At 33.3% G+C, this 115,343-nt stretch carries 106 protein-coding genes, 1 tRNA gene, 7 pseudogenes and 1 riboswitch (2 of these 115 only partly in view); of the genes and pseudogenes, 39 read left to right on the top strand and 75 right to left on the bottom strand.

The window, feature by feature from the left end; all coding sequences use genetic code 11:
- The 5 genes from ACPWTF_RS08370 to ACPWTF_RS08350 form a co-directional block, all read right to left on the bottom strand.
- Positions 1-464, bottom strand: the 5' portion of a protein-coding gene (locus ACPWTF_RS08370) for a head GIN domain-containing protein (protein ID WP_427875125.1). 271 nt of this gene lie to the left of the window's left edge; the window shows 464 of its 735 coding nt (coding positions 1-464); it begins with the start codon at positions 462-464; its stop codon lies beyond the left edge, outside the window.
- A 3-nt stretch (positions 465-467) separates the two neighbouring features.
- Complete coding sequence (locus ACPWTF_RS08365; RefSeq protein ID WP_427875123.1) at positions 468-2,231, bottom strand: PspC domain-containing protein; 1,764 nt, start codon at positions 2,229-2,231, stop codon at positions 468-470.
- A 3-nt stretch (positions 2,232-2,234) separates the two neighbouring features.
- Positions 2,235-2,567 carry a PadR family transcriptional regulator gene (locus tag ACPWTF_RS08360; protein ID WP_008464689.1) on the bottom strand — a complete coding sequence of 111 codons (333 nt, stop codon included), beginning with the start codon at positions 2,565-2,567 and terminating at the stop codon, positions 2,235-2,237.
- 126 nt (positions 2,568-2,693) lie between these two features.
- The gene (locus tag ACPWTF_RS08355) at positions 2,694-2,768 is read right to left on the bottom strand and encodes a DUF4870 domain-containing protein (RefSeq protein WP_427875743.1); all 75 of its coding nucleotides are present in this window, start codon (positions 2,766-2,768) and stop codon (positions 2,694-2,696) included.
- A 10-nt stretch (positions 2,769-2,778) separates the two neighbouring features.
- Entirely contained in the window at positions 2,779-3,150 is a 372-nt protein-coding gene (locus ACPWTF_RS08350; protein WP_427875122.1) for a DUF4870 domain-containing protein, read from the bottom strand.
- Between the two features lie 255 nt (positions 3,151-3,405).
- Between ACPWTF_RS08350 and ACPWTF_RS08345 the strand changes: the two genes are divergently transcribed.
- Entirely contained in the window at positions 3,406-3,858 is a 453-nt protein-coding gene (locus ACPWTF_RS08345) for a DUF4442 domain-containing protein (RefSeq protein WP_427875121.1), read from the top strand.
- Positions 3,859-4,265: 407 nt separating this feature from the next.
- On the opposite strand, the gene ACPWTF_RS08340 is transcribed toward ACPWTF_RS08345, so the two are convergent.
- The 9 genes from ACPWTF_RS08340 to ACPWTF_RS08300 all read right to left on the bottom strand — a co-directional run bounded on the left by ACPWTF_RS08340 (position 4,266) and on the right by ACPWTF_RS08300 (position 13,701).
- Entirely contained in the window at positions 4,266-4,952 is a 687-nt protein-coding gene (locus tag ACPWTF_RS08340; RefSeq protein ID WP_427875120.1) for a hypothetical protein, read from the bottom strand.
- A 19-nt stretch (positions 4,953-4,971) separates the two neighbouring features.
- Positions 4,972-5,637: a hypothetical protein gene (locus ACPWTF_RS08335; protein WP_427875119.1), complete on the bottom strand. Its 666-nt coding sequence runs from the start codon at positions 5,635-5,637 to the stop codon at positions 4,972-4,974.
- 3 nt (positions 5,638-5,640) lie between these two features.
- On the bottom strand, positions 5,641-6,063 hold the full coding sequence (locus tag ACPWTF_RS08330) for a hypothetical protein (protein ID WP_427875118.1): 423 nt from the start codon (positions 6,061-6,063) through the stop codon (positions 5,641-5,643).
- A gap of 94 nt (positions 6,064-6,157) precedes the next feature.
- Complete coding sequence (locus ACPWTF_RS08325; RefSeq protein WP_427875117.1) at positions 6,158-8,401, bottom strand: multicopper oxidase family protein; 2,244 nt, start codon at positions 8,399-8,401, stop codon at positions 6,158-6,160.
- Positions 8,402-8,404: 3 nt separating this feature from the next.
- Positions 8,405-10,945: a heavy metal translocating P-type ATPase gene (locus tag ACPWTF_RS08320; protein ID WP_427875116.1), complete on the bottom strand. Its 2,541-nt coding sequence runs from the start codon at positions 10,943-10,945 to the stop codon at positions 8,405-8,407.
- Positions 10,946-11,244: 299 nt separating this feature from the next.
- Positions 11,245-11,805: an AraC family transcriptional regulator gene (locus ACPWTF_RS08315; RefSeq protein WP_320493126.1), complete on the bottom strand. Its 561-nt coding sequence runs from the start codon at positions 11,803-11,805 to the stop codon at positions 11,245-11,247.
- Between the two features lie 2 nt (positions 11,806-11,807).
- The gene (locus ACPWTF_RS08310; RefSeq protein WP_427875115.1) at positions 11,808-12,338 is read right to left on the bottom strand and encodes a DUF3347 domain-containing protein; all 531 of its coding nucleotides are present in this window, start codon (positions 12,336-12,338) and stop codon (positions 11,808-11,810) included.
- 98 nt (positions 12,339-12,436) lie between these two features.
- Positions 12,437-12,796 (bottom strand): hypothetical protein, encoded by a 360-nt coding sequence (locus tag ACPWTF_RS08305; protein ID WP_427875114.1) that lies wholly within the window; start codon positions 12,794-12,796, stop codon positions 12,437-12,439.
- A 71-nt stretch (positions 12,797-12,867) separates the two neighbouring features.
- Positions 12,868-13,701: an AraC family transcriptional regulator gene (locus ACPWTF_RS08300; RefSeq protein ID WP_427875113.1), complete on the bottom strand. Its 834-nt coding sequence runs from the start codon at positions 13,699-13,701 to the stop codon at positions 12,868-12,870.
- A gap of 103 nt (positions 13,702-13,804) precedes the next feature.
- Here ACPWTF_RS08300 and ACPWTF_RS08295 point away from each other — a divergent pair, with 103 nt between their 5' ends.
- From ACPWTF_RS08295 to ACPWTF_RS08280, 4 genes are all read left to right on the top strand, one after another.
- Positions 13,805-14,971, top strand: a complete 1,167-nt coding sequence (locus ACPWTF_RS08295) for an MFS transporter (protein WP_427875111.1) — start codon at positions 13,805-13,807, stop codon at positions 14,969-14,971.
- A gap of 627 nt (positions 14,972-15,598) precedes the next feature.
- Complete coding sequence (locus ACPWTF_RS08290) at positions 15,599-18,844, top strand: SusC/RagA family TonB-linked outer membrane protein (protein ID WP_427875110.1); 3,246 nt, start codon at positions 15,599-15,601, stop codon at positions 18,842-18,844.
- 17 nt (positions 18,845-18,861) lie between these two features.
- Entirely contained in the window at positions 18,862-20,664 is a 1,803-nt protein-coding gene (locus ACPWTF_RS08285; protein ID WP_427875109.1) for a RagB/SusD family nutrient uptake outer membrane protein, read from the top strand.
- 37 nt (positions 20,665-20,701) lie between these two features.
- Positions 20,702-22,273: a DUF4957 domain-containing protein gene (locus ACPWTF_RS08280; protein WP_427875108.1), complete on the top strand. Its 1,572-nt coding sequence runs from the start codon at positions 20,702-20,704 to the stop codon at positions 22,271-22,273.
- A 132-nt stretch (positions 22,274-22,405) separates the two neighbouring features.
- Here the strand turns inward: ACPWTF_RS08280 and ACPWTF_RS08275 are convergent, their stop codons facing one another.
- The 4 genes from ACPWTF_RS08275 to ACPWTF_RS08260 all read right to left on the bottom strand — a co-directional run bounded on the left by ACPWTF_RS08275 (position 22,406) and on the right by ACPWTF_RS08260 (position 24,757).
- Complete coding sequence (locus ACPWTF_RS08275) at positions 22,406-22,978, bottom strand: pentapeptide repeat-containing protein (protein WP_427875107.1); 573 nt, start codon at positions 22,976-22,978, stop codon at positions 22,406-22,408.
- A 25-nt stretch (positions 22,979-23,003) separates the two neighbouring features.
- Positions 23,004-23,204, bottom strand: coding sequence for a hypothetical protein (locus ACPWTF_RS08270; RefSeq protein ID WP_095929569.1), 201 nt, complete (start codon positions 23,202-23,204; stop codon positions 23,004-23,006).
- Positions 23,205-23,274: 70 nt separating this feature from the next.
- The gene (locus ACPWTF_RS08265) at positions 23,275-24,192 is read right to left on the bottom strand and encodes a helix-turn-helix domain-containing protein (RefSeq protein ID WP_427875106.1); all 918 of its coding nucleotides are present in this window, start codon (positions 24,190-24,192) and stop codon (positions 23,275-23,277) included.
- Position 24,193: 1 nt separating this feature from the next.
- Entirely contained in the window at positions 24,194-24,757 is a 564-nt protein-coding gene (locus tag ACPWTF_RS08260; RefSeq protein WP_095929461.1) for a DUF6642 family protein, read from the bottom strand.
- Positions 24,758-24,927: 170 nt separating this feature from the next.
- On the opposite strand from ACPWTF_RS08260, the gene ACPWTF_RS08255 reads away from it, so the two are divergent.
- Complete coding sequence (locus ACPWTF_RS08255; RefSeq protein WP_427875105.1) at positions 24,928-25,536, top strand: nucleosidase; 609 nt, start codon at positions 24,928-24,930, stop codon at positions 25,534-25,536.
- A gap of 178 nt (positions 25,537-25,714) precedes the next feature.
- Here the strand turns inward: ACPWTF_RS08255 and ACPWTF_RS08250 are convergent, their stop codons facing one another.
- Complete coding sequence (locus ACPWTF_RS08250; protein WP_427875104.1) at positions 25,715-26,191, bottom strand: hypothetical protein; 477 nt, start codon at positions 26,189-26,191, stop codon at positions 25,715-25,717.
- Positions 26,188-27,030: an SIR2 family NAD-dependent protein deacylase gene (locus ACPWTF_RS08245; protein ID WP_427875103.1), complete on the bottom strand. Its 843-nt coding sequence runs from the start codon at positions 27,028-27,030 to the stop codon at positions 26,188-26,190. The genes ACPWTF_RS08250 and ACPWTF_RS08245 overlap by 4 nt, the downstream gene beginning before the upstream one ends.
- Positions 27,031-27,369: 339 nt before the next feature.
- On the opposite strand from ACPWTF_RS08245, the pseudogene ACPWTF_RS08240 reads away from it, so the two are divergent.
- The 4 genes and pseudogenes from ACPWTF_RS08240 (at position 27,370) to ACPWTF_RS08225 (ending at position 31,051) form a co-directional block, all read left to right on the top strand.
- Positions 27,370-29,185: pseudogene (locus ACPWTF_RS08240) on the top strand (glycoside hydrolase family 2 protein).
- 154 nt (positions 29,186-29,339) lie between these two features.
- Entirely contained in the window at positions 29,340-29,765 is a 426-nt protein-coding gene (locus ACPWTF_RS08235; RefSeq protein ID WP_379800834.1) for a helix-turn-helix domain-containing protein, read from the top strand.
- A gap of 105 nt (positions 29,766-29,870) precedes the next feature.
- Positions 29,871-30,500 carry an MgtC/SapB family protein gene (locus ACPWTF_RS08230; RefSeq protein WP_427875102.1) on the top strand — a complete coding sequence of 210 codons (630 nt, stop codon included), beginning with the start codon at positions 29,871-29,873 and terminating at the stop codon, positions 30,498-30,500.
- Between the two features lie 11 nt (positions 30,501-30,511).
- Complete coding sequence (locus ACPWTF_RS08225; protein WP_427875101.1) at positions 30,512-31,051, top strand: GNAT family N-acetyltransferase; 540 nt, start codon at positions 30,512-30,514, stop codon at positions 31,049-31,051.
- A 42-nt stretch (positions 31,052-31,093) separates the two neighbouring features.
- Here ACPWTF_RS08225 and ACPWTF_RS08220 read toward each other — a convergent pair whose 3' ends face one another.
- The 12 genes and pseudogenes from ACPWTF_RS08220 to ACPWTF_RS08165 all read right to left on the bottom strand — a co-directional run bounded on the left by ACPWTF_RS08220 (position 31,094) and on the right by ACPWTF_RS08165 (position 40,525).
- Positions 31,094-31,936, bottom strand: a complete 843-nt coding sequence (locus ACPWTF_RS08220) for a DUF4249 domain-containing protein (RefSeq protein ID WP_427875100.1) — start codon at positions 31,934-31,936, stop codon at positions 31,094-31,096.
- Positions 31,937-31,940: 4 nt separating this feature from the next.
- Positions 31,941-34,560: pseudogene (locus tag ACPWTF_RS08215) on the bottom strand (TonB-dependent receptor).
- A gap of 99 nt (positions 34,561-34,659) precedes the next feature.
- Positions 34,660-35,502 (bottom strand): FecR family protein, encoded by an 843-nt coding sequence (locus ACPWTF_RS08210; protein WP_427875099.1) that lies wholly within the window; start codon positions 35,500-35,502, stop codon positions 34,660-34,662.
- Positions 35,503-35,506: 4 nt separating this feature from the next.
- Entirely contained in the window at positions 35,507-35,722 is a 216-nt protein-coding gene (locus ACPWTF_RS08205; protein WP_427875098.1) for a hypothetical protein, read from the bottom strand.
- A 46-nt stretch (positions 35,723-35,768) separates the two neighbouring features.
- Entirely contained in the window at positions 35,769-36,290 is a 522-nt protein-coding gene (locus ACPWTF_RS08200) for an RNA polymerase sigma factor (RefSeq protein ID WP_427875097.1), read from the bottom strand.
- Between the two features lie 219 nt (positions 36,291-36,509).
- Positions 36,510-36,986: a GNAT family N-acetyltransferase gene (locus ACPWTF_RS08195; protein WP_427875096.1), complete on the bottom strand. Its 477-nt coding sequence runs from the start codon at positions 36,984-36,986 to the stop codon at positions 36,510-36,512.
- A 7-nt stretch (positions 36,987-36,993) separates the two neighbouring features.
- Complete coding sequence (locus ACPWTF_RS08190) at positions 36,994-38,412, bottom strand: PLP-dependent aminotransferase family protein (protein ID WP_427875095.1); 1,419 nt, start codon at positions 38,410-38,412, stop codon at positions 36,994-36,996.
- Between the two features lie 21 nt (positions 38,413-38,433).
- A complete protein-coding gene (locus ACPWTF_RS08185) occupies positions 38,434-38,802 on the bottom strand; it encodes a hypothetical protein (protein ID WP_427875094.1) in 369 nt (122 codons plus the stop codon).
- Between the two features lie 167 nt (positions 38,803-38,969).
- Positions 38,970-39,569 carry a DUF6624 domain-containing protein gene (locus ACPWTF_RS08180; protein WP_427875093.1) on the bottom strand — a complete coding sequence of 200 codons (600 nt, stop codon included), beginning with the start codon at positions 39,567-39,569 and terminating at the stop codon, positions 38,970-38,972.
- 67 nt (positions 39,570-39,636) lie between these two features.
- The gene (locus ACPWTF_RS08175) at positions 39,637-39,894 is read right to left on the bottom strand and encodes a hypothetical protein (RefSeq protein ID WP_248728084.1); all 258 of its coding nucleotides are present in this window, start codon (positions 39,892-39,894) and stop codon (positions 39,637-39,639) included.
- A 70-nt stretch (positions 39,895-39,964) separates the two neighbouring features.
- Entirely contained in the window at positions 39,965-40,375 is a 411-nt protein-coding gene (locus ACPWTF_RS08170) for an ACT domain-containing protein (protein ID WP_250837276.1), read from the bottom strand.
- A gap of 76 nt (positions 40,376-40,451) precedes the next feature.
- A tRNA-Met gene (locus ACPWTF_RS08165) sits at positions 40,452-40,525 on the bottom strand.
- Positions 40,526-40,675: 150 nt separating this feature from the next.
- Here ACPWTF_RS08165 and ACPWTF_RS08160 point away from each other — a divergent pair.
- The gene (locus ACPWTF_RS08160) at positions 40,676-41,068 is read left to right on the top strand and encodes an START-like domain-containing protein (protein WP_095929482.1); all 393 of its coding nucleotides are present in this window, start codon (positions 40,676-40,678) and stop codon (positions 41,066-41,068) included.
- A 54-nt stretch (positions 41,069-41,122) separates the two neighbouring features.
- The gene (locus ACPWTF_RS08155; protein ID WP_427875092.1) at positions 41,123-41,959 is read left to right on the top strand and encodes an aminotransferase class IV; all 837 of its coding nucleotides are present in this window, start codon (positions 41,123-41,125) and stop codon (positions 41,957-41,959) included.
- Here the strand turns inward: ACPWTF_RS08155 and ACPWTF_RS08150 are convergent.
- The 7 genes from ACPWTF_RS08150 to ACPWTF_RS08120 form a co-directional block, all read right to left on the bottom strand.
- Positions 41,956-42,516: a YqgE/AlgH family protein gene (locus ACPWTF_RS08150; RefSeq protein WP_008464759.1), complete on the bottom strand. Its 561-nt coding sequence runs from the start codon at positions 42,514-42,516 to the stop codon at positions 41,956-41,958. The two genes, ACPWTF_RS08155 and ACPWTF_RS08150, sit on opposite strands and share 4 nt — an antisense overlap.
- Positions 42,517-42,644: 128 nt before the next feature.
- Positions 42,645-42,917, bottom strand: a complete 273-nt coding sequence (locus ACPWTF_RS08145) for an HU family DNA-binding protein (protein ID WP_008464760.1) — start codon at positions 42,915-42,917, stop codon at positions 42,645-42,647.
- 180 nt (positions 42,918-43,097) lie between these two features.
- A complete protein-coding gene (fmt, locus tag ACPWTF_RS08140) occupies positions 43,098-44,045 on the bottom strand; it encodes a methionyl-tRNA formyltransferase (protein WP_427875091.1) in 948 nt (315 codons plus the stop codon).
- A complete protein-coding gene (locus ACPWTF_RS08135) occupies positions 44,045-45,940 on the bottom strand; it encodes a RecQ family ATP-dependent DNA helicase (protein WP_427875090.1) in 1,896 nt (631 codons plus the stop codon). Before ACPWTF_RS08135 ends, fmt begins: the two co-directional genes overlap by 1 nt.
- Before the next feature lie 65 nt (positions 45,941-46,005).
- On the bottom strand, positions 46,006-46,539 hold the full coding sequence (locus tag ACPWTF_RS08130; protein ID WP_427875089.1) for an AAA family ATPase: 534 nt from the start codon (positions 46,537-46,539) through the stop codon (positions 46,006-46,008).
- 533 nt (positions 46,540-47,072) lie between these two features.
- Positions 47,073-47,642, bottom strand: coding sequence for a hypothetical protein (locus ACPWTF_RS08125; RefSeq protein WP_427875088.1), 570 nt, complete (start codon positions 47,640-47,642; stop codon positions 47,073-47,075).
- Positions 47,643-47,659: 17 nt separating this feature from the next.
- The gene (locus tag ACPWTF_RS08120) at positions 47,660-48,571 is read right to left on the bottom strand and encodes an alpha/beta hydrolase family protein (protein WP_427875087.1); all 912 of its coding nucleotides are present in this window, start codon (positions 48,569-48,571) and stop codon (positions 47,660-47,662) included.
- A gap of 272 nt (positions 48,572-48,843) precedes the next feature.
- Here ACPWTF_RS08120 and ACPWTF_RS08115 point away from each other — a divergent pair, with 272 nt between their 5' ends.
- The 4 genes from ACPWTF_RS08115 to ACPWTF_RS08100 all read left to right on the top strand — a co-directional run bounded on the left by ACPWTF_RS08115 (position 48,844) and on the right by ACPWTF_RS08100 (position 52,329).
- A complete protein-coding gene (locus ACPWTF_RS08115; protein WP_066033683.1) occupies positions 48,844-49,140 on the top strand; it encodes a DUF493 family protein in 297 nt (98 codons plus the stop codon).
- Positions 49,141-49,144: 4 nt separating this feature from the next.
- A complete protein-coding gene (locus ACPWTF_RS08110; RefSeq protein ID WP_250837269.1) occupies positions 49,145-49,867 on the top strand; it encodes a DUF4290 domain-containing protein in 723 nt (240 codons plus the stop codon).
- A gap of 181 nt (positions 49,868-50,048) precedes the next feature.
- Positions 50,049-51,362, top strand: coding sequence for a UDP-N-acetylglucosamine 1-carboxyvinyltransferase (gene murA / locus ACPWTF_RS08105; protein WP_427875086.1), 1,314 nt, complete (start codon positions 50,049-50,051; stop codon positions 51,360-51,362).
- Between the two features lie 88 nt (positions 51,363-51,450).
- Positions 51,451-52,329, top strand: a complete 879-nt coding sequence (locus tag ACPWTF_RS08100; protein ID WP_250837267.1) for a cation diffusion facilitator family transporter — start codon at positions 51,451-51,453, stop codon at positions 52,327-52,329.
- 268 nt (positions 52,330-52,597) lie between these two features.
- Here ACPWTF_RS08100 and ACPWTF_RS08095 read toward each other — a convergent pair whose 3' ends face one another.
- The 4 genes from ACPWTF_RS08095 to ACPWTF_RS08080 form a co-directional block, all read right to left on the bottom strand.
- The gene (locus ACPWTF_RS08095; RefSeq protein ID WP_427875085.1) at positions 52,598-54,076 is read right to left on the bottom strand and encodes a DUF5686 family protein; all 1,479 of its coding nucleotides are present in this window, start codon (positions 54,074-54,076) and stop codon (positions 52,598-52,600) included.
- A gap of 16 nt (positions 54,077-54,092) precedes the next feature.
- Positions 54,093-55,088, bottom strand: coding sequence for a DUF5686 family protein (locus ACPWTF_RS08090; RefSeq protein ID WP_427875084.1), 996 nt, complete (start codon positions 55,086-55,088; stop codon positions 54,093-54,095).
- A 167-nt stretch (positions 55,089-55,255) separates the two neighbouring features.
- Positions 55,256-55,669 (bottom strand): type II 3-dehydroquinate dehydratase, encoded by a 414-nt coding sequence (gene aroQ, locus ACPWTF_RS08085; protein ID WP_427875083.1) that lies wholly within the window; start codon positions 55,667-55,669, stop codon positions 55,256-55,258.
- A gap of 131 nt (positions 55,670-55,800) precedes the next feature.
- Positions 55,801-56,361 (bottom strand): porin family protein, encoded by a 561-nt coding sequence (locus tag ACPWTF_RS08080; protein WP_427875082.1) that lies wholly within the window; start codon positions 56,359-56,361, stop codon positions 55,801-55,803.
- Positions 56,362-56,651: 290 nt separating this feature from the next.
- On the opposite strand from ACPWTF_RS08080, the gene ACPWTF_RS08075 reads away from it, so the two are divergent.
- From ACPWTF_RS08075 to ACPWTF_RS08060, 4 genes are all read left to right on the top strand, one after another.
- Positions 56,652-57,158 (top strand): hypothetical protein, encoded by a 507-nt coding sequence (locus ACPWTF_RS08075; RefSeq protein ID WP_427875081.1) that lies wholly within the window; start codon positions 56,652-56,654, stop codon positions 57,156-57,158.
- 208 nt (positions 57,159-57,366) lie between these two features.
- Positions 57,367-57,948: a porin family protein gene (locus ACPWTF_RS08070; RefSeq protein ID WP_427875080.1), complete on the top strand. Its 582-nt coding sequence runs from the start codon at positions 57,367-57,369 to the stop codon at positions 57,946-57,948.
- Between the two features lie 79 nt (positions 57,949-58,027).
- Complete coding sequence (xerD, locus tag ACPWTF_RS08065) at positions 58,028-58,924, top strand: site-specific tyrosine recombinase XerD (RefSeq protein WP_427875079.1); 897 nt, start codon at positions 58,028-58,030, stop codon at positions 58,922-58,924.
- Positions 58,925-59,071: 147 nt separating this feature from the next.
- Entirely contained in the window at positions 59,072-60,592 is a 1,521-nt protein-coding gene (locus ACPWTF_RS08060; protein ID WP_427875078.1) for a PAS domain-containing sensor histidine kinase, read from the top strand.
- A 68-nt stretch (positions 60,593-60,660) separates the two neighbouring features.
- On the opposite strand, the pseudogene rny reads toward ACPWTF_RS08060, so the two are convergent.
- From rny to ACPWTF_RS08045, 3 genes and pseudogenes are all read right to left on the bottom strand, one after another.
- Positions 60,661-62,219: pseudogene (rny, locus tag ACPWTF_RS08055) on the bottom strand (ribonuclease Y).
- A gap of 209 nt (positions 62,220-62,428) precedes the next feature.
- A complete protein-coding gene (locus ACPWTF_RS08050; RefSeq protein WP_250837260.1) occupies positions 62,429-62,722 on the bottom strand; it encodes a cell division protein ZapA in 294 nt (97 codons plus the stop codon).
- A gap of 4 nt (positions 62,723-62,726) precedes the next feature.
- Positions 62,727-63,017: a hypothetical protein gene (locus tag ACPWTF_RS08045; protein WP_095929500.1), complete on the bottom strand. Its 291-nt coding sequence runs from the start codon at positions 63,015-63,017 to the stop codon at positions 62,727-62,729.
- A gap of 180 nt (positions 63,018-63,197) precedes the next feature.
- Here ACPWTF_RS08045 and ACPWTF_RS08040 point away from each other — a divergent pair, with 180 nt between their 5' ends.
- From ACPWTF_RS08040 to ACPWTF_RS08030, 3 genes are all read left to right on the top strand, one after another.
- Positions 63,198-64,880: a M23 family metallopeptidase gene (locus ACPWTF_RS08040; protein WP_427875077.1), complete on the top strand. Its 1,683-nt coding sequence runs from the start codon at positions 63,198-63,200 to the stop codon at positions 64,878-64,880.
- Between the two features lie 12 nt (positions 64,881-64,892).
- The gene (locus ACPWTF_RS08035) at positions 64,893-67,358 is read left to right on the top strand and encodes a TonB-dependent receptor (RefSeq protein WP_427875076.1); all 2,466 of its coding nucleotides are present in this window, start codon (positions 64,893-64,895) and stop codon (positions 67,356-67,358) included.
- Positions 67,359-67,446: 88 nt separating this feature from the next.
- Positions 67,447-68,166, top strand: a complete 720-nt coding sequence (locus ACPWTF_RS08030; protein ID WP_427875075.1) for a hypothetical protein — start codon at positions 67,447-67,449, stop codon at positions 68,164-68,166.
- Between the two features lie 455 nt (positions 68,167-68,621).
- Here the strand turns inward: ACPWTF_RS08030 and ACPWTF_RS08025 are convergent, their stop codons facing one another.
- The 5 genes from ACPWTF_RS08025 to ACPWTF_RS08005 form a co-directional block, all read right to left on the bottom strand.
- Positions 68,622-69,323, bottom strand: coding sequence for a hypothetical protein (locus tag ACPWTF_RS08025; protein WP_379800872.1), 702 nt, complete (start codon positions 69,321-69,323; stop codon positions 68,622-68,624).
- A gap of 129 nt (positions 69,324-69,452) precedes the next feature.
- Positions 69,453-71,282 carry an ABC transporter ATP-binding protein gene (locus ACPWTF_RS08020; RefSeq protein WP_427875074.1) on the bottom strand — a complete coding sequence of 610 codons (1,830 nt, stop codon included), beginning with the start codon at positions 71,280-71,282 and terminating at the stop codon, positions 69,453-69,455.
- 242 nt (positions 71,283-71,524) lie between these two features.
- Positions 71,525-73,252, bottom strand: coding sequence for a phospho-sugar mutase (locus ACPWTF_RS08015; protein ID WP_427875073.1), 1,728 nt, complete (start codon positions 73,250-73,252; stop codon positions 71,525-71,527).
- Positions 73,253-73,381: 129 nt separating this feature from the next.
- Complete coding sequence (locus ACPWTF_RS08010; RefSeq protein WP_248728057.1) at positions 73,382-74,338, bottom strand: glycosyltransferase family 2 protein; 957 nt, start codon at positions 74,336-74,338, stop codon at positions 73,382-73,384.
- Positions 74,339-74,346: 8 nt separating this feature from the next.
- Positions 74,347-74,877 (bottom strand): DUF4199 domain-containing protein, encoded by a 531-nt coding sequence (locus ACPWTF_RS08005; protein WP_427875072.1) that lies wholly within the window; start codon positions 74,875-74,877, stop codon positions 74,347-74,349.
- Between the two features lie 251 nt (positions 74,878-75,128).
- Here ACPWTF_RS08005 and ACPWTF_RS08000 point away from each other — a divergent pair, with 251 nt between their 5' ends.
- Together ACPWTF_RS08000 and ACPWTF_RS07995 are read left to right on the top strand one after the other, a co-directional pair.
- Positions 75,129-75,383, top strand: coding sequence for a type B 50S ribosomal protein L31 (locus tag ACPWTF_RS08000; RefSeq protein ID WP_007804523.1), 255 nt, complete (start codon positions 75,129-75,131; stop codon positions 75,381-75,383).
- A 160-nt stretch (positions 75,384-75,543) separates the two neighbouring features.
- Positions 75,544-76,719 carry a GlmU family protein gene (locus ACPWTF_RS07995; protein WP_427875071.1) on the top strand — a complete coding sequence of 392 codons (1,176 nt, stop codon included), beginning with the start codon at positions 75,544-75,546 and terminating at the stop codon, positions 76,717-76,719.
- Between the two features lie 175 nt (positions 76,720-76,894).
- Here ACPWTF_RS07995 and ACPWTF_RS07990 read toward each other — a convergent pair whose 3' ends face one another.
- Positions 76,895-77,338, bottom strand: a complete 444-nt coding sequence (locus ACPWTF_RS07990; protein WP_427875070.1) for a PepSY-like domain-containing protein — start codon at positions 77,336-77,338, stop codon at positions 76,895-76,897.
- A gap of 329 nt (positions 77,339-77,667) precedes the next feature.
- On the opposite strand from ACPWTF_RS07990, the gene ACPWTF_RS07985 reads away from it, so the two are divergent.
- From ACPWTF_RS07985 to ACPWTF_RS07975, 3 genes are all read left to right on the top strand, one after another.
- On the top strand, positions 77,668-79,302 hold the full coding sequence (locus ACPWTF_RS07985) for an ABC-F family ATP-binding cassette domain-containing protein (protein WP_250837249.1): 1,635 nt from the start codon (positions 77,668-77,670) through the stop codon (positions 79,300-79,302).
- 307 nt (positions 79,303-79,609) lie between these two features.
- Positions 79,610-80,689, top strand: a complete 1,080-nt coding sequence (locus ACPWTF_RS07980) for a porin (protein ID WP_427875069.1) — start codon at positions 79,610-79,612, stop codon at positions 80,687-80,689.
- Between the two features lie 20 nt (positions 80,690-80,709).
- Positions 80,710-82,140, top strand: coding sequence for an anion permease (locus ACPWTF_RS07975; RefSeq protein ID WP_427875068.1), 1,431 nt, complete (start codon positions 80,710-80,712; stop codon positions 82,138-82,140).
- Here the strand turns inward: ACPWTF_RS07975 and ACPWTF_RS07970 are convergent.
- Positions 82,137-82,420 (bottom strand): annotated as a pseudogene (locus tag ACPWTF_RS07970) (GNAT family N-acetyltransferase). The gene ACPWTF_RS07975 and the pseudogene ACPWTF_RS07970 sit on opposite strands and share 4 nt — an antisense overlap.
- A 309-nt stretch (positions 82,421-82,729) precedes the next feature.
- On the opposite strand from ACPWTF_RS07970, the gene ACPWTF_RS07965 reads away from it, so the two are divergent.
- Positions 82,730-83,386 (top strand): alpha/beta hydrolase, encoded by a 657-nt coding sequence (locus tag ACPWTF_RS07965; RefSeq protein ID WP_427875067.1) that lies wholly within the window; start codon positions 82,730-82,732, stop codon positions 83,384-83,386.
- A 493-nt stretch (positions 83,387-83,879) separates the two neighbouring features.
- Here ACPWTF_RS07965 and ACPWTF_RS07960 read toward each other — a convergent pair whose 3' ends face one another.
- Positions 83,880-84,395, bottom strand: coding sequence for a DUF2892 domain-containing protein (locus tag ACPWTF_RS07960; RefSeq protein ID WP_379800882.1), 516 nt, complete (start codon positions 84,393-84,395; stop codon positions 83,880-83,882).
- A gap of 169 nt (positions 84,396-84,564) precedes the next feature.
- Here ACPWTF_RS07960 and rpmH point away from each other — a divergent pair, with 169 nt between their 5' ends.
- Entirely contained in the window at positions 84,565-84,726 is a 162-nt protein-coding gene (gene rpmH, locus ACPWTF_RS07955; RefSeq protein WP_008464848.1) for a 50S ribosomal protein L34, read from the top strand.
- 146 nt (positions 84,727-84,872) lie between these two features.
- A pseudogene (gene carB / locus ACPWTF_RS07950) lies at positions 84,873-87,730 on the top strand (carbamoyl-phosphate synthase large subunit).
- A 66-nt stretch (positions 87,731-87,796) separates the two neighbouring features.
- Here the strand turns inward: carB and ACPWTF_RS07945 are convergent.
- The 6 genes from ACPWTF_RS07945 to ACPWTF_RS07920 all read right to left on the bottom strand — a co-directional run bounded on the left by ACPWTF_RS07945 (position 87,797) and on the right by ACPWTF_RS07920 (position 91,744).
- Positions 87,797-88,843, bottom strand: coding sequence for a T9SS type A sorting domain-containing protein (locus tag ACPWTF_RS07945; protein WP_427875066.1), 1,047 nt, complete (start codon positions 88,841-88,843; stop codon positions 87,797-87,799).
- Positions 88,844-89,069: 226 nt separating this feature from the next.
- Positions 89,070-89,468: an inner membrane protein YiaA gene (yiaA, locus tag ACPWTF_RS07940; protein WP_427875065.1), complete on the bottom strand. Its 399-nt coding sequence runs from the start codon at positions 89,466-89,468 to the stop codon at positions 89,070-89,072.
- A 182-nt stretch (positions 89,469-89,650) separates the two neighbouring features.
- Positions 89,651-90,190 carry a DUF4252 domain-containing protein gene (locus ACPWTF_RS07935; RefSeq protein ID WP_427875064.1) on the bottom strand — a complete coding sequence of 180 codons (540 nt, stop codon included), beginning with the start codon at positions 90,188-90,190 and terminating at the stop codon, positions 89,651-89,653.
- Positions 90,191-90,192: 2 nt separating this feature from the next.
- Positions 90,193-90,768, bottom strand: coding sequence for a DUF4252 domain-containing protein (locus ACPWTF_RS07930; protein WP_250837240.1), 576 nt, complete (start codon positions 90,766-90,768; stop codon positions 90,193-90,195).
- An 18-nt stretch (positions 90,769-90,786) separates the two neighbouring features.
- On the bottom strand, positions 90,787-91,248 hold the full coding sequence (locus ACPWTF_RS07925) for a hypothetical protein (protein WP_427875063.1): 462 nt from the start codon (positions 91,246-91,248) through the stop codon (positions 90,787-90,789).
- Positions 91,235-91,744, bottom strand: coding sequence for an RNA polymerase sigma factor (locus ACPWTF_RS07920; protein WP_427875062.1), 510 nt, complete (start codon positions 91,742-91,744; stop codon positions 91,235-91,237). The genes ACPWTF_RS07925 and ACPWTF_RS07920 overlap by 14 nt, the downstream gene beginning before the upstream one ends.
- A 169-nt stretch (positions 91,745-91,913) precedes the next feature.
- On the opposite strand from ACPWTF_RS07920, the gene ACPWTF_RS07915 reads away from it, so the two are divergent.
- Entirely contained in the window at positions 91,914-93,374 is a 1,461-nt protein-coding gene (locus ACPWTF_RS07915; RefSeq protein ID WP_427875061.1) for a S41 family peptidase, read from the top strand.
- 69 nt (positions 93,375-93,443) lie between these two features.
- Here ACPWTF_RS07915 and ACPWTF_RS07910 read toward each other — a convergent pair.
- The 9 genes and pseudogenes from ACPWTF_RS07910 to ACPWTF_RS07870 form a co-directional block, all read right to left on the bottom strand.
- Positions 93,444-94,804, bottom strand: a protein-coding gene (locus tag ACPWTF_RS07910) for an IS3 family transposase (RefSeq protein WP_427872395.1) whose coding sequence is annotated in 2 segments (ribosomal slippage) — positions 93,444-94,321 and positions 94,321-94,804 — 1,362 coding nt in all. Because the reading frame shifts where the segments join, the coding sequence is not laid out codon by codon here.
- Positions 94,805-94,897: 93 nt separating this feature from the next.
- Positions 94,898-95,956: a DUF5074 domain-containing protein gene (locus tag ACPWTF_RS07905; protein ID WP_427875059.1), complete on the bottom strand. Its 1,059-nt coding sequence runs from the start codon at positions 95,954-95,956 to the stop codon at positions 94,898-94,900.
- Positions 95,957-95,960: 4 nt separating this feature from the next.
- The gene (locus ACPWTF_RS07900; protein WP_427875058.1) at positions 95,961-97,814 is read right to left on the bottom strand and encodes a TonB-dependent receptor plug domain-containing protein; all 1,854 of its coding nucleotides are present in this window, start codon (positions 97,812-97,814) and stop codon (positions 95,961-95,963) included.
- Positions 97,815-97,842: 28 nt separating this feature from the next.
- Positions 97,843-98,050, bottom strand: a riboswitch (cobalamin riboswitch).
- Between the two features lie 65 nt (positions 98,051-98,115).
- On the bottom strand, positions 98,116-98,649 hold the full coding sequence (gene cobC / locus ACPWTF_RS07895) for an alpha-ribazole phosphatase (protein WP_427875057.1): 534 nt from the start codon (positions 98,647-98,649) through the stop codon (positions 98,116-98,118).
- Positions 98,634-99,419: pseudogene (locus tag ACPWTF_RS07890) on the bottom strand (adenosylcobinamide-GDP ribazoletransferase). Before ACPWTF_RS07890 ends, cobC begins: the two are co-directional and overlap by 16 nt.
- Before the next feature lie 389 nt (positions 99,420-99,808).
- Positions 99,809-100,240, bottom strand: a complete 432-nt coding sequence (tnpA, locus tag ACPWTF_RS07885) for an IS200/IS605 family transposase (RefSeq protein WP_427875056.1) — start codon at positions 100,238-100,240, stop codon at positions 99,809-99,811.
- Positions 100,241-100,298: 58 nt separating this feature from the next.
- Positions 100,299-101,978 carry a nicotinate-nucleotide--dimethylbenzimidazole phosphoribosyltransferase gene (gene cobT / locus ACPWTF_RS07880; RefSeq protein WP_427875055.1) on the bottom strand — a complete coding sequence of 560 codons (1,680 nt, stop codon included), beginning with the start codon at positions 101,976-101,978 and terminating at the stop codon, positions 100,299-100,301.
- Positions 101,979-102,136: 158 nt separating this feature from the next.
- A complete protein-coding gene (cobU, locus tag ACPWTF_RS07875) occupies positions 102,137-102,646 on the bottom strand; it encodes a bifunctional adenosylcobinamide kinase/adenosylcobinamide-phosphate guanylyltransferase (RefSeq protein WP_427875054.1) in 510 nt (169 codons plus the stop codon).
- Positions 102,647-102,753: 107 nt separating this feature from the next.
- On the bottom strand, positions 102,754-103,116 hold the full coding sequence (locus tag ACPWTF_RS07870; protein ID WP_250837230.1) for a DUF5522 domain-containing protein: 363 nt from the start codon (positions 103,114-103,116) through the stop codon (positions 102,754-102,756).
- Between the two features lie 94 nt (positions 103,117-103,210).
- Between ACPWTF_RS07870 and ACPWTF_RS07865 the strand changes: the two genes are divergently transcribed.
- The 3 genes from ACPWTF_RS07865 to ACPWTF_RS07855 all read left to right on the top strand — a co-directional run bounded on the left by ACPWTF_RS07865 (position 103,211) and on the right by ACPWTF_RS07855 (position 106,252).
- Positions 103,211-104,353: an ABC transporter substrate-binding protein gene (locus ACPWTF_RS07865; protein ID WP_427875053.1), complete on the top strand. Its 1,143-nt coding sequence runs from the start codon at positions 103,211-103,213 to the stop codon at positions 104,351-104,353.
- 1 nt (position 104,354) lies between these two features.
- The gene (locus ACPWTF_RS07860; protein ID WP_427875052.1) at positions 104,355-105,380 is read left to right on the top strand and encodes a FecCD family ABC transporter permease; all 1,026 of its coding nucleotides are present in this window, start codon (positions 104,355-104,357) and stop codon (positions 105,378-105,380) included.
- A gap of 95 nt (positions 105,381-105,475) precedes the next feature.
- On the top strand, positions 105,476-106,252 hold the full coding sequence (locus ACPWTF_RS07855; RefSeq protein ID WP_427875051.1) for an ABC transporter ATP-binding protein: 777 nt from the start codon (positions 105,476-105,478) through the stop codon (positions 106,250-106,252).
- A 48-nt stretch (positions 106,253-106,300) separates the two neighbouring features.
- On the opposite strand, the gene ACPWTF_RS07850 is transcribed toward ACPWTF_RS07855, so the two are convergent.
- The 3 genes from ACPWTF_RS07850 to ACPWTF_RS07840 are packed head-to-tail and all read right to left on the bottom strand — an operon-like array spanning position 106,301 to position 107,642.
- Positions 106,301-106,756 carry a tRNA (cytidine(34)-2'-O)-methyltransferase gene (locus ACPWTF_RS07850; protein WP_379800900.1) on the bottom strand — a complete coding sequence of 152 codons (456 nt, stop codon included), beginning with the start codon at positions 106,754-106,756 and terminating at the stop codon, positions 106,301-106,303.
- A 60-nt stretch (positions 106,757-106,816) separates the two neighbouring features.
- Positions 106,817-107,389 carry a pseudouridine synthase gene (locus ACPWTF_RS07845; RefSeq protein ID WP_427875050.1) on the bottom strand — a complete coding sequence of 191 codons (573 nt, stop codon included), beginning with the start codon at positions 107,387-107,389 and terminating at the stop codon, positions 106,817-106,819.
- Between the two features lie 46 nt (positions 107,390-107,435).
- Positions 107,436-107,642, bottom strand: coding sequence for a hypothetical protein (locus ACPWTF_RS07840; RefSeq protein WP_379800902.1), 207 nt, complete (start codon positions 107,640-107,642; stop codon positions 107,436-107,438).
- A gap of 145 nt (positions 107,643-107,787) precedes the next feature.
- Between ACPWTF_RS07840 and ACPWTF_RS07835 the strand changes: the two genes are divergently transcribed.
- The 4 genes and pseudogenes from ACPWTF_RS07835 to ACPWTF_RS07820 all read left to right on the top strand — a co-directional run bounded on the left by ACPWTF_RS07835 (position 107,788) and on the right by ACPWTF_RS07820 (position 112,814).
- Positions 107,788-108,162: a hypothetical protein gene (locus tag ACPWTF_RS07835; protein WP_427875049.1), complete on the top strand. Its 375-nt coding sequence runs from the start codon at positions 107,788-107,790 to the stop codon at positions 108,160-108,162.
- A 155-nt stretch (positions 108,163-108,317) separates the two neighbouring features.
- Positions 108,318-109,071: pseudogene (locus ACPWTF_RS07830) on the top strand (SDR family NAD(P)-dependent oxidoreductase).
- A gap of 427 nt (positions 109,072-109,498) precedes the next feature.
- A complete protein-coding gene (locus ACPWTF_RS07825; protein ID WP_427875048.1) occupies positions 109,499-110,827 on the top strand; it encodes a hypothetical protein in 1,329 nt (442 codons plus the stop codon).
- A 130-nt stretch (positions 110,828-110,957) separates the two neighbouring features.
- On the top strand, positions 110,958-112,814 hold the full coding sequence (locus ACPWTF_RS07820) for a T9SS type A sorting domain-containing protein (RefSeq protein WP_427875047.1): 1,857 nt from the start codon (positions 110,958-110,960) through the stop codon (positions 112,812-112,814).
- Positions 112,815-112,863: 49 nt separating this feature from the next.
- Here ACPWTF_RS07820 and ACPWTF_RS07815 read toward each other — a convergent pair whose 3' ends face one another.
- The 3 genes in view from ACPWTF_RS07815 to ACPWTF_RS07805 are tightly spaced (at most 43 nt apart) and all read right to left on the bottom strand, a layout consistent with a single transcriptional unit that may run on beyond the window.
- Complete coding sequence (locus tag ACPWTF_RS07815; RefSeq protein WP_427875046.1) at positions 112,864-113,373, bottom strand: MepB family protein; 510 nt, start codon at positions 113,371-113,373, stop codon at positions 112,864-112,866.
- A gap of 43 nt (positions 113,374-113,416) precedes the next feature.
- Positions 113,417-115,177, bottom strand: coding sequence for a hypothetical protein (locus ACPWTF_RS07810; RefSeq protein ID WP_427875045.1), 1,761 nt, complete (start codon positions 115,175-115,177; stop codon positions 113,417-113,419).
- Positions 115,174-115,343, bottom strand: the 3' portion of a protein-coding gene (locus ACPWTF_RS07805; RefSeq protein WP_235831011.1) for an RNA polymerase sigma factor. The gene runs 346 nt beyond the window's last position; 170 of the gene's 516 nt are visible here — the last part of the coding sequence; its start codon lies beyond the right edge, outside the window; its stop codon occupies positions 115,174-115,176. The genes ACPWTF_RS07810 and ACPWTF_RS07805 overlap by 4 nt, the downstream gene beginning before the upstream one ends.

Below are 115,343 nucleotides of genomic sequence, written 5' to 3'. Positions count from 1 at the left end.
ATTCTATCCGATTCGATTTTAACATCCATCGAAGCTGCGCTTGAAGCTTCTAAAGTAATGTCTTCGCCCTGAACAAGTCCTTCAGTTTCAACACTTGAAGCACTTGAAGCTTCAATTTTATGAACAACAGGCATTTTTACCGTTACTTTTTTTGATGTAATGTTGCGGAAAGAGCTGTATTTGCATTCTATAATAAGTGTTCCGTTTTCTACTTTAGTAACAATTTCTTTTTGAAGATTATCATCAGCTTCAACGGTAATTTCTGTAGCATCAGACTGTACAATAACCAAATCGATAGTATTGCTTACAGAGATGTTTTTAAACTCTCCTTGAACGGTTCTTTTTTCTGTTGTAACATTACCGCTTCCTTCAATTGCATTCATGTTAAAATTACACGAAGCAAACAATAAAGCAGTTATAGTTATGATTATAAATTTCGTAATATGAATGATTATTTTTATCATGGTTTAGTTAATTTTGATTATTACTCCGTTTTTATCAGTGGTTAGTCTTCCTTTAGTTTTCTTTCCGTTAATAACTTCTTTTCCGTTAATTTTAACCGAAACTTCTCTTACCGTATCATTGGCTTCAATTTGAGCATCATTAATGGCATTATTAACTTCTTCGTTTATATTCTCGTAGTCCGTTTCATCATTGTCATTATCCTCATCAGCAGGACAGTTTAAACATTTTACTTTAGACCCGATAACTTTGTAATTGTAATCTCCGTTGTAATTTAATTCAAAGAAATTGTCATCTGAGTTATAGTAATCTCTTATAGAAGAATCTGGTTTAACTAATTGCCCTTCTGGTAAGTAAAGATAGATGTCAACTTCTTGACCTCTAAATTTATTTTTTACATCTGTCAGAAAATAGTTATCCAAAATTAAATGATTTCCGTTAACTTGAAACTTATAATCGATTTTTTCTGCTCTTTTTTTAGCATTTGTAAAAGAGTTTCCTCTTGCACTTTTTTCAATCTGCATAAACGGAGCTGATTCGTCTGTGTGTAATACGTGTATACGTACATCATTAGAATAAATCAGTTCTTTATTTGCAGAATCTTGTACAAACTCAAATTCTCTATAGTGGTTCAAGCTTTTTGTGTAATAATCATTGTACTTGAACTTAATATATAAAGTATCAGTAGGTTTGATTGCCAGAGCTTTTTTCTCTACTACTTTATTATCGTATGAAATTTCAGTTGCCTGTTTGATTCCAATACTAGTAAGAATTGCGATAGAAATAATCCAAAGAGCTAAAAGCGTATATTTTGTGATGTTTCCGATTGATTTTAAATTTGGAGATAACAGTTTAAATCCTAAAAGAGTCAAGAAGAAAAACGGAATTCCAACTGCAAAGAACATTAACAATCCGAATGACCAAAGTGGGTATTCTGTAAAGTTTCCAGCTTCAATAAAATTCTGCCAAGGGAAATCGATGAAAATATTGGTTCCTAAAGTAAAAACTCCAATTAATAACATGATTAAGGTAGAAATCCCTGAGATAATTAGAATTACGCCTAAAAATTTAGCAAAGATTTTAAAAACCGTCATGACAAAGTCTCCAAATGAACTACTTATTCTCCCAGCTCCCGACTTTACCTGGTTTCCCATTTTATCATAATCCGCATTTTTGAATTTCTCAGAAAGCGAATCAATTTCTTCTCGAACTTTTTTTTCGATATTAGAAATGGTTACTGGCTCTCCCGTCATTTCTAATTTTTCAGATGTTGTAACAGCTTCTGGAGTTACAATCCATAGAACGAAATAAGCTAAAATTCCAGTTCCAAAACCTGCAAAAACAAAGATTAAGAATATGATTTTGATCCAAACGGCGTCAATTCCGAAATAATGTCCTAAACCTGTCGCTACACCGCCAATCATACCATTTTCTTTGTCACGATATAATTTTTTGTGTTTTCTTGCACTGTAGTTATTAAAAGATTGATTTGCATTTTCTTCGTCTTCAATTCTATAATCTTCTGGTTGACCCATTACCGCAATCACTTCGTCAACATCTTTCAGTCCAACAACATGTTTTTCGCTTTTTTGTTTTTCTGTCAACAATTCAGAAACACGCATTTCGATATCTTTAATAATTTCGTCTTGTCCAGATGAGTTGTTAAGTGATCGTTTTATAGCGTCAAAGTAGCGTGTCAATTTTAAGTATGCATCTTCATCGATGTGAAAAAACATCCCGCCTAAGTTAATATTTACTGTTTTGTTCATGACTTATTGATTTTGATTGGTGATTAGATTTACGGCGTCAGATAATTCTGTCCAGGTGCCGCTAAGTTCGTTTAAAAAAGTTTGTCCTATCTCAGTTAACCCATAATATTTTCGTGGTGGCCCAGAGGTCGATTCTTCCCAGCGATAATTAAGTAAACCGTCATTTTTTAATCTAGTTAACAACGGGTAAACGGTTCCTTCTACAACTAGTAATTTTGCGTTTTTTAAAGTGTCTAATATTTCAGATGTATATGCGTCTTTTTCTTTTAGAACTGATAAGATGCAAAACTCAAGAACACCTTTGCGCATCTGTGCTTTTGTGTTTTCAATGTTCATAATTTCATTTTGTTTTTTTTTGATTGAACAATTCGTTTTTTGATTGATGATAATTTGATTGATGATTGATTGCGAAACTTATTTGATTTGATTGATGTTTCGACTATAACTTTTAATTTTTTAGTGTCACTTTATAAAAGGAATCGTAAGCGGATATTTGTATAATTCTCCGTTTGAAGCTTTTATTGAAGCATAGATCACTAAAAAGAATTCAACGAATTTTAAAACTCCAAAAACTGACCACAGCGGTAATTCCAACACTTAAAAGTCCAATGTTTGCTTGAAAGTTAAAGTTTCTAATTACAAAATCGTCGTCATTAAAAACAGCTTCTAACGGAAGATTCTGCAAAAAAACAGTAACGAAAATCGGAATAGCAATAAGTGCTAAGATCAAACTGTAAAGCAAAATGCTTAACTGAAAATTTAAAGCTTGTTTTCCGTGATGATCTGCAAATTCAGACTTGTCTTTATAGTTTGTCCAAATGATTAGCGGAAAAATATAGTTCCCAAACGGAATTATATATTGGCTTAAAGTACTCAAATGAGTAAATGATGCGGTATTCTTTTCTGATGTTTTTTCCATGATGAGTGGTGTTGTTGTTTCCATGATTAAAAGTATATAGTAATTTCTTATGCAAATATATGTCTAAAAGAAAGTATCTTGTTTTGCATAGTACCAAATATTAACAAAAAATTAACAAATTTAAAATCCAGAAATAACCTTTAAAAGACTGAAAATCATCGAAAATCCGCGTCTTTATTGGGTTCCTTTTGATATGTGAATAATTTATTGTGCATGCATAGTTTTTTTGTATTTTTACAAGAAAAAACAAATCATATGGCACTTTCGGTCTCAAAACTTAACAAATTCGTCTTATTCAAATTACCTTCTGCATACTTTTGTGGTGTGCGTGTAAAAGCAATTGATAGTGATAGTTGCATTGTAAGTGTCAAGCATCGCTGGATCAATCAGAATCCGTTTAACTCCATGTATTTTGCTGTTCAGGCAATGGCGGCAGAGTTGACAACAGGGGCTTTGGTTATTTCTCAAATTCAGGAAAGCGGTCGAAAAATCTCTATGTTGGTTGCCAATAATAAAGGAAACTTCACTAAAAAAGCAACGGGAAGAATCACATTTGTTTGCAACGACGGACATTTAATTGCTGAAGCGATTCAAAGAACTATTGAAACTGGAGAAGGGCAGACGTTCTGGATGAAATCTATTGGAACAAACGAAGAAGGAGTTCAGGTTTCTGAAATGGATTTTGAATGGAGTATTCGAGTTAAATAGTTTTTTTGCCGCGAATTCACGAATTACAATTTAAGAACTTTGTCAAAGTTTTAAACTGTGACAAAGTTTCGCAACAGTATAAAAAAAGGCCTCAAATATTTTTGAGGCCTTTCTTATAAAATTAGCATTTCAATTATTTTTTAACGCAACAAGACTTTTTATCTTTTTTCTCAGTTGAGGTTTTTTTGCAACAAGATTCCTTTTTTGCTTTTTTTTTTGTTGCAGGTTTTGTTTCCTGAGCCATTACACCGATCGAAAATAAAGCACTGTTACTACCGTGATAACTTTTGTCATTTTTAAATGTTTTTTAGTGTTAGAGATTATAATTGGTAAATCAAATGTAAATTGATTTTATATCTGTAAGAATAGTTTGATTGTTAATTTTTTGATAAAAGTGGATTAAAACATTAAAAGCCATAAGCAACTTTACGCTCTTTATATTGACCTTTTTCTATAACCCAAGCCAATTCATAACTTCCGGCACCATCGCTATTGCTTGAAGAAATATATAAAATGTTAGAGTCTTTGTCATAATTTATTTGAGTTCTAAAAAGATTCGGTTCAAATAAATCCTCGAAAGCATTTTTAGGAAGTTCAATAGTTTGAGATCCTATGGTTATCGTTATGGATTTAAAAGTTGTTTTAGGAATTCCGCCGTCAGTTCCCCAAAAATGCTTCCCGTTAATCTTTTCTACGATCGATTTGCTGTCTTTAAAATAGCTGAGTTTTGCAGTGTTTGATTGGAAATTTTTACTTTCAATACTAATAGTAATATCAGCTTTTTGGAAAACAACTTTCGTTTTAGTTTCCTTTACTAACGGAATTTTCTCGAAATCTGATAAATACTTAACTCTATCTTTGTATAAATAACCACTTAAATCTTTGTTGTTTTTAGAATAATCTATATTGATCCAATTGTTTACTGGTTCAAAGCAATAGACAACAAAATCATTGTTTAGCTTATCTGAAATGTTATTTCCTTTTGAAGCTTCTGTTCTAATATTTACATATCCATCGTTATCTTTTATTACAGCAAATTGGGCAAAGGAAGTGTAACCAATTAATAATATAAGGGTAAGTTGTATAAATTTCATTTGTTTTTAAAATCATTTTTTAGACAATCCAAGCATCTTCTATTGTATCCACGACCCATTTGTTTTTTACTTTTTTAATGAAAATTCGATAACCATATCCGCACATACCGCCACATTCAATTCCTGCAGTGAGAATGCCATATTTTTTTTCATCATCAAATTGAATTCTGCTTAAACTAATAACTCCTCTTATAGAATAACAGCATTCATTGTAAAATCTTCGGTCATTTCCACGTGGTATTCTTGGAACGTAATGAAGCTTAAAAGCTTGATATGAATCTAATCTTTTTCTATTAAACTTATAATTGAGAGTATCTAAAGTATTGTTTTCTGAAATTACGGCATCTTTAAAGTGGTCTTGAAGTTTTTTAGAATTGTTTCTTACAACTGTTTTATCCAAAAAAACAAGATCAACTGGAAATTTCTTTTTTTTAAATTCTGCTAGCTCTTTATTGAATCGCTTGTTTGATTCATTTCGTCGATTCAGTTTATATTCTGATGGATCTACTCCTGGCGGTGGAGGCGGGACATAAGTTAGCACAGCATTTACCCAAATAGAATCAATTAGTGCAGGATAAACTTTATACATTACGTCTTTTTCAAATTTCAAATTAGATTCTCTATTATTACAACCTGCTAAGATTATTAGTGAAATAAAAAGTAATGTAAAATAGATTTTTCTCATATTTTAGTTAAAAAAATTGTCGTCAATTTCAATGTTTAAAGATTTCATAATCATGCCTTTATAATTTTCTTTTAGTAATTTATGCATTGTTTGTTGTGATTTGAAAACGATCTTATAGTTATCATTTTCAATTTCAATGCTTTTAATAGATTTGCTAATTTCACTAATATTTTCATCGTTCCATCGTCCTCTTCCAAAATAAATATAGCCTTCTTTTTCTTCAGGATTATGAGGGACTAAATTAAAAACAATTGAATCTCCTTTTTTCATTTCATCCAATTGATCGTTTTTCATTTTCGGATTTATTATCAATTTTACTTTGACATTACTTTCTCCGTTATTAGTAAACAAAATACCCTGTGATGGATCACAGCTTGTTAAAGTTATTCCAAGGATTAGGAGAAGCAAAAAAGATGTTTTCCTCATGATTATTGATTTTAAGAAAACTAAGATAAAATTTATTTCATTACTTAGAATTCTTTTCAATGAACTTAAATCACTTACATTGTGAAAAATTAAATTAATAATTCAAATTAACCCCAAATCCAATTCCCATGTCGCTGTCATAATGCGTCGTAATTCCGAAGTTTCTGGCAACGATATATTTCAATCCCGCCATATATTCTTTATCCGTATTCCACATTAAATTCATTCGAAGTCTTTGCGAAAGCGGAATATCTTTTCGTTCAAATTGTAAACGAACATTTCCATCCGTATAAACTTCAACTTGTGCTTTTATAAGCATTGGTAAAGTATATTCAAGACCTGCACTAAAAACCGAACGATTGTCTTTGGTATTTTTCTGCCCGAAAAGATTTTGTTCCTGTTCGTCCATTCCCATTTTTCGGTATCGCCAGTCAAAACCAATAAAAGGCATTAGCCACTGATTTTTTCCAATATAACGTCCAATATGAGTTTCAGTTTCATAACCGTGTTTGTCATTATAACCCAATCTCCATTCGGTTCCAACGCTCCAGCGTGTGTTGCTAAACATGGCTTCACCATCATTTCCATTAGTAGCAAAATCATTTTCAGCCATAAAATGAAACATGCGATCGTCCATTTTTAGCATTTTGTAAGCCATTTCTGGATGATGAATCAATGGATTTGGAGCTGAATTTTCGTAACTAAAAATTCTTCCCATTCCAGCCATCATGTGGTATAAAATATGACAGTGAAAAAACCAGTCGCCGTCGGCATTTGCCTGAAATTCGATGGTGTCGGTTTCCATTGGCATAATATCAATGACATTTTTCAATGGAGCATAATCGCCGTGTTCGTTTAAAATTCTAAAATCATGTCCGTGTAAATGCATTGGGTGTCGCATCATCGAACCATTGTATAAAACGATGCGAACGTTTTCTCCCTTTTTAATTAAAATTTTATCGGTTTCGGAAACCACTTTATTATCCAAACTCCAAACATAACGATTCATATTTCCAGATAAAGTGAAACGCAATTCTTTTACAGGCGCCTCTTTCGGAAGATTGGTTTTGAATGGCGATTTTAGCATTCCATAATTCAAAGTCACGATTTCAGAAGTTTCAGTACTATCACTTTCCATTTTCATTTCTTCCATATTATGATTCGAATGATCCATTTTTGGTTTTGCACTTTCATCTTCACCCGAAATTTCAGGATACATTACGGCATTCATGTCCATTTTGTTCAGAGACATATTCATGCCCATATCGTTCATTTCGCCATTCATTTTCATCATGTCGTTCATCATTTTCATCCCTTCAAAATATTTTAATTTCGAAAGATGATGAACGGGCTGTTTTTCTCCATTTCCTAAAAACAAAGATGCAGATCCCGTTCTGTCTTCGGCTGTAGCCAAAAAAGCAAAAGATTTATTATTTTCTGGAATGGTCACTACAACATCATACGTTTCAGAAACGGCAATAATCAAACGATCGACTTCTACAGGTTCAACATCATTTCCGTCACTAGCTACAACGGTGATTTTTCCTCCACCATAAGTCAGCCAGAAATAACTGGAAGCACCTCCGTTTGCAATTCGCAATCTTACTTTTGAACCTGGTTTAAGATCAGAAAACTGTTGTTCATTTTGACCATTAATGAGAAACTTTTCATAATAGACATCGCTGACATCCATCGCGTTCATTCTTTTCCATTCGTTGGTCACTTTGGTAGAAAAATGTCCTTGTTTTAGAGCTTCGGCATAACTTTGAGTCGTTCCTTTTTTAATTGCGAACCAATCGTTGGCATTGTGTAACATTCGCTGAATATTCTCTGGTTTCAAATCCGACCATTCGCTTAAAATAACTGGAATTGTTGGTAAATCGTCAATTCCCTTTCTGATCGTTGAATCGTCTTTTTTCTTATTGATGATAAAAAGGCCGTATAAACCAATTTGTTCCTGTAAACCAGAATGACTATGATACCAATACGTTCCGTTCTGAATAATCGGAAAGGTATATTTATGAGTAGTTCCAGGTTCAATCGGCATTTGGGTTAAATACGGAACACCATCTTCTTTATTAGGTAAAAACAATCCGTGCCAATGCATTGAAGTTGTTTCTTTTTTTAATTCGTTATGAACGTAAATTTCTGCAATATCACCTTCGGTAAAAGTTAGAGTCGGCATCGGAATTTGTCCATTAACGGAAATCGCGCGTTTTTCTTTACCCGAAAAATTGACAATCGTATCACGAACATGTAAATCGTAACGCACTACTTTTTGTGCGCTTAGTTGAAAAACAATTAAAAAAAGTACAAGTATATATTTGATATTAGTCATAAATTATAATTTTAGATTTCTCAATCGCAAAGCGTTTACAATTACTGAGACAGAACTCAAACTCATGGCAACAGCAGCCAACATCGGCGAAAGCAAGATTCCTAAAAACGGATATAAAATCCCCGCTGCAATTGGCACGCCCAAAGTATTGTAGATAAAAGCAAAAAATAAATTCTGTTTAATATTTGACATTACGGCATGGCTGAGGTTTTTAGCTTTTACAATTCCGTTTAAATCGCCTTTTACCAAAGTTATTTTAGCACTTTCTATCGCCACATCGGTTCCAGTTCCCATTGCAATTCCGATATTCGATTGCGCCAAAGCTGGCGCATCATTGATTCCGTCACCTGCCATTGCTACAATTTTTCCTTGTGCTTGAAGACGTTCGATTTCTTTTAGTTTATCTTCTGGAAGACAATCTGCTTTAAAGGAACTCAGATGCAAATGTTCAGCAACAGCTTTTGCGGTATTATGATTATCGCCCGTCATCATGATAACCTCAACACCTTGAGCGATTAATTCTTTAATGGCTTTTGCACTGTTTTCTTTGATAGCATCAGTAATGGCAACATAACCTAAAACAACATTTTCAAGTGCGATGTATGAAATAGTTTTTCCTAAATTTTGTTCGGCAATAACTTTTTGTTCTAAATCATCAGAAACAGAAGAGCCTATTTCTCCCATTAATTTTTTATTTCCTAGAGCTACTTTTTTGCCTTCGATAGTTCCTGTAACTCCTTTTCCTGCAATAGTTTCAAAACCCTGAACTTCTTTAAATGAACTATTTTTTGCTTTCGCGAAATTAACGACAGCTTGCGCCAAAGGATGTTCACTATGCTGATTTAAAGAGGCAATGTTTTGAAGCAGAAAATCTTCCTCATTATTAATTGAATATATTTTTTCGACAGATGGTTTTCCTTCGGTAATTGTTCCTGTTTTATCGGTTATCAAAACATCAATTTTATTCATGTTTTCCAATGCTTCGGCATTTTTAATCAGGATTCCGTTTTGTGCTCCTTTTCCAACCCCAACCATAACCGACATTGGCGTTGCTAATCCGAGTGCGCAAGGGCAAGCAATAATTAAAACGGCAATCGCATTAATTAATCCGTAAACGTAAGCGGGTTCTGGACCAAATTTTGCCCAAAGAAAGAATGTTAAAATTGAAATGATCACAACTGTCGGCACAAAATATTTAGAAACGCGATCGGCTAATTTCTGAATTGGGGCACGAGATCTGCTGGCATCATTTACCATTTGAATAATTTGCGACAACATGGTTTCTGATCCTACTTTTTCAGCAATCATCACAAATGATTTGGTACCGTTTATAGTCCCAGAAATAACGGCATCGCCCATTTTTTTATCAACCGGAATTGGTTCTCCCGTAATCATAGATTCGTCGATGCTACTTTCGCCAGAAGTTATTTTTCCGTCAACCGGAATTTTCTCTCCTGGTTTTACACGAAGTAAATCTCCTTTTTTAATATTATGAATAGAGATTACTTTATCTACTCCGTTCTCAACCAAAGTGGCTTCAGTTGGTGCTAATTTTAATAATTCTTTTATTGCTCCATTTGTTTGTCCATGAGCTTTAGCTTCCAACAATTGTCCTAATAAAACTAAAGTGATAATTACGGTCGCAGCTTCAAAATATAAATGAATGGTTCCGTGATGTGATTTGAATTCCGATGGAAAAATATCTGGGAAAAACATTCCGACAATACTAAATAGGAACGCAACACTGGTTCCGATTCCAATCAAAGTAAACATGTTTAAATTCCAAGTCACAATAGATTTGTAAGCACGAACAAAAAACATCCATCCTGAGTAAAATAAAACGGGAATCGAAAATAAAAGCTGAACCCAATTCCATTTTTCGATAGACATTATATTGTAAAGCGGATTATTCGGAATCATTTCTGACATCGAGATGATGAAAATAGGAAGCGTAAACAGAATCGCGATTTTCATCTTCTTCAATAAATCAGAATAGGTTTTGTTTTCTTCACTTTCTGAAGCTTGCATCGGAACTAAATCCATTCCGCAGATCGGACAATCGCCAGGTTCGCTTGAAATGATTTCGGGATGCATTGGACAAGTAAATTGTGTTGCGGTTATGGCAACTTGCGGTACTAAATCCATTCCGCAGACTGGGCAGTCTCCGGGTTTGTTGTATGTTTTGTCACCTTCGCAATGCATTGGACAATAATAAACGCCATTTGCACTGTGCTGGTGTACTTTTTTAGTTTCTGTTTTATGATGATTGTGATCGTGATGCTCTTTTTTGTGACTAGAACAGCAAGATTTAACGGTAGTTTCTCCATGATTTTTTGGAGAATCCATTTCAATAGTATATTTTCCAGCTGCAGATAAAACTTCCTGAAACTTTTCAGTAGGAACGTGCTTATCCATCGTTATGGTAGCCGTTGGAGGATTTAAAGTTACTTCCGCCTGAACGCCTTCAACTTCATTTAAAGTTTTTTCTACTTTGGTTCGGCATCCGTTGCAAGACATTCCTGAAATTATATATTGATGAGTCATTCTATTGGTTTTTAAGTATTACAATGCAAATTTCCGAAGTATCTATGAGTTCGATTTGTATAATTTTGGGAATGATTTGTAAGATTTACTAAATTTTATTTAAACGCAAAGAGCGCAAGGATTTTTGCTATGCTGGATTTTATATAAAAACGCAAAGTTCGCAAAGCTTTACGCATAAAAAGTTAGCCACAGATTAAAAAGATTAACACAGATTTTAAAATCCTTCTAATCCTTTTAATCTGTGGCTAAAAAATTTGTGTGCTTTGCGTAAATCTCTGCGTTCTTTGCGTTTAAATCAACTATATATTCTCGATCTGAATACGCATTTTATCTTTTGATTGCTTGAAAGAAGTAGGAGTAAAGCCTGTAATTTTTTTAAATTGATTACTCAAATGAGCTACATTACTGTAGTTGAGAATATCGGCGATTTCGCTTAACGAAAGCTCATTGTAAATCAATAATTCTTTTACTTTTTCAATTTTCTGGCTGATGAAATACTTTTCAATCGTGGTATTTTCAATTTCTGAAAACAAATTGCTAAGCGAATTATAATCCTGATTTAAGTTTTCTGCCAAATAATCAGATAAGTTAATTTTAAGTTCGTTGTTTTTATGATGCACTAAATCGACAATCAGATTTTTTATTCTTTCGACGGTTTTTGTTTTTTTATCGTCAATTAAATCAAAACCTAAAACTTGAAGATTTTCTAATAGAACTTCTTTTTGCTCGTCGCTGATTTCTTTTTCCAGTTCGACTTCACCCAACTCAACAGAAATAGTAGGAAGTCCGAGTTTTTCGAACTCAGACTTCACTACCATTTTGCATCGGCTGCACACCATATTTTTGATGTAAAGCTTCATATTTATTTGATCGTTTCTACCACATTTCCGCAAGTCAACATAGAAGAACCGTAATACGGATTTTTAACTGCTTTTTCTTTGCTCAACCAATCAGCATCTGCCATTGGGCAATATTGTTTGTAGATTGTTTGTTCTGGATTAGAAACTTTTATAAGGTCGTAAGTGCTTTTAGATAAAGATTTAAAAGTCTCACGTTGTTTTTTAAGATCTGTTGTTGCTGAAATACTTTTAGCATCGGCAGTTAGTTTTTTAACCACTTTCATCCAAACCGTATGTTCGTTGCTCTTTAGTTTGTCCATTTTTACCGCAGTAATCGCTGTCAGTAAGTCTTTGGCTTTTGCCGAAGTTAATTTGCTGTCACTTTTAATAAGTGCATCTTTTACAGTAAAATAAGCATCGTAAACAGATTGAAGCTGACTCGCATCAACGATTTCTGTTGTTCCCGATTCTACTTTTGCTGTATTTGCTTGAATGTTATTGGCACTAAATAATACGGTAAGTACTGTTGCTAAAGCTATGATTGATTTTTTCATTGTATATAATATTTAGGTAAAGGATTTTATTTCCTTTAAAATTAATTAAAAATTTAGTTTTAAAAAAGACCCAATATGGGCTGTCATCAATACGATAATTATATTTTCGGCTTGAGCCAAATAGAAGTAAATCCAGAAGAAATGGTAGACTTACTGTAAGATGAAATAGTGTTTTTTAAAGAAAAATTGAAAACATCATTTTGTAAATCAAGATCATTTGAAGTTAAAATAACAAATTGCAATGCAGAAGTTGTACAGCCAGAATGACGGCATTTTCCGTCACAATTGTGTTTTTCCTGTTTTGAAGTTTTCTTTTCGCAGCATTTTTTAGAACAGCTGTTTTCTTCTTTAGAAGTCATTTCTTTATGATGCACCATATTGCATGCGTAGGTATAACTCGGGTTCAAAAAGAAACTGAGTGTAATAAAAAGCATTATTATATGGATTTTCTTTTTCAAAGAAATTGTTTTTTAGAAATACAAATTTAGTTAAAAATGTGTGCAGAAATTACTTTTTAAGATTTCGATAACTACAGTTTCTTAAAATCGGTTGGTTTCATGTTTTTTCGCTTTTTAAAATAATTCGTCAAATGACTTTCATCTGTAAAACCAAATTCGTAGGCAATCTGTTTTATTGGCAATTGATTGTTATGAAATCTTTTTTCGATTAAAGTAGTTCTTAAATTATGAATGTATTCGCGATAACTGATGCTGAAAGTTCTTTTGAAATAAGCACTAAAATAGGTTTGAGCAATATTAAAATGATCCGCAATTACTTTTACTTGAACCAGTTTGGGCTGATAAATATTCTGATGAATGTAATTCGCAATTTGTTCGCTATCCAAATGAGTCGATTTCATCTGTAAATTCATGCCTCGAATTGTTTCTTTAATTAAACCAAAGAGAGAAAGAATCTGATAGAAAACAATAGGAGATGAGGTAACATCTATATAATGCCCATATGTTACAATGTTTTCAACTGTGTTTTTTAGAATCGTTTTGCAAGGTTCATCAAATTTCAAAACCGTTTCTTTTAGGATTTTATCCCGCATGAATCTTTCGGGAGTATTTACTAAAAATTCATCGCAAGTAAGATTTTGTTTGGAGTTGAAATAATTATCAGTGAATTTGATAAAAATGAATCGGGTACTTTTCTTTATATCAAAATAATGTTCGTCGTCTGGCGAAATAACAAATAGATCTCCAGCTTTATACGGAAGCAGATTGTTATTGAGGTGATGAATTCCGCTTCCTTTCTTTATATAGATGATTTCATAATACGTATGCGTATGTGGAGGGAGATGAAACTTCTCTTCTTCAAATTCATCCAGAACAAGCGTTTTAAACTGATTTAATTTAGGCATAACTTAAATATACAATTTTATGTCACAAATTTACAATTTTTTTTAAGGCTAACGGTGTTAATTTTGCCTCGTAGAAATCTATTCCTTTCTACAGTAAATCAAAATGAAAAAAAGTCTTATTGCGCTCTCTTTAGGAGGGTTAACTATTGGTATTACAGAATTTGTAATGATGGGATTGCTCCCAGATATTGCTTCAGATATGAAAGTTTCAATCCCAGTTGCCGGATATTTAATTTCATCTTATGCACTTGGAGTTGTTATTGGAGCGCCTTTGTTAGTAATCGCAGGAAGAAATTATGCACCTAAAAAAATGCTTTTAATTTTAGCTTTAATGTTGGCCGTTTTTAACGCATTGTCCATTATTGCTCCCGATTATAATATTTTATTTGCATCTAGATTTTTATCTGGATTACCGCATGGAGCATTTTTTGGAGTGGGAGCAGTAGTCGCAAGCCGTTTGGCAGATAAAGGAAAAGAAGCGCAGGCAATCTCTATAATGTTTGCTGGTTTAACTATTGCCAACTTAATAGGTGTGCCAATTGGAACTTATATAGGTCATCATTTTATTTGGCGTTATACTTTTGTATTAATTGCTATTGTTGGATTATTGACTTTTTTGGCAATTTATCTTTGGATGCCAAATCTTGAAAAAGGAGAAAGTGTAAATATGAAAACACAACTTCAGTTCTTTAAGAAAACAGAAGCTTGGCTAATTATCGGAATTACCGCAATTGGTTTTGGAGGCTTGTTTGCTTGGATCAGTTATATTGCTCCTTTATTAATTAATGTGTCTAAATTTTCACCAGAAGATGTTTCGTCTATCCTGATTTTAGCAGGACTAGGAATGGTAGTTGGTAATTTTGTGGGAGGTAAATTGGCAGATCGTTTTTCGCCAGCACCAACGACATTAGCTTTATTATTAGTAATGTCTTTAGATTTAACTCTAGTTTACTTTTTCTCATTCAATCAATATGTATCGCTGTTTCTTACTTTTTTGACCGGAGCTATTTCATTCTCGGTTATTGCGCCAATTCAAATGCTTATGATTCGTACAGCAAAAGGAGCAGAAATGATTGCTTCGGCATCACTTCAAGGAAGTTTTAATATTGGTAATGCTTTAGGCGCTTTCCTTGGTGGATTACCTTTGGCTGCGGGATTCAGTTATTCGTCTCCAAATCTTATTGGAGTTGTTATGTCGGTAATCGGAATGATTATTACATTCATATTGATGAGATTACATCAGAAACAAGTTCAGTTACAGCCTGTATAACTTTAAAATATTCATTTTTCTTAGCCCTTAACTTTTGTTTAAGGGCTTTTTTTGTGCCTTAAACGAATTGATTAAAGCTTAAACTCTTCTTCGGGTTTATTCATTAGACGCTTCTAGTCAGAAAATACACTTTAAAATATAGCTCTTCTTTCTCGCTGTTCTAATTTTTTTTAGGATCTCTTTAACTTTTTAAGTGTAAAATTAACACCTAATAATTTCGTAATTAATATTCATGTAATCGATTGTTTTTTTTGCAAAAATAGAATCAAATAAACGATTAATAATAATATTTTTAATATTTTAAGTTGGTATAAATTATACATCCCACATAAAAAAGCAATAAAATTTTTAAAATGTAATTTTTTTTATGAAATTTTTGGGAAATTTTATTTTTCGTTTGAAAAAAATATCTATGTTTGTGTAATCGATTACAACTTTTTTTTGATTGTTCGAAATCGATTAAGTAAAAAGATGGGAAATAGAGCAGAAACAAAGCTTTAGTGAGGAGGTAGATAAATTACTGTTAAAATAAAACCACAAAAATTAACTATAAAATGAATTGAAAGTAACCACAAAAAACCACTTAAACCAAAAAGAAAAAACTTTTAATAACTTAAACAATCAACCATGAACTTTAAAGAACTATTAAACAAAGGAGCAAATTTTTGCTTTAAACTTGTTTTCTTACTGTGCTTATTGATCGGTAGTCAAGTACACGCGCAGGGCACAACGATAGAGGGAACCGTGAAGGATGCTGCGGGACTTTCTCTTCCTGGGGTAAACGTCTTAGAAAAAGGAACTAAGAACGGAACTTCTACCGATTTTGACGGGCATTACAAAATAAAACTAACCAATCCGAAAGCAGTATTAAGTTTTTCTTTTATAGGATTCAAAAACATTGACATTTCTGCTGAGGGAAAAACGAAAGTTAACGCAACGATGTCTGAAGATTCTAACAACTTAAATGAAGTTGTTGTAATCGGATACGGAACAGCTAAGAAATCTGATTTAACTGGTGCAGTTTCTACTATTTCTGGTGCAGATTTGAAAAAAGTGCCGGTAGCCAATGTTGCTGAAGCTTTAACGGGTAGAATTGCCGGTGTGCAGGTAACTGCAGCAGAGGGTTCTCCAGATGCTGATATTAAAATTAGAGTTCGTGGAGGAGGTTCACTTACTCAAGACGCTTCGCCTTTAATTATTGTAGATGGATTCCCTATCAATAATATGAATGATATTTCTTCATCTGATATTGAAACAATGACCGTTTTAAAAGATGCGGCTTCAACTGCAATCTACGGATCACGTGGTGCAAATGGGGTAATTCTTATTACGACAAAAAGCGGAAAAGATGGAAAAATGGCCGTAAACTTTAATATGTTTTATGGTATGAAAACGATGGCGAATAAAATTGATGTTTTATCTCCAGAGGATTATACGAAATGGCAATATGAATATGCCTTGCTTTCGCAAAGCGGAACTAAAGTACCTTCTAATCCAGATAGCTATACAAAGTATTTTGGAAATTGGCAAGATCACGATATGTACCAAGGTTTAAAAGGGGATGATTGGCAAGAGCAAATTTTTGGACGCACAGGAGAAGTTCAAAGTCGTGATTTGGGAATTAGAGGTGGAACGGATAAGCTTAATTATAATTTTAATTATGCTCATTACGATGAAAAAGCTATCATGGTAGGCTCAAACTACAAAAGAAATAACTTAGCATTAGCTTTAAAAAGTAAACTAAATGATAAAATTGATGTTGCTTTTACAATGCGTTATTCAGATACAGAGATTGATGGTGGCGGGGTAAATGAGCAAAATGAGAAATCTTCGTCAGATTCTCGTATGCGTACTGTTGTGGGTTATGCACCACTTCCAGTACCAGGTCTAACTTCAGAAGATGTGAGTGGAGATGGAACAGATATGTTAATAAATCCTTTTACTTCTATTTCGGATAATAATGCTCAGCAGTTTCGTAAAAACTTTAATATGTTAGGAAGTTTTGGATGGGAGATCGTAGATAATTTAAAACTGAAAGTAGATTTAGGTCTAGATAATTCTAATAACACAGATTATCGTTTTTATGGTCAATCAACTTATTATGTAAATAATTCGCCAACAGCTGTATTACAAGGTTTGCCTGCAATGATTATGTCAGATGGTAAACAGAAACGCTTTAGAAATGCTAATACGTTAAATTACGACTTCAAAAAAATAATGGGAGAAGATCATCATTTGACAGCTCTTATAGGGGAGGAAAGTATTACATATAGCACCAATACTGTAACGAGTACGATACATGGATATCCTAGCTTTTTTGATTTTGAAAAAGCAAAAACTCTAACTACACAAGGTACTCCTCAAGCGGTAGATAATTATTATAGCCCTGATGACAGATTATTATCTTTCTTCGGACGTGCAAATTATGATTATAAAAACCGTTATATCCTATCGGCTACATTTCGTGCAGATGGATTTAGTAAATTTTTAGGGGCGAACCGTTGGGGATATTTCCCAGCTTTTGCAGCAGGATGGAAAATGTCAGAAGAAAATTGGCTAAAAAATAAAACTTGGTTAAGCCTTTTAAAATTAAGAGCAAGTTATGGTGAGGCAGGTAATAACAATATACCTGTTGGGCAGCAAATTCAAATTTTTCAATCAACACCAACAACATGGATTAACGGCGTTACTAGTGTTTGGGCACCTTCTAAAACAATGCCTAATCCTGACTTGAAATGGGAAACAACAGTTACTCAAAATATTGGTTTAGATTTTGCATTTTTCAAAAATCGCTTAAGTGGTAATTTTGATATCTATAAAAATCTAACGAACGACTTATTGCTTAATTTTCCAGTTTCAGGAGTTGGATATGATTTTCAATATCGTAACATGGGACAAAATCAAAATAAAGGTTTCGAGGCTACTATAAACGTTGTTGCAATTGAAAAAGCGAAATATGGATTGAATTTTTCATTCAATATGGCAGTAAACAAAAATCGTGTTAACTCATTGGGTATTATGAATGACTTTGGACAACCTACAGGATGGGCTTCTTCTCAAATTGGAGATGATTATCTTATCGCAGTTGGTTCTTCGTTAGGAAGTATGTACGGCTACAAAAATGATGGAAGATATGAAGTTTCAGACTTTGATTATGTTGCAGGAAAGTATGTTTTGAAAACTGGAGTAGTTAATACTTCTACTTCTCTAGTAGGAGACGGAAGTGGTCTTAAGCCTGGAGATATGAAATTAAAAGATATTAACGGAGATGGTAAAGTAGATATAAACGATAAAACCGTTATTGGTAATGTTAATCCTAAAAGTACAGGAGGTTTTGTGATTAATGGTAATGCTTATGGTTTCGATTTAATGGCAGCTTTTAACTGGAGTATTGGTAATGAGGTATATAATGCCGATAAAATTGAATTTTCTACAGCTACAGCTTCAGGAAGATATAAAAATTTAAATTCTACTATGGCTGATGGTCAAAGATGGACTAATTTAGATCCAGCAACAGGTCAATTAGTAACAGATAATCCTGAAGCTTTAGCGGCGCTTAACGCTAATACAACGATGTGGTCTCCATATATGAGACAAGCTATCTTTACTGATTGGGCAGTTGAAGATGCATCTTTTTTAAGATTGAATACTTTAACATTAGGGTATTCAATGCCTGAGATGTTTACATCTAAACTTGGAGTTTCTAAATTGAGATTTTACTTGACAGGAAGCAATGTTTTTGTTTGGACTAATTATTCGGGTTCAGATCCGGAAGTTTCAACAAAAAGAAAAACTCCACTTACTCCTGGGGTTGATTCAAGTCCTTATCCAAGAAGCAGACAGATGATTTTTGGAATGAATCTTAATTTCTAATTTTAAACGATCACAAAATGAAACATAAAATAATAATAGCGGGATTGATTATTGCGGCTTTATTTAGTTCTTGCCAGCAATTTGAAGATGACTATTTAGAAACAGATGCAAAGTCAACATTAGAACCATCTTTGATATTTTCTGAAGTAGCACTTGCAAAAGGAGCTATTGACGGAATAAAAGTGCCATTCGCAGAGACCAATTCTTATAGAGGAAGATTTTTACCATATTATGGATTAAATACAGACGTAGAATGGTACAACACTTCGCAAACAGCAGGAGATAAAGCAGATTTGTGTGTATATGATGCAAAGCCAACTAATACGGAGATGAATACTACCAACAATGCCTATTCAATGATGTATTCAGGTATTGAGCGTGCAAATATCTGCATTAAGGGTCTACGTCAATATGGAAATCCTACACCAGGCTCAGAAATGGGACAACTACTAGGAGAGGCTTTAACATTAAGAGCGATCTATTATGCCGATTTGCTTAAGTCTTGGGGTGATGTTCCAGCTCGTTTTGAGCCTATCACTACTGCGACATTATATTTGCCTAAAGCGAGTAGAGATGTTATTTACAAACAATTAATTGCAGATTTAGGTGAAGCAGCAACATTGGTGGCATGGCCTAACGAAACTGCTTATACAAGTACAGTAGAACATGTAAATAAAGCTTTTGTAAAAGCATTTAGAGCACGTTTGGCTTTGGCAGCAAGTGGTTATCAGCAATATCCTGATGGAGTAAGAAGAAGTAGCGATCCAGAACTTTCAGTTGCCAACATGTATGCATTGGCATTAAAAGAATCTCGCGAAGTGATCCAAAGTGGTTCTGCTCGTTTAGAATCTACTTTTGAAGGATTATGGAGAAAATACAATGAAGAAAATACTGCCGCTGGAGGAGAATCTCTTTGGGAACTTCCTTTTTCTGATGGGCGTGGTAGAATGTTATTCACTTTTGCAGTAAAACACACTGCAGCAGCTGATCAATTTCAAGCTAACGGAGCTAACCGTGGAGGTGTAGCAGAGCCGTTGCCATTTGTTTTCTATGATTATGATCAAGCAGATACACGTAGAAATGTTACTTGTGTACCTTACAAATATGGTGCAGCAGTAAATGGTATTGCAAAACAAGAATTGGGTACTCTAGATACATGGTATTTTGGTAAATATCGTTACGAATGGATGAAACGTTATGTAACTTCAACTAATGATGACGGGGTTAATAAAATGTACATGCGTTATGCTGAGGTGCTTTTAATTGCTGCTGAAACAGCAAACGAATTAGAAGGCCCAAGTGCAGCAATGCCCTATTTGAAAGAAATTCGTAGAAGATCATTTTCTACAGCAGATCAAGCGACTAAGGTTGAATCTTATGTAAATGCCTTAACGAGCAAAGATGCAATGTTTAATGCTCTGGTTGAAGAAAATAAATATGAGTTTACAGGAGAGATGGAACGTAAACAAGCGCTTATCCGTTGGAACTTGCTTAAAGCAAACTTAGATAAAGCAAAGCAAAAAATGGCTGAATTATCTACTCGTACAGGACAATATGCAGATGTGCCAGCGACTTTGTACTATAAATATCAGTCAGATAATGTAAGTTTAGATATTTATGGACTTAACCGTGGAGAAACTACAAATCCAGGAGCATTGTATTCTTCTACTGCTTGGACATGGACAGGAACTGCTGCAGATGCTAAGATAGCTTCATTGTATAAAGCAGGAGTAAATCCTGATGAGAGACAATTCTGGCCAATATGGCAAGTATTTCTTGATGCAAGTAATGGTCAGTTAAAAAATGATTACGGTTATTAAAATCTTTCAAAAAACTAATAATAAATTATAAGTTATTATGATGAAAACAATAAATATATTTAAAGGATTAATAACCGTATTACTTCTTTCAGTTGCAGTTTCTAGCTGTGAAAGTTATAATGAAGCGTTATTAGACGGTATAGGAAATACAAGAGAATTTTCTCCCATCGGACTTAAAGCTACCATCAGAAACTCAACCACGGTTGAGTTAGATTGGACGGTTAAAGCAGATGAAAATGCAGATCATTATGTAGTTGAATTTAGTGCCGATGATCCTAGTTTCGCTACAATTTATAAAACGATAAATGTTGCTCCTACAGAACTTCCTGTAAAAGTAGCATTAGAAGGAGAAACGGTTTATTCTATTAGAGTAAAAGCAGTTACTTCTGGCTTAGCAGATTCTAAATGGTCGGTTATAACTGCTACAACATTATCAGAGCAGATCATGTTCCCAGTTCAAGATGCAGATATTCAAGCAACTCAGGTTACATTGAGATGGACTCCAAATAGCGCTGTAACACAAATTACGGCTATGCCTGGAAATATTGCGCACACCATTACAGCAGCTGAAAAAACTGCGGGAGTAGCTACACTTACAGGATTAACACCAGAAACTGCTTATACTGCAATTTTATTAAATGGAACAAAGAAAAGGGGTAATGCAACTTTTACTACGGGGATAGACATTGGAACAGGAATATTAGTTAAAGAAGGAGATAATTTCCTTCAGAAAATTATTGATGCGCCTTCAGGATCTGTTTTAGTTTTCATGCCAGGAGATTATACAGCTCAAACAGGAACAATTGCAATAAATAAAACAATAACGTTAAGAGGTTTAAGACCAGAAAACAAACCAAAACTAAAAGTTAATTTCACGTTGGCTAATAATCCGGCTAATTCAAGTGAAGTGGTTAACCTTTCATTAATCGATTTAGACTTAAACGGAACTGGTACAACTGGTGGAGCAATAGCAATTGCGACAGCAGCGGCTACAGGTTTAGGAGATGTTTTAATAAGCGGATGTTATGTTCATGATTATCCTTCTCAATTAATCTACGGAAATGCCTCAGCAAGATTGAAATCATTCTCTGTGGATAATAGTATTATTGAAAATGTAAACGTTAATGCAGGTGCTGATTTTATTGACTTCAGAACTACTTATGTGGCAAGTGTTTCTTTAACAAAAAGTACATTTGACACTTGTTCATCACGTGATTTCATCCGTTTGGATGCTGCTGCAGGATTAACAGGAACTGGATTAACTAGTAATGTGTTAATCGATGGATGTACAATCTATGCACCTACTTTACCGGCAGCAAGTAGAATTTTGTATATACGTTTTGTTTCTAATTTATCTACAGTACGTAATACATTATTAGCAGTTGGATCTGCAGTTTACACCAATTCTACAGCAACGGCTGCTCCAGGGTTTGCGAATAATAATAATTTCAATTCGCCTAATTTACAGGTAACAACAGGTAATAATAGACCAGATGCTGCTGCAACTGTATTAGATCCTCAATTTACGAATGCTGTAAATGGTGACTTTACGGTCAAAAATCAAACATTAATTGATAGAAAAGTGGGAGATCCACGTTGGATAAAATAAAAATCGTGGTTGATTAAATAGAGAAAAGCGGGATGCAATTTAGTTTGTAGTCCCGCTTTTTAAGTTTTCAGTCTCAGTTTCAGTCAAAGTTTTCAGTTGCTAAAAACTGTGACTGCGACTGAAAACTAAAAATCACTCTATGGATAAATCAAATTTTTGAAGCAAACCCGCAAGTGCCGTATGGGAAACTTTTGTCCCTTTAATTTTATTTTCGGATGGATCAAAAGCATAGTTTTTGGAACTTCTGAAGTCGGTTTTTTCTAAAATGCTTTCCACAAAAGTGGCACCAGAAAGATCACAATTTTTAAAAACGGCCAAAGATAAATCGGTATTCGAAAAATCAGCTTCTTTTAGGAGGCAGTCTATAAAATTGGTTTTCTTCAATTTTTTATAAATGAAAGTAGAATAATCTAATACACAATCTTGAAAATTCATCGAAAATAAAAAACTATTACAAGCGCTAAAATCCAATCCCATTAATTTACAGCCAATAAATTTGATGTTTTTTAATCCCGTATTTCTCAAAGTAGCCAAAGAAAGATTGCAATTTTTAAAAGTGCAATCTAGAAAGTCGTTATGACTTAAATCACTTTTAGAAAAATTGCAATTAATGAATTCGCAGTTTACAAATTCGACATTGGCTAAACTCTGATCCGAATAATCAATCGTTTCAAAAGTTCGGTTTTGGTATAATTTTGATTCCATATAAATTTAAAAGGCTTGTAAAGTTTTATTCTAATTCGATACAATCGAAAATACTATTGTTTTGAAGTAATGCGGTTACATTCAGCTCGCTGTCAACTCTCAGAATGTTATCGCAATCTTCGAGGTCAAAATTCCACAAAGAATTAGGTAATAATTCATTTAGAAGTACAGAGGCCGATTCAAATTTGGATGGGCTGTCAACGGAAGTTTTAAAAACATAAATCATAATTTGCATTTTTGAGGAAGCAAATTTCTGAAAAGCACCCGCATATTTGTTAGGATTCTATAATCAATAATTAGGACTTATCAATCATTTTTCGATACCGAATAGGAGAGATTCCTTCTGCTTTTTTAAAAAATCGACTAAAGTAAGATTGATCTTCAAAGCCTACTTGCGTTGCGATTTCACCTACAGAAAGTGTGGTTTGGAACAATAAATATTTGGCCTCTAGCAATATGTTTTCGTCAATCCATTTTACAGCAGATTTTCCTGTTACATTTTTGACACATTTGTTTAAATGATTGGGAGTAACATTTAGCATCGAGGAATAGTAATTGACCTGATGTTGGGTTTTAATATGGTCATGAATCAATTCTTTAAATTTCCCCGTAATTGCTTCTGCCGCCGAGATGCTTTTAGAAGTTTTTACCGCATTTTTATTCATTTCATAAAACAAAGTAATCAGATACGACTGAACAATATTTAAATCTGTAACCGTTTTTTCAGAATATTCCTTTTTCAATCGTTCCAAAATATTGGTAATTGGAGTAATATCTTCGGGAGCAAGTTTAATTTTGGGATCTCCTGAAATTTTTAGAAAGTCAAAATCATTGAGCAGTTCACGGCTGCCATATTTCCGAATCAATATATCGGGATGAAATTGGCAGATATAACCTTTATGAATGTTGTTGACATTATCAAGCGAAAAAATCTGACCAGCAGGAACCATAATCATTTCGTTATCGGTCGTGGCATATTCCTGATACCCCAATTTCATAACATGCTGACCTGACGAAATAAAAATCAAAGTATGGCAAGAATGTTTTGAAGGCGGAACAGGATGTTGCATCTGCATCATTTCTTCGATTTCCAAACAGAAAAAATGATCAGAATTCGATTTGAAAAGCACATGAATAGGATTGTCTTCTCCTAAAAACTTTTCTCGAAACCCTTTTGGATTATAGGTTTTTATTTTCTCCGCCTGCTTTTTCATTTTAATAATATAATCTAAAATCAAGCAGTTTGCAGAGATTGTAATGTTTAGCATACAGATCTTCAACAACTTCTATTATATTGTCGTTTTCTTGATACAAGCTAAAAAAAGCTTTGTCAATTGTACTGCAACTAGCAATTTTATTATACGTAGAGCCGTAGCCAGAAATGGCTCTCGCTCCAGTTATGTCTAAGAAATATTGCGCTTCTTCTTCATTTAAATCTAAAACCTTAAGATTGGCAAAATGAATAATTTTACCCTTCATTTTTCCTTCAAACAATTCGGCAATTTCTTCAATGCTGTAATAATAATCGTGAAGACAGATATTATTTTCCTGACCAGGCATGGCTAAATAAATGATTTCATAATCTTTGAAATTGTGATCTTCGTAAAGCAAAATATTCAGACTTTCTTCTAAACCTTCGATCGTATCGCAAGTTTTATGAATGCTCGAAATACCTTGGTCTATGGCCAATTCTTCCAAACATTTTACCACATTGGTCTGTGTATGATCGTCTATATCTTTAACGCCTTCAAGGCAGAAAATAAATTTTTCACTATCCATGCAGTTATTCTTTCTGGTTTTAAATTTTTTACTGGTTCTCGCAAATGTATTTTTTATATCATAAAATCCAATAGCGAAAACAGACTTTAACGTCTTTTTTGGATTTTAAATTTAGGTTAGAGCATCGTAAAATTTTAAACGTATTTTTGTAAACCGAAAATAAATTACACATGATACAAATTAATCAAACGGCATCATTTGCGGTTGAAGAGATATTATTCTGTTTTGCGCTCGAATCTGAAGCCGCAGAAGTTTTTAAAGATCACAATGTCTTAATTACCGGAATCGGAAAAGTAAATGCAGCTTACGAATTGACAAAAGCCATTCAAAAGAAAAGGCCGTCTGTAATCATAAATCTAGGTTCGGCGGGAAGTAGCTGTTTTCAAAAAGGAGATGTAATTTGCTGTACCAAATTTGTACAAAGAGATATGGATGTTCGCGGTTTGGGTTTTGCATTATACGAAACGCCACTTTCTGGTTTGCCGCCACTTTTAGAATATGGTTTGTTAATGGATAATCTTCAAGAAGGCATCTGCGGAACTGGAGATAATTTTGAAATGGGACATTGTTCAGACGCTTACAATGTGGTTGATATGGAAGCCTACGCCTTAGCCATGATTGCCATGAAAGAAAATATTCCGTTTTTAAGTTTAAAATATATTTCTGATGGAGCCGATGATAATGCTGCAGAAGATTGGACGATTCAAGTTCATAAAGCGGCTATTGCTTATGGTAAAATTTTGGGATTGATTGAAGAAAATAAAGAAGCCATTTCTTAGTTGAAATGGATTATTACCTTGTTAATAAATCTGTTTTCTACTCTCTTTAGTCTTCACTGAAGCGCTATGCAAAATGTCTCTAACTTGTACAGTTTTTTATAAAGGACACTTTTTATAAAGGCTCAAAGTTTAATTTAATTTTGAATTAAGATAGTTTCATCTAACTATATTTTTTGATTTACTTATTAAGTTCATAATAATTGTTTTCTCCATTACATTTTAAATTTATTGCTTTAGGAAAACCATTATCAAGATTAATGATATTCTTTTCCTTGCAATCTTTGTTGCCGAAATATAGTTTACATTTCTTCAATATAGTGGGGAGTTCATTAATATGGCTTAAATAATAATATCCAAAAAATTGCTTTTTATCAGTATATATAAAAATATGATTTTCAGCACTTGGACTATTTTTTAAATTAAAAATAAATGATGAAATAACAATATAATATTTTCCTTGATTAGTCTTTACTTCTCCTAAGTATCTACCTTGAAATCTTTCAGAATCATTTATTTTTTTATAAGATAATATTTTCTGATTTTTACTTATGAGCTTTAAATTAAAAAGATTTCTCTCTTTTTTGTAGTCAAAATAATTTTGTGAAAAAATATTGTTTGTAAGGAAGATGAATGTTAGTATCAGAATTGTTCTCATATTGGAGTTTTAACTATAGTATGCATATGTTTAATCATTTCTTTAATCAATTTTAAAGCCTCAGTAGACGTTTTACGAATAATGATTTTATTCTTTTTGTCTTTTATTAAAGCCGTGAACTGATTGTCTTCTATATTAATATCAACGATAGTTCCGCCATATTTTAAAGTAGTTTCTGCAATTGCAACAGGCAAGTTTGTTGCTCCAGAAGTTCCTAGAATAAAAAGTATTCCAGAATTTTTGGCAATTTTCAAAGAACTGAACTTTTTATTTGTTTGTTCGTCATAATATTCGTCAAACCACAGAATATTTGGTCTCATCCAACTTCCGCAACTTTTACATTTTAAAAGCTCTATTTCTCTTTCGGTTAAATCTTCATCAATCTCTTTTCCTTTTACTTCTTCAGGTAGATCTATGATTTCTCTGCAGCCGTTTGAACACTTTATTTGTCTATTATTTCCATGAATTTCAAAAATTCTTTCTGTTCCGCTTAATCGGTGTAAGTTGTCTATATTTTGAGTAATCAGATGAAATCTGTCTTTTAAAATGTTTTCAATTTCGACCAATTCGTAATGGCTCGCGTTTGGTTTTGCATTTTCGAACATTTTTTTTCGAAATAATGAATATTGCCAAACTTCCTCAGGATTTTCTTTGAAGTATTTAAAAGTCCCAAATTCTTCAGGTTTATGAAATTTAGTTCCCTTGATCCAAATACCATCAACACCTCTATAGGTCGGAATTCCACTTTCAGAAGAAATTCCAGCGCCCGTTAAAAAGGTAAATAGGTTTCTTTTATTTTTAGTTGAAACTTGTTTTATTATGTTTTCTAATTGTTCCATGTTAAATGAAAAAAGGATAAATCTTTTTGGATTAAATATAGACTAAAAATTATTATCTAGAAATTCTGAGCCTTTATGAATTGCTCCAGCGGAGCAAAATATTTATAGCATAATTTAAATCCTCAGATTCAAAAAGCTCCAGCGGAGCGACATATAAATTCTTATTGGTAATATATCGTTTTAAGACAAACAAAGTAAATACGCCTCATAACACAAAACTGATAAGTATTTGATGGGGTATTTTATGGAAATGAATGAGTTTGATTTAATACAGCTTTAAAGAAACTTTTTAACTTTATAATCTTCATATTTTACTAACTAAAGATCCTCAAAACCAAAATGATTTTAACTATGAAAAAGATAATGATGTTGTGTTGTACTTTTCTCCTAATTGGAAAAACAATAGCACAGGAAATTCCGTTGGTATCTAACATTTCATCTCGAAACAATATTACGTTAAACGGAAAATGGAGATATATTGTAGATCCTCTCGAAAACGGATATTATAATTATCGTTTAGAGCCTTTTAAAGACAATGGCTTTTTCGAAAATAAAAAATGGAATACCACAGAGTTGAGCGAATATAATTTCGCAACCTCATCAGTTATGGATATTCCGTCTGATTGGAATTCGAAAGATCAAAGATTGTTTTTTTACGAAGGAACGGTTTGGTTTCAGAAAGATTTCAATTATAAAAAAGATGCCAAGACCAAAGGAATTCTTCATTTTGGAGCTGTCAATTATGATGCGAAAGTCTACGTAAACGGAAAACTGGCAGGAACGCACATTGGAGGTTATACACCTTTTAATTTTGATGTAACCAATTTATTAGTCGACGGAAATAATTTCGTCGTAGTAAAAGTCGACAACAAACGCCACAAAGACAATGTTCCAACGGTAAATATGGATTGGTGGAATTACGGCGGTATTACCAGAGACGTAACTTTGGCTCAAGTTCCGAATACGTATATCGAAGATTATTTGGTTCAATTGGATAAAAAAGAAAAAGGAAAAATTTCGGGCTGGATAAAACTAAACAGCGAATTGGCAAATCAAACGGTTTCGGTTTCCATTCCAGAATTGAAAATTAAAAAAAGCGTTACGACCGATGCTAAAGGAATTGCCTCTTTTGAAATCAAAGCCAATCCTGTTTTATGGACACCTGAAAAACCAAAATTATATGATGTAACCATTTCTAAAGCAGATGAAAATATCGCTGACCAAATTGGTTTTAGAATCATTGAAGCCAAAGGCAAGGAAATTCTGTTAAATGGAAAAAAAGTCTTTTTACGCGGAATCAGCATTCATGAAGAAGCGCCTTTTAGATCTGGAAGAGCTTGGTCTCAAGACGATGCCATTACGTTATTGACTTGGGCAAAAGAATTAGGCTGTAATTATGTTCGTTTGGCGCATTATCCGCACAACGAAAATATGGTCAAACAAGCCGAAAAAATGGGATTAATGATTTGGTCTGAAGTTCCGGTTTATTCGGACGATTTCGTGGACAAATCCAGATACGTATGCCAATGCCGAACACCAATTGCATGACATGATTTACAGAGATAAAAACCGTTGCGGAATCGTAATTTGGTCAATTGCCAATGAAACGCCTCATGGCGATGATCGTGATATTTTCTTAAGTAAACTGGCAAAATATGCGCGTACGCAGGATAATTCTCGTTTGATTAGTATGGCGATGGAAGTTACTTCGAGCTCCAATAATATCAATACGCTTCACGACAATATGAATGAATATGTAGATATCGTAAGTTTCAATCAATACTTAGGTTGGTATAGAGGAACTAATGAATCTTGCAAAGACATGCAATGGGTAATTCCGTACAACAAACCCGTTATTGTCAGCGAATTTGGAGGCGAAGCGTTACAAGGTTTGCACGGCGACAAAAAAGAACGCTGGAATGAAGAATATCAGGAAGAATTGTACATTCAAAATACACAAATGTTCAACAGAATTGAAGGTTTAGCAGGAGTTTCGCCTTGGATTCTAGTTGATTTTAGATCGCCAAGAAGACAATTGCCCAATATTCAGGATTTCTTTAATCGCAAAGGTTTAGTTTCTGATCAAGGAATTAAAAAGAAAGCTTTTTATGTTATGAAAGATTGGTATGCACAAAAAGAAAAAGAATATAAGTAAACTGGATTTTTAAAATTTATTTTTGTCTGAAAAGTTGTATTTTTGTCATGATGCAAAAATAAGTTTCTATTTACTGTTTTTCGGTATCATACAGAACAAATTATGTAAGATACATATTTCTTATTTTTAAAGTCGTAATTATTATCTTTGAACTATGAGTACATTAACCAGACCAAATCACATCGGTAGAAAAATAAGCCGTATTCGTGAACTGAAAGACATGAAACAAGAAGCATTGGCACAGGCGCTAGGAACAAACCAGCAAGCTGTTTCTATTATGGAAAATAGTGAGACTATTGATGAAGAGAAACTAATTCAAGTTGCTAAAGCTTTAGGCGTAAGTGTTGAAGCTATTAAGAATTTTTCTGAGGAAGGAGTAATTAATTATTTTAATACTTTCACAGAAAATGATTTTAGCCATAGTCAAGGAACTAATTTTGGAAGTAATAATGTATGCACATTTAATCCATTAGATAAATTAATAGAATCTGTTGAAGAAAATAAAAAGCTTTACGAACGCCTTCTACAAGCTGAAAAAGATAAAATTGAATATTTAGAAAAGCTATTGAAAGAAAAATAGTCCTTAGTATAAAATAGTAAATGTAAAACCTTCAAAGTCATTTTGATTTTGGAGGTTTTTTTGTGTTTTTTCCTTAATTTTAATTTGAAAAATTACAAGACTTAAATGGAAGTAGAAATTATCATAAGATTGCTTTTAGCCGCATTTTGGGGAGCTTTAATTGGAGCTGAAAGAGAATATAGAGGAAAAGCCGCGGGTCTCCGCACCACAATAATGATTTCTGTCGGAGCTTGTTTTTTTACCTTAATGTCCCAATGGATCGGAGGAGCTGGAAATCCAGACCGTATAGCTTCTAATATTGTAACCGGTTTAGGTTTTCTATGTGCGGGAGTAATCTTTAGATCAGACAATCATGTTTCGGGAATTACAACGGCAGCGACAATATGGTCGGTTGCGGCAGTTAGTATGGGAGTAGGAGCGGGTTATTACTTTGCTTCGGCTTGTGCAGCACTTATGATTCTTATAATTCTAACGATGCTAACTTTTCTTCAGGATAAAATTGACCTCATCAACGAACATAAAACGCTTCGAATAACCTTTAGACGCTCAGATGCTGGCCATGCAAGATGTAAAGAGCTTTTTTCGACTTACGGCATAAAAGCTAAACTGTTAGTGCAACATCGTACTGTAGATCATATTATTTTAGAGTGGCAGATACACGGTTCTAAACATGCTATAGAATCTTTGTATGCTTCGCTTTTGCAAGATCCAATTTTTGAGGAATTAGTTTTATAAAAATAAGAATAATGAATTTTAATTTACAACCCGTTTTAGAAAATGATCTTTGTGTTCTATCTCCTTTAGAAGAAAAAGATTTTGATGCATTATACAAAGTGGCTTCCGATCCAAAAATTTGGGAACAGCATCCAAACAAAGACCGATGGAAAAAAGAAGTCTTTGAAAACTTTTTTGAAGGTGCCATGAAAAGTAAAGGCGCTTTTAAAATTATAAATAAGGAAACAGGAGAGGTTCTTGGAAGTACACGATTTTACGATTTTGATAAAGAAGACGACAGCATTTTTATAGGTTATACTTTTTATGCTGTTTCGTGCTGGGGAAAAGGCGTAAATCAAAGTGTGAAAAAGACCATGCTGGATTATCTTTTTCAATATGTCTCGAAAGTGAAATTTCATATTGGTTCAGAAAATATCCGATCACAAATTGCAATTTCAAGAGTAGGAGCAGAAAAAGTGGCTGAAGAGGAGGTGGCTTATTTTGGAGAAAATCCAAAATGGAATTTTGTGTATCAAATAGATAAAGAGGATTGGAAAAGAGAAAAGCCTTAAACATCTTGTTTAAGGCTTTTCTCTTTTTATACAATTGATTTTTTATTTCACTAAATAATCAATTTGATCGGCTTCGCAAAGTCTGAAATAACCAAAAGCGAAATTATTAGCATCGGAAGTGTTTACAATATTTCCTCTAATATTTCCTGGAGGAACAGAAAAAGGATTTGAACTGGAAGCTTCCAAAATTAATTTCCAGTAATTATAGAAGTTTTTAGAAACGCCTCTGTGCGTAATTGTAACCGTATTTCCAGGTTTCATTTTGTCTTCATTAGAATATCTTGTACTGATTTCGTTTCCGTTATAAAATTCATCATTTGTAATTTCATATTCGGGATAAATCAAAAATGAAGCTTGATAATCGGTTACATAATAATTGATCTGATCTGCTGGGTCGTTGTAATAAAAAGTCAATTCAATGATATCTGTTCCGTCAAAATCAGGAACAATCTTTTGTTCAATTTTATTGATTGGAGTTGTAGAAGTTAACTTTTCTGTTGCGGTAAAACTTTGCCCTTCAGCATTGATGAATAATTTATAATCGGCATCAATTACAGGAATAAAATTGGTGCATTTGTAAACTCCTGCCTCAGTTTCGTTAAAGGTAAAAACATCTCCGTTACTGTTTTCTATTCGTACTTGCGCGCCAGAAACTTTTGGCGTAGAATTGTTGTAATAAGGAGCCGTTTTACTAATTTTTATAGTTTGTTCTTTTCCGTCAGTTCCTTTTTTCCAGATTATTTCAGCATCGATAACCAGTTTCGTTTCGCCAGTTTCCAGATCCAGATTGACTACATCTTCGCAAGAAGCAAAAGAAAAAACAAAAAGAAGACTTATTAATGCCAATGCTCTGTTCATTATCGTATATTTTTTCAATTTATTCATAGCATTAAAATTTAAAATTATAAGAAACTCCAGGTACAATTCCGAAAATAGAAAGCCTTCTGGTTTCATTTGCTCCTGTATCTTCATTGGTTGTAAAACTCATAGAAGCCGCATTTTTTCTGTTGTATATATTATAAAGGCTGAATACCCAATAGCTCTGCCATCCTTTCTTTTTGTCTGGTTTTGGCGTGTATGTAGCCGCAACATCTAAGTGATGGAAAAGAGGTAATCTATTTTCGTTTCTCAAAGAATAATTCGGAATATGAATGCCTCCCATTTCATAATAACCATTGGCATACGTTACCGGCTGTCCAGATTGTAATGTGAAATTTCCATTAAAAGACCATTTCGGGTTTAGTTCATAACTTCCCACAATACTCAAATTATGCAGTTTGTCGTAACCAGACAAATACCAGTCGCCATTTGCAATTCCTGGTTCTTCTGGAGTTCTTCCAGGTGTTTTTTGTTCTGCTCTAGATAAAGTATAAGAAACCCATCCTGTGAAAACGCCTGTATTTTTTCTGAATAACAATTCTAAACCATAAGATCTGGCTTTTCCGTTTAGAATAACTTGCTCAATATTGTTGTTAGCCAAAACATCAGCGCCGTCAATATAGTCAATACGATTTTGAACATTTTTATAGAATAATTCGGTTTCTAAAGAGTAATCTCCGTCTTTGAAATTTCTGAAATAACCCATCGCATATTGATCCAAAAGCTGAGGTTTTGTGAAAGGTCCGCTTGGTGTCCAGATGCTCATTGGCAACGGTGACTGTGTATTTGATAAAATATGAATGTACTGTGCCATTCTATTGTAACTTGCTTTTACAGAAGTTTCGTCGTTAAAAGCATAAGACAATGCAGCTCTCGGTTCAAAATTATTGAAGCTGCTGATTTTTTTTCCTTTTCCATAAGAAATGCTTCCGTTTGGAGTTCCTTCCTCATAAATATTGTATAAAGGATTATAAACGACAGCCTGATTGTTTTCGTAAGTGCTGATGGTTTCGTCTCCTAAACGGTAAAACATGCTGTAACGAAGTCCATAGCGGAAAGTCAGTTTTTCTGAAATCTGATTTTCAAAATCGACAAAAGCAGAAGTTTCTAAAGCATATTTTTTATCCAGTTGCATATAATTGAACTGCGAATCTGAAGAAGTCGGTTTTACAACGCCAGGATTGAAATTATAATACAATCCATCAATTCCATAATTGATTTTAAACTTCTCAGATTGTTGGAAATTCCAATTGTATTTCAATCCGTAGCTCGCAATATTGCTATCCCATTTAAAACTTTCAATTGGAATTTCTAGATTGAATCTGTAATCACTATAGAAAACCGATAAATTGCTGTTCAAGCGATCAGTAAATTTATGTTTCCAGTTTAAAATCCCCATTGTGCTTCCGTACGTACTTGCAAAACGATCATTAATATCGAATAAATCATTTCCGAAATAACCCGAAAACGAAAGCGTATTCTTGGCATTAAAACGATAATTTAATTTAGCATTCAAATCATAAAACATCGCTGAGTTATTATTATCTGCCAATTTCATAAATAAATGCGCATAAGAAGCACGCCCAGAAACAATAAAAGAACCTTTTTCTTTTTCTAACCGCAACCTTGAACTAAAAGACGGCTGGAGATAATTCCAATTCCTCCATTTACTTTATATTCTTCAAAATCCCCAGTTTGTTGTGTTACATCTAAAACAGAAGAAACACGTCCTCCAAATTTTGAAGGAATTCCCCCTTTGTATAAATCTAAACCGTTAACGATATCGGCATTAAAAATAGAGAAGAATCCAAACATATGCGAATCTGCATAAACCGGAGCACCATCCAAAAGAATTAAATTCTGATCGGCAGCACCACCTCGAACATTAAAACCTGATGAAGCTTCTCCCGCATTAGTAACTCCAGGAAGAGTTAAAATTGATTTTAAAGGATCTGGCTCGCCCATAGCAACAGGAATTTTTTTAATTTCCTGCATCGAAAGCTTATTAACACTCATTTGAGTTGCTTTAATATCGGCAGCTTTATTGTTCATTACAATAACTTCTCCCAATTGCTGGCTATCTGGATCTATATTGAAATTGATTTTATTGTCATCTGTAACAGAAACTCGTTTTTCCTCATTTTTAAATCCAACATAACTTACTTGAACCGTATAATTTCCGTCAGGAACTTCAATACTATAATTTCCATTAACATCTGTTACAACTCCTGTTTCCAATTCTTTAATAAAAACGTTGGCGCCAATAACGGGTTGTCTTTCATCATCAAAAATGCGACCTGTCAGCTTATTTTTTTTTTAACTGTTTTTTGAGTTTGAGATTTCTGTTTGACAAAAATATTATTGCCCGAAATAGAAAACTGTACAATCGAAGTTTGATTTAATTCAGAAATAAGGTTCTCGATTTCGATAGTCTTAAAAGTGCTTTTTTTCGTAAAATATTTTTTATTCGTATCAATTTGGTCTGTAAAAGCAAATTTAAAATCGGTTTGATTTTCAATCTGCTTGAAGAACTCTTTTAATGTCGTATTTTGATCTACAGTTATGGTAACGCTCTGAGCTGACATACATAAACTGAATAAAAAAAAGCATGCTGAAATTATATGCTTCATGAAATTTTGTATTTTTGAATATTATTAAATGGAATAACCTCGTGTTATCCTGAAAATTAGGAGGATGTGGAGTTTCGCGGCTTACATCCTTTCTTGTTTTTATTGAAAAGTGATCTGTTTTAAATCTTCATTTATTTCAAAATTTAGGTTATACATTTCTGATATTAATTGTAAAATTGTTTTTAAATCTTCCTTTTTATTGATGCGAATTGTAATTTTCTGATCAAGATTTTCTTTCGGAATATTGACTTTGTAACCATATTTTTCTTCAATGTATTGACTGATAACCGACAGTTTTTCGTTATCAAAATCTATAAATCTGCTGAATTCTGTTACTGAAGCCGTTTGGTTTCCGTAGGTAAATTTATCACCAGGTTTCAAAATCCATTTTTGGTTTTGGCCTTTTACATTCATTTGAACGCTTCCTTCAAAAAGTTCAACGGTCACTTCTTCATTTTTAGATTCTTTAACTGTAAAAGAAGTTCCTAAAACGGTAGTTGTTGTTTCATCGCAAAAAACCTGAAAAGGATGCTGTTTGTCTTTTTTAACTTTAAAATAAGCCTCACCATCAATTTCTATTTTTCTGTTTAAAGCAAAATTGTTTCCGTAAATAATTTTAGAATTTGGACCTAGTTCTACTTTTGAGCTGTCTGGTAAAACAATGTACTTTATTGCTGAGGTTGTATTTTCGATTACATTTTCGGCCAAAACTATATTTTCAGCAGCAGTTTCCTGGTTGAAATAAATTCCAGTTCCAATAAGTGTAAAAAGTAAAACCGAAGCCGCCGCATAAAGATGCCAAGGTTTAAATTTTCTTTTCTTCTCAGAAAATGTTTTAGCATGGAATTGTTCCCACGAAGCTTCTTTTTCGCTGTCTGAATGAGAAAGGGGAGACTCTTCCCATAACTTTTTAAATTCCTCGTCAAATTTTTCCTGATCCATTTTTTTAGGTGTAAATGATTTGACAATGAAATCCTTGTTTGTTAAAAACACCGTAAACCATTTCTTTTATGTCTCGATTAGTTTCGATTTTAAGGATGTTTTCTTGTCCTTGACGATCAAAATTTATGATACAATCAGAAATAATAAAATGTAAATAAGCTACAAGTAAACTTGCGTCTTTCATTGTTTTTACATTAGTTTTATACGCTTCGATATGCATTTTTAGTTCTTGTTTTTTAGTATAACAAACGAGAACTAAAAAGTTCCTAATGGTTTTCGATTTTTTTTCGAATAAATTTACTGGCGAGATAAATATGATTGGCAATGGTCTTTTCAGAAAGATCCGTTATTTCTGCAATCTCCTTATAGCTAAGGTTTTCCAGTTTGTGTAAAGTAAATATTTTTTGCTGCTGCTCTGGAAGCTGATTTATGAAATTTTGTAGTTTTTCTTGTCTTTCTTCAAAAATGCCAGTGTCAGTTTCTTCATCTAGCATTTCAACTTGAGAAGGATCAAGCTGTACTATTTTGTTTTCCCTGTTAACATGATTGATAATAATGTTCTTGCAGATAGTAAAGATTTGTTTGTCGAATAACACCTCTTCGTTAAGGAGTTCTCTTTTATTATATAATCTTATGAAAGTTTCCTGAACAAAGTCTTCGGGAGTAAGTACAGAAGAATGGAATCGTTTGGCAATATTTATAAGTTTATCGTAATAGTTGAAGTAGACTTCTTTGAAAGCTGCTTCATTACCTTTTTTTAAACTTAAAATAATTTTTTTATTGTCCATAACGAAAATATCGTGACTAGCTTCCTAGTTCTAAACTCATTGGAGTCAATATTATTGTATTCAGAAATTGAGTAATCCCAAGTGAGAATGTAATAAGTTACAAAGAACCGTAATTTAATTTAAGATTTGACGCTTTTGTTGGAGAAATGTTACAGTATAATCAAATAAAAAACCCTTGAATTGAAATGCCAAGGGTTTATTTTTTTTTAAATAGGATTATTAAATGCTGAGCACCATTTGAATATCAACTCTATTATAAGATGAAGAAATTCCGGTTATTTCTTTAAAACCTAATTTTTCATACAGTTTAATAGCAGGTTTCAGTTTGGTGTTGCTTTCCAGATAAATTTTAGAAGCACCTTTGTCTGTGGCCCATCTTATTGCCGATTCAGCCAATAATAATCCAATGCCTTTTCCTTGGGCTTTTGGACTTACAGCCATTTTTGCTAATTCGTAGTCATAATCTTTTTCGTCACTTTTGATTAAGGCGCAAACGCCTAAAACTTCATCATTTAAAATAGCAGAAAAAATTTCTCCGCCTTTATTTATAATATATTCTTCGGCATGATCGAGAACTTTTACGTCATTGGGTTCAACCTCAAAATAAGTTGAAATCCATTCTATGTTTAAATCCTTGAAGCTTTTTTGATACTTCGGATTATAAGTTGTTATTTCTACTTGGTCTTTGTTCTTCATAATGCTATTAAATACTATTTTTTATTATTTTGCCCAATTTTTCCAAATCAGATTCTACGCGTTCATTCCATTCCAAAGCATAATTTAATCGCATACAGTTGTTGTATTGATTGTACTGCGAAAAAATTCTTCCAGGAGCAAAATTGATTTTCTGGGTTAGGGCAGTATTGAATAATTCTGTGGTTGATATTCTTTCATCCAATTCCAGCCAGAGCATAAAACCGCCTTTAGGCTGTGCAATTTTGGTGTTATCTGGAAAATAGTTTTCTACGGCGCGATTCATTTGGAGATAATTGGCGTAAAGTTTATTTCTAAATGTTCTTAGATGATGATCGTAACGGCCATGTTCTAAGAAATCGGTAATCACATCCGAATACAAGGAAGAATTGCAAACGGTCTGAACCAGTTTCTGACGGATGATTTTGTCTTTAAATTTTCCTGGAGCAATCCAACCAACACGATAGCCGGGCGCAAGAGTTTTAGAAACAGATCCGATCCACAAAACCAAACCAGCTTCGTCATAAAACTTGCAAGGTTTAGGGCGCTCTGAACCAAAGTATAGATTACCATAAATATCATCTTCAATCAATGGGACATTATATTGCGTGATCAGTTTAACCAATTCCTTTTTGTTTTCGTCAGGCATTTGAAATCCCATCGGATTATTGAAATTGGTAATAAAACAGCAGGCCTTAATTTCAGGAAGCATTTTTTTTAAGGCATCAAGATCTAATCCAGACAAAGGATGGGTCGGAATTTCAACCGCTTTCAGACCCAATACCTTAATTGCTTGAAGTATTCCAAAATATGCAGGACTTTCTACAGCGACGCTATCTCCAGGAGATGTCACGGCCATAAGGGCATTGTACATGGCATGCATAGCGCCGGAGGTAATTACAAGATCATCTTCCGTAATTTTTCCCTCCATGACCAATGCCCATTTGGCAATGGCGCGTCGAAGCTCTTCAGATCCTTGAACAGGTTCGTAGGCTGTGCCGGCATCGCCTCTATTTCGTACAGCATGGATGATTCCTTTGTTAAGTTTGGCAACCGGAAGGAAATTCTTTCCAGGTAATCCGAGTGCAAATTGTGTTACATCGGTTTGATTGATGGTGCCGAAAACTTTATCAATTAAATCTTCTGGTGTATTCTCTTTTTCGTGGTTATCTATACTTGCGATTGTAGGAAGTGCCGTTGTGCGTTGCGAACTTTTACTCACATAATATCCCGTTTTGGGGCGAGATTCTATTAATGAACGGCTCTCCAGTTCTAAATACGCTTGTTTAATGGTGTTTAAACTAACATTATACAGCTTTTGTGCACTTCTAACGGAAGGAAGTTTGTCGCCAAGCGAAAGAGTTTCATTGTGAATTTGATCCTCAATAATTTTGGCAATTTTTAAATATAATGTTTCTCGATTTTTCATTTTTTCTTTTCCGTTAAGCGACTAAAAGCTCAGACAATGAACAAAATGCTCTGTACTTTGTCTCAATTGTTTAGCGTTATTGAAATTGGCATTTCTCTTTTTCTTTAAAAAATTCTGAATGTATTCATTAAATATTGTTCTGTCTTCATTAGTCAAACTTCCGTCATCATATATTTGAAATATAATTTCGTTTTTGTCATCTAATATTAAACTTGCAAACGAATTAATTTTATTGTCTTTTTCGCAAAGAAGAAAAGGTATTCCAAAAAGCATTTTATCTTTAGCTTTCACATTACTATTTTTATTGAAGATATTTTGTAAAATCTCCATGTCAAATATATATACCTCTCTAAAAGTTCTTTTTTCCTGTGTTGTTGCTTTAGATTCCATATCTTTTTTTAGCAAAATTATCGCTCTTAAAGATTTGGGTACAGATACAGAAAATACTTTTTTTAGGGGTACAGATTAAAAGTAATGTTTTTATTTGAGTCGGTAAAAACTGAGGAAGACTTTTTATAGTAGGAGGAATTAATTGGGAATTACAGTTGGATTTGAAGTTATTTTATCCATCCTGTTTTTCTCCTCCATTCAAGTGCTTCTTGTTTTCGTTTTTCGAAATCTTCAGGAGGTAATTGATTTTCTTGTATTATTTGATTTCGAATAAGTTCGGTTTGCTCTTCCAGAGAGTTGAGTCCGATAGATTGTCTTCTTTGATTTACCATTTGTAGGTCATCGAATAAATTTGGACTTAAATTTCCTTCTTCATCCCAATCAAATTGGGTTCCGTAAAGTTGTGGATTTCCTTCCAAGACGGCTATTCTGTCTGTTAAATAGGCAAGATTAATAGGGTCTGCTTGATTTTCTTTGACTGCATTTTGCAATTGCTCCGCACATCGTTTCATGAAATCTGGAGATCCAATAGAATGTTGTATGATTAGCCAAGCAGCTTCGCTTGCTTCTTTCCCAACTTTATCAATCGTCGGATAACCGATTGTGTTTATGATTTCATTTAAGATTATTGCATTTTGTTTATGCAGCTTTTCCATTTCTTCATCATATCCTTCAAAAAGTTTTTTGTTTTCAATAAGCTTGTTTCTCAATTTGAGATCAGCATTTTTCAACTCAATTATTCTTTCGGAAATGATTTTGTTATCCATTTGATATTGGTTAAAAGAATTAACTAGAAATGGTTTTTAATTTACAAAAGATGGTCTGTAGATAAAATTAATTATCCTCCTTTTCCAAATCTGCAGCAGAAATCTGATCTAAGATGTTGGTTTGATTTGGCGAAATGTAGTTTTTATTTTCGCTAATTTGCTCTTTCTTAAAAAGTAGATCAAGCGCATTGTAAAGTTTTAATAAAACATCTTTGTCTTCTTTGGCAATATCTAAAGCAGTATTGAAATTAAAAACATAATTATTAGAATTACGTACTTCTACTTTTATAGTTTTAGATGTGATCTTAAATTTTACTATGTCCATATGTTATAAATTACCTCTGCAAAATAACTATTTTAATGGCAGTTTTTATGCTTATTTTTTGATTTTTTAATTACAAAGAATTTTTATTTTCTTCTTTCAATTTCAGAAGTACATCCATTGCTTTCAGAGCGTCATTTTCATCAACAAATATATGGTCGTGTAAATAGGCGGCAACTACATTGCAACTAATATTGGCATTTCCTAGTGCTTGAGAAAATGCAGCGGTTAAACCCACAGCGGCTAAAGAAGAATGAACTTCTAAAGTAATCCAAGAAGCAATATAAGAGAAATGAAGATTAAGCTCTTCTGCAAAATGTTTTTCTAATACTACAGTAATCCCTTCTTTTTCTTTAAATAGAAACAAAATTTTTGAAAAAGGAACTTGTTCTAGAGAATCTACTTTTGTAAAAACATATTTCCCTTCATTAAGAATAGGATTAAGATTCTCCAAAATAGTATTTAAATTTATTTCGCCTTCCATAAAATTAGGACTGTTTTTTATTTAAAAATAATAAAAAACCCTTAAACATTTCTGTTTAAGGGTTTTACCTTCTAAGTAGCGAGGACGGGAGTTGAACCCGTGACCTCAGGGTTATGAATCCTGCGCTCTAACCAACTGAGCTACCTCGCCTGGACTGCTATCATGAATTCCTGATTGCGGGTGCAAAGATATAAATATTATTAAAGCATACAAGCATAAAATGAAGAAAAAAAAATATTTTTAAAAATGCATTGTTTTTGGACATATATTCTTATATTTCGAAAAAAATTAAAGTAGCACATGGATTCAAAAATACGTTACGAAATAGAGTTTCCGATCAATTCTTCGCCGCAATTATTGTATCAATATATATCAACTCCATCAGGTTTACAAGAATGGTTTGCTGACAATGTTAATTCAAGAGGTGAATTTTTTACCTTTATGTGGAATGATTCACAAGAAAAAGCGCGTCTGGCTTCAAAAAAATCTGGAGAAAAAGTAAAATTCAAATGGGTTGATGATAGCAGTAAAGATACTGAGTACTTTTTTGAACTTCATATTTTAGTCGATGAATTGACTAAAGATGTATCGCTTATGGTAGTCGATTTTGCCGATAAAGATGAATTAGGCGAAGCTAAACAATTGTGGGAGAATCAGATCTCAGATCTAAAACATCTTATAGGTTCTGTTTAGTAAAAGTCTATTTTATACCTTATATTTGCCCTGAACAAAATTCAGGGTTTTTTTATGATTAATTTTAACGGAAATATAGCGCAGGAAGACAATATGTTAACTCTAAATCGCGCTTTTTTGTATGGTGACGGAATATTCGAAACAGTAAAAATTGTCAATGGGAAGATCTTGTTCCTTGAAGATCATTATTTTAGATTAATGGCTTCAATGCGTGTGGTTAGAATGATGATTCCGATGGATTTTACTATGGAATATTTTGAAGAACAGATTCTTAATTTGGTAAAAGAACAAGGAATTGAGGCTTCAGCACGAGCAAGAATTACCGTTTTTAGAAACGATGGTGGTTTATATCTTCCAAAAAGCAATGATATTTCATTCTTAATCAACGCCATTTCTCTTGGAAATAAAGCGTACAGTATAAATACAAACGAATATGAAGTAGATTTGTATAAGGACTTCTATGTGACAAAACAATTGTTATCGTCTCTTAAAACGACAAATAAGATAATTAATATAACGGGAAGTATTTATGCTAGTGAAAATGACTTGGCTAATTGCATTTTACTGAATGACAGTAAAAATGTTGTAGAAGCGCTTCAGGGAAATATTTTTATGGTAATGGGTAACAAGCTTATTACGCCTCCAGTTTCAGAAGGTGCTTTAAACGGAATTATGCGTAAGCAGATTTTAGCTCTAGCTAAAAAAATAGAAGGTATAGAAGTATCAGAAGAAATAATTTCGCCGTTTGATCTTCAAAAAGCAGACGAATTATTTCTAACTAATGTAATCACGGGAATACAGCCGATAACCAAATATCGAAAAAAAGAGTTTACAGCAAATCTGGCTCATTTATTAGTGCAGCGACTAAATGAATCCATCTCTGAAAATTAATTCAGATATGGATTTTCTGGTGCGTTAGACCAAATAAGATAATCGCCGCCAAGCTCAATAATCTGCTCTTTCCAAAAATGGGTAGTAGATTTTCCGATAATTTTATTTTTGTAATTATTATCAGCAATAATCCAAGAGTTTCCCTGCATTTCATTCTCAAGCTGATTTTCTTCCCAACCAGTGTAGCCTAAGAAAAAACGAATATTATTTTTACTAATAGATCCGTTGTTTATTAAGTCTTTGGTTGACTCAAAATCGCCACCCCAATAAATCCCGTTTGAAATCTCAACACTATTTGGGATTAACTCAGGAATATTGTGAATAAAATAAAGGTTGTCTTGTTCTACAGGGCCGCCGTTATATATCTTAAAGTTAGCATCAATTTCAGGAATCAAGTCATTAATCGTATATTTTAATGGCTTGTTAATTATAAAACCTATTGATCCTTCTTTGTTATGGTCTGCTAATAAAATTACCGATCTATTAAAAGATAAATCTCCAATTATTGAAGGCTCGGCAATAAGCAGGTGTCCTTTTTTTAATTTTTCTGAAATCATACGGTTACAATTTTTATTAAATTTAATCATAAAAAAATTAAAATCACAAAAAAAATCGTTAAACCGCATAAAAAAACCTTCCAGAAGGAAGGTTTTAATTATATTATAAGTTTAGAGAACTTTCTTACTTAGTTCACTGCACCTTCTAATTCAGCACCAGCTTTAAATTTTACAACGTTTTTAGCTGCGATTTTGATAGTTTTTCCTGTTTGAGGGTTTCTACCGTCTCTAGCAGCTCTTGAAGATACTGACCATGATCCGAAACCTACTAATGAAACTCTTCCACCTTTTTTCAAAGTAGTTCCTACATTACCTAAAAAAGACTCTAAAGCTAATTTCGCCGCAGCTTTTGTAATTCCTGCATCAGCAGCGATAGCATCGATTAATTCTGACTTGTTCATAATAATTAGTTATTAATTGTTGGTTAAAAAAAATTGTTAATACACAAATTTAGTAGGAAATCCGTTGCGTGCAAGTGTTTTCTTTATTTTTAGCAAAAATTGTTAATAACTTGCTTTTTTTGTTCATAAAGAGTGTTGTTCATCGATGAAAAACAGGTACAAACCCCTGTTTTACTGACCTTAATACACTTTTGCAACTTCTGAAAAACTCACTCCATTTAATAATTCTGAAGCAAGCATTCTCTTTTTTCCTGGAAATTGTAGACTTAATAACTGAATAAAGCCCTCTTTTATTGCAATCTTGATTTCTTTTTTAGTGCTAATTAGCTTTCCAATCTCATAAGAGTGTGATTCTGAGACTAGTTTGGCTTCGTAAATTTTGATGTTTAATTCTTCATTTTGGTCTTTTAAATAACACCAAGATGCAGGATACGGACTTAATCCTCGGATTAAGTTATTAATTTCTACGCCAGATTTGGTCCAATCGATTTTGCAGTTTTCTTTGTTTAATTTATAAGCGGTTTTAATATCGTCGTTGTCTTCTTGGATTGTTGTGGTAACATTTCCGCTTTCAATAACTTTTAAAGTGTCAATTACAGTTGTGCTTCCTAAATGCATTAAACGATCGTGCAATTGACCTGCCGTTTCTTCTGGTTCAATATTGATTTCAGAATTTAAAATCATGGCGCCAGTATCAATTTTATCATCAATAAAGAATGTTGTAACACCAGTTTTAGTTTCTCCATTAATAATAGCCCAGTTAATAGGAGCGGCACCGCGGTAATTTGGCAATAAAGAAGCATGAAGATTAAAAGTTCCTAAACTTGGCATCTCCCAAACCACTTTTGGCAGCATTCTAAAAGCAACAACGATTTGTAAATTGGCATTTAAAGCTTTTAATTCGGCTAAGAAACTCTCGTCTTTTAAATTGGTTGGCTGTAATAAAGTAAGGTTGTTGGCAAGTGCATATTCTTTTACAGCCGAATATTTTATTTTTTGTCCGCGTCCTGCTGGTTTATCTGCAGCGGTAATTACGCCAACAACATCATAGTTATTTTTAATAATGGTGTCCAAAATGCCAACGGCAAATTCTGGTGTTCCCATAAATATAATTTTCAATTTCTCCATTATGATTTTAAAGTGTATTTATTATTCGCTTGTATAATGATATGATTGTTTTCGAGCAATTCCTGAAGAACCGATAAAATGTCTTTTGTGTCCATTTTTATCTGATTTTCTATTTCTCTCGAAGTCAGAGAAGCGGTTCTGAGTAAAGATAAAATCTTATCTGCAATGGAATCGGCTTCGGTAATTTTTCCTTTTAGTGTAATGCAGTACGAACAGATACCACAGTTTTCTTTTGTTTCTTCTCCAAAATAATCCAAAACCAATCTGTTTTTGCAGGTTTTATTGTCTTTTATATAATGAAGAACCGATAAAAGCTGTTCTTTTTTTACTTCATTCTGTTTTTCTAAATATTTCGAAACTCTATTTATAGTGTGGTCATCTTCTCGGACTTCATTAAATAAAATTGTGGCGTCGTTATTTTTAGATTTATATTCAATAATTTCTTTTTCCTTTAATTTTTCTAAAACAACAAGAATCTGTTCTTCCGAACGATTTGATTTTTTAGCAATCAATCCCAAGTTTAAATTAGATTTTACATCGTAAACTCCTGGATACGTTCTTAGAATGGCCAAAATGATTTCTTCGTCATTTGGGTTTAAGCTCATGTATCGAATCACTTCTTTAGATTCGATCAAAAACTGAATATTGATTTTTTCTGAAAACTCTTGGGACATGGTAATAATTCCCTGCTGATTCAGAAACTGTAAAGCATTATAGGTTTTAAGAGTAGGGAAGTCGTATTTATTGCAAAAATGATTCAGTTTGAAAGAAAAAGTTTCGTCTAAACCTTCTCCATAAGCAATCTGAAAGTAGTTGCACAGTTTGTTGTACATCGTTTTCAGAAACTTTTTGTCTGGCAAAATATTTAAAAATTGCTGCTCCGTCTGAATAGAGTCTGAATTATTATACAAAAGAACCGAAAAAGCTTTTGCACCATTTCGTCCTGCGCGCCCAGATTCTTGATAATAATTTTCTAAGTTTTCTGGAAGTTGAGTATGAATAACTGTTTTAACATTGTCTTTGTCGATTCCCATTCCGAAAGCATTCGTAGCAACAATAACTTGCGCCTGCTCAGACATCCACAACTGCATGTTTTTGTCTTTTTCTTTAGATGAAAGTCCGCCGTGATAGTAAGTTGATGTAAAACCTAACGATTGCAATTGCGAAGACATGTTTAAACACCCTTTGCGATTTCGCACATATATAATAGAAGGCTGTGGATTCTTTTTAAGAATTTGTTCGGTTCTATATAGTTTATCTTCAACTTCAAAAACCATATAAGCGATATTTTTTCGCTCAAACGACTGCTGAAAATGTCTTGGATTTTTTAATTCTAATTGCGTTCTAATATCTTCAATAACTCTCGGAGTTGCTGTCGCTGTCAAAGCTAAAAACGGAATTTTCGGAAAGAACTTTTTCAATTCCGAAATTTTAAGATACGCAGGCCTAAAATCATGACCCCATTGCGAAACACAATGCGCTTCGTCGATAGCAATTAAATTGATAGGCAAGTTTTTAATACGTTCCAGAATCCAATCCGATTGCAAACGCTCAGGCGATAAGTAGAGAAATTTATAATTTCCGTACTGGCAATTATCCAAAAGATCAATCAGTTCTTCGGTATGAATTCCGCCAGTAAGCGCAATCGCTTTGATGTCTCTTTTCTGAAGATTCATCACCTGATCTTTCATTAAGGCAATCAAAGGCGAAATAACGAGACAGATTCCTTCTTGCATCATGGCTGGAACCTGAAAACAAATTGATTTTCCGCCGCCCGTAGGAAGTACGGCAAAAGTATCCTGTCCTTCCAGAACCGAATCGATAATTTCTTTTTGCAACGGTCTAAAACTGTCGTGTTTCCAGTATTTTAGAAGAATATCCTGTGCTCCGAGCATTGCTTTGGTTTTAAAGTTAAAAATTTAGAAAACAGTTTCTAGTTTTGCAACTTTAAACCATGCCGCTAAATTTTGTCTAAGATATAAAGAATTCTGTTTTCAACTGTATCTTTAGGAACTTCAATCAGTTCGTAACCATATTTTTTGTAAGTTTCAACAAGGTGCTCTTGGATTTTTACTGCCTGATCAAAATTTTCATAACGTTCAGAATCACTTTGGTAAATTTCTTCCCAAGGCGGTAAAATAAAAGTTTTAGAATATTTATAATCTTCGCATGCTTTAACGAAACTTTCCGGATATTCATCACCAATATAATCCATATAAGCTACCACATCTGGAATTCCTCTGTCAATAAAAACCACATTATCAGGTTCTTCAAGAGCATTTTTATATTGATCGATACGACCTTCCAATAGCATTTCGCTAAACAAAAGCGGCTGTTCTAGAAACAACTGCTCAATGCCTTGTTCTTGCGCTTTCATGGTAACCTGTCTAGAGATTTCTGGATAGCAGCAAAAGCCACGAGCTACCAATTCGTTAATAAGTGTTGATTTTCCAGTACCAGTTACGCCAAGCAAGACTATAATTTCTTTTTGCACTATTCTAAAAATAAAGCGCAAATTTACCTAAACTTATTTATAATTAAAAAGAATATTTGCTTTAAGCGAAAGATTTGGCATTTTTTGTAGTCATGGGTTCCTGCTGTCCGCTGCAATCTTTTGCTTTTTAAAGAAAAAAGCAAAAGGATTTCCGCTTCCATCAGGGCTAAAAAGGAGAGATGGTTTTGTTTTTGGAATTATTTTATGAATATAATTTTACGAAACAAAAAAGTCCCAGAGGGACGACATATTTATAGAGAAAATAGGGATGTCATAGGTTAAAAAGCTCTGGAGGAGCTACATGTTTATAGAAAACAGAATTGATTATTTATAAAAAAAACCAGCGGGGCGACACATTTTGAATAATTTATATGCCGCTCCGCTGGAGCTTTTGATATGCGGGAAATTGAAATTTGCTATAGATATTTTGCTCCTCTGGAGCGGTTTTTATTTGAATTGCAGCTGGTTTTAACCAACAGGTTGAATGATTTGTAGATCTTGGCTTTTACTAAATAACTGTATCTATTTCTTTGTTATTGTTTTGGGATGTCTTCTAATAATTTTCCATAAAAATCAAGAATATATCTATTAGATTCAAAATCTACTAAAAGTATAACATTATCTTTAATAGTAAGCTCTTCACTGCCTTCAGGATTTACCCAAATATCTCTTCCTCCAAAACTCCAAATAATCTCTCCATATTTTGTTATTCTGAAAATTTCCAATTCTCCATGAATAAGGAAATCTTCTTCAAGTTTGTAAAGACAAAAGTTGGTGAATTGATCAAACTCTTTTTGCCATATAATTTCTAATGAAGGAATCTTTAAACAGTAAATTTTATTCGAAACTAGAATCCATATTTTATCATCTTCAATAGTGCATGAGTTTTCATGTATTCCTGTTGCGCCCTCAGTTTCACAAATTATCGCACTTGAAATCTTAGTTCCATGTTCTTTAATAATGACAGCGTGCTTACTACTAGAGCGAAATTCATTTTCTTCACAATAAACTTTTTGATATTGATGTAAATTATTGCTTGAATTTAAAATATAATTTTTATCGTCAATAACTTCAATTTCAAAATTTTTATAAGAAACATTCATTGTCTTTATTTTAAGAATTACTCACAAAACAAATACTTCCCAGAACTTTTTCCACTTTTAGAAGGAATAATCAAATGCGATTGGAACTTTTTCCCCTTCAGAACATCATTCACAAAATCTAAAACATATTGTTGTCCTTCATGAAAAAGATAACCAGAGAATTCATGTCCGCCACCGCAAAAAGTAATCAGTTCGATGTCTTTATGCAAATCGTTCATTTGATTATAAACGGCATAAGAACCAAAAAGAATCAACCAGCCAGAAGCATTTGTTGGGCAAGAACGATGCGAACCTGCTGCGTACGGAACAGTATCATCATTGCTTCCGTGCGCCAATAACATCGGAATTGCTTTTTCTTTTGTAATCAAATTAATATCCTGAATCGCTCCCGAACCTCCAATGAAACCTTTGTATTTAAAGTTTTCAGGCAGATTGCTTTTGTATAAATTCATTAATTTATAATCCCAGAACGAAGCATGAAAACCAATTTCTGCTCCAGCACTAATTCCAGAAATAAAGATTTTTGAAGTGTCAAGATTATATTTATAAGCATTTTCAACTAAGAAAGCTGTTGCCTGCCACATATCGCTTACGCCAATTTGTATTGCTTTTATTTTTTCGGTTAAAGTTCCTTTGCAACCAAAATCTTTTCCTTTCATATATAAACTGTACGAAATGCTGGCAACGGCATAACCGTTTTGAGCCATAAATTTTCCGAATTCTTTTTCGCTTGTTCGTTCTCCGCCAGAAAATCCGCCACCGAAAGCGAACATAATTAACGGAATTTTTTCGCCAGCTTTTTTCTTAGGCAGATATAAATCTAAATCCAGTTTTAAAGTGTCATTTTGGAAATAGGTTAAGGTTTTGACTTCTTGTGCTTGAATTGAATTTATTGTTAAAGCGATAAAAAGTAAAAGGAGTTTTTTCATTATAGTATTTTTTAATCTCGCAAAGTCGCAGAGACGCAAAGTAATTTCTTAAAAGCTTAATTAGTAAAAAAAACTTTGCGACTCTGCTACTTTTCGAGAGATTTCTGCGGATTATTTTCTCAAATATAAGCGTAAAATTTACAATGAAATAATCTTCCAAAGCTTTTTTCTCTGCACCTTTGTAACTTTGTAACTTTGAACCTTTTTTCGAAGAAAAAATATAAAAAATCTAAAATCAAAAACCGTATATTTGCGTTTATTTTTAATTACGAATGGAGAACGATAAAGAAAAAAATACAGCCGAATTTTACGAAAGATTAAAAGTGGAGCTTGATAACGCAAACACTTGGCCAGCAGAATATTTGTACAAATTTATTGTGCCTTCTGTAGCAGATAATGTAGAGCGTGTTGAAAAAGCTTTCGATAGAATGGGAGCGGTGATTAAAACAACAAAATCAAAAACTGGTAAATTTACCAGCGTTTCTGTAGATGTTACTATGCACAGCTCAGATGATGTAATCAGTAAATACAAAGAAGTTTCTACAATAGAAGGTATAGTTTCATTATAAACTTATGATCGAAAAATATAAAAGAGAAGCCGCAAGTGACGTTGTTTTCAATTTAGAATACAATTCTGAAAGACAGCGTTTAATTATTCCGGAGTACGGTCGTCATTTGCAAAAATTGATTGATCAGGCAACTGCAATCGAAGATGATGAAACGCGCAATAAAGCCGCAAAATATATCATTCAGGTTATGGGAAGTCTGAATCCGCATTTGCGTGATGTTCCAGATTTTCAACATAAACTTTGGGATCAGCTTTTTATTATGTCTGATTTTAAACTTAATGTAGAATCACCATATCCGATTCCGTCAAGAGATGTTTTGCAACTGAAACCTGAGATTTTACAATATCCTCAGAATTTCCCGAAATATAGATTTTACGGAAACAACATTAAATACATGATTGATGTTGCTAATAAATGGGAAGAAGGCGAAATGAAAACTGCTTTGGTGATGGTAATTGCGAATCACATGAAAAAATCGTTCCTAAGCTGGAACAAAGATACCGTAAAAGACGATGTGATTTTTGAACATTTATTTGAGTTATCGGGAGGCAAAATCAACTTATTGCACAGTACTGAAGAATTGTTAAACACTACAGATTTAATGCGTACCAATAAACGCATGTCTAATAAAACAGCTTCTGGTATACAGCCGAAAACTCAGAATAACAAAAACAATAATAAAGGCGGTCAAAAAAAGACATTTCAAAAAAATAATAATCAAAAGTAAAAAAGGTGCTAAGAGGCTAAGCTTCTAAGTTACTAAGGTTTTTTACTTAGATGCTTAAAACAAACAAAAACAAAAATAAAAAAGCTGCTAAGCTACTAAGCTACTAAGTTGCTGAGTTTTTTTACTTAGAATCTTAGAAACTCAGAATCTTAGAAACTTTGAAAGAACCTAAAAGAAATCTATGGGAATTTTTAAAATCGAAGGAGGAACTCCTTTAAAAGGAGAAATCACTCCGCAAGGAGCAAAGAATGAGGCATTACAAATTTTATGTGCCGTGCTTCTAACAGGAGAGAAAGTAAAAATTAATAACATTCCTGACATTATAGACATCAATAAATTAATCACTTTGTTGGGTAATTTAGGGGTAAAAATTCAACGTAACGAACCAGGTTCGATTACTTTTCAAGCTGACGAAGTTAATGTTGGATATTTAGAAACTGAAGCTTTCAAAAAAGAAGGAGGAGCGCTTCGTGGTTCTATTATGATTGTTGGTTCGCTTTTGGCTCGTTTCGGAAAAGGATATATTCCAAAACCAGGAGGAGATAAAATCGGTCGCCGTAGATTAGATACACACTTTGAAGGTTTTATTAACCTTGGAGCAAAATTTAGATATAACAGAGAAGATCATTTTTATGGAGTAGAATCTCCAAAAGAGGGCTTAACTGGAACAGATATGCTTTTAGACGAAGCTTCTGTAACTGGAACTGCAAACATTGTAATGGCAGCAGTTTTGGCAAAAGGAACAACTACAGTTTACAACGCTGCTTGTGAGCCATACTTACAGCAATTGTGTAAAATGCTAAACTCTATGGGAGCAAAAATCACTGGAGTTGGGTCTAACTTATTGACTATCGAAGGTGTTGAAAGCCTTGGAGGTTGCGAGCACAGAATTTTACCAGATATGATCGAAATTGGTTCTTGGATTGGTCTTGCGGCTATGACAAAGAGCGAAATCACAATCAAAAATGTAAGCTGGGAAAATTTAGGTTTGATTCCGAATACTTTCAGAAAATTGGGTATCACAATCGAAAAACGTAACGACGATATTTACATTCCTGCTCACAAAGACGGATATGAAGTAAAAACAGATATCGACGGTTCTATCTTAACTATTGCTGATGCTCCATGGCCAGGATTTACACCTGACTTATTAAGTATCGTTTTAGTTGTGGCAACACAAGCAAAAGGAGACGTTTTAATTCACCAAAAAATGTTCGAAAGCCGTTTGTTCTTCGTAGATAAACTAATTGATATGGGAGCAAAAATTATGTTATGTGATCCGCACAGAGCTGTGGTTATGGGACATAATTTCGAATCTCAATTGAAAGCAACTACAATGTCTTCTCCTGATATTCGCGCAGGAATCTCATTATTGATTGCGGCGCTTTCTGCAAAAGGAACCAGCACAATTCAAAATATCGAGCAAATCGACCGTGGATACGAGCGTATCGACGAGCGTTTGAGAGCAATCGGCGCAAAAATCGTGAGAGCTTAAAAAGTTTATAGCTACGAATTCACGAATTTTTATTTTCAAAGATTATAAAAAGTAATTCGTGAATTCGTGGCGAAAAAAAATAGTCTAAATGACAAACGAACAAAAAGCTATAAAAGCTACTATCTTTAGTATAGTTGGAAACACCTGCTTGGCCCTTGTAAAAGGTCTTGCAGGTTTTTTTGGCAATTCTTATGCCTTGATTGCAGATGCGATTGAATCGACGACAGATATATTTGCATCCTTCTTGGTGCTGTTTGGAATCAAATATTCGAATAAACCGGCAGACGAAAATCATCCTTACGGTCATGGTCGTGCAGAACCTCTTATTACGTTTTTGGTTGTTGGATTTTTAATTACTTCAGCAACAATTATTGGTTACGAAAGTATTGCTAATATTGGGACTTCACACGATTTACCGAAATCGTGGACTCTATATGTTTTAGGCGCAATTATTATTTGGAAAGAATATTCTTTTCGTTTGGTAATGAAACGAAGCAAACAAACAAATAGTTCGTCTTTAGCAGCCGATGCTTGGCATCATAGAAGTGATGCTATAACGTCTGTAGCTGCTTTTATCGGAATTTCAATTGCCTTAATTATGGGCAAAGGCTACGAATCTGCAGATGATTGGGCTGCGCTTTTTGCCGCTTTTTTTATCTTATATAACAGTTATAAAATTTTCAGACCAGCGCTTGGCGAAATCATGGATGAAAACTTAAACGACGATTTAGTAGAAGAAATTCGTGTTGTCGCTTTAACTGTTCCAGGAATTCTTGGAACCGAAAAATGTTTTATTCGTAAAGCAGGAATGCGTTATCATGTTGATCTTCACGCCATAGTTTCGGCAAAAATTTCAGTAAAAGAAGGACATGATTTGTCTCATAAATTGCAAGATACTTTAAAAGAACAAATTCCACAGTTAGGAAATGTCTTAATACATATTGAACCAGATGATTATCATTGTTAAAGATGCTAAGGTTCTAAGATTCTAAGTTTTTTCTTTGTCAAAGTTTAAAACTTTGACAAAGATTAATTTAAAAATCTGCTTAATTTACCATCTACTTGAAACTAGATTGTAAATTAAGCAGATTTTTTTTTAAGATTGAAAATCTTTGCGTGGGCTTCGACTTCGCTTAGCCTGACAAAAATTAGTAAATAGGTTGCTAAAGGAAAAAACTTAGAATCTTAGAATCTCAGAATCTTAGAATCTTAGAATCTCAGAACCTTAGCATCTTCTAATCTAATGCATTCAAAATCTTCAACCCAAACACAACACCATTTTGTTGAATCCCTCCTTGATAAGAATGCACATAATCCACTCGGAATAATTTAAATTTTCCGAAACCTAAATTGTCTAGACCAACAGTGAATTCAGAATATGGTTTTTTGTCTGGAATCGCTAAAGCATGAAAACCAATATTCATAGTCGATTTTAAAAGATTCAATAACGGAATTTTATTCATAATAAAACCAGTATCATTGTATTCGGTATGCATTTCAAAATAACTGTCGTTTGTACTGTTAGAATAGTATGGCATCATATTAAAAACATTCAAATAACGTTCGCTTGTTCCAATATGGGTTTGGTTTCCGTTGAAATGTCTGTAATCGATAAACGAAATATTTTCTGCATTAAAAAACTTGCCTCCTCTAAAATTAGTTCCTAAAAGACCTTTATTTCCAAGAGATAAATCATATTGAACAGATGCGCCTATTCTTTCGTATTCGTACTTTTTTTCGCTTGCCTCGAATGCTTTTTCGAATGCTAAATAAATGGTCGGATATTTATCATCTTTAAAATTAAATCTTCCGTCTGGTCTCGAAATGTATTTGTTGCCAAAGTTAATTCTCGTTGTCACAAGCGCTTTAAACAAATGATGCTGATCAAAAGCGGGAGTTGTAAAATCGTCTGGAGCCAACGGATTATTGGAAGAATAAAGATCCTCTTTTTTAAAGAACGAATAATCGGTGGTGTTAAAAAGTGGTTTGCGCTGTTCGTAGCCAATTTTCCCAGTAAGGTTTACACCATTTGCAATATCTTGACCGTAGTTAATTTCAACAAATTCTAAGTTATACAGCTTCATGTAATTGTCTTTAAAAAACAAAGAACTTATAGAGTTGATCAATTTAGAAATAGGTTCTGCACTATTTAATTGTGCTGTTTTCGTTCCTCCAGAACCCCAAATTGTAGCATAATTGATCGTGTTGAATCGATGGCTGAATTCGCCAATTGCACGAAAACGTTGATCCGAAAAGCCATAATTAAAAGTGGTGCTTATTGAAGTGTTTGTTCCTTTTTCCTCATTCCATTTTTTAAAAGAGAAACCAGAATCCAGATTAAAACCCTGAACGGTATTAAAACTTAAAGAAGAAATATTGAGTAAACCTTTATAATCAAAAGAATATTTCTTGAAAGTGTTTTTATAATCGTAACCCATTAAAACATCCCAGACTTTAAATTTATTGTTTTTTGCGTCTATAGAATCGGTGTATTTTTTTGATTTTCTAATGGTTTGCAGACTGTCTTTTTTTGTGTAATCATTACTTTCCTCCATAGTTAACGGAATCGGACGAATTTCATTCCAGAAAGCATCATCTTTTTTATTCGCATTGAGGTCAAAAGCCACGAGTTCATTTCCGAAAGTTTTCTTTTCAAACGACGCTGGAAATTCATAATTCGAATAAACATAATTGAAATTCCCAGAAAACTTCACGCCAAAAATACCCGCGTTAAAAGAAAGTGTCTGCGCGTTTTTCGAACCATATTTTATTTTTTGAGTTATAACTGAAACTCTGTTTGAGATTCATTATTTCAGTGAACTCATTTTTCATTCTATACCCTTTGATCTCTAAATCGATAGCATAAATGGCAAAACTATCGTCTACAATATAAATGTAACCCTCAAAAACGGGTTCTTTATCGCGTTTCGGAATGACTTTAATTTTATTAATCTGCTGATTGTTATCGTCGTAAAAAGTGCTTTCTAATTTGTATTTGTAGTAATTAAAAGCATTGTCTGCGATAGGAGAGATGAGTTTAACATCAAAATCTAAGGCATTATCATAAAAATCATAATTGGATAATGCTGCTGTATTGTAGCTGTAACCGCGGTTATTTCCAGAAATTTTAGAAGCTATAATGTTTTCTTTAAACTTGTTTGGCTTTTCTAGACTAACTTTAGATATTGTTTCAGATAGATATAAAATTCCTGTTCCTGTCGAATCTAAATTAGCCCCCATATCGCTACCTAATTCTACTTTTTTGCCTAGAATTTTTTTAGGAAGATCTTTTACTTTAAGCATTCCTTTCGAATAAAAGTCGGCAGTATATCTTCCTGTTTTATCTGAGTTTTCTTTTTTATTGGCAATGGCACTTTTTATAATTGCATTTGCGGGATTATTTTTAGGATCAATTACAACTTCATTTAATGCGAAGCTTTCTTCTTGAAGCTGAACATCCAAAATGACTGTTGTTGTTGCTGCGAGAACAATTTTCTTTTGAGTTTTATAGCCTAAATATTGAAAAATTATGGTGCTTCCCGCAATTTCTTTTACATTAAGCTGATATTTTCCTTGTTCGTTAGAAGTGGTGCCGTGATAGGTGCCTTCTTGAAAAATAGAAACAAATGGCAACGGATTTCCCTTTTCATCGGTTACAGTTCCTTTGATTTGAGCGAAATTAGAAATAGAAAATAAAAAAAAAGCGAGTAAAGTATAGTTTCTCATGAAAGTGGTTTCTCTCACAAAAATAAAAGAAGTTGAAAATGAGGTTACTAATAATTTGTTAAATTCGATAAGAAACCACTGGCTGTTTGTTAGACTGAGCGAAGCCGAAGCCTCATCGGGTTTCTATTAGCTTTCGACTTTGCTTAGGATGACATTTGTTTAAAAAATTACAAAAACGACTGAATCGCTAATTCGTAACTTTTTAAACCAAATCCTAGAATAACACCTTTGGCATTTCCAGATAGATAAGACTGATGTCTAAAACTTTCTCTAGCGTAAGTATTAGAAATATGAACTTCTATTACAGGAGTTGTAACGGCTTTCATTGCATCTCCCAAACCAATAGAAGTATGCGTATATGCGCCTGCATTTAGAATAATTCCATCATAACTAAAACCGCATTCTTGAATTTTACCAATCAGTTCGCCTTCAATATTACTTTGATAATACGAAAGTTCGATGTTTGGGAATTTTTGTTTCAACGTTTCAAAATAATCTTCAAAGGTTTGGCTTCCATAAACTTCAGGTTCTCTTTTTCCTAAAAGATTCAAGTTGGTTCCGTTGATAATGCAGATTTTCATATGTGTATGTTTTGTTTTGAGATATTGACATTGCTATTGATTTTTGCAATTGTCATTGAGCTGTGTAAAAATAAAAAAAACCGCACTAATAAATAGAGCGGTTTTTGTAAAAGTATGTGATATATTTTTTTTTAGAACATGTATCCAGCAGAAAGTTGGAATACAGAGTTTTTAAAATCAGCTTCTTCTGAAATCTCAGTAAGACCAATTCCGTAACGAGCTTGAACAAAAAGACCTCCAACAACTTTTAATCCTAAACCTGCGTTAAGAGAAAAGTCAAATGTTTTTGGATTTGCAGCATCAAATTCTTTTTTATTGCTAACAAGGAAAGATGCTTGTGGGCCAAGTTCTAAGCTAAGAGACTTAGTCATATAGATTTTTGCCATTACAGGAATAGCAATATATCCCATTTCGTTTTTAAATTCAGTAAGAGCGTTTTTATACGTAGCTCCTTGAGTAGAATATAAAAGCTCTGGCTGAATTGAGAATTTTTCTAATAATTTAAGTTCTGCTACAAGACCTGCATGGTAACTTGTAATACCTTCTTTATCAACAGAGATTCCATTAAAATCAGATCCTCCAGTTTGGTTAGCAAAGTTCGCTCCTGCTTTTACCCCGATTTGTACAAATTGTGCGTTTACTGCTGCTGATGTTGCAAGAAACATGACAGCTACTAAAAGTATTTTCTTCATAAAAAGGTTTTTAAAAATTGGTATTTTAAAATGTTATTTAAAGTTCAAAACTACATATTTAGCATTTTATTGCATTATAATTTTGATTAAATAATTACTAAAATTCCCACTCAAACTGATTTTTCAATTTAGAAAAACCTTTTTTCTTCTTTCAAAGCTTTGATTTTCAATTGGTATATCTTGATTTTATTTTTGTCTTATTCTAATACTTTTTAAACTTATAGTGGAGTGTTTTTTGTAAGTCTAATCTTAGTTTTGTCGAATATTAATTAAATAGTATTTTAAAAATTATGAAAAAAATTGTTTTAGCTGCTATTGCAGTAATGACTTTCGGATGGGCAAATGCTCAAGAACAAACAGCAAAAGGAAAATGGTTAATTGAAGCTAATACTGGTTTTGGTAACAGTGTAGGAAGCACATCTTTTGGTTTATGGTCATCAGATGGTAATACCGCTTGGAATGTTGGAGCTGAAGGTGGTTATTTTGTAGCTGATAATCTAGCAGTGAAAGTTGGTTTAGGATATGGAGACGCAGGAAATGATTCAAGTACTTTTGCTTATAAAGTTGGCGCTAAATATTATTTAGCTAACAAATTTCCATTAGAAGTTTCTTATAATGGCGTTAGCTACAAAGGAGCTGATGAAAACCCATCTTATTTAGGCTTACAAGGAGGATATGCGTGGTTTGTAGGGAAAAATGTTTCAGTTGAGCCTGGAATTCGTTACAATGTGTCTCTAAATGACGACTATTATAAGAGTGCATTCCAATTCAACGTTGGTTTCGCTTTACACTTCTAAGTATTTAGTTAATCAAGTGTTTTTTAAAAGCCTCTTCGCTAAAATGAAGAGGCTTTTTGTATTATGGAAATTCTAATTTTTAAATTGGCTTAATTCAAAATTAACAATTACTCTAATATTTACTATTTTATTTGTTAAAAACCTAATATAGATTTATGAAGAATATTTTTATATTTGATGTAATTAATTTAACCCAAAACAAATTAGAATGAAAAAAATTATTTTATCTGCCATTGCAATTATGGCTTTTGCATTCTCAAATGCTCAGGAAACAAGATTTGGAATAAAAGGAGGTCTTAATCTTTCAAATATCGTTGGTGGAGATATAGACGATAATAAAACATTAGTTGGATTTCACGTTGGAGGTTTAGCTGAGATTCACATAGTTGAAAAGTTTTATATTCAGCCAGAGCTTTTATTCTCTACACAAGGAGCTAAATTTGATGGACCTTTTGGAAGTGATGGAGATATCAAATTAAACTATATAAACATTCCTGTGCTAGCAAAATACTACATTGTAGATAAAAAATTTAATGTAGAAGCGGGGCCTCAACTAGGTATTTTAGTATCAGCTAAGGCAGATGGTGAAGACTTTAAGGATTATACAAGATCAACAGATTTTGGTTTTAATTTAGGAGCCGGATATAGCTTCACTGATAACTTCTCTGTGGGACTTCGTTATACTATCGGTTTGTCTCCTATTTCTGATAGGGATATTGATGATTCAGAAGAATATTATGATAGCGCAAAAAATAGCAACTTACAGCTTTCTTTAGCTTATAAATTCTAATCTGAATTTTAAAATGTTTTAAAAACCTTCCCAATAACGGAAGGTTTTTTTATGCCAAAAAATTACTTACTTTGTAAATATGAATTGGAGCAGATACATAAAAGATTATCAGTCGTATTTGAGGATTGAGAGAGGTTTGTCTAAAAATACGATTGAAAACTACGGCTTCGATATCGAACGTTTGTGCCTTTTTTTAGAAACGAATCAAATAGATGTTTCGCCAATAAAAATTTCGGATGAAACATTACAGCAATTTATTTATTCGGTCGCTAAAGAAGTAAATCCGAGATCGCAGGCAAGGATAATTTCTGGTCTCAAAAGTTTCTTCAATTATCTGGTTTTTGAAGATTATCGAAATGATAATCCTTTAGAATTAATTGAAGCCCCAAAAACAGGCCGTAAATTACCCGATACTTTATCGCTTCAGGAAATTGACGCTTTGATTGGAAACATCGATTTAAGCACCAACGAAGGCGAGCGAAATCGCGCCATGTTGGAAACTCTTTATGGCTGCGGACTTCGTGTTTCTGAGTTGATCTCGCTAAAAATATCAGATCTATTTTTTGATGAAGGCTTTATTAAAATTACGGGTAAAGGAAACAAGGAAAGGTTTGTTCCGATAGGATCACTAACTCAGAAATATATTGATATTTATAGAAATGCAATTCGTTGTAATCTCAATATTAAAAAAGGAGCAGAAGACACTTTATTTTTGAATCGAAGAGGAAATCAGTTAACACGCGCGATGGTTTTTACTATCATTAAAGATCTTGCACAAAAAATGGGGTTGAAGAAGAATATAAGTCCGCATACCTTACGCCATTCTTTTGCTACGCATCTGCTTGAAAATGGTGCAGATTTGAGATCAATTCAATTAATGTTAGGGCATGAATCTATTACAACAACAGAAATTTATGTTCATCTGGATCGCAGTTTTTTAAAAGAGGTTATGCATAGTTTTCATCCGAGAAAATAATTTTTTATTGCATTGTGCGTTTTTTGTTTTGAAAATTTATATATTGTGTTAAAAATTTGCGTTAAAGTGAGTTAAATACAGTAAAATGTGATGTTTTGTTTCTCTCGCATAAGTTCTCAATATCTTATTTACATAAAAAAGTAGTATATGGTTTTTGATTTATATGGAAATGACGATTGCTTGGAGGTAAATAATTTTTATAAAAAATTGTTGGCCGAAATGCCCGACCTGCTTTTTCAGTTTGTTATTGATGCTGATAACAATTACACCTTTCCACTTGTAAGTAAATCGGCCGATGAAATATTTGAACTTTCAGCAGTGGATTTTAATAATGATATAAAGTTTATAGTTTACGATCGAATTCTACCACAGGATCGTGAGCTTTTTTTTCAGTCTTTAGTCAAAGCTAGAAAAGAAATAAAACCTTGGGAAATTGAGTTTAGAGCTGTTCTTCCAAAAAAAGGAATGCGCTGGTTTAGGGTTTCCTCTAAAACAGAATCTTCTTCAAATGGAAATGTAATTTTCTATGGACATGTTTCAGACATTACGGAACTGAAAGATAAAGAAGAGAAACTTAAGATTTCTGAAGAACGTTTTCAATTTGCTCTTGATGCTTCTACGGTTGGAATTTGGGACTGGGATATGGTTACCAATAGTGTTTTTTATTCATCTCTGTCTCTTAAAATTTTAGAACTGGAATCTACCGATATTTTTGATGATCCAGAACGTTGGGATAAAATCGTTCATCCTGATGATCTTCCAAAATATTATTCCGACATTCATGAGCATTTTGATAATAAGATTCCGTTTTACGAAAATTATCATCGTGTAATGACTTCCAGTGGAAATTACAAATGGATTTTGGATCGGGGAAAAGTGATTAAACGGGATGAAAATGGAAAGCCTTTACGTGTAATTGGAACCCATACAGATGTATCGGCGCAAAAAGAAAAAGAGCTGGAACTTTTAAAAACGATGAAATTGTATAGTGATCAAAACAGTCGTTTATTGAATTTTTCGCATATTGTTTCGCACAATTTAAATACACAGGCCGGGAACATAAAATCGATTTTAGATCTTATCGATGCTGATGTTAGTAAGCAAACTGTAGCTGAAATGCTGGAATATTTGCGAGCCGTTTCTAACGATCTCAATGAGACTATTTCAAATCTTACCCAAATTGTAAAAACGCAAAGCAATATTAATATTGCAGTCGTTCCGTTAAAGCTTTGTGAGTATATCGAGAAGACAATTTCGACTATTAAAGGTTATGATAAACAGCGAAAAGTAACGATTATAAACAACGTTCCGAAGTATCTTACGATTAATTTTAATCCGGCGTATATGGAAAGTGTTTTGCTGAATTTTACAACAAATGCAATTAAATATGCGCATCCTGATCGTGATCCGATAATTACTTTTGATTTTGCAATAGAGCCAGAAGGTTTTAAATCGCTTAAGATTTCAGATAATGGTCTCGGAATCGATTTGAAGGTTTACGGCGATTTAATATTCGGTATGTATAAAACCTTTCATAAACACGAAGAAGCTCGTGGTATCGGATTGTATATTACAAGAAATCAAATTGAGGCTATGAAAGGAACGGTTGAAGTAGAAAGTGAAGTAGGAGTAGGTACCAGTTTTAAAATCGTTTTTAATGATATGTAAAACTTAAATAGGGATAAAAAATAAAGGCTGTCAATTGACAGCCTTTATTTTTATATATGTTCCTAAGATTATTTAGCAATATTTACAGCTCTTGTTTCTCTAATAACTGTAACTTTTACTTGTCCAGGATAAGTCATTTCAGTTTGGATTTTTTGTGAAATCTCGAAAGATAAGTTTGCTGCATTGTCATCAGAAACTTTTTCACTTTCTACAATTACACGAAGTTCTCTACCAGCTTGAATTGCATAAGCATTTTTAACTCCGCTGAATCCGTAAGCTACATCTTCAAGATCTTTAAGACGCTGAATGTAAGAATCTAAAACCTGACGTCTTGCACCTGGTCTAGCTCCAGAAATAGCATCACAAACTTGAATAATTGGAGATAACAAAGATTTCATTTCAATCTCATCGTGGTGCGCTCCAATCGCGTTGCATACTTCTTCTTTCTCGCCGTATTTCTCAGCCCACTGCATACCTAAAAGTGCGTGTGGTAAATCACTTTCTGTATCTGGCACTTTTCCGATATCGTGTAATAAACCAGCTCTTTTAGCTAGTTTTACGTTTAATCCTAATTCTGCAGCCATGATACCACAAAGTTTAGAAACCTCTCTCGAGTGTTGTAATAAGTTTTGTCCGTAAGAAGAACGGTATTTCATTCTACCCACCACTTTAATTAATTCTGGGTGTAAACCGTGAATTCCTAAGTCGATTACGGTACGTTTTCCAACTTCAATAATTTCGTCATCAATTTGTTTGGCTGTTTTAGCTACAACTTCTTCGATACGTGCTGGGTGAATACGTCCATCAGTTACCAATTTATGTAAAGACAAACGAGCAATTTCTCTACGAACAGGATCAAAACAAGAAAGAATGATAGCTTCTGGTGTATCATCAACAATGATTTCAACTCCAGTTGCAGCTTCAAGAGCTCTAATGTTACGTCCTTCACGACCAATAATACGTCCTTTTACATCGTCAGATTCAATGTTGAAAACAGAAACACAGTTTTCTACCGCTTCTTCAGTTCCAACTCTTTGAATAGTGTTGATGATAATTTTTTTAGCTTCTTGCTGTGCAGTCAATTTTGCCTCTTCAATAGTTTCTTGAATATGAGACATTGCTTTCGTTTTAGCTTCAGCTTTTAAACCTTCTACCAATTGTTCTTTTGCTTCTTCAGCAGAAAGACCAGAAATTACTTCTAATTGCTGTAATTGACTTTTATGAAGTTTGTCAACTTCAGCTTGTTTTTTGTCTAAAACCTCAATTTTATTATTGTATTCGGCAGTTTTAGCCTCAAAGTCGTCGTTAACTTTTTTAGCTTTAGAAAGTTCGTTAGAAACTTGAGATTCTTTATCGCGTACACGTTTTTCTACTTCAGCAACTTTTTTGTCTCTTGCTAAAATAACTTGTTCGTGTTCTGATTTCAATTCGATAAAACGTTCTTTTGCTTGAAGAATTTTATCTTTTTTGATATTTTCGGCTTCTAAATTAGCGTCTTTTAATATTGAAGCTGCTTCTTTTTAGCGTTTTTAATTAGGTTTGAAATATTACTTTTCTCGATAATTTTAGCTATTGCAAATCCTGCTGCAATACCTACAATACCAATGATGATCGTTATGATGTCCATGTTTGTTAGGGTTTATATATAAAAAAAGCCTACATTAATTGCTTGTATAAACTCGTAAAGACAAGTTTTGAGCTAACTCACTGTTCAAGTTTCCCAGCCAAATGGAGGGCATACTATAGTAGCGACGATTTGCTCATTCTAAATTGTTAGTGTTGAGTTTACCAATTGTGAACTAATGTAGGCAGTATCTTAGTTTCTGTAAAGAACGTTTATTTTTCGAGATATTGATCTAAAAGCGAATTTAATCTTTTAATTCTTTCGATAGTCTCTTCTCCATCGATTGCGTTGTCAATTTGTTTTTGTTCTACTTGCGATGCAAATTGTAATGCACACATGGCTAGAACATCTTGTTTGTCACGAACCGCGTAATTTTCTTCGAACTGCTTTATCATAGCATCAATTTTTTTAGAAGCACTTCTAAGCCCTTCTTCCTGACTAGGTTCAACCGTAAGCGGATAAACGCGGTCTGCAATTGATATTTTAATTCTAAGCTTTCCGTCCATATTATTAATCTGATAGTTGTGCTATACAGTAATCAATTTCGCGAATTAATGAATTTATTTTAAGCTTTGTCTCTCTCTTGTTATTGTCGCTGCCAAGTAACGAATTGGCTATTTTAAGTGTTTCATTTTGCTTTTTCAAAGCTTCCATTTCCTCAGATTGTTTCTGGATAATTTGCGCAGCTTTGGCTAATTCTAATCGTAATACTTGATTGTTTTGCTCCAAACCTTTTGATTTCTCAAAAAGCTTTTGGGCTTTATATTCAAGAGTATCAATTATTTCTGCAATTACACTCATTATACATCCTATTCATTACTTAATCCTACAAAGTTAATATTCCTTTTTATTAATGCAATTTTTTATCGATTTTTTTACATTAAAATAGATAAATATATGTAATTCAATTAATTGTGAAATTATAGGTTTTTTCTTGCTTTTATTAGTCTATTTTTCTTTATCTTAGCAAAAATGTTGCTTATGAGATTTTCTGCCTTTACCCTTTTGATTTGTAATTTTATATTTGCTCAAACGCAATATCCTAAAGACTATTTTCGTCCTCCATTAGATATTCCGATGCAGCTTTCTGGCAATTTTGGAGAGTTAAGGCCTAATCATTTTCATGCTGGTTTTGATTTGAAAACCAATCAGAGAGAAGGATTAACTGTGCATGCTATTGCCGATGGATATGTTTCGAGAATCAAAATTTCAACTTTTGGAAACGGAAAATGTATTTACATCACGCATCCAAATGGTTATACTTCTGTTTATGGGCATTTGCAAACGCCAACGGGTGCCATTTTAGATTATGTAACAAAAACACATTATAAAGAAAAGGCGTATGAAATTGAAATGTTTCCAAAACCAGATGAACTTCCGGTTGCAAAAGGAGACATAATTGGCCTTTCTGGAAATACAGGTTCCTCTGAAGGTCCGCATCTTCATTTTGAAATAAGAGATACTAAAACGGAGTTTGTCATCAATCCGATATTCTTTGGCTTTGACCAAAATTTAAAAGATACCAAAAAGCCTACTTTGTCAAGTTTATATGCCTATCCTTTGGATAATGGTACAGTAAATCTTTCAAAACAGCCTTTGTTGGTTAATATGGTGCTTCAAAAAGATGGAACTTATTTAGCTTCTAAAGTAAAAGCTAATGGAAAAATAGGTTTCGGAATTAATGCGGTAGATACCGATGATGTCTCGCATAACAAAAATGGCGTTTTTAATGTTTCGACTTTTTTAAACGGAAATCAGAATTATAATTATCAATTTAATACCTATTCTTTTGATGAAATGCGTTACATCAATGCTCTGATAGATTATTCTCGTTATAAAAAATCTGGACAGCGCGTGCAAAAGCTTTTTATGAAAACGCCTTTTGCTTTAAGCATTATAAAAACAGATTCTCTTCGTGGTATTGTAAAAGCAGAACCTAATTTAACTTCAAATTACAAAATCGAAGTCTCAGATTATTTTGGAAACATGAATTCGGTGACCATTCCAATTGAGTTTGATACCGCGACGCCACTTGTAGAAGCGGAGCCAGTTAACGGAAAATATTTTATTAAGTATAACAGAGATGCCAACTTTGAGAAAGATAATATGTCGGTTTTCTTTCCAGCAGGAACTTTCTATGATGATTTTAATATGAATTTTGATGTTAGAAATAACAAAGTTTTTATTCATGACGATACGGTTCCGGTGCATTCTAATTTTACAATTACGATAAAAGACGATACTTATCCAGAATCATTGCGAGACAAGCTGTATATTGGCAAAGGAACAAGTTATAATGGAACCATTAGAAAAGGAGACGTTTTTACTGCCAAGGCAAAAATATTAGGTGCATATGGTTTGGTTTTGGATACAATTGGGCCAGTGATAAAAATTGCAAAACCAGTTGAAGGAAAATGGATTAGCGATCAAAAGAAAATTGACTTTACAATAGGCGATGCTTTGTCGGGAATTAAGTCTTACAATGGATATTTAAACGGAAGTTGGGTTTTGTTTGAATATGAGAATAAAGCCAGAAGAATTACTCATACTTTTGATGATCAGTATTTGGCAGAAGGAGAAAACGTTTTAAAAATTGAGGTAGTTGATAATGTAGGAAATACTACTATCTTTGAAACTCGTTTTTTTAGAAGTCAAAAAAAATAAAACCCAAAATCTTTGAGTCAAAATAGGTTTACATTCGCTTTTCTCTTTTTATTTTTCAGCTGTATTGCATTAGCTCAAAACGCTCGTATTAAAGGGCTGATTTTAGATGCAGAGAAACATCCTGTTTCGGGCGTGAATGTCTCCTGGCAGAATACTTTTGTTCAGTCAGATTCGAATGGGTTTTATGAAATCTTAATTCCTTCAAACAAAAAAGTTTCCTTGATTTTTACTCACGTTTCATTAAAAATGATGAGTCTAACCGTTAGTTTGAAAACAAATGAAGTTTTTGTTTTTAATCCGATTATGAATAATTCTGAGGAGCAAATGGGAGAGGTTTTTGTTTCTTCTGGAAATAGAAAGCGAGTTCAAGGAATTACCTCTGTTGATGCAGAAACCATAAAGAAAATTCCAGGCGCAAATGCCGGAATCGAAAATATTTTGAAAACGCTTCCTGGTGTTAATTCCAATAACGAGTTGAGTTCGCAATATATGGTGCGAGGCGGAAATTATGATGAAAATCTAGTTTATGTGAATGAAGTAGAAGTTTATCGTCCGTTTTTAATTCGTTCGGGACAACAAGAAGGCTTAAGTTTTACGAATACAGATTTGGTTCAGAATGTTGAATTTTCTGCTGGTGGATTTCAAGCCAAGTTTGGAGATAAATTGTCTTCTGTTTTAGATATTACTTATCGAAAGCCAACGCAATTTGGTGCTGCTTTTGAAGCCAGTTTTCTAGGAGGAAGTGCCGCGGTCGATTTAGTTTCAAAAAACAAAAAATGGTCAGCGGTAACTGGAGTGCGTTATAGAAATAATAGCCTTTTGGTAAACAGCCAAGATACAGAGACTAATTACAAACCGACTTTTGCCGACATTCAAACGAATATCAATTACGATATTTCTGAAAAGTGGCAAATGAGCTTTTTAGGAAATATTTCTCAAAATAAATATTCGTATGAACCTTTGGTGCGTCAAACTAATTTTGGTACAGCAGACCAGCCAATGGCGCTTTCAGTATATTATGACGGGCAAGAAAAAGATCAATACGATACTTATTTTGGGGCTCTTAAAACTACTTATAAAGCATCTTCTACACTTACTTTAAAATTAATTGGTTCTTTATTTCATACTACAGAAAAGGAGCATTTTGATATTTTGGCGCAATATCGTTTAGGAAGCGTAAACGCTGAAGATCCAGAAAATGCTTCTGCTATTGATTTTACGCGCGGAATTGGTTCTCAGCTAAATCATGCCCGTAACGATTTGGATGCTTTAATTGCAAATATTGAACTGAAAGGAATTCAGAACTGGAAAGAAAGCCAGTTAGAATTTGGTTTAAAATATACTAGAGAATCCATTCGAGATCGAGTAGTAGAATGGGAGGTAATCGATTCTGCTGGATTTTCTATAAATCCGCCGTTGCTTATTCTTCCAAAAAATAATCAGCCCTATGCTCCTTACACTGGGCCACTTTTGCCGTATCAAGATATTCGTGCTACAAATTTTAATACCATAAATAGATTTTCTGGTTATGCGCAGTGGAATAAACAATCGGAAATTGGTTCAAGTCAGATTTGGTATCATTTAGGAGCTCGTTTTCAAGGATGGAATGTTTCGGGAGCAATAGAAGAAGGAAAAACACAATTTGTGGTAAGTCCGCGTGCACAATTTGCAATAAAACCAGATTGGAATCGCGATATGGTTTTTAGAATTTCTGGAGGATTGTACCACCAACCGCCATTTTATAGGGAACTTCGAGATCTGGACGGCGTCGTAAATCCGAATGTAAAAGCACAAGAAGCGATTCATGTTGTTTTGGGTAACGATTATAATTTTAAAATGTGGAATCGCCCCTTTAAATGGGTGACGGAACTTTATTATAAATCACTTTCAGATGTAAATGTGTATTCTATTGATAATGTTCGTATTCGTTATGTTGCCAATAACAATGCAAAAGCATATGCGCAAGGTTTTGATTTTAGATTAAACGGCGAATTTGTACCAGGAACCGAATCTTGGATAAGTTTTGGATACATGAAAACGGAAGAAAATTACGAAAACAAAGGATATATTGCCCGTCCGACAGATCAGAGATTAAAATTTGCGATGTTGTTTCAGGATTATATGCCGAACATTCCAAGTGTGAAAGTGTATTTAAATTTAGTCTACAATACAGGCTTGCCAGGTGGTGCGCCAGCTTACACAGATCCATACTTGTATCAAAATAGATTAAATGATTATAGAAGGGCAGATATTGGTTTTGCAAAAGTCTTTGTAGACAGTAGTACGAAGAACACAAAAACAGGCTGGCTAAAAAACTTTAAAGAATTGTCTTTGGGGTTAGAAATTTTTAATCTCTTTAATAATCAAAATGCGATTACAAATACTTGGGTTCGTGATGTGTATTCAAAAAATCAATATGCGATTCCAAATTATATGACTTCGAGAGTTTTTAACGTTAAGATTAATGCGAGGCTTTAATCTGCTCCGTGATCGGTTATAAAATTCAATAAAAACAAAAAATACAATCAAAAATAGTATATTTGATAATCGTATATAATCATTGTAGATGAAAAAGTATTTTAAATATATCGCCCTTATACTTATCGGAACAGTCATAAGCTGCCGAGAAGAAGTTCAAAAACCAAAAGTAAGTTACGGTGCTTCAAATAAAGTGAGCATTACTAAAACCGATACAACCCAGATTGAAATCGCCGATTTGCCAATTCAAATGGAAGGAACCAATTATTTAATTCATCCAGTTGGAGATTTAAGAGTTTTTGAAAGAGGATCTAAGGCAAGATTTGGTTCTTCGAGCGTTAATGATGTAAGTTTTACGATTTCTAATTTAGGAGAATATGAAATTACAGGATATCTTCAGAATTTAAAATTCCAAAAAGTAGATTCAGATTCTATCCGACCTTTGTCAGATAAGCCAGTTCTAATTTTAACGGCTACTTTTCTGAAAACCGTTGCAGATAAAACGCATAATAATGTTATGGTTTATACATTAACAGATTCAGATACTAATAAAGACGGGAAAATTGATACAAGCGATATTAAAACTTTGTACTTAAGTGATATCAGCGGCGAAAATTTTACAAAAGTTTCAGCCGATTTGGAAGAATTGGTAGATTGGAGTTTGATAGAATCTAAAAACCGTCTGTATTTTAGAACAATCGAAGACACGAACCAAAACGGACAGTTTGATAAAAATGATGTGTTGCACTACAACTATATAGATTTGGCTTCTAAAAAATGGGAAGTGAAGAGTTATAAGCCTATCTAAGGTGCTAAGGTTCTGAGATGCTAAGATTCTAAGTTTTTTTCTTGCCACAGATTAAAGGATTAAAAAGATTTATAAAAAGAGAGGCTGTTTCAATAAGTTGAAACAGCCTCTCTTTTTTAAATTGCTTTTATTAATGAAAACAGCGTTTTTTATTTTTATACATCAAGCCGTCATTCCGTAGGAATTTCTGGTCGGTAGAAAAAAATGATGATAAATCAATTTACGTTCCGTAGGAACATTTGATGTGTTGGATTGTCAAAAAAATGTCTAAATCAAACGTTCCTACGGAACGTAATTAACCAAAACAATATAATTTTTTCTACCGATGAAATGTTCCTACGGAACATAATCAAATCAGAAACGGGAAAAAAATCTTTCTAATCCTTTAATCTGTGGCAAAAAAAACTTAGAATCTTAGCATCTCAGAATCTTAGTATCTCAGCACCTTAGCATCTTTAAATCAATATATCGCTTTCGAGATCCGATTTCTCAATTTCGAAACCAAATCCTAAACGTTCAACCAATTCTATTACCAGTTTTTTGTACCAATTTTCAGATTTTGGGTGAATATATATTTTTTCGATTAATTGGTTGATGTCGACGTTGATCTTTAATCCGTCGTTTAATTTGATGTCACTTTTGGAAGTGTCGCTCAGAATACGGACTTCTCTTTCATATTGAAAACTTTTTCTTTTAAATAAAAACGGAAAGAATAAATCATCAAACGGAATATATTCTTTTTTATAATCGATGTAATTTACTTCGCCGATAAACTGGTCGAAATTGTTTTCTGGTTTTACTGCTTTTTGCAGTCTTCCAATTGTAGATTGAATAGCTAAGCCTTCGTTGTTTTTGGTAAAAATCTGCCACATGGCAAAAGATTCATATTCATTAATATGCCAGCTGCTTATGGCTACTTTTTCGCGATGGGTTTTGTAGTAATTTAAAAATTCAGGGTTATCTGCTGCTAGCTTTTTAATTTCTTCGTAAGTCGGTTCACTGAAAGTTCCCTCGTATTGATCTTCAAACTTGTCTGAACGTGACATAAAAAGTTTCTTCGAAAGCAATAAATCAAGAAATTTGGATAGGTCTAGATATTTCCAAACTATAGTATCGGGATCGTCTGGAAGTTTTATGTTGGGGTTGTTAAGATACATTTTCTGAAAGAATTAAATTTCAATCTTTAACTATCCTAAAGTTATAAAAATAAACACAGATTAAAGAAATTAAACTGAGTTTTAATATTTCCTTAATCTGTGTAAATTAATCTGGTGTTTGATTTGTTCTTACGATTCGAAAGACTGCATGGTTACCAGTTTATTGTAAGTTCCGTTGTGGGCAATTAATTCTTCATGAGTTCCTTGTTCAACGATTTTTCCTTTTTGCATTACGACAATCACATCTGCTTTCTGAATAGTCGAAAGTCGGTGTGCGATTACAATTGACGTTCTGTTCTGCATCATGTTTTCTAATGCTACCTGAACAAATTTTTCGCTTTCTGTATCCAATGCCGATGTAGCTTCATCTAAAATCATAATCGGCGGATTTTTCAATACGGCACGGGCAATAGATAGACGCTGTTTTTGTCCTCCAGAAAGCTTGTTTCCGCTATCACCTATATTCGTGTAGATTCCTTGCGGAAGATCCTTTACAAACTCATAAGCATTCGCAATTTTAAGCGCTTCGATAATTTCGTCATCAGTAGCATCTAATTTTCCTAAAGCGATATTTGCTTTAATAGTATCGTTAAATAAAATGCTGTCTTGCGTTACCAATCCCATCAAGCTTCGAAGAGATTGCAGATTCATGTCTTTAATGTTAATTCCGTCAATAGAAATAGAACCATCGTTAACATCGTAAAAGCGAGTCAATAAATTTGCAATTGTACTTTTTCCGCTTCCAGATTGTCCTACAAGAGCAACAGTTTGTCCTTTTTTTATTTGAAGAGAAAAGTCTTTTAAAACTGTTTCTTCTTCGTACTTAAAGTTTACATTTTGAACGCTGATATTGTCATCAAAAGTTGTTTTTTCAACAGCATTTTCTTTAGAAACGATAGTGTTTTCTTGTTCTAAAATTTCAAGAACACGTTCTGCTGCTGCATTTCCTCTTTTTACTCCATAAGAAGCTTTAGAAATTGCTTTTGCAGGAGTTAGAATGTTGTAAGCTAATCCCATGTAAGCAATAAACGCAGCGCCTTGTAGTGTTTTGTCAATCAAAACCATTTGACCGCCGTACCAAAGTAAAATAGCAATTACGGTAATTCCCATAAATTCACTTGCTGGAGAAGCTAAGTTTTGGCGGTTTCCAATACTATTTGATAAAGTGAAAAAGCGCTCTGTCGAGTTTTGAAAAACTTTATTAAAGTAATTTTCTGAATTATATCCTTTTACAACTTTCAATCCACCAATTGTCTCTTCGATAGTAGAAAGGAATCTTCCTTGTTCTTCTTGGGCTTTGGTTGATTGTTTTTTAAGTTGCTTTCCAATCAATGAAATAATATATCCAGAAACAGGAATAAAAATGAAAACAAACAACGTCAGCTTAGCACTAATGATAAGCATCGTGGTTATGGTAAAGATAATCGTTAAAGGTTCTTTTACAATAAGCTCCAAGATGGCCAAGAAAGAGTTTTGAACCTCGTTTACGTCAGCTGAAATTCTAGAAATTACGTCTCCTTTTCTTTTTTCAGAATAAAATGCCAAAGGGAGTTCTAGTGTTTTTTTGTACAATGCATTTCGCATATCCTTTAATACTCCGTTTCTAAGGAAATTGATAAAAAACATCGCCAAATAATCGGCTAAGTTTTTAAGTAAAAAGATTGAAATAATAATGGCAACCATTACCGACAAAACATAACCAGGTTCGTGGTTTTTTTGTGCAGTGGTAATGTAGTAAGCCAAATAGTCTTCGGCATATTCTTTTATTTTAAAAATGCCTTCGTAAACTGGCTCTATTTCTACTCTTTTTCCTTTTTCAAATAATACCTGAAGCATAGGAATTAAAGCCACAAACGAAAGTGTGCTGAAAAGTGCATACAAAACATTGAAAAAGATATTTAAGAATGCGTATTTTTTATACGGATATATAAAAGGAACTATTTTTTTGAAATTACTCATTTATTTTTCTTGATGTTATTTTCTTTTGGTTGGGTCAGCTCTTTTGGGTTTTAGTATTTATTTTGAGCATGTAATTTTCAATGCACAAAATTAATCCAATTGAGGTGTTTTCAATTTCTTTTTAGTTTTTTTTATAAAAAAAACTCTGATTTACTTTCAAGATTGTAAACCAGAGTTCAAAGATATCGAACTTGTAATTCTGCATGCAATTTGCAAAATTGTATTAATTGAGAAATGCAGGTTTAATTTAACTGCATGTCTGCAATGATATTTTTAATTTTGTTGTCTAAGAATTTCTCTGCTTCATCAAAATCAGAAACCGATTCAATTGCAGCATTTACACTGATATAGAATTTAATTTTAGGTTCCGTTCCACTTGGTCTAGCGCAAATTTTTGATCCGTCTTCTGTATAATAAATCAATACATTCGATTTTGGGATTTCCATTGTCGATTCTGAACCGTCTAATAAATTCAAAGCAATAGACGATTGGTAATCCTCAACCATAATAACTCTTTGTCCGTTGATTTCTTTTAAAGGATTTTCGCGTAAATCAACCATCATTTGGTTGATTTCTTGTAAACCTTCCATTCCTTTTTTAGTCAGCGAAACTAAGAATTCTTTGTAGAAACCATTTTCAACATAAAGCTGTAAAAGTTCTTTGTAAACTGAGCTTCCTGCAGCTTTAGCTTGAGCGGCAACTTCGCATATTAATAAAGTAGCAGCAACAGCATCTTTGTCTCTAACGGCATCGCCAACCATAAATCCGAAACTTTCTTCACCACCACCGATAAATTCAAGCTCAGGAAAATCTTTGATCATTTTTGCGATCCATTTAAAACCAGTCAATCCAACTTTGCATTCAACACCATAACTTGACGCCAATTCCATCATCATTGGAGTAGAAACAATTGTTGAACCCACGAATTGTTTTCCGTTAAGTTTACCTGCTTTTTTCCATTGTTTCAATAAGAAAGAAGTCATTAAAACCATCGTCTGATTTCCGTTCAATAAAATCATTTTGCCATCGTTGTTACGAACGGCAACTCCCAATCGGTCGCAGTCAGGATCTGTTCCTACTACAATGTCAGAATTTGTTTTGTCTGCCAAAGCCAAAGCCATAGTCAAAGCTTCTGGTTCTTCAGGGTTCGGAGATTTTACTGTAGGGAAATCTCCGTCTGGAACAGCTTGCTCAGGAACAATATGAACATTTTTATATCCAGCTTGCGATAAAACATCTGGAATTGATTTTATAGAAGTTCCATGCAGTGAAGTAAACACAATGTGAAGATTGTCTTTGGCTTCAGCTGGAGTATTAAAACTTGCATTTTCAATAGACGATTTTATAAAAGCTTTGTCTATTTCGGTATCAATGTACTCAATCAAACTTTCGTTTGCATTGAATTTGATTTTATCATAACCCAAACTTTCGATTACATTGACAATTTCTTTGTCTTGAGGCGGAACAATCTGTCCACCGTCTTGCCAGTAAACTTTGTATCCGTTGTATTCTGGTGGATTATGAGAAGCTGTTAAAACAATTCCACACTGGCATTTTAAATATTTAAGTGCAAAAGATAATTCTGGTGTTGGTCTCAAATCAGAGAACAAATACACTTGAATTCCGTTTGCTGAGAAAACATCAGCAACAACTTTTGCTAAAGTATTACTGTTATGGCGACAATCGTAAGCAATAACCACTTTTAAAGGCTCGTTTGGAAAAACTTTGTGCAGGTAGTCAGATAATCCCTGAGTGTTTTTTCCAAGCGTATATTTGTTGATTCTATTATCACCAACCCCCATAACACCACGCATTCCTCCAGTTCCGAATTCTAAGTTTTTGTAAAAACTCTCTTCCAGTTCTTTAGGAGAAGTTGTCATTAATTCCTTAACAGCAGCTTGCGTTTCTTGATCGAATGTTGGTGTCAACCATTCGTTTACAGCATTTAATATATTTGGTGCGATGTTCATTGTATATTTTTTTTAAGTTTTAATTAAAGATAAGGCCTTTTTCAGGAGCTAATCCTGCTGTCCACTATATCTTTTGTGGTGAACCCCACCACAAAAGGATGCCGTTCCCATCAGGGCTAGGGCTTTTCGTTAAAAATTAACCTCTCGAGCTACTTTGTAACGTGCTTCATTGCTTTTAGTTCTTAGAATAATTTCGCCTAAGAAACCTGCTAAAAATAATTGAGTACCAAGAATCATAGTGGTTAAAGCAATGTAAAACCACGGATTGTTGGTAACCAAAGTGTATTTCATTCCAGTATACATATGGTATAGTTTGGAAACGCCAATGTATCCTGCAGACAAAAATCCGATAATAAACATTAACGAACCCATCGCGCCAAATAAGTGCATAGGTCTTTTTCCGAATCTTGATAAAAACCAAATCGTAATCAAATCCAAGAAACCGTTTATAAAACGTTCCATTCCGAATTTTGTTTCACCATATTTTCTAGCTTGGTGAATGACTACTTTTTCGCCAATTTTTCCAAATCCAGCATTTTTAGCCAAAACAGGAATATAACGGTGCATTTCGCCAGAAACTTCGATGTTTTTTACCACGACATTTTTGTAGGCTTTCAATCCGCAGTTAAAATCGTTTAGCTCAACGCCAGAAGTTTTTCTAGCCGCCCAGTTAAATAATTTTGAAGGAAGATTTTTGGCCACAACGGAATCGTAACGTTTCTTTTTCCATCCAGAAACCAAATCATATTTCTGATTTATAATCATTTCATACAATTCGGGAATTTCGTCTGGACTGTCTTGTAAGTCAGCATCCATGGTAATAATAACATCACCTTTTGCTTTTGCAAAACCAGCATGTAAAGCTTGAGATTTTCCGAAGTTTTTCATGAAACGAATCCCTTTTACACTAGGATTTTCGTTAGAGAAACCTTCAATAATCTGCCAAGAATTATCTGTACTACCATCATCTACAAAAATGATTTCATAAGAGTAATTGTTAGACTGCATCACTTTAATGATCCATGTGTAGAGTTCTTTAAGTGATTCCTCCTCGTTTAGAAGCGGTATAAGTATAGATAAATTCATTTATATTTTTATTCTTGTGTAGATTTGCTTTTAAAAAATGCTGCTAAAATTAATCCTAAGATTGAATAGCCAATAATACTGAAAATAAGAGCTTTTAATTGTTCAACAGTTGAGAAAGGATTGTTTTCTTTCATTTTAGCTAAAGCTTCGTTTATTTTAGCGGCTGGAGTTCCAAATTTCTGCAATGTTTCGGCCATGTATTTAACCAATAATTCGCTTATAGTTGTTTTTGCTTCAGGATCAATTACATTAAACAATACGATGCTGAACAAAGTAGAAATTGCGAGAGCAATTATTGTAGTTATAAAGAAGGTTGTAAAAGCATCTTTAAAAGAGAAAAAACCATTGATGTCTTTTTTTGTTTTAGTAAGCAATAAGATTCCAATTACTACATAAATGACAAAACTTAGACCGCCAATCCAGCCTGAAACAAATAATTTTAAATCTACCGCATAGATAGTTGCTGTAATTAATGCCAGAATAATTCCTAAGATGATTCCGTAAGTAACGCCGTTCTTTTTTATAACTTCATTAATCATATTGTGATAGTTTTAAAATTAATCCACAAATATAGTAATTCCCCCTATAATCGGATATAAAAAAAGCTTTTCGAAATAAACTAAAAAAAAGTAAGCTAACTGTTTGTTTATTAAAAAAGAATTGTAAATTTGCACACTCAAAAATAATTAAATTTTTAAACAAAAAAGAGTATTGTTTGTTTATACCTTTTTCTAACCATGAAAAAGCTTCAAAATGAAGATGCTCTATTAACAATAAATAAAAAGACAAGATGAAAAAAGGAGTTCACCCAGAAAATTACAGATTAGTTGCATTTAAAGACATGTCTAATGATGACGTTTTTATTACTAAATCTACTGCAGATACAAAAGAAACAATTGAAGTTGACGGAGTTGAGTATCCAGTTGTAAAAATGGAGATTTCTAGAACATCTCACCCTTTTTATACTGGTAAATCTAAACTTATCGATACTGCAGGACGTATTGATAAATTCAAAACTAAATACGCTAAACACGCTAAAAAATAATAGCTGTTTTATATTATACAAAAGCCTTCCATATTCTGGGAGGCTTTTTTTATGCGTTAAATATTACTTTTCGTTAAAATGGTTTTTTACTAAACCGGTAAAATATTTGTAACTTTGTTGTCAGGTAACCAAATCAAATTTTAACAAACACTCAATTTTTATGAACTACATTCTTTTCGACGGTCCCGTTCGGAATGCTTTATTACCCTTTACTTTTACACGTCCAGTAGCTGATATTTTGGTAGGAATCATGACAATTCGCCAGAAATGGGAAAAATATCTTGGTTCGACAATCACGACTATAACAGAGGAATATTTATCGGAGAAATTCCCAATGGTTGAAATGGAGGAAAATGTAATGATCAATGCAGCGTATTTGCCAAATGATACTCTTGCAGAGATGGTTTCTAATTTAACAGAAAACCAAGCAATCTTTAAAGGTGAAGATGTAATTGCATTTTTTGCAAACGAAAACCAAGAAGAAGTCGATTTTGATTCTTATGAAATTATTCGGTACAATGAAGATTGTATTACTATAGAGCATACTTGGGATATTTTCTCAAAAAACGATGCAGCGATTCGTCAAGATTTTAAATACTTGACAGAAGATCGTACTTCGCAACCCATTCCTAAAAGCGTTAATGTAATTGCTCCGGAAAATATTTTTATTGAAGAAGGTGCAAAATTAGAGTTTGTAACTCTAAATGCTTCAAACGGTCCTATATATATAGGTAAAAATACCGAAATCATGGAAGGCACGGTTATTCGTGGCCCTTTTGCTTTATGTGAAAATGCAATTGTAAAAATGTCGGCGAAGGTTTATGGTGCAACGACTGTTGGGCCAGGATCGAGAATAGGCGGAGAAGTTAAGAACTCAGTTCTTTTTGCCAATTCAAATAAAGGGCATGAAGGATTTTTAGGCGATTCTGTTTTAGGCGAATGGTGTAATATTGGAGCAGATTCTAATAACTCAAACCTAAAAAACAATTACGAAGAAGTAAAATTATGGAGCTACGAAACAGAAGGTTTTGCTAAAACAGGACTTCAGTTTTGTGGTTTGATGATGGGAGATCACAGTAAATGCGGAATCAATACGATGTTTAATACAGGAACTGTTGTTGGTGTAAGCGCTAATATTTTCGGGTCTGGATTTCCTCGCAATTTTGTTCCAAGTTTTTCTTGGGGCGGCGCTGCAGGATTTACAACTTATGTAACTAAAAAAGCTTTTGAAACAGCGAGGTTAGTGATGAGCCGAAGAAATATAGAATTCGATGCAACGGAAGTTGCAATTATGGAGCATATTTTCGAAGAAACTAAAAAATGGAGAAAAGACTAATTTAATTAGATAATTAGTCAATTTGAAAATTAGATAATTATAGCAAACCCGATAGGTTTTTAAAACCTGTCGGGTTTTGTTTTTTTTAGCCACAGATTAATAGGATTTACACAGAATATTTTTTTTTTATCTTGGCAAAAAAATCAGTTTAATCCTTGTAATCTGTGGCTAAAAATTATTTATCAATCTTAGTGAAATTCCCTTTTAAATTGAATTTTAATTCTAAACCATTGGTTAATTTTGTTTCATATCCAGAAGAACCAATTTCTATTTTGGTTACGTCTTCTTTAGGAAAATTTTCTTTTATATAAGAAGCAATTTTTTTTGGGATAATAGATTTTGGAACTTTTCCAGTTTTAGCATCCACTTCTTTCCAGTTTCCTTTTTTGTCAAATTCAATTTCGATTTGATTGCTAAATTGCACTTTGTATTCTGTAGAAAGAATTTCTTTGTCTTCTAGTATATAGCTCGGTTTCTTAGATCCAAAATGCGTTTTTAAGAATGTTTGTGCATTGCCTGGTAAAGCTTCTTTTTTAATTACGGTTTTTTGTGCATTTGAAGAAAGTCCAAATAGTAATCCCGTAATTAAGCAGATCGTCAGTTTTAATTTCGTTCTCATATTTCGCTGATTTTTAAAATTATAGTACAAGTTAAGACTAAAATTTTGAAATTGGAAAATCTGGTCAGGCTTAAAAATGAATCAAGCTTCTTTTTTTTGCCACAGATTAAAGATTAAAAAGATTTTTTTTTTAGAATATGGATTCTTTAAAAAAAATAATCAGTAAAAATTCTTTAATCTGTGGCAAAAAAAAATATCTAATTAACACATTTCCAAAATTATCTAATTATCAAATTGGGACATTATCTAATTAAATCTATCTTTGCAGCACGAAAAAAAATGGGTAGTCAAATAAACGATTAACCGATTAAACAAATTAACAAACACAAATGATTACAGTTAACGATATTTCGGTTCAGTTTGGTGGAACTACACTTTTTAGCGATGTTTCTTTTGCTATTAATGAAAATGACAAAATTGCCCTGATGGGTAAAAATGGTGCGGGAAAATCTACACTTTTAAAGATAATTGCAGGTGCAAACAAACCTTCAACCGGAAGTATCTCTGCTCCAAAAGAAGCTGTAATCGCTTACTTGCCACAGCATTTGCTTACCGAAGATGGTGCAACGGTTATGGAAGAAGCATCAAAAGCTTTCAGTGAGATTTTTACAATGAAAGCTGAAATCGATGCTATTAATGAGCAATTGACAGTTCGTACAGATTATGAAAGTGATGAATATATGAAATTGATCGAAAGAGTTTCTGACTTAAGTGAAAAATTTTATGCAATTGAAGAAGTAAACTACGAAGCTGAAGTTGAGAAAATTTTGGTTGGTTTAGGTTTTGAACGTGAAGATTTTGGACGTCAAACTTCTGAATTTTCAGGAGGATGGAGAATGCGTATCGAATTGGCTAAAATTCTATTGAGAAAACCTGATTTGATTTTGCTAGATGAGCCAACGAATCATATGGATATTGAAAGTATTCAGTGGTTAGAGGAATTTTTGCTAAACCAAGCTAAAGCTGTAGTGGTAATCTCGCACGATAGAGCTTTTGTTGATAATATCACCAATCGTACTATTGAGGTTACAATGGGAAGGATTTATGATTATAAAGCAAAATATACTCATTACTTAGAATTAAGAAAAGATCGTAGAATTCACCAGCAAAAAGCATATGATGAGCAACAAAAAATGATTGCAGAAAATCGTGCTTTTATTGACCGTTTCAAAGGAACATTCTCTAAAACAGATGCCGTTCAGTCTCGTGTAAAAATGCTTGAGAAATTGGAAATTGTTCAGGTTGATGAAGTTGATACATCGGCTTTACGATTAAAATTTCCGCCAGCAGCACGTTCTGGACAATATCCTGTTATTGTAAAAGAAATGTCTAAAGCTTACGGAGATCATGTAGTGTTTAAAGATGCAAACATTGTAATTGAACGCGGTCAGAAAGTAGCTTTCGTTGGAAAAAATGGTGAAGGAAAATCGACAATGATTAAAGCGATTATGAAAGAAATCGGCGTTGATTCTGGAAGCGTAGAAATTGGTCATAACGCACAAATCGGATATTTTGCTCAAAATCAAGCGGCTTTATTAGATGAAAATGCTACCATTTTTGAAACAATCGATAGCATTGCAGTTGGTGATATCAGAACGCAAATCAAAAATATTTTAGGAGCTTTCATGTTCCAAGGTGATGATATTACTAAAAAAGTAAAAGTGCTTTCTGGAGGAGAGAAAACTCGTTTGGCAATGATTAAATTGTTGTTGGAGCCAGTTAACTTATTAATTCTAGATGAGCCTTCGAATCACTTGGATATGAAAACCAAAGACATCATTAAAGATGCTTTACGCGATTTCGACGGAACTTTGATTCTGGTTTCTCACGACCGTGATTTCCTTGACGGATTAGCGACTAAAGTTTTTGAATTCGGAAATAAAAGAGTTAAAGAACACTTTGAAGATGTTGCTGGTTTCTTAGCTCATAAGAAAATGGATTCTATGAGAGAGATCGAGAAATAGTATTTTTTCAATATAATTTTCAAAGGGCATAAGTTTATTCTTATGCCCTTTTTCTTTGTTGCAATATTCGTAACAGTATTTTAATGCAATTTTTTTTACATAAAATGTCTTTTTTTGTTACTTTAGTGTTCTCATTTCGTGTTGACTATAAGTAATTAAGTTTTTTGATCAAGAATAGAACGCTGATTTTTAAATCACTATATAAGCATTACTGTTTCATTTAATTTAAGCCTATGAGTAAAAGTCTACTATCGCCATTTTTTTTCCTTTTTTTATAACCCCATTTTTTTTATATGCCCAAGGAGATGTGAATCAAGGAGCTGATAAAAAAGAAAGTGAAGAAGTAAAATATCCGCAATTTCAATTAAAAGGGCTTCTTCAAGCAAGATATCTAGAGAGTTTTGGAGATAATGTAGACGTTTTAGGAACGCATCATTCAACGGGAGATGCAGTTCAAAGTTCTTTTGACATAAAAAGAATGCGTGTGGGTTTAAATACAAAGTTAAGCGAGACTACAGAAATTGTAATTCTGGTCAATTTAGCCGATTTTAAATCTGATCCAAAGGGAAAAGTTCTTGAAAATGCCTACGGGAAATATACTTTTAATAAATATATAGCTTTAACAGGAGGGCAATTTCGTCCAGCATTTGGTCTTGAGGAGCTTGTTCCGGTAGATATTATTAAATCTTTTGATTTTTCGAATCAGTATTATGAATTTGGAAAAAATGGATGGACAAGTTTTCAAATCGGAGCATCAGCGACAGGAGGTTTTGATATTGGGAAAATCCCAGTGAATTATGCGGTTTCTATTTTAAACGGAAATGGGAAAAATGTAGAAATGGATAAAGATAACGGAAAGCAATATTCTTCAAGATGGGTTTTTGGATTGTCAAAAGAGTATAAAATTAATCTGGGGTTAAACGGAGGTTTCGGGAAAGTCTTTAAGGAAGATGTTTTTGCACTAGGAGCAGATATTACCAGTGATTTTAGAATAACCGATAAGCTAAGTTTTGATTTGCAGATAGAATATAAGCAAGGAACAAATCATAATTTATATTATTCTTTGCCAGTTGCTAGCCGTACAGAGAATGTTGCAGATTATCAAATGCGTGGGATTTATTTTCTGCCAAATTTTAGATATGCAGTAGATTATAAAAAACTCACAGCATTTGAAATTTCTTGTCGCTACGAAACTTTTGATCCGAGCTACAAAATCGATTCAAATGTACGCACCACTTACACGCCAATGGTCAGTTTGGAATTCGGAAAATCGTATACAGGACGTATCGAGATGGGATTTGAAATTGACAGATTTGATAAAAGCATTCCAGATACATCAACCTACAACGATAATTTATTTTTAATTCAGTTACAGCTCAGAATTTAATTCACTTAATCTTTGTTTTTATGAAAGAAGTAAAAATTCCACAGACCCTAATTACACTGGCAGTTTTGGTTGCCATTTGGTTTGTTCCGGCTCCAGAAGGAGTTGTAACAGAAGCTTGGCATTTGTTTGCCATTTTCGTGGCTACTATTTTAGGAATTATCTTAAAAGCGGCTCCGATGGGAACAATGTGTATGATTGCAATTGCTTTAACGGCGATGTCTCAGGTTTTGGCTCCAGGAGATCCTGGAAAATCGATCACATTAGCATTAAAAGGATTTGGTGATAAGGTAATCTGGCTGATCGGAATTTCATTTTTTATAGCGAGAGGATTTATAAAAACAGGTCTGGGAAATAGAATTGCTTTTTTATTCATAAAAATATTCGGAAAAAGTTCTTTAGGACTCGCGTATGGTTTAGGATTGGCAGATTTGGTTTTAGCGCCAGCTGTTCCAAGTAATACGGCTAGAGGAGGAGGAATTGTTTATCCGATCATGAAATCAATGTCGATGAGTTTTGGTTCAATGCCAGACAAACCTGAAACACATAGGAAATTAGGGGCTTATTTAACTTTAAATAGTTATAATATGAACCTGATTGCTTCTTCGATGTTTTTAACAGGAACAGCGAGTAATCCGATGTGTCAGAAGTTTGCGCTTAATTTAGGAATAAAAATTAGCTGGATGTCGTGGGCGGCGGCTGCAATTGTTCCGGGGTTGTGTGCTTTTATTGTAATTCCGTTCGTTCTTTATAAAATTTATCCTCCAGAATTAAAAAAGACTGGAGATGCGCCGCAGATTGCAACACAGAAATTGAAAGAAATGGGGGCAATAACTAGAGATGAATGGATGATGCTGCTGACCTTTTTTATTCTGCTTTTTCTTTGGATGACAGGAGATCTGCTTTCTATTGATGCAACAACAACAGCTTTTATCGGATTGGTAATTTTACTTTTAACTTCAGTTTTGACATGGGATGATGTAAAAGCTGAAAAAGGTGCTTGGGATACCATTGTGTGGTTTTCTGTTTTAGTAATGATGGCCAGTTCACTTAATGAATTAGGCTTTATCGCGTGGTTTAGCGATTTAGTAAAAGCAGAAATTGGCGGATTAAGCTGGCAGATGGCTTTTCCGATCATTATATTGGTATACTTCTTTAGTCATTATCTTTTTGCAAGTGCAACTGCGCACGTTGCAGCAATGTACGCAGCCTTGCTTGGTGTTGGTGTTTCGCTCGGAATTCCGGGATTATTACTGGCATTTATGCTTGGTTTTGTCGGATCTCTTTACGGAACTTTAACGCACTATGGTCATCGTCCGGCACCCGTATTTTTTGGGAGCGGTTACGTTGACCTAAAGAGCTGGTGGGTCAAAGGGCTTGTAACTGGTTTGGTTATGCTCTTTATTTATATGGTAATAGGAGGATTGTGGCTCCGAGTAATTGGATATTTTTAGATTCTAATTCCTGGAGGAAGTAGTTCTTTGTATCTAGGGTTTTTTTTGAAAAACGAAACAATCTTTGGGTGAATAGGAACTACTCTGTAATTTTTTTCAGAACTTAAATCTAATATATTTTTAAGCAGCATATTGATCGTTTCTTCGTTCTCGTATGAATCTGGTTTATTGATCTTGGTTAAAAAGATTTTTTTTCTTGAAATGAATACTCAACTGCTAACATTCCTTCAGGGATGACAGTTTCAAATTGGCGTGCAAAAGTGTTGTCTTTGATTTCCATAGTTACAGAAGATTCCATAGTAATTTCTTGTTAGGTTATTGGTAAATAGTGAATTTGGGATTCGAAATTTTAATGAAAGAAAATTCTTTATAAGTTTTAATTTCAAGAAATATTTCGAATTGCAAAGGTAATCATTTGATTTTCAATATTAAATTATTTTTTGCAGCTATAAACTTTAAGTTTTTGTTTTCAACTTGGATTTTTTTTGAATTGACATAAAATAGGTCTGAAATTTGATTATCATGACATTAAAAAAAGTAACTTTATTTTTTAGAATAAATATCTTAATGGTAATTTCATTTTAATGTTATGAGTAAAATTCCAGTTTATTTTATGCCAGGTTTGGCTGCGAGTTCATCTATTTTTGAAAGAATAAAATTGGATGAAGATACTTTTGAAATGCATCTTTTGGAATGGGAAATTCCACATCCGAAAGAATCTTTGTCAGATTATGCACTTCGAATTAGTAAAAATATAAAACACGAAAATCCTGTTTTAGTCGGAGTTTCTTTTGGCGGAATTCTAGTTCAGGAAATTTCGAAACATATAAAAGCACGAAAAGTTATTATTATATCGAGTGTAAGAAGTAATTTGGAGTTCCCGAGAAGAATGAAAATAGGGAAGAGGACAAAAGCTTACAAACTAATTCCGATGCAGTTAATTTTGAATGTTGAGAAATTGGCTAAATTTTCATTTGGCGAAAAAGTCAATAAGCGAATTAAATTGTATGAGAAATTTTTATCTGTCCGTGATTTAGGATATCTACAATGGGCGGTAGAAAGTGTAATCTTATGGGATCGCGATAAAATTGATGAAAATGTAGTGCATATCCACGGAGATAAAGATGATGTTTTTCCCATTAAATATATTGATAAATGCATTTTAGTAAAGGGCGGAACTCATATTATGATCTTGAATAAGTATAAATGGCTGAATGAGAATCTGCCTTCTATTATACTTGAGTGAAATTCCAATTTTAAAAATTCCAAATTCCAATACTTTGAGGATTTGTAATCTTTGTCAAAGTTTTAAACTTTGGCAAAGATGTATCTAAGCACATCTGTACATAATCTTGTCATTTCGACCGTAGGGAGAAATCTCCGCAAGTAGCTCGACAAAGATTGGTAATTTACTTTGGGGAGTTTCTTGCGGAAATCCCTCGTTCCTCGGGATGACATACTATACGGAAAATCGTCAAAATAGAAAGATCTAAATCAGCAATCTAAAATAGAAAAAAGACAAAGGTGTGCGTAAAGTAAACATCACGCTTGTCCTCCTGAGCGAAGTCGAAGGATCGCATGCTAAATCCATTCAATGTTTTCTTTACTTTGCGTGTCCTTCGACTTCGCTCAGGAAGACATAAAATGAGCAAAATTTAAAATCTAAACTCAACAATCTAAAATAAAAAAATCCCAAACTCTTTTGGAATTTGGGATTTTAAATATTGTAATTTAGAAAATTAGATTTTCTTCATTTGTTCTTTCATCATCGTGATTTGCTCTTTCAGCATACCTTGTTTGTCTAATTTTTTAGCTTCGTTTAATAAATTAGTCGCTTCCAATTTTCTTCTACGAGACATTGCAACTCCAGCAAGGTTTAATTTAGCCACAGCCAAATCCATGTCCATTGATAGTCCAAGTTCGATTGCTTTTTTGAAATGTTTCTCCGCTTGGTTGATATTGGTTTGAGATAACATGATACCTTGTAAATAATTTAAGTATCCTTGTTGTTTTCTTACTAATGCTCCTTCTGGATTTTTGATATATGATAACCATTTATTAGCACCTTCGAAGTCTTGTTTTCTTAATTTAAGGAAGGCTAAAAGGATAAATTCGTTTTTAAAATAAAGAAAAATTGGAATTGCAGTCAATAAGATAAGGAATATACCATTCCCAATATTACTTTCTGTAAATTGCCAAACGCCCGCCACTACAAGAAGTCCGGCCAAAATAAGTTTAATATTCTTGTGAAACATAATTATTGTAAATTTGTGATTGCAAAGATAGTAAAAGGAATTAAAAATATTTTTATAAAAGTACTTGCCAGAAAAAAAAGTCTTTGTATATTTGCACTCGGTTTTTGAACAACGATATCCAAAACCAAATAAACGAGTTAATAGATACCATTTTTAAAGATACAAAGCAATGAGCAAAAGAACGTTTCAACCATCGAAAAGAAAAAGAAGAAATAAGCACGGATTTATGGACAGAATGGCTTCTGCGAATGGAAGAAAAGTTCTAGCGCGTAGAAGAGCAAAAGGAAGACATAAATTAACTGTTTCTAGCGAGCCTAGACACAAAAAATAATGTTTGTATAAACATACATAAGGCGATTACTTTTTTAGTATCGCCTTTTTTTATACCTTGTCGGTAAAAAATCTCTCAACTTTCTAGTTTATAGTGCACTAGAAAAGTTTTTTTAAATCGTAAACAACTACACAATACATACAAAAATGCCTAAAGACACATCAATAAAATCAGTTTTAATAATAGGTTCAGGGCCTATTGTTATTGGCCAAGCTTGCGAATTCGATTATGCGGGATCTCAATCTGCACGCTCGATTCGTGAAGAAGGAATTGAGGTTATCTTGATTAACTCGAATCCAGCGACGATTATGACCGACCCATCTATGGCCGATCATATTTATTTGAAACCTTTAACGACAAAATCGATTATTGAAATTCTTAAGGAACATCCGCAAATTGATGCTGTTTTACCAACAATGGGAGGACAAACAGCCTTAAACTTGTGTTTGGAAGCTGAAGAAAAAGGAATCTGGCAAGATTTCGGAGTGAGATTAATCGGTGTTGATGTAAATGCTATTAATATTACAGAAGACAGAGAGCAGTTTAAGCAGCTTTTAGAAAGAATTAATGTGCCAACTGCGCCTGCAAAAACAGCTACTTCTTACCTTGAAGGAAAAGAAATCGCTCAAGAATTTGGTTTCCCGCTTGTTATTCGTCCATCGTTTACACTAGGAGGAACTGGAGCAGCTGTGGTTTACAAAAAAGAAGATTTTGATGAGCTTTTAACTCGCGGACTTGAAGCTTCTCCAATTCACGAAGTTTTAATTGATAAAGCTTTGATGGGATGGAAAGAGTACGAGTTAGAACTTTTAAGAGATAAAAATGATAACGTTGTAATTATCTGTTCTATCGAAAATATGGATCCAATGGGAATTCATACTGGAGATTCTATAACAGTTGCTCCGGCAATGACATTGTCTGACACAACTTTTCAAAAATTACGTGACTACGCTATCTTAATGATGAGAAGTATCGGAAATTTTGCTGGGGGATGTAACGTACAATTTGCAGTTTCGCCAGACGAAAAAGAAGATATCGTAGCCATCGAGATTAACCCTCGTGTATCTCGTTCTTCTGCTTTAGCATCAAAAGCAACTGGATATCCAATTGCAAAAATCGCTTCTAAACTAGCTTTAGGATACAACTTAGATGAATTGCAAAACCAAATTACAAAATCGACTTCGGCTCTTTTCGAACCAACTTTAGATTATGTAATCGTAAAAATCCCACGTTGGAACTTCGATAAATTTGAAGGTTCAGACAGAACTTTAGGGCTTCAGATGAAATCTGTAGGTGAGGTTATGGGAATCGGGCGTTCTTTCCAAGAAGCACTTCACAAAGCTACTCAATCTTTAGAGATTAAAAGAAATGGTTTAGGTGCTGACGGAAAAGGATATAAAAATTACGAACAAATTATCGAAAAACTAACTTATGCAAGTTGGGATCGCGTATTCGTAATCTACGATGCAATTGCAATGGGAATTCCATTAAGTACCATTCACGAAATTACAAGAATCGACATGTGGTTCTTAAAGCAATACGAAGAGCTTTATACTTTAGAAAAAGAAATCTCAAACTACAAAGTTTCAAATCTTCCAAAAGAGTTATTGCTTGAGGCAAAACAAAAAGGTTTTGCAGATAGACAAATCGCTCACATGATGAGTTGTTTAGAAAGTGAAGTGCACACTTTACGTATGAACATGAACATTAACCGTGTGTTCAAATTGGTTGATACTTGTGCGGCTGAATTTAAAGCTAAAACACCTTATTACTACTCAACTTTTGAAGCTGAAATTGAAAAAGCTAACGGAGAACGTTATGTAGATAACGAAAGTGTTCTTACAGATAAAAAGAAAGTAATCGTTCTAGGTTCTGGACCAAAACAGAATTGGTCAAGGAATCGAATTTGATTATTCTTGTGTACACGGAGTTTTAGCAGCTAAAGAATGTGGTTATGAAACGATCATGATTAACTGTAATCCTGAAACAGTTTCTACAGATTTTGATACGGCCGATAAATTATACTTCGAACCAGTTTTCTGGGAGCATATTTATGACATCATCCAACACGAAAAACCAGAAGGTGTAATCGTGCAGTTGGGAGGTCAGACAGCTCTTAAATTAGCAGATAAATTGTCTAAATACGGAGTAAAAATCATCGGAACTAGTTTTGATGCACTTGACTTAGCAGAAGATAGAGGAAGATTCTCAGATTTATTGACTGAATTGCATATTCCTTTCCCAAGATTCGGAATCGCTGAAACGGCTGACGAAGCTTCAAAATTGGCAGATACTTTAGATTTCCCACTTTTAATTCGTCCTTCTTATGTATTAGGAGGTCAGGGAATGAAAATTGTAATCAACAAAAAAGAGCTTGAAGAGCACGTTATTGATTTGTTGAAAGCAATTCCAGGAAACAAATTACTTTTAGATCACTATTTAGCGGGAGCAATCGAAGCTGAGGCTGATGCAATTTGTGATGCTGACGGAAATGTTTACATCATCGGAATTATGGAGCATATCGAGCCTTGTGGAGTTCACTCTGGAGATAGTAATGCAACATTGCCTCCTTTCAACTTAGGAGAGTTTGTAATGCAACAAATTAAAGATCATACGCATAAAATTGCGAGAGCTTTAAAAACTGTAGGTTTAATCAATATTCAGTTTGCGATTAAAGATGATACAGTATACATCATCGAGGCAAATCCTAGAGCTTCAAGAACGGTTCCGTTTATTGCAAAAGCTTACGGAGAACCTTATGTAAACTACGCTACAAAAGTAATGTTAGGTCACAATAAAGTAACTGACTTTGATTTCAATCCACAATTAAAAGGATACGCAATCAAACAACCAGTTTTCTCTTTCAGTAAATTCCCAAATGTAAATAAAGCATTACGGACCAGAAATGAAATCAACAGGAGAAAGCATCTTGTTTATTGATGACTTAAAAGACGATCAATTCTACGAATTGTACTCTAGAAGAAAAATGTATTTGAGTAAATAATCTCAGATTCTATTATAAAAGAAAAGCTCCAATGTAAATTGGAGCTTTTTGTTTTAGAACATTTTATTACTTCACAATAATCTTCTTAGAAGTATTGTTTATTTTTAAAATATAATTTCCTGGAACTACATTCGATACAGAAATAACATTGTCTTTGACATCTGTAGACTTGTAGCTTTTAACGTTTCTTCCTGTCACATCATACAAGTCAATAGTTTCGATTGTAACATCGCTACCATTTTCAATGTGTACAAAATCTGTTGCTGGGTTTGGATATATTGCAAGACCTTTTTCAGTTTTTTTGATATCACCTAAACCTAAAGTTGGAGATGTGATTTTAATAACTTTTTTAGTGCTAGAGCTTGTACTAACGTAAAGAGCTCCATCATAAATTGCCATTTGAGCTGCATTGTCGTTGATACTCAATTTGATAAATAGTTCTTCGTCTCCGTCTACTCCTCCGGCAGGGAAACGGTAAATATTTCTTAGTGAACCTGTAGAAATATACAAATCGCCATTTCCTGCGACAACTAAGTTCGTCGGGTTACTAATTCCTGAAATTAATGTACTTACGACACCTGCTGGTGTGATTTTTTTAACTACACCATCTAGTTTGTCAGCAACAAGTAAATTACCTGATTTGTCAAATGCTAAACCATTAGGCTGGGAAAAATCTGTAGCAAAAGTTGAAGTTACTCCTGCAGCAGTTCTTTTTTTGATGTTTCCTGAATTTGATTCAGAGTAAAATACATTGTCGTCTGCATCGATGGCAATCCCGTAAGGGCTTCCACTTGCTGGATACGCCGTAACTACTCCTGATGGCGTAATTTTTTCTATTTCCTGAATGAAACCAAATCCTGCCATCCAAAGATTTCCACTCTTGTCAAAAGCAATTTGTTGTGGTGTACCATTTACTGTTGCAAAATTGCTTTGTACTAATTGAGGTGTAACTTTTGTTACTTTGTAAGTGTAGAAGTCAGCAACAAATAAATTTCCAGAAGCATCAAAAGCAATCCCGGTTGGAGTGTTAAATCCTGTAGTTACGTAATCGGTTGGAGTTTGTGCATTTGCGCCAAATGCTGATAATAATGTAAAGAGTAAAATTTTTTTCATATAGTATATTTAGGGTTTGGTCAAAGATATAATTTTAAGTGAATAAATTATTTTTTTTGTAAGAAAATATATTTTGAAGATTGTATTTTTAATTTACTATACTATTGAGACACTTTTGTTTAGTTAAAAAGAAGTCTGATTTTAATGCTAACAATTGAAATTTCACATAAAAAAAGCCTCATTTTTTTAAATGAAGCCTAATACTATTTTTTTATTGATTTAAACTTTACTCAACCTGATTAAAGCTCATATTATCTCTAGTATTTTTTTGAACTGAAATAGCACCAAACAATGCTAGTAAAAAAGCAAAAGCATAGAAACCTTTTTCGCTAGGAAGAATTGTTGCATTCCATAATCCAACAATCAAAAGAACGATTGAAAGTAATGTTCCGAACCAGCAGATTCCGTAATAAATATCTGTTACAGGAAGTTTCTCAAGTCTGTCTCTTACGCTCTTTTGCAAAGAAACTACGGCAAAAAGACCGAACATTAGAACAGTAAAATAGTATCCTTTTTCATTCAATAGCATTTCAGCTCTTGCTAGTCCAACGATAAAACCGACAGTTCCAGCTCCAAGAGCTACCCAAGATGCCGCAATAAAGGCATTTGAAGTTTTTTGTATCATATTAATTCTGGTTAAATTAGATTTTTGAGTTTTTTTTTTATAATCTCAGTTCGTAAATGTAATTAAATTTGATTAATGGCAAAATGAAAATGCAAATAAATTAATAAGTATAATCTTAGAAGATGTTATAAAAAAAGCTCCAATATATTGGAGCTTTCTTAATTTTAAAAAGTAAGATTGTATTATTTTTTAAGTAATTGTTCTAAAGGTTTTAACTGCTCCATATCTATTTTAGATTTCTGTAAAACAGACATTAAAGTCATAATGTTGTTTGGATTCATGTTTTCGCCTAAAACCCTAACTACAGCAAACCCATTTTCTTTTCTATTGGCAAAAATGATAAACTCTTTAATATTATCATCACTTCCAACATAGCTAACAGAAGCACCGTCTTTGCCAGAACCAATTTTCATTAACTCTTGATATTTCGGATCTTTTAATATGGCTTTTACTTTGTTTCGTTCTGTCTCAAACTGTGCCTGGTTGTTTTGATCAGCTTTGAAAGCTAGAATATTCATTTTGTCAAACGAATTTAAAGCTTCGCTTTGCTCTGCAGATAATTTTGTTTTATCCACATTCAGGATGTTTGGTGAAACATCTAATGCTATGAAATCTTTTTTCTCCGAATTTTCAACAAAGTACTTTTGCAATGTTGGTTCAGAATTACAGCTTCCTAGAGTAAGAAGAGCTGTAAGTGCTAGGATGAAAATATTTGTTCTCATTGTTATTTTTTACCTTTAGAAGCTTTCTTTAAGTCTGTACCCCCAGGAAGTTGCATTTTATCTGTTAATACTGAGATTTCGTTTAGATCAAAATTACCAGTTAAAGATAATAAAACAGTTTCATCGTTTTTTGCACCATCAACATACATTAATAATTCTCTTATTTGAGTATCTGTAGCGCCAGATTTTACCATTATTCTAACATTTTTTCCACCATCATTTACACGCATTAATTCTTCTAGTCCGGCAGTTTTTACATATTTGTCGGCAGTAGCTTTCATGTCTGCTTCGATTTTTGGATTTTTAGTGGTAAACACTTTTAAATAATCCAGTTTTTTAATTAGAGCAATATACTGCTGTGTTTCTTTATCAGAAGCATCAACTTTTACTTTGCTCATTAAATCAAACATTTTTTTGTTTACAATTACCGAGGTTACTTCATCTTGACCATCAAATTTGTCAAAAGCGCCTTGGGCGTAGAATGTTGTGCTTACTAATGCGAATACTAAAGTTATAATGAAATTTTTACTCATACTTAGTTTATTGCTTTTTTGGTATTCGTGAATCGTTGATTTCATGACTATTTTTGTGTTTAATTACTGTTTAAAAATTTTGTTTTTTGATTGTTCGAATTCATTAATGTACTGTACACTTTCTATACCTACATTAACATTGTTTGATAATAAAGCCAAGGCCTTTTGAGTTGCTTTTAAAGCTTCTTCGGGATCATCGTAGGTTCCTAATTCTGTTTTCGAAGCTACTGCAGTAGTGTTTTTTTGTTCGCTCGCAAAATAATAGGTTCCAATTCCCAGCAAAACAACAGCTGATGCCGCAATCGATAACCACGCTACGTTACGTTTTTTAGATTGTAGTGGAATTTCATACGTTGATTTCTGTTCTTTTGCTTGAGAGAAATATCCAAACATAGGTTTGTATTGCTCCAAATGCTGCGCAACATTTGGTGAAGAGAAATATTCTTTTAATTGATTTTCCTCAGCAATAGAAGTTTCTCCCTGAAAGTATTTTTCTAATATATTTTCTATTTTATTTAGTTCCATAAAGGTGTGTATTTGTCATTGATTCTCTAATTTTTTTTCTCGCTCTAGAAAGTGCCACTCGTATTGCTGTTTCGTTCATATTTACGATTTTGGCTATTTCTTCAAATTCATATTGCTCCACATCTCGTAGCTGAATTAATAATTGCATTTGTTCGGGCATCTCATTTATAATTTTTTCAACCCATTCTAAACTGTCTTGATCTTCCAGTTTTTTATCCAATTGAGGCTGCCGATCGGTAAAGTTGTTGTGGACAATTTGCAGATTGCTAGCTCTTTTAGATTTTAGCTGATCGAGACAATAATTTTTGGTCATAGTCATCGCCAATGCTTCTACGCTATTATAGCTTTGCAGATTGTCTTTTTTGTTCCATAATTTTACCATTACTTCCTGAGTTGCATCTTCTGCTTCTTCGGTGCTAGTAAGCAATCTTTTTGCCAGACGAAAAACTTTGTCTTTAAAAGGATTTATTAATTCTATAAATACAATTTGGTTCATTAATCTGATGGTTAATCGTTAGCTTATATATTCAAGACGAGATACAATTATATTTGTTACAACAAAAAAGAAAATATTTTTTATGTAAAAAAAATACTGCTTTAAGGATAAAGCTAAAACTAAAGATACTACTTTTACGTTTATTCAGAATATAGATAACCTACACGATATGAAAACAAATTTAAAGAGTATTCTTCTTCTCTTTTTATTCGCATTTTCTTTACAGTCATGTGAAGATCAAGATGATGTTGCAGCTCCAGCAGACTTGCAGATTAATAATTTTATTTGGAGAGGACTAAATGAAGTCTACTTATGGCAGGCCGATGTGCCCAATCTAGCAGATGGACGTAATTTGCAACCCAATTTTAATCAGTTTTTAAGAGGATATTCTCATCCAGAGGATTTGTTTGAAGATTTATTGAACAAGCCAGTGAGCAAATATCCAAACGGCGATGCCATTGACCGTTTCAGTTGGATTGTTGAAGATTATACTGTTTTAGAACAGGAGTTAAGCGGTGTTACAAAAAATAATGGTGTCGATTTTAGATTGAGTCGCGTATCTTCAGGATCGAATGATGTAGTAGGTTTTGTACGATATATTATTCCAAATTCTGATGCTTCTACTAAAGCAATTAAGCGTGGTGATTTATTTACGAGTGTAAATGGTGTGAAACTTACGGTTTCAAATTATCAAGAATTATTATTGAATAAGGATAGTTATACGCTAAACTTGGCAGATTATAATGGAAGCAGTTATGTTTTGAATGGAAAATCGGTTGATTTGACGAAAACTGTTTTAGAAGAAAATCCTATTTTAATCAGTAAAGTGATTCCTTCTGGTAGCCATAAAATTGGTTATTTATTGTATAATGGTTTTTATCCTGGATATGACGATAAATTAAATCAGGCCTTTGGCGAATTCAAATCGCAAGGAATAACAGATTTAGTTTTAGATCTTCGATATAATGGAGGAGGATCTGTTACATCTTCTATTAGACTTTCTAGTATGATTACAGGACAGTTTGACAATCAGATTTTTGCTAAAACGCAGTTCAATACAAAGTGGATGAAAGATATGACTGCTGATGATTTGGAAAGTTTGAATTACAGATTTGTAAATAATATTGAAGGAAAAGCGCTAAATAGCTTAAACCTAACTACAGTTTATATTATCACAACGGCTAGTACAGCATCTGCCAGCGAATTGGTTGTTAACGGATTAACGCCTTATATTAATGTCGTTCAGATTGGAGAAACTACGACAGGTAAAAATGTGGGATCGTATACCATTTATGATTCAGAAACTTTATTTACTAAAAAAGGAATTAATCCAAATCATAAATATGCAATGCAACCTTTAGTATTTAAAATTTCAAATTCTGCAGGTTTTGGAGATTATACTCAAGGTTTGCAGCCTACTTATGTACAAAGAGAATATTTGGATACTTATGGAGTTTTAGGAGAAACGTCTGAACCTTTGCTTAATCTAGCTATTTCAAAAATTACAGGTGTTTCTGCTAGAAGAGTTCTAAACGATTCTGAACCAGAACATCCTTATTTGACCGATTCAAAAATTATAAACGGATTAAGACACGGAATGTATTTTCAAAATGCTCCAAAGAATTTTTAAAAAATCTTGTAATAAATAGAAAAGGCTTTCAGTGATAGACTGCACCCAAAAGTTTAGACAAATTAATAATTAAGTTTTATAATAATGAGCTCGATATTGTATCGGGCTCATTGCTTTTAGATTAAGTTTTATTCTGTCATTATTATAATAATTAATATACTCAATAATCTCCTGTTTTAATTGACCAATGGAACTGTATTTTTTAAGATAAAACAACTCTGATTTTAATGTTCCAAAGAAGTTTTCAATAATTGCATTGTCAAGACAATTTCCTTTTCTGGACATACTCTGTTTAATTCCTTTTTCTTTTAATAAGCATTGGTACTGTTTCATTTGATACTGCCATCCTTGATCAGAGTGCAGCGTTAAATTAGTATTGTCGGGTATTTTCTTAAATGCTTTTTCAAGCATCACGGCTACCTGATTAAATACAGGTCTTTCAGCCAGTTCATAACTAACTATTTCTCCATTAAACAAATCAATTATTGGTGATAAATATAATTTTTTTCCTGAGACGTTAAATTCAGTTATATCGGTCGCCCATTTTTGATTAGGCACTGATGCTTTAAAGTTTCTGCTCAGAATATTTGGGGCAATCCTGCCTTGTTCTCCTTTATAGGATTTATATTTTTTAACTCTGATCAGGCTTTTTAATCCCAACGATTTCATTAGCCTTAAAACTGTTTTATGATTGATGATTATCCCTTGAAGCTTTAACTCACTAGTGATCCTCCTGTATCCGTAACGCCCCTTATGCTTAGAATAAATTGATTTTATAAGTTCTTTTACTTTTTTGTATTTATCAGCTGTTTTACTCTGTTTTTGATAATAATAAAAACTGCTGCGCGCCACATTACTGCAATTTAAAAGTAATTTTAAATCATAGCGATGCCTTAATTCCATTATGACTTGCGATTTTTGGCTTTTTCTTCGGCTTGAATTAAGGCTTGTAACTTTTTTAGATAATCAATTTCACAGCGTAATGCTTCATTCTCCAACAGAAGTTCTTCTTCCCTGGTTAAAGGTTTTTCAGATTTACTTTTTTTATCTTTAAAATCACTCATAGATTTTGGTCTCCCTTTTGGTTTTAGTTTTAATCCTTCTAAACCAAAATTAGCAAAATCTTTTTTCCATTTAATGATAATTGAATCCGAAGGAATGTTAAATCGCAAACGAGCTTCTCTTAAAGATAATGAATCCCTGCAAATTGACTTTAAAACCTTTAATTTAAAACCAATCGGATAAACCTGATTTTTTCGTGACATTAAACCTGCCCTTCCATATTCCCTGTAAAAACTGACCCATTTGCGTATATTAGATTTGCTGGTTCCTTTCTCGCTAGATGCTAATGCAAATGAATAATGTTTAACAACTACTAATTCTACACACTCAAGTTTGAATTCATAGCTGTGCTTGACTTTTCTTTCCATAAAAATGCCCCCAAATAGCGTCTAACTTTTTGGGGGCAGTGCATGATGAAAGCCTTTTCCATAAAAAAACAAAAACTAATTCTAAGGGTAAAATTAATCGTTAAAGTAGAATCCATTTGGACCTAAACCAACAGTTAATTCTTTTAATAAGCTTCCGCTTAAATTATAAATATAAGCTTTACTGCTTGAAGCAAAATCACCACCATCTGCAATAAAGATTCTATCATCTTTTACAGCAAAACCATACATTTTTCCGTACTCAGAAGTTGAGCTGTATTCGAAAATTGGAGTTGTAGAAGCTGATGTTGCGGTGTAATCCATAGCGTAAACTGCAGTTTCTAGAGTGTAGTATATTTTATTGTTGTAAATGTCTAGGTTTCTAACTCCATCAAGAGATTCTGGAAAAGTAATTTTGCTGATAGAATTGTCAGATAATTTTACTTTTATAATTTCACTTCTTTCTCCGTATGAGCTTCTAATAGTGTATAAAACACCATCTTTAATTTCCATTGTATCTGCTCCTAAACCAATAGCTAAAGAAGTTTCAAGCTTGTTTGTTGCTGGATTTACTACAAGTAATTTATCGTTATTGTAAGGTTCAGTTACATATAGCTTATTGTTGTAAACTTCAATATGGTTAGCCGTTGCGTTTAAAGCAATTGTAGATTCTACTTTGTTTGTAGCTAAATTGATAACAGCTATAAAATCATCTGTATTACCAGCTGGGTTTGTGTTCGATGCATAAGTATTAGCATTAGTTACATAAGCTTTTCCGTCTTTTACAACACCGTATCTAGGAGTAATTAATCCAGTCTCAATTTTTGCTTCAAGTTTAAATGTATAACGATTTACTACATTTATAACATTAGAACCTCCAGCAATGATGTATGCTTTATCTCCATCAAAAAAGATATTCTGAAGATATTTTCCAACAAAATCAGAACCATTTACAGTACTGTATACATCTTTTGTGAAAGTATTTAAATCGTCACTAACAAAAGAAACAGAACCTCCATCAGTAAAATTTCCCTCATTTAAGATGAAAATTCCATCATCATAAACTCCTTTTGGATCATTGGAGTCATCGTCATTAGAACAAGAAACAAAAAGCGAAACGCTAAGTGCTACTAAAAATAATCTAGTTAGTTTCATTATATTAAAATTTAAGGTTTAAGTACAAATTAAAATTCCTTCCTGGCATTGGTCTATATTCTAAACTTTGATAAAATGTATTCCAAAGATTTAGAACTTGAAATCCTACTTTAAAAGAAGACAAAAGTTTAAAATCGTAATCAATTCCAATATTTGATACATTGTAGGCATCAACAATTTTATCAGGATTGTTGTCAGATTGCGTATAGACAAAGCCATTATAAAGAAATTGATAATAGGCAGAAATGTTTTTTCTTGAGTAAGCAACAGAAGCTGTGACTTTATTAAAAGGAACAAAAAATAATTGTTTTTTGGTTTCAACATTTTCTGAGATGGTATAAGCATAAGTTGCATTTGCAGTCAAGTTGTTTTTGCCATAATTTTTTTTCCAACTCAACAATGTTTCTGCTCCATAGCTATTTACTTTGTCTGTATTTTGTGGCATCCAAATTCCATTTGTTCCAGGAACCCATCTCAACAAATCTTTTATTTTCATGTAATAAAAGGTCTGCGTTATATTAAAATTTTGAAAAGTAAAAACATTGCCTATTTCTGCTTGATAGGAGCTTTCAGGTTTTAAGTCTGGATTTCCGCCTTCTTCCCAGTACAAATCATTGAAGGTTGGTATTCTGAAATTTCGTGATGCATTTAATTTCAAATTATATAATTTCCCAAACTGATAAGAAGAACCAACTGAAAATAGGACAGGAGATTGGTAGTTGTCTGTGAATTCTTTTCGAATGCCAAATTCGTTTTTCCAATTAACTGAAGCGTCTTGTTTAACAAGCAAAGCGGCAGAACTTATTTCTCTCACATTATCACCAAAACCAGAACCATATCCTTTAGTTCGATTATAGTCCAAAATTCCGTTTACTTGCAATGATTTGAATAATTGATATCCTAAGTCTGCTTTTGTAATAAAGCTCTCTGTTTTTCCGTAAGTATAAATATTACTCGAATTATCGGCATAATATTGATAGTTCTCGAAAATATAAGCAGTTTTTAAATTGGTAGTAAACTTCCCAAAGTTACCGTCATATTCTAGTAAGTTTCTATTAAAACCATTAACATACTTACTTTTCATTTCCGATTCGGAAACTAAAGAAGTATTTCTATCTGTATTTGAGGTTTGGGTATATAATTTTAGAATGTTTTTGGCATTAATTTTATAACCCGCATTGGCGCTTACCGTAATAATATCATATTGGCCATTTTGGTTCCAGCGCTGTTCGCCTTTCCAGTTGTACTGATTCAGATATTTATAATCGTTTGTTGAGCTGTTTTTTGATAATCCAATTTGGGCACTCCATTTTTTGTTTGAAATAGAAGTTTTATAATTAATCCCAATCGTATTAAAACTACCGTAATCTAGTCTTAAATTATTCTCAAAACGATTAGAAAACAACAAATCGTTGTTTAAATGCACTGTTCCTCCAACTGCACCGCTTCCGTAAATCACGCTTCCGCCACCCGCTTTTACGCTTATCGAATTGTAATCGGAACCTGAAATGGTATTAAAATCGGTGCTTCCGTTCATTTGGGAATTAATGTTAATTCCGTTCCATATTACTGCGGTCTGAGAAGAAGTTGTTCCTCTAAAAGCGACGGTAGATAACATTCCGCGACCGTATTCTTTAAAGTAAATCGTAGAATTAAAGTTTAATAAATCGGTTAGAAGAGCTTCGTTTTTGCCAATAACAGAATCGTTTAATTTTAAAACAGATTGTGAAACCGAATAGTTTTTTAAATTTTTGTCTGAAACCAATACTTCTTTCAAGCTGGTAATAGAATCACTCTGCGCCGAAAGAATCTGGCACATTACAAATGAACAAAAAGCAAGAAGTCGTTTTAAAGTCATAATTCCTTCACTCTTTTTCCCGAGAGCTCGATAAATTGTTACAAAGGCAGGTCTCCTGGCTTGCGTCTTGCTGTTTACCTTCCCATCACGCGGGGCGTGACAGTGGTGATGTAGTTACAGCAAGCATTCATTTTTGTGAACTTAGCTTACAGTTGCGGGTACAGCTCAAGAAATTACTTGATTCCCTTTTAATGTGTTTTTGAATTAAAAACACAACCTTAATTTGCTGCAAAGATAAAGTTAAAAATACTGATTATTCAAATTTGTTTTATGTTTAATGAAAAATTATAAATTATTTGCATTAAAAATCGATTTTTATAACTTCTCCGAAATCAACTTTATTATTGAAAGCTTCTTTTAACGGCAATGAACTCTGATAGCATAAAATACTTCTGATGATTCCGGCATGAGCAACAATTACAATTGGCTGGTTTGTTTTTGAAATGGTATCAGATAAAAAATTACCAACTCTTTCATGTAATTCAACAAAAGATTCTCCGTTTGAAACTTTGATATTCACAAAATCTTCCATCCACGGGTTGAGTTCTTCAGACGGAATTTCGTTCCAGCTTTTCAATTCCCAATCGCCAAAATTCATTTCTTTTAAGCGTTCGTCTTCGTGATAAGAAATACTTTTAATATTTTCTTGAATGTGTTTTGCTAAAATAACACAGCGCTTTAAAGGACTAGAGAAGATAATGGCCTCTGAAGGAAGCTCAGAAATAATTCTGCCGAAAATTTCATCAAATGGCGTTGCAATATCAACATCTGATTGTCCATAACAGATTCCTTTTTCGCAGATGGTTTCGGTATGGCGAACTAGATAAATTTCCATAAAAATAAAATGCTTAAATAAAATATCACTTCGCAAACCTGTTGTGTAGCGCCAAGACAATCTCCTGTATAACCGTCAATCCATTTCTGAAAATATCGAGCTAAAAAATATCGAGTTATAAAAACGGGAATTATAGCCAGAAGAAATTTTAAATCAAAATAAGAAAATACAAGCAGCGGAATTAATCCAAAAAAGAATGATCCAAAAACTTCTTTCCAAGTATATTGTTTAGCGATTGGTTTGCTTTTGCTTGAAGCATCATCACGAGAATATTCGTGTGTAAAAATAATGCTTATTGCTGCCAGACGACTTAGTGAATGAGCAGAAATGAACAAAAGAAAAATTAATAAAATGTTATTGGTGAAAAGTAGAATGGATTCTGAAAGAAGTTTGAATTTTAAGAGAAAAAGCAAAACCAATCCGATTGCTCCATAAACACCAATAGCGCTGTCTTTCATAATCATTAAGATTTTTTCTTTGGCTCAGCCTCCGCCAAAACCATCACAGACATCGGCAAATCCGTCTTCGTGAAAAGCTCCGGTTGTTAAAATAGAAGTAATCATTGACAATATAATAGCAATTTCCGTTGAAAGAAAAAATGAAAAAAGATAAAAAGCCAGAAAGGAAATACTCCCAACAATCCAACCAATAAAAGGGAAATATCTTGTGGCTTTATTTAAATAATCTGGATGATGTGTAATGTTTTTTGGACACGGAATTCTGGTGTAAAACATTAAACAGGTGAAGAAAATATGTAGTTCTTTTTTCATTTGATTATGATTGTTTGGCTAAAGCCCTCTTTAGGAGCAAATTTATAACCTCCAGATAAATCTGGAGGCAAATCAAAAATAAAATTTTAAAAAAATGATTTCTATGAATTGCCAACATCTTTAGATGTTGGTTTATTTAAGGCACAAAGATTGGCTTTAGCCAAATTTTATTGAGATTGCTTACATCCAAAATTGACTAAAATTCTTCACATTTCATTTGATTATGATTGTTTGGCTAAAGCCCTCTTTAGGAGCAAATTTATAACCTCCAGATAAATCTGGAGGCAATTTAAAAGTAAAATTTTAAAAGAATAATTTCTATGAATTGCCAACATCTTTAGATGTTGGTTTATTTATAAGGACAAAGATTGGCTTTAGCCAAATTTTTCTTAAGATTGTTTAAATCCAAATTTGGTCATAAATTCTTCATATTCTTCTTGAAATGTTTTCTTTTTATGATGCTCTTCTTGATTTTTAATATAATCCCGAACTTTATCTACAATAGATTCTGAAACTGAAACTGCAAAATATTCATCCTGCCATTCAAATTTATCTCTAGTCAATTGATTTTTATTAATCCAATATGAAGATTCACCTTTTAATAGCTGTATTGTTTTCTGAAGAGTCTGATTATTACCTAATGAAATTAAACAATGGCAATGATCAGAATATCCACTAATGAAATGAAGATAAATTTCTTTATTTAATGCATTTTCTTTCATGTGATGCCACACTTTTTGACGAAGATCAGCTGAATTTAAAAAAGGAAATCTGTTTTTGGTACTCCAAACACAATGAATATAAATTTTTGTAAAAGGCATGTAATAAATAACTTTAATTAGAAATTCAAAGTTATGAACTTTAAATCTTAAAAGAAAGTTATTTCCTACTTATGCTCGCGCTTTCAAAACTCGCCATTTCATTCAAAAAAGCTTCAGCCGATTTTAAAATAGGAAACGCGACAGCACAGCCAGTTCCTTCTCCCAAACGTAAATCGAGATTTAAAATAGGTTTTGCTTCTAAATAATTTAGCATTTCCGAATGCGCTTTTTCAGCAGAGCAATGGCAAAAAACAGCATTTTGTTTGATATTCGGATTTATATTGGAAGCAATTAAATAGGCCACAGTACAAATGAAACCATCAACGAGAATTAGCATTTTATGATCAAAAGCAGCCAACATTCCGCCAGCCATTTGAAGAATCTCAAAACCGCCAAAATAGGAAAGTTGCGAGATTAATTCGGTTTGACCGGAATAATTATCTAATGCTTTTTTAAGTAAATTTTGCTTTAAAAGCAGTTTTTCGTTTTCAACTCCAGTTCCTTTTCCGATACATTCTTGAATAGGAAAACCGGTTAAAAGGCTCATTAAAACAGAAGCGGTTGAAGTATTTCCAATTCCCATTTCGCCAAAACCAATGCAGTTTGAGCCGGATTTTGCAATATTTTCAACAATCGATTTTCCTTTCTCAAAACAGAAATGAACTTCCGATTCGCTCATTGCGGGAACGTGTAAAAAAGATTGAGTTCCTTTTGCAATTTTAGCATCGATTAATTTGGCATTAGTTGGAAAATCATAGTTGACGCCTGAATCTACAATCGACAATTCAATATTATTTTGTTTGCAGAAAACGTTTATTGCCGCGCCACCATCCAGAAAATTATTGACCATTTGTCGAGTAACATCCTGCGGATAATCACTTACGCCATGATTTGCAATTCCGTGATCGGCTGCAAAAACGATAATATTTGGTTTTACGATTTTTGGATTTAAAGTTTCAAAAACTGTTGCCATTTGAAAGGCCAAAGATTCTAACGTTCCTAAAGAACCCACAGGTTTTGTTTTTGAATCTATTTTTTCTTGTAAAAGTGTATGGAAATCAGATTTGTTTTGTATTTCGTTTTCTGATTTCAAATCAAAATCTGGAACATTTATTTGATGAATTTCTTTGATTTCGGTACAAATAGGCGCTTCCGATTTTTGTTTCCAATGCAATTGTTGCAGCATTGGCTGATTGTTGTAATTGGTGGCTGGTTTTCCGATGCAGAAATATCCCAGAGGTTCTATGTTTTCGGGTAAATCAAGAATTTTTTTAAACTGATAATAATTGAGAATCGAAACCCAACCCATTCCATAACCTTGTTCTGTCAGCGAAAGCCAAATGTTTTGCGCGGCACAAACTGAGCTGAATTTTACGGCTTCGTTACTGCCAATTGTACCAATCGTAAACTGATTTAGAACCGAACGGTCATAAGCAATTATAAGTCCGATTGGTGCTTCTTCAATTGCTTCGAGTTTTAGTGATCTGTAAAGTTCTTTCTGTTCAGGATTGTCAGTAAGCTCTTCGGCTTTTTTATTATAATCTAAAAAAAGCTTTTTAATAGACGTTTTAACCTCGTCTGACTTAATCAGAAAATATCTTGTAGCATCGGTTAATCCGACAGAAGGTGCCCAATGGCCAGCTTGTAACGCTTTCTGAATTACTTCGTCTGGAACTTCATCTGTTGTAAAATGTCGGGTGTCTCGGCGGGATTTTAATATATCGTCTAAATTACTCATGTTATAAAATTACAATTTTTAAATTCCAAATTCCAAGCGTTAAGCACCAAAAAAGAAAATTCCAAATTGCAAAACTTATCATAAGCTTTGGAATTTGGAATTTAAAACTTGGAATTTCGTTTCGATTTATTGGAATTTGGAATTTTTAAATTTGAGATTTATCCTTTTATTTTAACCGGAATTCCCGAAACCATCAGTACAACTTGATCGGAATTAGCGGCAAGAAATTGATTCATCCAGCCTTGAAGTTCAACAAATTTCCTCCCTATGTGAGTTTCTGCATGAACGCCCATTCCGATTTCGTTTGTTACAATAATGATATTGGCATTTTCATGTTTGGCAATGGCAAGAAATTCTTTTTTCGCTTCTTCCAAACTTAGCTCCACATCGTTTTTAGTATCGATAAAAAAATTAGTCAGCCAAAGCGTTACACAGTCAATTAAGGCCGTTTTTCCAGAAAAATCAATTTCGCTTAAATATTTCTCCTTTTCAATATTCGTCCAGTGTTCGTCTCTTTCCTGCTGATGACGATCAATTCGAGTTTGAAAATCTGCATCCCATTTTCGAGCAGTCGCTACATATAAAGGAGAGTCTGAAAGTTCTAAAGCTAGTTTCTGAGCATACCCACTTTTTCCAGAACGCTCGCCACCAGTTATCAAGTAAATCATTTTTATTAATTATGAGTTATGAGTTATGAGTTATGAGTTTTGTTTGGCAATTTATAATTTAAATATGAGCTATTCACTCATAACTCATAATTTATAACTCATAACTCTTAATAAGGGCAATGGCGGCAGTTGTTTCCGCAGCAAGTTCCTCTTTTTAAGTGAAACCAAGCTTTAAAAACGTAATTCCCATTTTCAATATAATAGTCAATTCCTTCAATTAAATTGTCATTTTTGGGCAGTAGCATAGCCTTATTATTAAGAGCCTTTTTTGGAGTAACAGTTTCGATGTAAGCATCAATTTTATCTTCGCAAGCTTCCTTAAAACATGCAGGACAAAGGCAATCGCCTCCATCAGAAAGATTGAAAATAGGTGGATAATCATTACACCAGCACTTATTTTCGGGTGAAGTGTCTCCACATGAAAAAGCGTTTTCACAACTGGAGCAGATTTTTGTTTTTGGTGCATTCATCAAATAAAAGGCTATTTGTTTAAATTTGTACGAATAAAGGTAAACAAAAAAAATAGAAATTAATTTACCTTTGTGGCTACACAAAACATAAAATATGAAATATTTTTTCCATAAATTACCTGTCGTTTTTGTACTACTTATCCTAATCGGATGTAAAAAAAATAAAGCGCAAGATGTTGTAAAATCTACTACTGCCAAAGAAAGTATCGAATTTGCTTCTGGACTTTCGATTGTGAAAAACGAAGGCTATTCGATTGTAAATGTGAGTAATCCGTGGCCAAATGCTAAGACGAAATTTACTTACATTTTAGCTGAAAAAGATGTACAGATTCCAGACAGTTTAAAAAAATATCCTGCTATAAAAGTTCCATTAGAATCGGTCGTTGTGACTTCAACAACAAATATTCCTTTTTTAGAAATGCTGGAAGTTGAGAATAAATTGGTCGGATTTCCGCATACTGATTATATTTCTTCAGAAAAAACAAGAGCATTAATTGATAAAGGTTCTGTAAAAAACGTTGGACAAAATGAAAAACTGAATATCGAACAATTAATAGAATTATCCCCGGATTTAATTGTGACGTTTGGTGTAGATAACAATAATCCGATGTTGGATAATCTTAAGAAAAGCGGCTTAAATGTTTTGATTCAAGGTGATTGGATGGAACAATCTCCACTGGGAAAAGCAGAATGGATTAAACTTTACGGCGCTTTATTCGGAAAGGAAGAAAAAGCAAAAGAATTGTTTGATAAAATTGTAGAAAGCTACAATCAGGCAAAAAAATTAGTTAGCGATAAACCAGCAACTTCAAAAGTGCTATACGGTTCTATGTACGAAGATGTTTGGTATGTTGCCAAAGGAAATAGTTGGGTGGCAGAGTTTATGAAAGATGCAAAATCTAATTATTTATGGGCTGATTTGAAAGGAACTGGAAGCGAAGGTTTGTCTTTTGAAAAAGTTTTGGACAAAGCCAAAGATGCTAATGTTTGGATTGCTTCTGGATCTTTAAAAAGTTTAGATGAATTGCAAAAAGCAAATCCGCATTATGCTGAATTTGATGCCTTTAAAAATAAAAGTGTTTATAATTTTGAAGGAAAAGTGGGAGCGACAGGCGGAACGGTTTATTACGAATTGGCGCCAAGCCGCCCAGATTTGGTTTTGAAAGACTACATTAAGATCTTTCATCCCGATTTACTGGCGAGCTACGAGTTTACTTTTGCATCAAAACTGAATTAAATTGGCGAATAAAAAACGAAATACCATTTTATTTGTCTTTCTGGCTTTAGGTCTTTTATTAATGTTTTTTGCTAGCATTAGTTTAGGATCGGTTACAATTCCGTTAAAAGATGTTTTTGCCAGTTTAACGGGCGGTCATGCTACAAAATCAACTTGGGAATATATTATCATTAATTATCGTCTGCCAAAAGCGATTACGGCAGTTTTAGTTGGAACTGGACTTTCAATAAGCGGACTTTTAATGCAGACTTTGTTCCGAAATCCGCTTGCTGAACCTTATGTTTTAGGATTAAGTTCTGGTGCAAGTCTTGGTGTGGCTTTTGTCATTTTAGGAGCAGGGTTTCTTCCTTCTTTTTTAAGTGTAATTGCATTGTCTTCTTACGGAATTGTTTTAGCATCGACTTTAGGAAGCACTTTGGTTCTTTTTTTAGTTTTAGTTGTTTCTCAGCGATTGCGTGATACAATGGCAATCTTGATTGTGGGTTTAATGTTCGGAAGTTTTACCACAGCAATCGTAAGTGTCCTAACTTATTTTAGTACGGCAGAACAGCTTCAGAAATTTACTTTTTGGTCAATGGGAAATCTTGGAAATCTCTCTTGGACAACCATCACAATTTTAACTTTCTGTGTTGGAATTGGATTGCTTTTAAGCGCCAAAAGTATCAAACCATTAAACGCATTGCTTCTTGGAGAAAATTATGCGAAAAGCATGGGATTGAATTTTAAGCAGGCAAGATTAGTTATCATTTTTGCAACGAGTATTTTGTCTGGAGCGATTACAGCATTTGCAGGACCAATTGCTTTTGTGGGTTTAGCAGTTCCACATATTGCAAAGCTGACTTTTCAGACTAGTAATCATACTATTTTGTTTTGGAGCACTTTATTTTTTGGTTCGATAATAATGCTATTTTGTGATATTGTTTCGCAAATGCCAGGCTTTGATGTCACACTTCCAATAAATGCTGTTACGTCTATAATTGGTGCGCCTGTTGTTATTTGGCTTTTAGTTCGAAAAAGAAATTTTTAATACTATTTAGCCACAGATTAAAAAGATTAAAAAGGATTTTGTTTTTAGAAAAAAAAACTAGAACCTCAGCATCTTAGTAACTTAGAATCTCAAAAATGAAAAATATCTTAAAAACATCGGATTTAAACATTGGATACAAGTCCAAGAAAGGAGTGACGACTATTGCTGAGAATCTTAATCTTAATCTTGAAGCAGGTAAATTAATCACTTTGATAGGGGCAAACGGAATTGGAAAATCAACTTTACTCCGAACGATTACTGGAATTCAAAAGCCTTTATCGGGAAATGTTTATTTGAACGAAAGAAATATTTTAGACTATCAGCCTTTAGAATTGGCACAAAATCTTAGTTTGGTTTTAACCGAAAAGCTACCACCAAGTAATCTTTCTGTTTTTGAATTAGTTGCTTTGGGTCGCCAGCCTTATACCAATTGGGTTGATAAATTGTGTGACGAAGATATTCTAAAAGTTCAGGAAGCAATGCAATTGACGCAAATCGAGCATTTGGCTTCAAAAAAACATTTCCAAATTAGTGACGGACAATTACAGAAAGTCTTAATTGCAAGAGCTTTGGCACAAGATACACCGTTAATCATTCTAGATGAACCCACAACACATCTTGACTTGCTTCATAAAGTTTCTTTATTCAAATTATTAAAAAAACTTACAGAAGAAACCCAAAAATGCATTCTGTTTTCGACACATGATATCGATTTGGCCATTCAATTAAGTGATGAAATGATTATCATGACGCAAGAAAATATAGTGCAAGATCAGCCGTGTAATTTAATTTCAAACGGAAGTTTCAGCAATTTGTTCAAAGATGAAAATATTGTTTTTGATGCTGAAAAAGGGAAGTTTATTGTGAGTTAAGATTTCGGCTGTCCTGCAAGGTTTTGAAAACCTTGCAGGAAATCGAGATTATTTCTTCAGCCCAATTTGCCTCTTCGCTTCACCAACCACAAAAGCAACAGAATTTGCGATATTAAAACTGCGAATAAGCGGTGACATTGGAATCGTTAAATGATTTTCGAATCTTGCCATAAATGCTGCGCTCAAACCAACGCTTTCTTTTCCGAAAACGAGCCAGTCACCATCTTGAAATTCGTTTTCTAAATAGGATTTATCAGAATGCGAACTCATCAAAAAAACACGAGATTGATCTGGAATCTGTGCAATCCATTCCTCTACATTTTGATATTCGGTAACATCAAGATGAACCCAATAATCCAATCCCGAACGTTTTAGATTCTTGTCGTTTATTACAAATCCGAAAGGATGAATTAAATGAAGACGACTTTCTGTACCCACACACAAGCGGCCGATATTTCCAGTATTATTTGGTATTTCTGGTTCTACAAGAACAACGTTTAACATCTTTTTGAGTTATGAATTATGAGTTATGAGTTTTTTGGAATTATCTAATTGTCACATTATCTAATTATCTAATTGAAAATCGGAAACTTCTAAAACTTCTCCTGCTTTTAGGTTTTGCAAATATACGTTTCCTATTCGAACACGAACCAGACGAAGCGTTGGAAAACCAACTGCTGCAGTCATTTTTCGAACCTGACGAAACTTTCCTTCGTTTATGGTAATACAAGCCCAAGAAGTTGGGCCATGTCGTTCGTCTCTAATTTTTTTGGCTCTCGGTCCAAAATCTGGAATTTCAGTAACGATAAAAGCAGAACAGGGTTTTGTTTTGTATTTTCCTCCATCAAGACCAATTTCGACGCCTTTTTGCAATTGCTCGATTGCATCGGGAGTGATGACACCGTCAACTTGAACGTAGTATTCTTTGTCTACTTTTTTGCTTCTTACTTGTTCGCTTACCATTCCATCAGTTGTCAATAAAAGTAGACCTTCAGAATCTTCATCCAATCTTCCAATTGCCATTGTTCCTTCAGGGAAATCGTGCAATTCGCCCAAAAGCTTTTTCTTTCTTTTTAATTCATAAATAAATTGGCTTAAGTAGCCGTAAGGTTTAAAAAGAATGAAGTGTTGGTGCATTTTTAATTTTTTGCAAAGATAGTTCCTTTCTTAAAATTAAAACCAATTACGGCTTTTGAGATTTCATTTTTTTCAGCCATTGGTACACAAACCAAATTACGGTAACAATAAAAAGGACTATTAAAATGGAATAATAGTTTTCGAAGAAAGTATGAAAATAACTTCCGACTATAATATAAATCGAAGCCATGCATAATTTTATTGGGATAAATTCGGCATTAGACCAACTGGTTTTGATTTTGAAGAAATTCATAGCGATAAGGTTGTTAAGTTGCTTTCAATAAAGGTAATAAATAAAAAAGCGGATGGCAATTATAAAAGAAATGCAATCATAAGTCATAATTTTTTTGGAGTTAGAATTCGTAATATTATCATTTAAATCTAAAAATGATATTGTTATGGAAACGAATAATTTAGGAACAAAAAAGATAAACGGAACGCAAAAGGATATTGATGAATCTAAAGGAAAAAACGTTTCGCACGATAAAGAACTAAAAGATGCCAAATTGAATAAAGAATTGGTGACCGATACCGATGGGGATAAAAAAATTGTGGAAAGAGCCCGAAACGAAAATGAAGATATTAATAAAACGCTTCATCAAGTAAATCCTGATAATGCAAATGCAAATCGGGGAGTGGAAACAGAGGATGAGGCAAAAAAAACGGTTGAGAATAAAGACCGAAATTCTGATATAACACCCAATAGATATCCAAACTCACATCCCGATAATCATAAAGATCGCGGAAATATGAAACTGGATGAAGAGGAATAAGACAATACGAAATTTTAAGCAAAAAGGAGTCAAATTAATGTCAAATAACATAAGATTAGCGGTTCGCGTTAATGTTATTGTAAACTCATTTTAAAGCTTCGGTATCGGCTGAGATCTTCGTAAATTAGAGGTATCAATTTAAAAACATATTTAAAATGGCACTTTTAGAAAATAAAGTAGCTTTTGTATCTGGCGGAGGATCAGGAATCGGACGCGCAGTTGCAGAAGCCTACGCTCGAGAAGGAGCAAAAGTAGTAGTATCGGATATAAATGTAGAACACGGTGAAGAAACCGTAAATAATATAAAAGAAAAGGGTGGAGAAGCTTTTTTCGTAAAAGGAGATTCGTCGAGTGCAGCTGATAATAAACATATGGTTGAGGTGACAGTTTCTAAATACGGTCGTCTGGATATCGCGTGCAATAATGCAGGTATGGGATGAGCCAGCCAAACCAACAGGAGAATATGAGCCTGAGGCTTGGGATAAGGTAATAGGATTAAACTTAAATGGTGTTTTTTATGCCTGTCGTTACCAATTGGAACAAATGGAAAAAAACGGAGGAGGAAGTATCGTCAACATCGCTTCGATTCACGGGCAAGTTGCGGCTCCGCTTAGTCCAGCTTACACTGCTTCTAAACATGCCGTGGTTGGATTGACAAAGAATATAGCGGTAGAATATGCGCAAAAAAATATTCGATGTAATGCTGTTGGGCCAGGTTATATTGAAACAGCACTTTTAAAAGACAATTTAAATAAAGAAATGATGCAGGCCGTTGCGGCAAAATCTGCAATGAATCGTTTAGGAACAGCAGAAGAAATTGCCGAATTGGTAACTTTTTTAAGTTCTGAAAAATCTTCTTTCACAACAGGAAGTTATATTATAGCCGATGGTGGTTATACAGCAGTCTAATTATTTTTTAGAGTAAATAACAAGACAATTGAAAAAAGCAGTAAGCGAAAGTTTACTGCTTTTTTTGTTTAAAATAGGCTGAATTTGTAGGAAATACGGGAGTTTATGAGTTTTTTTGATGTGATTGTTATTTTGAATAATGTTTTGTGTTAGGTGTTTTTTATTGATTTTATTTTATTATCTTTAAGATTGTGTTAAGTTTTATTGAATTATATTGATAAATGACCAAACATTAAATTTATATTTTTGTAACATTAGCTTAATTTTAAAGACAATAAATTTGAACTCTAAAAACTCTATTCTTTAACGTATGAAAAAACTTTACTTTTCGCGCCTTTTGGCTCTTTTATGTTTTTTTAGTTGCATTTCTGGGAATCTTTTTGCTCAGACCAACCCAACGCCCCAAACATTGCCTGTCAATCAAAAATTGGATACATGGCTAGCCACTGATGCACAATTCCCTGCAGGATTTCAGGGCTGGACTTTAGGAACTAATGATCCTGGAGTAACTCAATACTTAACTTCTCCAACATTTACAGATTATAATACTATACTGATTGGTAAAGGAGCAAATACTAATTCAGGCGGTTTTTATAATTATGTTGGCAAATTAGGATTTTTAAATACAAACAATGTCAATCTTACAATTGGTTTCGCATTCTCAAGTGTAGGAACGACAAATGTACAAGTCGTGTATAATGTTATGACAATTAGGAATCCCTATGATGCCTCAAACACGAGAATTAATGAGGTGATTTTGCAATATAGAGTTGGAACTACGGGGAATTTTATTTCACTTTTAGGAACTGCATATAGAAATAATTCTAATAATCAAACAGGTACCAATGTAAATCTTCCACAGAATCCTCAGTTGAGAAAAATTACGTTACCTTCAGAATGTGACAATCAGCCTGTAGTGCAAATACGTTGGGCTTCAAGACAAGTTTCGGGAAGTGGGGGGCGTCCATCTTTTGCAATTAATGATATAAAAATCGAAAAAGATGTTTATGCACCAACGAATGTTTTAGGCTATCCAAAAACTGCTAATGTTTTAGGAGATAGTTTTGATTTTATTAATAAAATAGATGAAGTTGGAAAAACATCTTATGTATTGTTGCCAGGTGGAAGCGCTGAACCAACAATTGCACAGATAAAAGCGGGTCAGGATTCAAATGGAACTGCAGCACTACAATCAGGAATTTTTGATGTAACAAGTTCTACTCAAGAATATGTAAAAAGTTTTACTGGATTGCCTTTAAACACGGCATATTCTGTTTTTTCTATTTCAGAAGATGTTGTAGGAAATGTTCAGGCATCGGTTAATAAAATAGATGTGACAACTTTAAGTGTAATGCCTCCTGCGATATCTCCATCTGTTGCTGTATTGAATTTAGGTGGTACTGAACCAAATTTTGATCCTTTAACAAAAAGCTATCAAATAGGAGCTTCTGATCTTACTGCGAATGTAGTAGTTACGGCATCAGGAAGTTTTACTATTTCAAAAGATAATACGACATTCACAACATCTTTATCATTTGTTCCTACTGATTTTGATTCTAATGCGACGCCAACGGTTTATGTAAAATTTACTCCAACTTCTGTTGGCAGTTTCACGGGTTCTATAACTCATGAAACAACAGGCGGTACAACTAAAACAGTTAATTTGACTGCTTTTGGAGTAAATCCTTATGTGCAAAATTTTGACGATCCAAATGTTTTTGTAAACAGTAAATGGTCACAATACAATGAGGCATGACCTTTAAACCAATGGACTCACACTACGCAATCTCGAAATGTTAATTCTGGAACTGGAGCGGTTTTAATGAATGGATATTCAGACAGTGGAGCAAGTAAAGATTGGTTAATTTCTCCAAGATTACGTTTAGATGGCTTTACTCAAATTCCGTTATTATCTTTTTATTCTCGTCAATTTTATGATCGAACCATCTTTAAAATTAATGGTTTCAACCAATTATGATGGAGTTAGCGACCCAAATACTGCAACATGGACACCGATAAACGGAAGATTTCCACAAGATACAGGAAGTTATGTAAAATCTGAATATATAAATTTATCAGCTTATAAAACAGATCACACTTATTTGGCTTGGGTTTACGAAACCACTTCTGGCGGACTTGATAATGCTGCAGAATGGTCTTTTGATGACTTTGCTATTATCGACGAATCGAAATATGTAGATTCTAACCCACGTTTAGATTTTGCAGATGTAAGCCCGAATTCAATTTCCGCTAGTCAATCTTTTGTTTTTAATGCAGCAGGTTATGGCGATATTACTATTGCTGCTCCAGCTTCTTATGAATTATCAGGAGATAACATCTCATTCTCATCAAGCATTATTGTTTCTTCTGCAGATGCCTTAATAGGGAAAACAGTTTATGCGAGATTTGCTCCAACAGCAAAAGAACCAACTATTTCTGGTGTTTTAACTATTACAGGAACCTCTCTTAATAAAGAAATTGGTTCACTTACAGGATCTTCTATACTAAAGGAAGATACTTATGATGTGGTGTCTTATAATTTAGAGTTTTTTGGAACTGATGTTAAAGATAAAACGGGTAAAGAATTTGAACCAACAAATGATGCGTTGCAAATAGAAAACGTGGCCAAAGTAATGAACAAATTAAATGCAGACGTGTATGTCGTTCAAGAAGTTTCAGATGAACCGGCACTAGATGTTTTAATTCAAAAAATTAGTGTTAACGGAAAAACATTCGATAAAACAATTTCAACTTCTTGGTCTTACTCATTCCAAGCTTTAGATCCTTATTTTCCACCTCAAAAATTGGTTGTGATTTACAATACCCAAACAACTACTGTAAAAAGCACAAAAGTATTGTTTAAAGATTTGTACGATCAAGTTCGTTTTAACACGGTAGTTTTACCTGGTTATCCAGGAACAGATACTCCAGAAAAAAACGATGATAGTTTTTTCTCATCAGGACGTCTTCCTTATTTGGTTCAGGTTGAAGCTAATGTTGGCGGAGTTAAAAAAGAAATTAACTTGATTGATCTTCACGCACGTGCAAACAGCGGAACTGATATTTCAAAATACAATCAGCGTAAGTATGATATTGACTATCTAAAAGATGCATTAGATGCAGAATATCCAGATGCAAATTTGATTCTTTTAGGAGACTTTAATGATGATGTTAAACAGTGGGTTGGAAATGCAAATACAGCTTCGTCTTATAAGAAATTTGTAGATGATACTACTAATTATAATGCTTTAACATTAGGTATTAGTAAGGCTGGAGCATATAGTTTCTTAAGTTCGCAAGGATTTTTAGATCATATCTTAATTTCAAACGAATTGAATGAAGATTATATCGCCAACTCAATTGCAGTTTACGATCCAAGAAATGATATCGCAAATTATACAACAACAACTTCAGATCACGGACCAGTAATTGCTCGTTTCGAATTGAAAAAAGACGTGCTTTCGACACCTGATTTTGGAAAAAATAAATATTTCGTAAAAGCATATCCAAATCCTGCAACAGATGTTTTAAATTTTGATATTAAAACAACGCAAGGAAGAGATTTGAAAATTAGATTATACGATTTTAATGGCCGTGCAATTGGAAATCCAATTAGCGTTAAAAATGAGTCTGAAGTTAGTACAGCTGTTGTTGCAGTTGGAAATCTAGTTTCTGGAGTTTATTTCTACACGGTTTCAGAAAACAATAAAGTAATTTTTAAAGATAAAGTAATTAAGAAATAAGGAACTTTAATAGAACAGAAAAGGCAGTCATTTTAGTGACTGCCTTTTTTTATGCAAATATTTTTCTGATTTCTTTTAAATCAATTTGATCTATATCGCTAAAAGAAAAGAAATAATCCAATTGCCATTTCTGCGTTTTCTGAGCTTGTTTGCTCTTGGTTTCATCCCAAGGTGGGTAAACTCTTGTAGCTCTAATGCCTTCTTTATTTTGGGTAGAAAAAATGCCTTTTTCAAGTAGCGTTTTCTTCGGAAAAATAAATTGTCCCCAATTCTGATCTTTTCGAACATTGACAATTACAAAATCAATAGCATCAGAATAATCAAAAGGTTCTATAGTTCCGGTTTGATTTCGTTTCCACAAAGTAACAAACTGTCCCGTTTTGGTTGGAGTTATTTTGGCTTCTCTATAGCAAATATTTTTATGGTTTAGCAGGAAACGATAGGCACTGTATTCGTCACTTTCGCTTTCTTTTTCAACAGAAGTCATTAATAATTCAGCCTTATCATAAATAATTTCTTTGCTTAATGATAAATCAGCAGGAGCTGTTGTAAAATTCATAAAATTCAATTCTCAAGTATTCTTGAAATTTACTGTATTTTTTTTAGAAAGAAACATTCAAACCAAAATTTAATCCCCATTGGAATTGGTTGAAAGACTGACTGTTTAACGGATTGATATAATAATTCATAGCAGGCTCAACGAAAACATTGGTTTTTTTATACACACGATATTGAACCGTACTGCTCAAAGTAGAACCATAAACATAATCATTCGCATTCATGTTTTCTCCTATAGAATGCCCGTCCAAATTCACATTATTAGAAATTAATTTACCCACAAAACCACCTGTATTTAAATTAATGCTGGCTTTATTTTTATTAAAAATAGAGTAAGAAACCTCAAGAGGCATTTCTACATATCTTAAGTTTTGATCCAATTTACCTGTTTGGACATTTTCATTTTTCATAGCTTCTTTTGTGCTATTTGAAACCAAAAAATATTCTTGCCTTGTTGCATCTGATGACGCAACTGGACTACTGTCGGCATAGGTAGCTGCAGGAGCAAAAAAAGCATTGTTTTTGGCGCTCACGTAAGATACATTGGCAACGCTTTGTCCTAATTCGCTAATTTTTAAACCAGAACCAACAGCCCATTTTTTGTTAATGCTGTATTTTGTTTTTACACCATAAGAATTGGATTGTTTAGAATCGTTTACGTTACCCAATGTTTTTTCGTTCTTGGTGTTTTCAGAACTTGCAACACCAGCAAAAACGGCAACAGCCCATCTTTCTTTTTTATTGATAAGATTGTCTTTTTTCTCTTTTTCTTCTTTTTGCTTTTCTGGAGTTAAGATTCCTTTTTCTAAATTCTGAAGTTCCGCTAGCTGTAAAGAATCTATTTTGCTTAAACTATTGTTAAGCTTTAAATCGTCTTTAATAATAACAGCTTTATCTGTACGGATGTTTTCATTTTTTCCTGCAACTGAAGCATTCGATTTGTAAGCATTCTTATTCGCTGAAGAACTGTTGTTAACAGAATAGTTTTGACTGTTGTAAGCAAGATTCTTATTGTTCTTAACTTTCAGCTGTTCATCAAAAATAGAATTGGAAAGCTGTTTTTTTGCTGTCGAATTAAATTTGTTTTGTTTGCCAAATGCAACTCTTTCTTCAGAAATTCCTTTATTAGAAGATTTTGCATTATTCTCCAAAAAAGATTTTTTAGAAGATTTCAAAATAGATTTATTTTCTGCTGAACCAGAGTTTTGAAACGCGACAGATTGGTTCGGATCATTTGCTGGAACCCCTGTACTAGATTTTTTAGAAGATTTTGCAATTGCTTTTTCTTCTGATAAACCCGAGTTTTGATAAGCAACAGATTGATTCGGAACATTGGCAGGAGTTGGTGCAATGTGTTTAGAATCTTTTTTATTGGTGTTGTTTTTAGAATTTGTTTCGGCTACAGAAGTTTCTTGAACTGGAATTCCTGATTCTGTATTAAATTGATTTTTTCTTGTCGTATTGTGGTTTAAAGAATCTGCTGTTTTTCCAAGATTTTTATTTTGATCTAAATTTCTGTTGTTAGAATTATCATTTGTTTTTTTATCCAAAACAACACTATTATTGCTGTTTTCTAAACCGCCATTGTTGATTTTTATATTTTCAGGCGAAGCAGTAAAATGTAATATTGAAGGCAGAAGCAACCCTAATAATAAGCATGCAGCAGCCGACCACCAAAGAACAACTCTCTTCTTCTTTTTAGGTTTGTCTAGTCTTTCTTCAATCTGACTCCATAACTCTGGAGGCGGAACACTCGAAAAGTCTTCCATTGATGAAAAAATATCTTCTATTTTTTGCTTCTTCATGCTGTTTTAAAATTTTTTATGCTCAAAATTCGCTTTTGTAATATATGTTTGGCGCGATTTAAATTTGATTTTGATGTCCCTTCGGAAATTTTTAAGAGTTCGGCGATTTCTCTGTGTTTCATTTTTTCAAATACATACAAGTTAAAAACCGTCCGATATTGATCTG

This window comes from Flavobacterium sp. MMS24-S5 (genome assembly GCF_050320125.1).
Taxonomy (GTDB): domain Bacteria; phylum Bacteroidota; class Bacteroidia; order Flavobacteriales; family Flavobacteriaceae; genus Flavobacterium; species Flavobacterium tyrosinilyticum.
This window is presented reverse-complemented; position numbering and strand designations above follow the sequence as displayed.

Excerpts from the sequence above, each read along its gene's own strand:
- ACPWTF_RS07905 (WP_427875059.1), bottom strand. The coding sequence starts at position 95,956 with ATGAAACTAACTAGATTATTTTTAGTAGCACTTAGCGTTTCGCTTTTT.
- ACPWTF_RS07915 (WP_427875061.1), top strand. The coding sequence starts at position 91,914 with ATGAAAACAAATTTAAAGAGTATTCTTCTTCTCTTTTTATTCGCATTT.
- fmt (WP_427875091.1), bottom strand. The coding sequence starts at position 44,045 with ATGGAGAAATTGAAAATTATATTTATGGGAACACCAGAATTTGCCGTT.
- ACPWTF_RS08135 (WP_427875090.1), bottom strand. The coding sequence starts at position 45,940 with ATGCTCGGAGCACAGGATATTCTTCTAAAATACTGGAAACACGACAGT.
- ACPWTF_RS07920 (WP_427875062.1), bottom strand. The coding sequence starts at position 91,744 with ATGAACCAAATTGTATTTATAGAATTAATAAATCCTTTTAAAGACAAA.
- ACPWTF_RS08290 (WP_427875110.1), top strand. The coding sequence starts at position 15,599 with ATGAACTTTAAAGAACTATTAAACAAAGGAGCAAATTTTTGCTTTAAA.
- tnpA (WP_427875056.1), bottom strand. The coding sequence starts at position 100,240 with ATGCCTTTTACAAAAATTTATATTCATTGTGTTTGGAGTACCAAAAAC.
- ACPWTF_RS07840 (WP_379800902.1), bottom strand. The coding sequence starts at position 107,642 with ATGAATTTCTTCAAAATCAAAACCAGTTGGTCTAATGCCGAATTTATC.
- ACPWTF_RS08340 (WP_427875120.1), bottom strand. The coding sequence starts at position 4,952 with ATGAAATTTATACAACTTACCCTTATATTATTAATTGGTTACACTTCC.
- xerD (WP_427875079.1), top strand. The coding sequence starts at position 58,028 with ATGAATTGGAGCAGATACATAAAAGATTATCAGTCGTATTTGAGGATT.
- ACPWTF_RS07935 (WP_427875064.1), bottom strand. The coding sequence starts at position 90,190 with ATGAGAACAAATATTTTCATCCTAGCACTTACAGCTCTTCTTACTCTA.
- cobT (WP_427875055.1), bottom strand. The coding sequence starts at position 101,978 with ATGAGTAATTTAGACGATATATTAAAATCCCGCCGAGACACCCGACAT.
- ACPWTF_RS08180 (WP_427875093.1), bottom strand. The coding sequence starts at position 39,569 with ATGGATAACAAAATCATTTCCGAAAGAATAATTGAGTTGAAAAATGCT.
- ACPWTF_RS08220 (WP_427875100.1), bottom strand. The coding sequence starts at position 31,936 with ATGAATAAATTGAAAAAATATACGATAATGAACAGAGCATTGGCATTA.
- ACPWTF_RS08185 (WP_427875094.1), bottom strand. The coding sequence starts at position 38,802 with ATGGAATCTAAAGCAACAACACAGGAAAAAAGAACTTTTAGAGAGGTA.
- ACPWTF_RS08300 (WP_427875113.1), bottom strand. The coding sequence starts at position 13,701 with ATGCCTAAATTAAATCAGTTTAAAACGCTTGTTCTGGATGAATTTGAA.
- ACPWTF_RS08170 (WP_250837276.1), bottom strand. The coding sequence starts at position 40,375 with ATGGAAGGCGAAATAAATTTAAATACTATTTTGGAGAATCTTAATCCT.
- ACPWTF_RS08325 (WP_427875117.1), bottom strand. The coding sequence starts at position 8,401 with ATGACTAATATCAAATATATACTTGTACTTTTTTTAATTGTTTTTCAA.
- ACPWTF_RS07845 (WP_427875050.1), bottom strand. The coding sequence starts at position 107,389 with ATGCACCAACACTTCATTCTTTTTAAACCTTACGGCTACTTAAGCCAA.
- ACPWTF_RS08090 (WP_427875084.1), bottom strand. The coding sequence starts at position 55,088 with ATGAGAAACTATACTTTACTCGCTTTTTTTTTATTTTCTATTTCTAAT.
- ACPWTF_RS08295 (WP_427875111.1), top strand. The coding sequence starts at position 13,805 with ATGAAAAAAAGTCTTATTGCGCTCTCTTTAGGAGGGTTAACTATTGGT.
- ACPWTF_RS07960 (WP_379800882.1), bottom strand. The coding sequence starts at position 84,395 with ATGTTTCACAAGAATATTAAACTTATTTTGGCCGGACTTCTTGTAGTG.
- ACPWTF_RS08150 (WP_008464759.1), bottom strand. The coding sequence starts at position 42,516 with ATGATTTCAGAAAAATTAAAAAAAGGACACCTGCTTATTGCCGAGCCT.
- ACPWTF_RS07930 (WP_250837240.1), bottom strand. The coding sequence starts at position 90,768 with ATGAAATCAACGATTCACGAATACCAAAAAAGCAATAAACTAAGTATG.
- ACPWTF_RS08020 (WP_427875074.1), bottom strand. The coding sequence starts at position 71,282 with ATGAGTAATTTCAAAAAAATAGTTCCTTTTATATATCCGTATAAAAAA.
- ACPWTF_RS08275 (WP_427875107.1), bottom strand. The coding sequence starts at position 22,978 with ATGGAATCAAAATTATACCAAAACCGAACTTTTGAAACGATTGATTAT.
- ACPWTF_RS08230 (WP_427875102.1), top strand. The coding sequence starts at position 29,871 with ATGGAAGTAGAAATTATCATAAGATTGCTTTTAGCCGCATTTTGGGGA.
- ACPWTF_RS07900 (WP_427875058.1), bottom strand. The coding sequence starts at position 97,814 with ATGACTTTAAAACGACTTCTTGCTTTTTGTTCATTTGTAATGTGCCAG.
- ACPWTF_RS08060 (WP_427875078.1), top strand. The coding sequence starts at position 59,072 with ATGGTTTTTGATTTATATGGAAATGACGATTGCTTGGAGGTAAATAAT.
- ACPWTF_RS08080 (WP_427875082.1), bottom strand. The coding sequence starts at position 56,361 with ATGAAGAAAATACTTTTAGTAGCTGTCATGTTTCTTGCAACATCAGCA.
- murA (WP_427875086.1), top strand. The coding sequence starts at position 50,049 with ATGGGAATTTTTAAAATCGAAGGAGGAACTCCTTTAAAAGGAGAAATC.
- ACPWTF_RS07985 (WP_250837249.1), top strand. The coding sequence starts at position 77,668 with ATGATTACAGTTAACGATATTTCGGTTCAGTTTGGTGGAACTACACTT.
- ACPWTF_RS08120 (WP_427875087.1), bottom strand. The coding sequence starts at position 48,571 with ATGAAAAAACTCCTTTTACTTTTTATCGCTTTAACAATAAATTCAATT.
- ACPWTF_RS08190 (WP_427875095.1), bottom strand. The coding sequence starts at position 38,412 with ATGAAAAATCGAGAAACATTATATTTAAAAATTGCCAAAATTATTGAG.
- ACPWTF_RS08205 (WP_427875098.1), bottom strand. The coding sequence starts at position 35,722 with ATGCATATCGAAGCGTATAAAACTAATGTAAAAACAATGAAAGACGCA.
- ACPWTF_RS08000 (WP_007804523.1), top strand. The coding sequence starts at position 75,129 with ATGAAAAAAGGAGTTCACCCAGAAAATTACAGATTAGTTGCATTTAAA.
- ACPWTF_RS08345 (WP_427875121.1), top strand. The coding sequence starts at position 3,406 with ATGGCACTTTCGGTCTCAAAACTTAACAAATTCGTCTTATTCAAATTA.
- ACPWTF_RS08225 (WP_427875101.1), top strand. The coding sequence starts at position 30,512 with ATGAATTTTAATTTACAACCCGTTTTAGAAAATGATCTTTGTGTTCTA.
- ACPWTF_RS08210 (WP_427875099.1), bottom strand. The coding sequence starts at position 35,502 with ATGGATCAGGAAAAATTTGACGAGGAATTTAAAAAGTTATGGGAAGAG.
- ACPWTF_RS08125 (WP_427875088.1), bottom strand. The coding sequence starts at position 47,642 with ATGAATGTTTCTTATAAAAATTTTGAAATTGAAGTTATTGACGATAAA.
- ACPWTF_RS08030 (WP_427875075.1), top strand. The coding sequence starts at position 67,447 with ATGAAAAAGTATTTTAAATATATCGCCCTTATACTTATCGGAACAGTC.
- ACPWTF_RS08335 (WP_427875119.1), bottom strand. The coding sequence starts at position 5,637 with ATGAGAAAAATCTATTTTACATTACTTTTTATTTCACTAATAATCTTA.
- ACPWTF_RS08145 (WP_008464760.1), bottom strand. The coding sequence starts at position 42,917 with ATGAACAAGTCAGAATTAATCGATGCTATCGCTGCTGATGCAGGAATT.
- ACPWTF_RS08360 (WP_008464689.1), bottom strand. The coding sequence starts at position 2,567 with ATGAACATTGAAAACACAAAAGCACAGATGCGCAAAGGTGTTCTTGAG.
- ACPWTF_RS08365 (WP_427875123.1), bottom strand. The coding sequence starts at position 2,231 with ATGAACAAAACAGTAAATATTAACTTAGGCGGGATGTTTTTTCACATC.
- ACPWTF_RS08040 (WP_427875077.1), top strand. The coding sequence starts at position 63,198 with ATGAGATTTTCTGCCTTTACCCTTTTGATTTGTAATTTTATATTTGCT.
- ACPWTF_RS07810 (WP_427875045.1), bottom strand. The coding sequence starts at position 115,177 with ATGAAGAAGCAAAAAATAGAAGATATTTTTTCATCAATGGAAGACTTT.
- ACPWTF_RS08310 (WP_427875115.1), bottom strand. The coding sequence starts at position 12,338 with ATGAAAAAATCAATCATAGCTTTAGCAACAGTACTTACCGTATTATTT.
- ACPWTF_RS08070 (WP_427875080.1), top strand. The coding sequence starts at position 57,367 with ATGAAAAAAATTATTTTATCTGCCATTGCAATTATGGCTTTTGCATTC.
- ACPWTF_RS08250 (WP_427875104.1), bottom strand. The coding sequence starts at position 26,191 with ATGAGAACAATTCTGATACTAACATTCATCTTCCTTACAAACAATATT.
- ACPWTF_RS07925 (WP_427875063.1), bottom strand. The coding sequence starts at position 91,248 with ATGGAACTAAATAAAATAGAAAATATATTAGAAAAATACTTTCAGGGA.
- ACPWTF_RS08195 (WP_427875096.1), bottom strand. The coding sequence starts at position 36,986 with ATGAAGAACAAAGACCAAGTAGAAATAACAACTTATAATCCGAAGTAT.
- ACPWTF_RS08200 (WP_427875097.1), bottom strand. The coding sequence starts at position 36,290 with ATGGACAATAAAAAAATTATTTTAAGTTTAAAAAAAGGTAATGAAGCA.
- ACPWTF_RS08270 (WP_095929569.1), bottom strand. The coding sequence starts at position 23,204 with ATGATTTATGTTTTTAAAACTTCCGTTGACAGCCCATCCAAATTTGAA.
- ACPWTF_RS08265 (WP_427875106.1), bottom strand. The coding sequence starts at position 24,192 with ATGAAAAAGCAGGCGGAGAAAATAAAAACCTATAATCCAAAAGGGTTT.
- ACPWTF_RS08005 (WP_427875072.1), bottom strand. The coding sequence starts at position 74,877 with ATGATTAATGAAGTTATAAAAAAGAACGGCGTTACTTACGGAATCATC.
- ACPWTF_RS08110 (WP_250837269.1), top strand. The coding sequence starts at position 49,145 with ATGATCGAAAAATATAAAAGAGAAGCCGCAAGTGACGTTGTTTTCAAT.
- cobU (WP_427875054.1), bottom strand. The coding sequence starts at position 102,646 with ATGATTTACTTGATAACTGGTGGCGAGCGTTCTGGAAAAAGTGGGTAT.
- ACPWTF_RS07965 (WP_427875067.1), top strand. The coding sequence starts at position 82,730 with ATGAGTAAAATTCCAGTTTATTTTATGCCAGGTTTGGCTGCGAGTTCA.
- ACPWTF_RS07975 (WP_427875068.1), top strand. The coding sequence starts at position 80,710 with ATGAAAGAAGTAAAAATTCCACAGACCCTAATTACACTGGCAGTTTTG.
- ACPWTF_RS08025 (WP_379800872.1), bottom strand. The coding sequence starts at position 69,323 with ATGTATCTTAACAACCCCAACATAAAACTTCCAGACGATCCCGATACT.
- rpmH (WP_008464848.1), top strand. The coding sequence starts at position 84,565 with ATGAGCAAAAGAACGTTTCAACCATCGAAAAGAAAAAGAAGAAATAAG.
- ACPWTF_RS08015 (WP_427875073.1), bottom strand. The coding sequence starts at position 73,252 with ATGAACATCGCACCAAATATATTAAATGCTGTAAACGAATGGTTGACA.
- ACPWTF_RS07835 (WP_427875049.1), top strand. The coding sequence starts at position 107,788 with ATGGAAACGAATAATTTAGGAACAAAAAAGATAAACGGAACGCAAAAG.
- ACPWTF_RS08245 (WP_427875103.1), bottom strand. The coding sequence starts at position 27,030 with ATGGAACAATTAGAAAACATAATAAAACAAGTTTCAACTAAAAATAAA.
- ACPWTF_RS08100 (WP_250837267.1), top strand. The coding sequence starts at position 51,451 with ATGACAAACGAACAAAAAGCTATAAAAGCTACTATCTTTAGTATAGTT.
- ACPWTF_RS08160 (WP_095929482.1), top strand. The coding sequence starts at position 40,676 with ATGGATTCAAAAATACGTTACGAAATAGAGTTTCCGATCAATTCTTCG.
- ACPWTF_RS08175 (WP_248728084.1), bottom strand. The coding sequence starts at position 39,894 with ATGGACATAGTAAAATTTAAGATCACATCTAAAACTATAAAAGTAGAA.
- ACPWTF_RS08280 (WP_427875108.1), top strand. The coding sequence starts at position 20,702 with ATGATGAAAACAATAAATATATTTAAAGGATTAATAACCGTATTACTT.
- ACPWTF_RS08045 (WP_095929500.1), bottom strand. The coding sequence starts at position 63,017 with ATGAGTGTAATTGCAGAAATAATTGATACTCTTGAATATAAAGCCCAA.
- aroQ (WP_427875083.1), bottom strand. The coding sequence starts at position 55,669 with ATGAAAATCTGCATTATCAACGGAACCAACTTGAATCTTTTAGGAAAA.
- ACPWTF_RS08350 (WP_427875122.1), bottom strand. The coding sequence starts at position 3,150 with ATGGAAAAAACATCAGAAAAGAATACCGCATCATTTACTCATTTGAGT.
- ACPWTF_RS08235 (WP_379800834.1), top strand. The coding sequence starts at position 29,340 with ATGAGTACATTAACCAGACCAAATCACATCGGTAGAAAAATAAGCCGT.
- ACPWTF_RS07865 (WP_427875053.1), top strand. The coding sequence starts at position 103,211 with ATGAAATATTTTTTCCATAAATTACCTGTCGTTTTTGTACTACTTATC.
- ACPWTF_RS07995 (WP_427875071.1), top strand. The coding sequence starts at position 75,544 with ATGAACTACATTCTTTTCGACGGTCCCGTTCGGAATGCTTTATTACCC.
- ACPWTF_RS07945 (WP_427875066.1), bottom strand. The coding sequence starts at position 88,843 with ATGAAAAAAATTTTACTCTTTACATTATTATCAGCATTTGGCGCAAAT.
- ACPWTF_RS08260 (WP_095929461.1), bottom strand. The coding sequence starts at position 24,757 with ATGGATAGTGAAAAATTTATTTTCTGCCTTGAAGGCGTTAAAGATATA.
- ACPWTF_RS08315 (WP_320493126.1), bottom strand. The coding sequence starts at position 11,805 with ATGAAGCTTTACATCAAAAATATGGTGTGCAGCCGATGCAAAATGGTA.
- cobC (WP_427875057.1), bottom strand. The coding sequence starts at position 98,649 with ATGGAAATTTATCTAGTTCGCCATACCGAAACCATCTGCGAAAAAGGA.
- ACPWTF_RS07855 (WP_427875051.1), top strand. The coding sequence starts at position 105,476 with ATGAAAAATATCTTAAAAACATCGGATTTAAACATTGGATACAAGTCC.
- ACPWTF_RS08330 (WP_427875118.1), bottom strand. The coding sequence starts at position 6,063 with ATGAGGAAAACATCTTTTTTGCTTCTCCTAATCCTTGGAATAACTTTA.
- ACPWTF_RS07850 (WP_379800900.1), bottom strand. The coding sequence starts at position 106,756 with ATGTTAAACGTTGTTCTTGTAGAACCAGAAATACCAAATAATACTGGA.
- ACPWTF_RS07870 (WP_250837230.1), bottom strand. The coding sequence starts at position 103,116 with ATGAATGCACCAAAAACAAAAATCTGCTCCAGTTGTGAAAACGCTTTT.
- ACPWTF_RS08285 (WP_427875109.1), top strand. The coding sequence starts at position 18,862 with ATGAAACATAAAATAATAATAGCGGGATTGATTATTGCGGCTTTATTT.
- ACPWTF_RS08155 (WP_427875092.1), top strand. The coding sequence starts at position 41,123 with ATGATTAATTTTAACGGAAATATAGCGCAGGAAGACAATATGTTAACT.
- yiaA (WP_427875065.1), bottom strand. The coding sequence starts at position 89,468 with ATGATACAAAAAACTTCAAATGCCTTTATTGCGGCATCTTGGGTAGCT.
- ACPWTF_RS07815 (WP_427875046.1), bottom strand. The coding sequence starts at position 113,373 with ATGAATTTTACAACAGCTCCTGCTGATTTATCATTAAGCAAAGAAATT.
- ACPWTF_RS08050 (WP_250837260.1), bottom strand. The coding sequence starts at position 62,722 with ATGGACGGAAAGCTTAGAATTAAAATATCAATTGCAGACCGCGTTTAT.
- ACPWTF_RS08075 (WP_427875081.1), top strand. The coding sequence starts at position 56,652 with ATGAAAAAAATTGTTTTAGCTGCTATTGCAGTAATGACTTTCGGATGG.
- ACPWTF_RS07990 (WP_427875070.1), bottom strand. The coding sequence starts at position 77,338 with ATGAGAACGAAATTAAAACTGACGATCTGCTTAATTACGGGATTACTA.
- ACPWTF_RS08255 (WP_427875105.1), top strand. The coding sequence starts at position 24,928 with ATGATACAAATTAATCAAACGGCATCATTTGCGGTTGAAGAGATATTA.
- ACPWTF_RS08115 (WP_066033683.1), top strand. The coding sequence starts at position 48,844 with ATGGAGAACGATAAAGAAAAAAATACAGCCGAATTTTACGAAAGATTA.
- ACPWTF_RS08320 (WP_427875116.1), bottom strand. The coding sequence starts at position 10,945 with ATGACTCATCAATATATAATTTCAGGAATGTCTTGCAACGGATGCCGA.
- ACPWTF_RS07820 (WP_427875047.1), top strand. The coding sequence starts at position 110,958 with ATGGCTTTACTCAAATTCCGTTATTATCTTTTTATTCTCGTCAATTTT.
- ACPWTF_RS08010 (WP_248728057.1), bottom strand. The coding sequence starts at position 74,338 with ATGAATTTATCTATACTTATACCGCTTCTAAACGAGGAGGAATCACTT.